Origin of the sequence: Paenibacillus oryzae, assembly GCF_001675045.1 — a bacterium.
GTDB lineage: Bacteria > Bacillota > Bacilli > Paenibacillales > Paenibacillaceae > Pristimantibacillus > Pristimantibacillus oryzae.
Genome location: NZ_LYPA01000029.1, coordinates 1 through 110,066 on the forward strand (window position 1 = coordinate 1; position 110,066 = coordinate 110,066).

The 110,066-nt window shown below is 50.7% G+C and carries 73 protein-coding genes, 1 pseudogene and 1 other annotated feature; of the genes and pseudogenes, 52 read left to right on the top strand and 22 right to left on the bottom strand.

The features are described from left to right. Positions 1 to 88 precede the first annotated feature (88 nt). From A7K91_RS03295 to A7K91_RS03305, 3 genes and pseudogenes are all read left to right on the top strand, one after another. Positions 89 to 397: pseudogene (locus A7K91_RS03295) on the top strand (Rpn family recombination-promoting nuclease/putative transposase); the annotation flags it as partial. A gap of 147 nt (positions 398 to 544) precedes the next feature. Next, positions 545 to 1,186: a uridine kinase gene (gene udk, locus A7K91_RS03300; RefSeq protein WP_068679651.1), complete on the top strand. Its 642-nt coding sequence runs from the start codon at positions 545 to 547 to the stop codon at positions 1,184 to 1,186. 293 nt (positions 1,187 to 1,479) lie between these two features. Beyond that, complete coding sequence (locus A7K91_RS03305; protein WP_281198606.1) at positions 1,480 to 3,015, top strand: malate:quinone oxidoreductase; 1,536 nt, start codon at positions 1,480 to 1,482, stop codon at positions 3,013 to 3,015. 112 nt (positions 3,016 to 3,127) lie between these two features. Here the strand turns inward: A7K91_RS03305 and A7K91_RS03310 are convergent, their stop codons facing one another. After that, entirely contained in the window at positions 3,128 to 3,439 is a 312-nt protein-coding gene (locus tag A7K91_RS03310) for a nucleotide pyrophosphohydrolase (protein ID WP_156739285.1), read from the bottom strand. A 181-nt stretch (positions 3,440 to 3,620) separates the two neighbouring features. On the opposite strand from A7K91_RS03310, the gene A7K91_RS03315 reads away from it, so the two are divergent. The 5 genes from A7K91_RS03315 (at position 3,621) to A7K91_RS03335 (ending at position 15,218) form a co-directional block, all read left to right on the top strand. Next, positions 3,621 to 4,346 carry a LytR/AlgR family response regulator transcription factor gene (locus tag A7K91_RS03315; RefSeq protein WP_068679656.1) on the top strand — a complete coding sequence of 242 codons (726 nt, stop codon included), beginning with the start codon at positions 3,621 to 3,623 and terminating at the stop codon, positions 4,344 to 4,346. Then, on the top strand, positions 4,347 to 5,795 hold the full coding sequence (locus tag A7K91_RS03320; protein ID WP_068679658.1) for a GHKL domain-containing protein: 1,449 nt from the start codon (positions 4,347 to 4,349) through the stop codon (positions 5,793 to 5,795). An 81-nt stretch (positions 5,796 to 5,876) separates the two neighbouring features. Next, positions 5,877 to 6,488, top strand: a complete 612-nt coding sequence (locus A7K91_RS03325) for a CPBP family intramembrane glutamic endopeptidase (protein ID WP_082967202.1) — start codon at positions 5,877 to 5,879, stop codon at positions 6,486 to 6,488. 267 nt (positions 6,489 to 6,755) lie between these two features. Further along, complete coding sequence (locus A7K91_RS03330) at positions 6,756 to 8,900, top strand: TerD family protein (RefSeq protein ID WP_068679661.1); 2,145 nt, start codon at positions 6,756 to 6,758, stop codon at positions 8,898 to 8,900. A 165-nt stretch (positions 8,901 to 9,065) separates the two neighbouring features. Beyond that, the gene (locus A7K91_RS03335) at positions 9,066 to 15,218 is read left to right on the top strand and encodes a choice-of-anchor L domain-containing protein (protein ID WP_068679663.1); all 6,153 of its coding nucleotides are present in this window, start codon (positions 9,066 to 9,068) and stop codon (positions 15,216 to 15,218) included. Between the two features lie 64 nt (positions 15,219 to 15,282). On the opposite strand, the gene A7K91_RS03340 is transcribed toward A7K91_RS03335, so the two are convergent. Next, positions 15,283 to 16,131: a class I SAM-dependent methyltransferase gene (locus A7K91_RS03340; protein ID WP_068679665.1), complete on the bottom strand. Its 849-nt coding sequence runs from the start codon at positions 16,129 to 16,131 to the stop codon at positions 15,283 to 15,285. Further along, complete coding sequence (locus tag A7K91_RS03345; protein ID WP_082967204.1) at positions 16,128 to 16,979, bottom strand: polysaccharide deacetylase family protein; 852 nt, start codon at positions 16,977 to 16,979, stop codon at positions 16,128 to 16,130. Before A7K91_RS03345 ends, A7K91_RS03340 begins: the two co-directional genes overlap by 4 nt. A gap of 155 nt (positions 16,980 to 17,134) precedes the next feature. On the opposite strand from A7K91_RS03345, the gene A7K91_RS03350 reads away from it, so the two are divergent. Next, a complete protein-coding gene (locus A7K91_RS03350; protein ID WP_068679669.1) occupies positions 17,135 to 18,613 on the top strand; it encodes a protein adenylyltransferase SelO in 1,479 nt (492 codons plus the stop codon). 3 nt (positions 18,614 to 18,616) lie between these two features. Here the strand turns inward: A7K91_RS03350 and A7K91_RS03355 are convergent, their stop codons facing one another. Continuing rightward, entirely contained in the window at positions 18,617 to 19,141 is a 525-nt protein-coding gene (locus A7K91_RS03355; protein WP_068679671.1) for a hypothetical protein, read from the bottom strand. Next, positions 19,138 to 19,677 carry a hypothetical protein gene (locus tag A7K91_RS03360; protein ID WP_068679672.1) on the bottom strand — a complete coding sequence of 180 codons (540 nt, stop codon included), beginning with the start codon at positions 19,675 to 19,677 and terminating at the stop codon, positions 19,138 to 19,140. The genes A7K91_RS03355 and A7K91_RS03360 overlap by 4 nt, the downstream gene beginning before the upstream one ends. Positions 19,678 to 20,054: 377 nt before the next feature. Here A7K91_RS03360 and A7K91_RS03365 point away from each other — a divergent pair, with 377 nt between their 5' ends. After that, on the top strand, positions 20,055 to 20,363 hold the full coding sequence (locus A7K91_RS03365) for an MGMT family protein (RefSeq protein ID WP_068679674.1): 309 nt from the start codon (positions 20,055 to 20,057) through the stop codon (positions 20,361 to 20,363). A gap of 69 nt (positions 20,364 to 20,432) precedes the next feature. On the opposite strand, the gene A7K91_RS03370 is transcribed toward A7K91_RS03365, so the two are convergent. Further along, positions 20,433 to 21,077 carry a GntR family transcriptional regulator gene (locus A7K91_RS03370; RefSeq protein ID WP_068679676.1) on the bottom strand — a complete coding sequence of 215 codons (645 nt, stop codon included), beginning with the start codon at positions 21,075 to 21,077 and terminating at the stop codon, positions 20,433 to 20,435. 283 nt (positions 21,078 to 21,360) lie between these two features. Here A7K91_RS03370 and A7K91_RS03375 point away from each other — a divergent pair, with 283 nt between their 5' ends. From A7K91_RS03375 to A7K91_RS03410, 8 genes are all read left to right on the top strand, one after another. After that, the gene (locus A7K91_RS03375; protein WP_068679678.1) at positions 21,361 to 22,230 is read left to right on the top strand and encodes a transporter substrate-binding domain-containing protein; all 870 of its coding nucleotides are present in this window, start codon (positions 21,361 to 21,363) and stop codon (positions 22,228 to 22,230) included. Between the two features lie 22 nt (positions 22,231 to 22,252). After that, positions 22,253 to 22,909: an amino acid ABC transporter permease gene (locus A7K91_RS03380; protein WP_245697211.1), complete on the top strand. Its 657-nt coding sequence runs from the start codon at positions 22,253 to 22,255 to the stop codon at positions 22,907 to 22,909. Then, the gene (locus tag A7K91_RS03385) at positions 22,906 to 23,628 is read left to right on the top strand and encodes an amino acid ABC transporter ATP-binding protein (RefSeq protein WP_068679680.1); all 723 of its coding nucleotides are present in this window, start codon (positions 22,906 to 22,908) and stop codon (positions 23,626 to 23,628) included. Before A7K91_RS03380 ends, A7K91_RS03385 begins: the two co-directional genes overlap by 4 nt. A gap of 107 nt (positions 23,629 to 23,735) precedes the next feature. After that, a complete protein-coding gene (locus A7K91_RS03390) occupies positions 23,736 to 24,932 on the top strand; it encodes an ornithine--oxo-acid transaminase (RefSeq protein ID WP_068679682.1) in 1,197 nt (398 codons plus the stop codon). 42 nt (positions 24,933 to 24,974) lie between these two features. Further along, a complete protein-coding gene (rocF, locus tag A7K91_RS03395) occupies positions 24,975 to 25,877 on the top strand; it encodes an arginase (protein WP_068679684.1) in 903 nt (300 codons plus the stop codon). A gap of 19 nt (positions 25,878 to 25,896) precedes the next feature. Further along, complete coding sequence (pruA, locus tag A7K91_RS03400; RefSeq protein WP_068679686.1) at positions 25,897 to 27,489, top strand: L-glutamate gamma-semialdehyde dehydrogenase; 1,593 nt, start codon at positions 25,897 to 25,899, stop codon at positions 27,487 to 27,489. 204 nt (positions 27,490 to 27,693) lie between these two features. Next, positions 27,694 to 32,247: a M20/M25/M40 family metallo-hydrolase gene (locus tag A7K91_RS03405; RefSeq protein WP_068679688.1), complete on the top strand. Its 4,554-nt coding sequence runs from the start codon at positions 27,694 to 27,696 to the stop codon at positions 32,245 to 32,247. Positions 32,248 to 32,351: 104 nt separating this feature from the next. Next, positions 32,352 to 32,807, top strand: a complete 456-nt coding sequence (locus A7K91_RS03410; protein ID WP_068679690.1) for a VOC family protein — start codon at positions 32,352 to 32,354, stop codon at positions 32,805 to 32,807. A 47-nt stretch (positions 32,808 to 32,854) separates the two neighbouring features. Here A7K91_RS03410 and A7K91_RS03415 read toward each other — a convergent pair whose 3' ends face one another. Continuing rightward, positions 32,855 to 33,409 carry a helix-turn-helix domain-containing protein gene (locus tag A7K91_RS03415; protein ID WP_068679692.1) on the bottom strand — a complete coding sequence of 185 codons (555 nt, stop codon included), beginning with the start codon at positions 33,407 to 33,409 and terminating at the stop codon, positions 32,855 to 32,857. A gap of 144 nt (positions 33,410 to 33,553) precedes the next feature. Between A7K91_RS03415 and A7K91_RS03420 the strand changes: the two genes are divergently transcribed. From A7K91_RS03420 to A7K91_RS03435, 4 genes are all read left to right on the top strand, one after another. Beyond that, the gene (locus A7K91_RS03420) at positions 33,554 to 34,270 is read left to right on the top strand and encodes an alpha/beta hydrolase (RefSeq protein ID WP_068679694.1); all 717 of its coding nucleotides are present in this window, start codon (positions 33,554 to 33,556) and stop codon (positions 34,268 to 34,270) included. After that, on the top strand, positions 34,267 to 35,049 hold the full coding sequence (locus tag A7K91_RS03425; RefSeq protein ID WP_068679696.1) for a DODA-type extradiol aromatic ring-opening family dioxygenase: 783 nt from the start codon (positions 34,267 to 34,269) through the stop codon (positions 35,047 to 35,049). Before A7K91_RS03420 ends, A7K91_RS03425 begins: the two co-directional genes overlap by 4 nt. A 260-nt stretch (positions 35,050 to 35,309) precedes the next feature. Continuing rightward, positions 35,310 to 38,123, top strand: a complete 2,814-nt coding sequence (locus A7K91_RS03430) for a bifunctional diguanylate cyclase/phosphodiesterase (protein WP_068679758.1) — start codon at positions 35,310 to 35,312, stop codon at positions 38,121 to 38,123. Further along, positions 38,120 to 39,826 (top strand): thiamine pyrophosphate-binding protein, encoded by a 1,707-nt coding sequence (locus A7K91_RS03435; RefSeq protein ID WP_068679698.1) that lies wholly within the window; start codon positions 38,120 to 38,122, stop codon positions 39,824 to 39,826. The genes A7K91_RS03430 and A7K91_RS03435 overlap by 4 nt, the downstream gene beginning before the upstream one ends. Before the next feature lie 265 nt (positions 39,827 to 40,091). On the opposite strand, the gene A7K91_RS03440 is transcribed toward A7K91_RS03435, so the two are convergent. Next, positions 40,092 to 41,648 (bottom strand): diguanylate cyclase domain-containing protein, encoded by a 1,557-nt coding sequence (locus A7K91_RS03440; protein ID WP_068679700.1) that lies wholly within the window; start codon positions 41,646 to 41,648, stop codon positions 40,092 to 40,094. A gap of 110 nt (positions 41,649 to 41,758) precedes the next feature. Then, positions 41,759 to 42,370, bottom strand: coding sequence for a hypothetical protein (locus tag A7K91_RS03445; RefSeq protein WP_156739288.1), 612 nt, complete (start codon positions 42,368 to 42,370; stop codon positions 41,759 to 41,761). Between the two features lie 242 nt (positions 42,371 to 42,612). On the opposite strand from A7K91_RS03445, the gene A7K91_RS03450 reads away from it, so the two are divergent. The 16 genes from A7K91_RS03450 to A7K91_RS03525 all read left to right on the top strand — a co-directional run bounded on the left by A7K91_RS03450 (position 42,613) and on the right by A7K91_RS03525 (position 83,041). After that, positions 42,613 to 47,925, top strand: coding sequence for a DUF5011/hyalin repeat domain-containing protein (locus A7K91_RS03450; RefSeq protein WP_068679703.1), 5,313 nt, complete (start codon positions 42,613 to 42,615; stop codon positions 47,923 to 47,925). A 34-nt stretch (positions 47,926 to 47,959) separates the two neighbouring features. Next, entirely contained in the window at positions 47,960 to 55,675 is a 7,716-nt protein-coding gene (locus A7K91_RS03455) for an S-layer homology domain-containing protein (protein ID WP_068679705.1), read from the top strand. Positions 55,676 to 55,772: 97 nt separating this feature from the next. Then, positions 55,773 to 64,922 (top strand): chitobiase/beta-hexosaminidase C-terminal domain-containing protein, encoded by a 9,150-nt coding sequence (locus tag A7K91_RS03460; RefSeq protein WP_068679707.1) that lies wholly within the window; start codon positions 55,773 to 55,775, stop codon positions 64,920 to 64,922. A 33-nt stretch (positions 64,923 to 64,955) separates the two neighbouring features. Continuing rightward, a complete protein-coding gene (locus A7K91_RS03465; RefSeq protein WP_068679709.1) occupies positions 64,956 to 65,624 on the top strand; it encodes a S1 family peptidase in 669 nt (222 codons plus the stop codon). Between the two features lie 418 nt (positions 65,625 to 66,042). Beyond that, a complete protein-coding gene (locus A7K91_RS03470) occupies positions 66,043 to 67,512 on the top strand; it encodes a glycosyl hydrolase (protein WP_082967207.1) in 1,470 nt (489 codons plus the stop codon). A gap of 62 nt (positions 67,513 to 67,574) precedes the next feature. Then, positions 67,575 to 68,597 (top strand): LacI family DNA-binding transcriptional regulator, encoded by a 1,023-nt coding sequence (locus A7K91_RS03475; protein WP_068679711.1) that lies wholly within the window; start codon positions 67,575 to 67,577, stop codon positions 68,595 to 68,597. A gap of 482 nt (positions 68,598 to 69,079) precedes the next feature. Continuing rightward, entirely contained in the window at positions 69,080 to 70,435 is a 1,356-nt protein-coding gene (locus A7K91_RS03480; RefSeq protein WP_068679713.1) for an ABC transporter substrate-binding protein, read from the top strand. A gap of 188 nt (positions 70,436 to 70,623) precedes the next feature. Further along, positions 70,624 to 73,539 carry an extracellular solute-binding protein gene (locus A7K91_RS03485; protein WP_068679761.1) on the top strand — a complete coding sequence of 972 codons (2,916 nt, stop codon included), beginning with the start codon at positions 70,624 to 70,626 and terminating at the stop codon, positions 73,537 to 73,539. Positions 73,540 to 73,550: 11 nt separating this feature from the next. Then, the gene (locus tag A7K91_RS03490; protein WP_068679715.1) at positions 73,551 to 74,519 is read left to right on the top strand and encodes a carbohydrate ABC transporter permease; all 969 of its coding nucleotides are present in this window, start codon (positions 73,551 to 73,553) and stop codon (positions 74,517 to 74,519) included. A gap of 2 nt (positions 74,520 to 74,521) precedes the next feature. After that, positions 74,522 to 75,388: a carbohydrate ABC transporter permease gene (locus A7K91_RS03495; protein WP_068679717.1), complete on the top strand. Its 867-nt coding sequence runs from the start codon at positions 74,522 to 74,524 to the stop codon at positions 75,386 to 75,388. Positions 75,389 to 75,401: 13 nt separating this feature from the next. Then, a complete protein-coding gene (locus tag A7K91_RS03500) occupies positions 75,402 to 76,862 on the top strand; it encodes an NHL repeat-containing protein (RefSeq protein ID WP_156739290.1) in 1,461 nt (486 codons plus the stop codon). Then, entirely contained in the window at positions 76,843 to 77,463 is a 621-nt protein-coding gene (locus tag A7K91_RS03505) for a Yip1 family protein (RefSeq protein WP_068679719.1), read from the top strand. Before A7K91_RS03500 ends, A7K91_RS03505 begins: the two co-directional genes overlap by 20 nt. Positions 77,464 to 77,477: 14 nt before the next feature. Further along, positions 77,478 to 80,048, top strand: coding sequence for a DUF5696 domain-containing protein (locus A7K91_RS03510; protein WP_245697213.1), 2,571 nt, complete (start codon positions 77,478 to 77,480; stop codon positions 80,046 to 80,048). Further along, positions 80,045 to 80,947 (top strand): carbohydrate ABC transporter permease, encoded by a 903-nt coding sequence (locus A7K91_RS03515; RefSeq protein WP_068679721.1) that lies wholly within the window; start codon positions 80,045 to 80,047, stop codon positions 80,945 to 80,947. The genes A7K91_RS03510 and A7K91_RS03515 overlap by 4 nt, the downstream gene beginning before the upstream one ends. 25 nt (positions 80,948 to 80,972) lie before the next feature. Then, on the top strand, positions 80,973 to 81,977 hold the full coding sequence (locus A7K91_RS03520) for a carbohydrate ABC transporter permease (RefSeq protein ID WP_211274503.1): 1,005 nt from the start codon (positions 80,973 to 80,975) through the stop codon (positions 81,975 to 81,977). A 47-nt stretch (positions 81,978 to 82,024) separates the two neighbouring features. Continuing rightward, positions 82,025 to 83,041, top strand: a complete 1,017-nt coding sequence (locus tag A7K91_RS03525) for a glycoside hydrolase family 113 (RefSeq protein WP_245697214.1) — start codon at positions 82,025 to 82,027, stop codon at positions 83,039 to 83,041. Positions 83,042 to 83,166: 125 nt separating this feature from the next. Here A7K91_RS03525 and A7K91_RS03530 read toward each other — a convergent pair whose 3' ends face one another. Then, positions 83,167 to 83,460 carry a type II toxin-antitoxin system RelE/ParE family toxin gene (locus A7K91_RS03530; protein WP_068679723.1) on the bottom strand — a complete coding sequence of 98 codons (294 nt, stop codon included), beginning with the start codon at positions 83,458 to 83,460 and terminating at the stop codon, positions 83,167 to 83,169. Continuing rightward, a complete protein-coding gene (locus A7K91_RS03535; RefSeq protein WP_082967208.1) occupies positions 83,461 to 83,841 on the bottom strand; it encodes an AbrB/MazE/SpoVT family DNA-binding domain-containing protein in 381 nt (126 codons plus the stop codon). Positions 83,842 to 84,202: 361 nt separating this feature from the next. Between A7K91_RS03535 and A7K91_RS03540 the strand changes: the two genes are divergently transcribed. Both A7K91_RS03540 and A7K91_RS03545 read left to right on the top strand, forming a co-directional pair. Beyond that, a complete protein-coding gene (locus tag A7K91_RS03540; RefSeq protein WP_082967209.1) occupies positions 84,203 to 84,814 on the top strand; it encodes an RNA polymerase sigma factor in 612 nt (203 codons plus the stop codon). Then, on the top strand, positions 84,753 to 85,706 hold the full coding sequence (locus A7K91_RS03545; RefSeq protein ID WP_156739292.1) for a hypothetical protein: 954 nt from the start codon (positions 84,753 to 84,755) through the stop codon (positions 85,704 to 85,706). Before A7K91_RS03540 ends, A7K91_RS03545 begins: the two co-directional genes overlap by 62 nt. A 128-nt stretch (positions 85,707 to 85,834) precedes the next feature. On the opposite strand, the gene araA is transcribed toward A7K91_RS03545, so the two are convergent. The 3 genes from araA to A7K91_RS03560 form a co-directional block, all read right to left on the bottom strand. Further along, entirely contained in the window at positions 85,835 to 87,259 is a 1,425-nt protein-coding gene (gene araA, locus A7K91_RS03550; protein ID WP_068679727.1) for an L-arabinose isomerase, read from the bottom strand. A gap of 278 nt (positions 87,260 to 87,537) precedes the next feature. Further along, positions 87,538 to 88,233 (bottom strand): L-ribulose-5-phosphate 4-epimerase, encoded by a 696-nt coding sequence (locus A7K91_RS03555; RefSeq protein ID WP_068679729.1) that lies wholly within the window; start codon positions 88,231 to 88,233, stop codon positions 87,538 to 87,540. A 1-nt stretch (position 88,234) separates the two neighbouring features. Next, complete coding sequence (locus A7K91_RS03560) at positions 88,235 to 89,848, bottom strand: xylulokinase (protein WP_068679731.1); 1,614 nt, start codon at positions 89,846 to 89,848, stop codon at positions 88,235 to 88,237. A gap of 329 nt (positions 89,849 to 90,177) precedes the next feature. Here A7K91_RS03560 and A7K91_RS03565 point away from each other — a divergent pair, with 329 nt between their 5' ends. Beyond that, positions 90,178 to 91,263 (top strand): GntR family transcriptional regulator, encoded by a 1,086-nt coding sequence (locus A7K91_RS03565; RefSeq protein ID WP_068679733.1) that lies wholly within the window; start codon positions 90,178 to 90,180, stop codon positions 91,261 to 91,263. Between the two features lie 91 nt (positions 91,264 to 91,354). On the opposite strand, the gene metG is transcribed toward A7K91_RS03565, so the two are convergent. Both metG and A7K91_RS03575 read right to left on the bottom strand, forming a co-directional pair. Further along, the gene (metG, locus tag A7K91_RS03570; protein WP_068679735.1) at positions 91,355 to 92,998 is read right to left on the bottom strand and encodes a methionine--tRNA ligase; all 1,644 of its coding nucleotides are present in this window, start codon (positions 92,996 to 92,998) and stop codon (positions 91,355 to 91,357) included. Positions 92,999 to 93,042: 44 nt separating this feature from the next. Next, positions 93,043 to 93,305 (bottom strand) — a binding site (T-box leader). Positions 93,306 to 93,363: 58 nt separating this feature from the next. Continuing rightward, positions 93,364 to 93,579, bottom strand: coding sequence for a hypothetical protein (locus A7K91_RS03575; RefSeq protein WP_068679737.1), 216 nt, complete (start codon positions 93,577 to 93,579; stop codon positions 93,364 to 93,366). A gap of 326 nt (positions 93,580 to 93,905) precedes the next feature. Here A7K91_RS03575 and A7K91_RS03580 point away from each other — a divergent pair, with 326 nt between their 5' ends. From A7K91_RS03580 to A7K91_RS03590, 3 genes are all read left to right on the top strand, one after another. After that, positions 93,906 to 94,247 carry a zinc ribbon domain-containing protein YjdM gene (locus A7K91_RS03580; RefSeq protein WP_068679739.1) on the top strand — a complete coding sequence of 114 codons (342 nt, stop codon included), beginning with the start codon at positions 93,906 to 93,908 and terminating at the stop codon, positions 94,245 to 94,247. A gap of 106 nt (positions 94,248 to 94,353) precedes the next feature. Further along, entirely contained in the window at positions 94,354 to 94,539 is a 186-nt protein-coding gene (locus A7K91_RS03585; protein ID WP_068679741.1) for a hypothetical protein, read from the top strand. A 117-nt stretch (positions 94,540 to 94,656) separates the two neighbouring features. After that, positions 94,657 to 96,942 (top strand): S41 family peptidase, encoded by a 2,286-nt coding sequence (locus A7K91_RS03590; RefSeq protein WP_156739294.1) that lies wholly within the window; start codon positions 94,657 to 94,659, stop codon positions 96,940 to 96,942. 55 nt (positions 96,943 to 96,997) lie between these two features. Here A7K91_RS03590 and A7K91_RS03595 read toward each other — a convergent pair whose 3' ends face one another. From A7K91_RS03595 to pepT, 3 genes are all read right to left on the bottom strand, one after another. Continuing rightward, the gene (locus A7K91_RS03595) at positions 96,998 to 97,705 is read right to left on the bottom strand and encodes a Na-translocating system protein MpsC family protein (protein ID WP_245697222.1); all 708 of its coding nucleotides are present in this window, start codon (positions 97,703 to 97,705) and stop codon (positions 96,998 to 97,000) included. Positions 97,706 to 97,930: 225 nt separating this feature from the next. Continuing rightward, positions 97,931 to 99,109, bottom strand: coding sequence for an ATP-binding protein (locus tag A7K91_RS03600; protein ID WP_068679745.1), 1,179 nt, complete (start codon positions 99,107 to 99,109; stop codon positions 97,931 to 97,933). Positions 99,110 to 99,400: 291 nt separating this feature from the next. Next, positions 99,401 to 100,639: a peptidase T gene (pepT, locus tag A7K91_RS03605; RefSeq protein WP_245697224.1), complete on the bottom strand. Its 1,239-nt coding sequence runs from the start codon at positions 100,637 to 100,639 to the stop codon at positions 99,401 to 99,403. Positions 100,640 to 100,929: 290 nt separating this feature from the next. Here pepT and A7K91_RS03610 point away from each other — a divergent pair, with 290 nt between their 5' ends. The 6 genes from A7K91_RS03610 to A7K91_RS03635 all read left to right on the top strand — a co-directional run bounded on the left by A7K91_RS03610 (position 100,930) and on the right by A7K91_RS03635 (position 106,151). Continuing rightward, positions 100,930 to 101,985 (top strand): agmatine deiminase family protein, encoded by a 1,056-nt coding sequence (locus tag A7K91_RS03610; RefSeq protein WP_068679748.1) that lies wholly within the window; start codon positions 100,930 to 100,932, stop codon positions 101,983 to 101,985. Continuing rightward, on the top strand, positions 101,982 to 102,860 hold the full coding sequence (aguB, locus tag A7K91_RS03615) for an N-carbamoylputrescine amidase (RefSeq protein WP_068679749.1): 879 nt from the start codon (positions 101,982 to 101,984) through the stop codon (positions 102,858 to 102,860). The genes A7K91_RS03610 and aguB overlap by 4 nt, the downstream gene beginning before the upstream one ends. A gap of 323 nt (positions 102,861 to 103,183) precedes the next feature. Then, complete coding sequence (locus A7K91_RS03620) at positions 103,184 to 103,759, top strand: YkoP family protein (RefSeq protein WP_068679750.1); 576 nt, start codon at positions 103,184 to 103,186, stop codon at positions 103,757 to 103,759. Between the two features lie 34 nt (positions 103,760 to 103,793). Then, positions 103,794 to 104,762 (top strand): HNH endonuclease, encoded by a 969-nt coding sequence (locus tag A7K91_RS26950; RefSeq protein WP_245697226.1) that lies wholly within the window; start codon positions 103,794 to 103,796, stop codon positions 104,760 to 104,762. A 17-nt stretch (positions 104,763 to 104,779) separates the two neighbouring features. After that, entirely contained in the window at positions 104,780 to 105,349 is a 570-nt protein-coding gene (locus A7K91_RS03630; protein WP_068679751.1) for a xanthine phosphoribosyltransferase, read from the top strand. A 58-nt stretch (positions 105,350 to 105,407) separates the two neighbouring features. Next, a complete protein-coding gene (locus A7K91_RS03635; protein WP_068679752.1) occupies positions 105,408 to 106,151 on the top strand; it encodes a Bax inhibitor-1/YccA family protein in 744 nt (247 codons plus the stop codon). Positions 106,152 to 106,574: 423 nt separating this feature from the next. On the opposite strand, the gene A7K91_RS03640 is transcribed toward A7K91_RS03635, so the two are convergent. Further along, positions 106,575 to 107,375, bottom strand: coding sequence for a GNAT family N-acetyltransferase (locus A7K91_RS03640; protein ID WP_068679754.1), 801 nt, complete (start codon positions 107,373 to 107,375; stop codon positions 106,575 to 106,577). A gap of 211 nt (positions 107,376 to 107,586) precedes the next feature. Between A7K91_RS03640 and A7K91_RS03645 the strand changes: the two genes are divergently transcribed. Both A7K91_RS03645 and rlmN read left to right on the top strand, forming a co-directional pair. Next, positions 107,587 to 107,904: an MmcQ/YjbR family DNA-binding protein gene (locus A7K91_RS03645; RefSeq protein ID WP_068679775.1), complete on the top strand. Its 318-nt coding sequence runs from the start codon at positions 107,587 to 107,589 to the stop codon at positions 107,902 to 107,904. A gap of 158 nt (positions 107,905 to 108,062) precedes the next feature. Further along, entirely contained in the window at positions 108,063 to 109,124 is a 1,062-nt protein-coding gene (gene rlmN, locus A7K91_RS03650) for a dual-specificity RNA methyltransferase RlmN (RefSeq protein WP_068679777.1), read from the top strand. On the opposite strand, the gene A7K91_RS03655 is transcribed toward rlmN, so the two are convergent. Together A7K91_RS03655 and A7K91_RS03660 are read right to left on the bottom strand one after the other, a co-directional pair. Next, positions 109,108 to 109,416, bottom strand: coding sequence for a zinc ribbon domain-containing protein (locus A7K91_RS03655; RefSeq protein ID WP_068679755.1), 309 nt, complete (start codon positions 109,414 to 109,416; stop codon positions 109,108 to 109,110). The two genes, rlmN and A7K91_RS03655, sit on opposite strands and share 17 nt — an antisense overlap. A gap of 188 nt (positions 109,417 to 109,604) precedes the next feature. Next, a complete protein-coding gene (locus tag A7K91_RS03660) occupies positions 109,605 to 109,979 on the bottom strand; it encodes a DinB family protein (protein ID WP_068679756.1) in 375 nt (124 codons plus the stop codon). Positions 109,980 to 110,066 lie beyond the last annotated feature (87 nt).

Below are 110,066 nucleotides of genomic sequence, written 5' to 3' on the forward strand. Positions count from 1 at the left end.
ACATAAGTAGGAGGATGCTAATAATGATGGTTCAAGGAATCCCTTGTCCCATCTGCCTTGGCGAATGCCGAGAGGCTATTATAATTATTGGGAGGTGCTGAAGATGAATGAACCGGGATTGGAAAAAGCGATGGATACGTTGCAATACTTGAGCCAGGACTCGGAGGCTCGCCGGTTGTACGAAGCCAGGCAGAAATATCTTCATGATGAGGCATCAATGCTCGAGGGGGCAAAGCAGGCTGGATTGCAAGCCGGTATGCAAGCCGGTATGCAAGCCGGTAAACAGGCTGGAATTAAAGAGGTGGCCCGGAACATGCTTGCCCTGAATATAGATGTTGCCACAATAGCAAAAGCGACGGGGCTGACAGAGCAGGAAATCGATTCGTTGAAAAAATAAGAGGACGGGAGCTGCCGAGTGCAAGCTCCTTTATTTTTTCACCTGTTCGCCATGTCTGAATGGCGGTTCTCGGGTGTAATTGTTGTCCCTCTATGCTACAATATTGGAATTGCAAGGATGTTCGTTCAGGGAGGCTTTTGATTACTCATGCTTATTATTGGGATTGCCGGTGGAACCGGCTCCGGCAAAACAACGGTAGCCCGTTCCGTTATCGAACGGCTAGGCTCCGACAAGGTTACGTTTATTTCGCAGGATAATTATTATAAAGACAACCTTCATCTGACATTTCAAGAACGTGAAGCTATTAATTATGATCATCCGCTGGCATTTGACAACGATCTGCTGATTCAGCATTTGAACCAGCTTAAGAATGGTCAAACCTCTTACGCTCCGGTGTATGATTTTACGAAGCATGAGCGTTTTTCTGACCGGACGGTTGAGCTTGCGCCAAACAATATCATTATTATCGAAGGCTTGCATGTGTTATCTGACGAAAATCTTCGCGAGCATTTGAATATCAAGGTATTTGTTGATACAGACCCCGATGTGCGCATCCTGCGCCGCGTGCTTCGCGATATCGAGGAGCGTGGGCGGACCATCCGTTCCATTCATACGCAATACCTGACAACCGTTAAACCGATGCATGAGGCTTTTATTGAGCCATCAAAAAAATATGCGGACCTGATTATTCCCGAAGGCGGTCAAAACGAGGTTGGCATAGAGCTGTTATCGGTGCTGACAGCAAAATATTTGACGGGCGAGCAGCAGTGGACGAGTAACGGAAGGTAATTCTACTATAAATCAGCCTATGCTGCACAAGCGCAATTAAAGGAGGTAGACGGCGAAAACCGGCTAATCTCCTTTTTTCGTAGAGTTTAGGCATTAATTTGACGGTAAATTGTCGAACATGCGTCTTGGTATGAATTTTCCAGCTTTTAAATAGCAAACAACTATCATATAATAGAGAATAGTTGATTCACACGGGCTGGTACGAGCCGGCAATCGGGTGTGATAAAGTTTACAGATTGGAAGCGGGGCATGCTCTGTCCGAGGTTTGACAGTGTTTGATCGGTAGCGCTTACATCCTTGCTTCAAATAAAAGTGTCAGGACGGTTAACATGATCAACAAACAAACCAAATCAGATGTTATTTTAATCGGTGCCGGAATCATGAGCGCAACGTTGGGGTCGCTGTTGAAGGAGCTGGCTCCGGACTGGAGTATTACCGTTTATGAAAAGCTTGGAAGCGCAGGGGAAGAAAGCTCCAATGAGTGGAACAATGCGGGCACTGGCCATGCTTCCTTATGCGAGCTTAATTACACCTCGGAAAAACCGGATGGCTCCATCGATATTAGCAAGGCCATCAAGGTAAACGAGGAATACCAGGTGTCCAAGCAGTTTTGGGCTTATTTGGTGAATAGCGGTGTAATTAATAATCCCCAAGATTTTATTAAACCGTTGCCGCATATGAGCTTGATTCAAGGCGAGCAAAATGTGGCTTTTCTGAAAAAGAGATTTGAGGCGCTCACCGCCAATCCGTTGTTTAAGGGCATGGAGTTTTCAGATGATCCGGGGCAATTGGCGGAATGGATTCCGCTTATTATGAAGGATCGGGCCGATGGCGCTCCGCTGGCAGCCACCCGCATTGAGTCGGGGACGGATGTCAATTTTGGTTCCTTGACTCGTATGCTGTTCCAATCTTTGAAGGAAAGAAATGTCGATATTCAATATAAAAGCAGTGTTGACCATATGAAGCGTAATACGGACGGCTCTTGGGACCTGAAAATCCGACATACAGAGAGCGGAGAAGTTCATCGTCATTCCGCTAAATTTGTATTTGTCGGCGGTGGCGGCGGAAGCTTGCATCTCCTGCAAAAATCCGGCATTCCGGAGGGCAAGGGGATCGGCGGTTTCCCGGTAAGCGGCATTTTTATGGTATGCCGGAAGCCGGAAATTGTGGAGCTTCACCAAGCCAAGGTATACGGTAAAGCGCCGGTTGGCGCTCCGCCAATGTCTGTGCCGCATCTGGACACCCGTTATATTGACAACAAAAAACTCTTGTTTTTTGGGCCATTCGCCGGCTTTTCGCCAAAGTTTTTGAAATCCGGCTCTATGCTGGACCTCATTACCTCCGTCAAACCGGATAATCTGGTTACCATGCTTGCGGCAGGGGCCAAAAACATGTCGCTCACCAAATATTTGATTCAGCAGGTGCTGCAATCGAAGGAGCAGCGCATGGAAGCGCTCAGGGAGTTTGTCCCTAATGCCAAAAGCGAGGATTGGGAGCTGGTCGTGGCGGGTCAGCGTGTGCAGGTCATCAAAAACACCCCAAACGCCAAAGGCGTTTTGCAGTTCGGCACGGAGGTTATTAACGCTGCAGACGGCTCTATCGCTGCTCTGCTTGGGGCCTCTCCGGGCGCGTCAACGGCTGTTTCCGTTATGCTTGAAGTCATTGAGAAATGCTTCCCGCAGCAGTTGAAGGCATGGGAGCCCAAAATTAAAGAGATGGTGCCGTCCTATGGCATCGCGCTGGCAAACAAGCCGGAGCTGATAGAAGGCATTCATGCTTCGACAGCGCAAGCCTTGAAGCTGGATAACGAGCTTGTGCTCGTGAAGTAGTATTTTGCTGGTGAAGTAGTACACATAACAAGCCCTGGTTAGTGATTGCAAATCACGCCAGGGCTTGTTTTTTGGTGCATCTTGCTTTTCTTATTCCGGTGAGCGCAGAGTGTCAAACAGAGCCGCTGCTTTCAGGCCGCGGATATTTGATAGCGTTTTTGAGCATTTTGCTCCGAATGGCTTCCGCAACGTCGATGTTTAGGTCGTGGGCCAGCGTTAGCGCGTAAATCAGGACGTCCGCCAGCTCCTCCCGAATTTCTGTTTGCTTTGTTCGGACGGCCTCTTCGCCTGTTTTCCATTGAAACAGCTCCAGAAGCTCGCTGGCTTCCAGCGTTAACGACAATGCCAGGTCCTTGGGATTATGATGCGGTCCCCAGTTTCTTTCATCGCGAAATGCGATTATTTCTTTTATAAGCTGATCCACTGCCGTTCTCCTAACAAAGTAAAGTGATTGGTTATCGCTGTTCATATTTATATTATTATATCAATCTTTCTATAGATAAGGGATCGAACATTTTATCTATACCATAAGTATCACTCGCTGTGACAAAATAGAGGGAAGGCTGCCGTTCCAGCCCTTATAATATAAGGGAGGGGGCTTCAAAATGAACCTGACCATTGCAATTTGCGACGATGATAGAAATGATGCCACAAGGCTTGAGCAAATGCTTGAGGGTATTTTTTCGGATATGAACGATATGGATTTGAAAATAGATATCTATGAAACAGGAGAAGGGCTTCTTCATGCTCTTGAAAAGGTTGCTTATCCTATTTTATTTCTGGATATGGAAATGCCGGGCTGCGACGGTATAGGAGTAGCGGAGATCATCCGAAAACGGGATCGGGATATGCTTATTTTCTTTGTGACCAGCCATAGCCAATATATGCAAAGGAGCTTTGAGGTAAGGCCATTCCGTTATCTGCTGAAGCCGGTTGATAAAGCCGGACTGGAAGCGGCGGCGATTAAAGCGGTGGAGGAATTATTGCAGCGGAACAACTGGCTGGAATTTACCTATAAGCAGACATCTTGGCAAATCAAGAGCGACGATATTATGTACGTTACGGTCGAACGGGGCAAAAAGCTGATTATAGCAGCCAAAGAGGGCATTTGCATGTATTATGGAAAAATCGGAGAGCTGGAGGCCAAGCTGGCGCCTCACGGATTTTGCCGTATTCATACCGGCTATTTGGTTAATTGGCAATATGCTCGAAGTGTCGCTAAAGACAAAGTAGCGTTGATAAGCGGCGTAGTGCTTCCAGTCAGCAGGGCCAGAAGCGGAGAAGCGATTTTGAGCTATCATCGTTATTTGGAGAAGAGGTTATTGAAGTAGATGGGAAACGAAATGAATCCAATGCCGCTTTGGCTGCTGCCTCTTCTGGTCATACTTGTATATTTGCCTCAGGGAATTGCCTTTTGGCTGTTTTTCAGGCATTTTCTGTTTCTTCGCAGAAGGACAGGAGCTTTAATTTCCGCTTTGGCCGTGTTCTACCTGGCTAAATCCATCCTGATGGCCGACCTGTCCCCCCTTTATAGCACAGGTGTACATCTGACCGCATACTTCCTCATAACGATATATTTTTTTGATGGAAGCAAGCTGCAAAAACTGTTTTTTGCGTTATTTTATATGGCCGTAACCTTGTCCATCGAAATGATGGCGCTGTACGCAGGAGGCGGGCTTGTCCGCTTGGGGGTTTGGGGCGGCGATAGAGAGTGGGCGCTGCTGCAGGTATTGCCGTTTCTATTAGTGCTGGGAGGAATAATTGCCGTAGTTGGAGTGCTTCGTTTATTTAAAGCAGGCAGTCCGTTTTCTTTGCCTGACAAGGACTGGGGTATTTTGGGGCTGGTGCCTGCGAGCTCCCTATTTATTATGCTCGCAGGTTTGCCTGGGCAAGGGAAGCTGGGCGATACGCTGCAAATGAAGCTTTCGGGCAGTTTTGTGGCAGCCTGCGCTGCGATTTTAGTCATTAATATAGCCGTTATGCTCCTGTACCAGCGGTTGATAACCAGACTTCAACTGGAGCAGAATAATTTGCTCCTCCAGCTTCAAATCAAGGAGTATGCGCGCAAGCTGGATGAAAATCGCAAAAACGAAAAACTGCAGCACGACCTGAAACATTTGGTTAACGGATTAGAAGCTTTCCTGAAAGGCAGTAAAGGGACGGGCAGCTCAAGAGGCAATGGAAATGCCGGGATTGCCGAGTATACCGGGAATACTGTGAATACTGGGAATATTACGGGGGATGAAACGGCTGCCGCAAGCTACTTGTCGGATTTAATCGCGCGATACACGTCTGGCGGTGATGAACAACCTGAATTTATTTCTACGGGACACCCCGTCATTGATAGCATTTGCAATGAAAAAATAGGAGAAGCCGCGCGCCGTGGCATAGCTGTTGAGGTACATGCGGCAATTCCGTCCGATTTGGGGCTGATGAATAAGGAAATCGAGCTTGCGCTAATTATGGGAAATGCGCTGAACAATGCTGTTGAAGGCGTGCTGCGTCTGAGCCATGATGAGAGAGGAAGCGCCGGGGAGCCTTTGATTCTATTACAGTTGGCGTATCAGGAAGGGCTATTGTACCTGTCACTCAGCAATGCCGCCAGCTTGACGCAACATATTGGGAGGGCCTCCTTCTTCTCAAGCAAACGAGGAGGAGAGCAACCCGGTTTTGGATTGGATAGCATTCGATATGGCGTGGAACGGCTGCAAGGAAGTGTTGCTTTCCGCTACGAAAATGGCAGGTTCAAAATGACGGCCGTATTGCCAATTGCTCCATAATTTCTGCAAGTTGCGCCTTCCGGCTGGGGAAGGCGCTTTTTTTCTGATAGGCTATATAAACACAATGCCGCGGGGGGAGAAATGATGATGGGGTTGGATTTGATAATAAGCGCATTGATTCAATTGGTTTTGTTTTCTGTTATTACATTCGGATATTGGCTTTTGCTTAGGAGGAAGTCACATCGTTCATTTTTCCAATGGCTTGGGTTAAAAAAACCGGTCATTACAGGAAGAAGGCGATTTGTCTTCTGGTTTATCGGAAGTATAATTGCTCTTTGCGTTCCTGGTTTTTTTATGACCGCATTTGTACTGGATGGAAACGTTTTGGCCAGCTCGCAATTTTACGGTGCTGGCTTGTCTGCCGTGTTTCCCGCTTTAGTGTATTCCCTTCTTCAAACGGGCTTGTCGGAGGAAGTGTTTTTTCGCGGTTTTCTGGGCAAGGAGCTGAGCCGCCGATTTGGCTTTGCCCTGGGCAATGTTATCCAAGCCTCGTTGTTTGGTTTGCTTCATGCTGTGATGCTGGCGGGTACTGCAGGTACAGTCAACGCGTTGGCCGTAGCCGTACTGACCGCCTTTGCCGGCTGGTGCATGGGGTTTATAAATGAAAAGCTGAGCGGAGGCTCTATAGTGCCTAGCTGGCTTATGCACGGACTCGTTAATTTGCTCTCCTGCTTCTATATGATGTTTAGCTGAGGGGGGAGTTTATTGCTTCAATCCTGGTAAAAAAATCCGGGTTGTAATACTTTCGCCGTGTTCGGAGGGGGCGCCTCCTGATAAAGTGGGTTTAAGGCTATTGTCATCCTTCCTTCTTGACCCTAACCCATTAGGGTGGCAGCTTTCCTTAACACACAAGCAGGCTATCGCATTTCTTCCTTCTCTTACAAACTTGGTGTTTTAGAGATGCGGCTCTCCTGCTTGTGCCTTACTTTCTGAACCTGAACGACAAGGGGGCGACTTGTTATGTCGAGCATTTATAATGAAATCTATTTGCGCAGAAGCCGGAAAGTGATGATGGAATGGGGCGTTGATTACTTGCCCCGCACCTATCTGGCATCCGCTATGAAAAATATAGAAAGACTTGGCTTTACTTTTTCAAAGTCTCTGATGGCAGTGCTGGGAACGCAGTCGGTTGAAGCTTTTACGGCTTTTTACATGGAGCTTGAGGGCCAGCTTAAAGAAATGGTGGGAGCGAAGCATACCTATAAACCAATGTACCCCGATTTTCCAAAGCAGGTTATGGACATGTCGGATGCCGAGCTGTATTTGGAAGCCATGCTTCATTACTACACGCTGGAGCTTCCATTTGAAGAAGACAGCCCAAAGACCAAAGCTCTCCAAACTGAAGCTTCCCAAAAGGCCGAGTTGTCCCAAAAGCCGCGAGCCAAAACAGCCAAGCTTAACGTGATTGAGCTGGGCGATAAAACGGATTTTTTTAATTCAATAAAAGATGTGATTGGATCTAAAAGCTCGATTTCCCCGACCGACAAAGAGCATCTGGCATTCGTTATTGAAATGGAAGACGATGTGTCGGAGCTGCTGCCGCAAGAGATTCCGCTGAAAGAAAATGTAGGATTTGTAGTGGGACTTTTGATGAAGTTCGGAAAAGCCACGGGGGAAGAGATCGGAAAGTACTTTAAAACGGCAACGGATGTTTTGCGCCTGGCAACGGCATTGTCGGATGGAGACGTGAGCTTGGCGGCAAATACTGTTTACCGAAAATTTAAGCGCAGCGAGCGCAAATTCATGTTGTCCCTGCTGGAGCAATGCGGAACAATTGTAGAGGATATGCTGCGATATCGTAACCGCTGGATTCGTTTGGGAGAAATTCTGCATCCTTCGGAATACAGGAGCCGATACCCGAAAAGCGCAGATGCTTTTGACATCCTTCGCAGCGGCCAAACCGTCGACACCTTCGGCGGACGCGTTGAGCAGGCTTTGCGTTGGCATAATCCCCGACTGGCGGCAGAGCTTTTGGCAGAGCGCCCAGGCGAATTCGCTCGGCGTCTTGACCATCTGCTGCGAGTGCATGAGGAGCCCTACGAGGTCATTATTTTGTTCAGCGATCTGGCTGGAAAAGTATCTACGCCCGTGCTGCTGCAGGTGATGGCTCACTTCGGCGGACGTTTGTCGAAGAACGCTTGGCGGACCTTTTTTCCGAAGGGCAATGTGGCAAAGGCTGTTGCAATCAAAAACGAGCTGCCTTGTCTAGCTGCCGATATATGCGAGTCCGTCGTTTCCTTGTGCCGGGAGGCCTTGCTGGACCGTTTCGCCAAGCTGCCATCGCTCGGTAAAGTATACATCGACGAGCGCTTGAGGGAGCATAATGTGCCATTTGCCATGCGATCTGCAAGCAAGTCGCTGCGTACTCTGTCTCGCGGCAGCCGTTTGGCTATGCCGGAAGGCAACACGATCCGTTTTTTTCTGTGGTGGAAGGAAGGTTTGGCCAACGGGGTGTATACGGACCGGGTAGATATTGATTTGTCTGCGGTAATGTATAACAGCAAATGGGAGTACATGGAGCATATCTCCTATACCAATCTGCGTTCCGCTAAATACAAAGCCGCCCATAGCGGCGATATCGTGACTGCGCCTAAAGGAGCATGTGAATTTATCGATATCGACATTCCTTCCGTGCTGCAGTATGGCGGCCGGTACGTAGTTGCATCTCTTAATTCCTTTACCAGCCATCCCTTCTGCGACTTGCCGGAATGTTATGCGGGATGGATGATGCGGCGGCGCCCTGATTCCGGCGAAATTTTTGAACCGGCAACCGTAGCGGACAAAATTGATTTGGCAGCGGACACCCAAATTTCCATTCCCGTCATTCTGGATCTCCAGAAGCGGCAAGTAATCTGGTGCGACCTGGCGCTCAAGCGCCATCCGGGCTTTTATAATAATGTCGAGGGCAACCAATCCGGGCTGACGGCCATCGGCCGCGCCATGACCTCTATCGTTAAGCCTAGCCTGTACGATCTGTTCCTGCTGCATGCCGAGGCTAGAGGCGAGCTGGTTTCTACGGCGGCGGAAGCCGAAGCAACATTCGGATTGGATGAGGGTATTACTCCATTTCATACAGCCACCATTATGGCGGAGTACATTGCTTAGCAATGTACTCTCTTTTTGAACATAACCAGACAATTCTATGATCATGCTCACAATGATAGAGAGAATATTTAAAATGTTTAGAACATGTTCAGAACTCATTTGTATAATTAGTCCATATGACCTGAGTCTCTATAGGTCTATGGACTGATTACAGGAGGGCTGATCATGAAAAAAGGTAGAAAAAAGATATTGAATATGTGTTTAATTGTCGCTATGCTTCTAACCTTGCTGCCTGGAACAGGCACAATTGAAGCTGCCGGCGGGCTGGTGGTTACGCAGGAGAATGATGTAAACGCGCTCGTCAATAAAATAGTTGGCAGCGGCATTACAGCCAGCAACTTGAAAATAACCGGCGCAGCCGCTGCATTTGGAACCTTCACGGGAGGAAAGGACATTATCGGCTTTGAGGACGGTATTATTCTGAGTACCGGAAAAGCGGTGGATGTTGTTGGGCCTAATAAAAAAAGCGATACGAGCACAACGAATAATACAGCAGGCGATGCTGACTTAACTCAGGCCATTAATGGAAGGACGTTTGATGCGGCTGTTTTGGAATTTGATTTTGTGCCGGCTTCGGATACTCTTTCCTTTCAATACGTATTTTCGTCCGAGGAATACAATGAATATGCCAATTCTCAATATAATGATACCTTTGCATTTTTTGTGAATGGAGTTAATGCGGCAATCGTTCCCGGTTCCGCACCGCCTATTCCTGTATCCATTAATACAGTGAATGGCGGAAATCCTTATGGAACAAACGCTCAAAACAGCGTTTATTTTGTGAACAATGAACTTTCATCACGAGGGACTAACGCAATAAATACGGAAATGGACGGTTTGACCGTCGTTATGTCTGTTTCCATTAAAGTAAATGCTGGCGTAGTCAATCATATTAAATTGGCCATCGCGGATGGTTCTGATGCGACATATGATTCCAATGTCTTCATCAAGGCTGGAAGCTTGAATGACCGTGAAGCCCGGCCAGGCCGAATGGAAATTAATACAAGAGCCAGCTATGATGTGCGGATTGACCGGGCTGTTGGCAGCGACGGAACGGCAACCGTCGGCTGGACGGCAAAGGATGAGGACGGAAAAGTAGCAAGTCCCGGTATCGGCGCCGGCACTCTTACCTTTGCAGATGGCGAAACTTACAAAATCATTACCGTTCCGGCAAATACGGTGACGGTTGAACTGAGCAGCCCAACAGGAGGAGCGACGATTGGTACAGGACATAACTCACAGAAGCTGAGCGATATCCCCGATACCGACAAAATACCTCCCTCCAGTCCAACCATAAATGTAACGGCTTCTACTCCTCCGACCAGCGCGGTGGCGGCAATTACGGCAGAGCCTCTTGCAACGGTAGAGTACAAGCTGGGCAACGGTGATTGGCAGTCTTATACGGGACCTATTACCATTAGCGAAAATACAACCATTTCTGCGAGAGCAATAAATTCAAAAGGCCTGATCAGCGAAGTGAGCAGCTATGTGGTTGATATGATAATCAGCCGCTCGCCGCAAGCTTCCGATCTCGCAGCGAATGCAACGACGGGAACGGTGACCGTTCAGAACGTGCCCCCGGGGGCTACGATTGAGGTTTATGACGAAAATGATGAAATAATAGGTACTGCCGTCAATACAGGAGGAACGGATGGGCCTGTCGAGGTATCGATCCCTGGCGGTCTTGGTGACAAACAGCCTGTTAAGGTTGTTCAGACGGAAGTCGGTAAGCCAGCAAGCCAGCCGGTTAACCTGACGGCTAACTATGACCCGTCGACAGCCCCTTCGGTTGAAAATATTGCGGCAAATGCTACAACGGGCGTTGTTACTTTGAAAAACGTCCCGGTCAGTGTAACTGTCAGCGTATACGGCCAAGTTGGCCATGACTATGTTTTGTTGACATCCGGCACGAATACGGAAGGCCTTGAGCCTTTTCAATTGGCGGTTCCCGGGGGCCTTGCGCCAGGTCAGCTGCTTCAAGTCTCGTTGACTGAACCAAACAAAGCAGAGAGTCCTCTTACTGATGTAACGGCGGTATATGATTCTACTGAACCGCTGCAATCGGAGCAAACCTTCGCAAGCGCAACAACGGGTGCGTTAACGGTAAAAGACGTTCCGGCGGGGGCTGCTGTTTCCGTCTATAACGGAACAGGGGACTTAATTGGAAGAGGCTCCAATACGGGAGAGAGTACGGATATCCTGATTATTCCCGTGGATGGCGGTCTGGAAGAAAATCAGACCATTTATGTGAGCATAACCGAGGTGAAAAAAGCAGAAAGCGACACGATCCCGGTCAAAGCGGCGAAGGAGATATCCCAGACGCTGGATCCGGCCAACATTGTCGCTAATGCAACGGAGAATGAAATCGTTTTGACCCAGATTCCTCTGGGCGCTGCCATTAAAGTGTTGAACAAGCAGTCTGAAATTATTGGTTCTGCCGTTCATAGCGATCCCGCGACTGGTACCGTAAAGGTGATGATTCCAGGTGGTCTTGAGCATCAGCAAGAGGTTTTCATTTCCATTACGGAAGACAGGAAGCTGGAGAGCGGAACGGTATCCGTCATTGCCAGCAAAGAAACAACGGAAACGCCCGCTGAAGGAAGCGTTCTTGCCAATGCTACGACTGATGTAGTGACGGTTCGGCAAGTGCCAGCCGGTGCGACTGTATATGTCTACGATTCCACCGGTAAGCTGATTGGCCAAATAACCAGTAGCGGAAGCATTGCGGGCGAGGTCGAAGTTTCCATTGCCTCGGGCCTACCTGCTGGCGAACAAGTGAAAATAACAATAACGGAAAAAAACAAGCTGGAAAGTCCGGGGATTATTGTACGGGCAGTTAAGGACCCTTCGGCTGCACCTTCGCGTAATGATGTGCTTGCCAATGCAACGAACGATACCGTAATTGTGCGTAATGTAACTCCTGGCGCGATCGTTAACGTATTTGATGCCGATACGGACGAGCTCATTGGAACGGCTAGCAACGAAGGCGTTTTATCGGGAGAGGTTCGCGTAGCGGTTGAGATTGTTTTGAGGAATGGACAAGAGCTTCACGTTACTGTAACCGAGCTCAAAAAAGCAGAGAGTGACCCAGTTAAAGCTACTGCCGTTCGGGAGCCGTCCTATGCTCCGGATGAAGGAACTATTTTGGCGGATGCAACAACAAAAAAGGTGGCCGTGAAGCAAGTGCCAGCCGGTGCAGCAGTCAATGTATATAACGATCAGAATGTCCTGATTGGCACAGCCGTCAATAACGCGGGTTCCACTGCAACGGTAACCGTATCAATTGAAGGCGAGTTGAATGATAAACAAGCTATTAAGGTGACCCTGACCGAGGTGCGGAAACAGGAAAGCCAGCCTTCTTCGGCAACGGCTCTGAAGCAGCCTACTGCCGCTGCAGAAGTATCGGATGTTGTGGCTAACGCGACAACAGATGAAGTAACGGTTCAACGGGTTCCTGCGGGTGCAACTGTACGAGTATACACAGCCGGAGGCGAGCTTATCGGCACAGGGATTAACGATGGGGAGGAAATGGCTTCCGTTATCGTTGCAGCCGATGTTGATCTGCTGGACGGGCAGTCCATACAGGTGACCCTCTCGGAATTCCGCAAACGCGAAAGCGCGGCTGTCACAGCAGTGGCTTTGCTGGAGCCATCTGCCGCTCCTGTTATGGAAGGGGCATCGGCTGATGTAAATACACGAACAATAAAAGTTCCATCGGTTCCGCCTAAGGCAACCGTAACCGCATATGATGAAAAAGGACAAATTATTGGACGTGCTGTTAATGAAAGCGATGCTGCAGGTACTGTGGAATGGATGGTTGACGCAGAGCTGGAGCATGAGCAGCCGCTGAGGCTGACCATTACGGAAAAAGGACGTGCGGAAAGCATAGCGGTTGTCGTGCAAGCATTAAAATCGGATGACGATGCCGTCAATGATGCAGCCAAGCTGCTGAAAATCGGCTTCTCTGAGGGAGATACATGGGAAAGCGTAACAGCGCCGCTGTTCTTGCTTACAGCGGGTCACTATGGAACCAAAATCAGCTGGACCTCCAGTAAACCTTCCGTCATTGAATTGAACGAACCGACGAACCACGAAATCGTTAGCGTTATTCATCGGCAGGCCAGGGATACCAGCGTTGTACTGACAGCTTCCGTTTCCAAAAACGGCAAGCAGGCCATGCGGACCTTCTTGCTGATTGTTAAAGCAAGCGGATCACAAAAAGTAGAAAATACGGATTACATTCGTAACGTAAAGGTGTCTGATGGAAACGATACAGTAGCAACCTTGCCTATTCGCAGAATTGAAGTAACGGATAACAGCGGCGGCAAATCCAATATCGACAAAGTCATCTTTACACAGACTAAAGCGGAGGAATTGACCGGCGCTGCAGGCAGCGGCGCTCAGGAGGTCATTGTTCTCATTGACGAGCTGCCGGGCGATGCCCCTGAAGAAATAGCCGTAGAGGTGCCTGCCGGAGCGGTTGCGGCAATAGCCGATGGAGGATTGAAGCTGAACGTTCAGACGGAATATGCCGTTTTGACACTGGATGCGGCTCAGATTGAGGCTATGAAACAAAACTATCTGGACCTGTTTTTCCGTCTGGTGCCGATTAAGCAGGAGTCCGCTAAGCAGGAAGTGAAAAAAGAGATTCCATCCGCATATGATTCCATGCTGGTATCGGTGCTTGGGAATCCCCTGGAAATTGATACAAATTACAGCGGCTATGCCACGGATTTATTGATTCCATTTAGCAAAAGCGGAATTGATATTGCCAGTGTAAACCTGAGCCGGTTGCGCGTGCATATCATTCATAGCGATGGCGAGAAGGAAATGCAGCAAGGCACAATCGTATTCAACGCTCAAAATGAACCAATCGGGATCAGAATTCAAATTGATAAATTCAGTACGTTTTCAATCGTAGAACTGCAAAACTATCCGTATACACCGGCATCCAACATCGGTAGCTCCACGATTAAAGCAAATCTGGGCTCCGATAATGACGCTGACCCTACAACGGCACTGGATGTCGAAGTAAAACGCTCCATAAGCCAGGACGGCAGCAGATTCGACAGCATTGTCATTGCTCCCGAACAGGTAAAAGATGTTATCGCCGAGGTGCGGGACAAGGGTCAAAACGGCATCAAAATCGTTATTCCCGACAAAAACAATGAGGTTCGCTCTACAGAAGTAACATTAGAAGCAGGCGCGCCATCCTTATTTGCAAACCAGGGCATTGCCATCACGGTTGAAACCAGCCAGGGAACGGTAATGATTCCGGCCAAATCCTTGGCGGACATCAGCGGTGCAGCTACTATTACAATTGATGCAATCGGGGCATCCGCCAACTGGAAACCTTCCGCTGAAACGATTAATAAGGTGGAAGCGGCAATAGGCAGTCTGAAGGCTCCAACTATTGTAGGCGTTCCCGTTCAAATCGGAGGTTCGCTCTCCGGTCGGGCAGTCACTGTATCGCTGCCTGTAAAGGGAATTGAAGCATCGGGCGTAAAGGGGAATATCGGCAGCCAGCTTGCTCTTTACATCGAAAAGGCGGACGGAACAAGCAAGCTGGTAAAAGGCACAGTAGTGAAGCTGACCGATGGTTCGTTAAAGGTAAGCGCAGAAGCTGAAGTGGGAGACAAGATTGCTGTATTGCAATGGAGCAATCAGGATCTGGAGGCTTTCTGGGATTCCATCGCTCCATTCCATGGGAAATACATGAATGGTTTTCCCGATGGCGCCTTCAAGCCTGAACGGGGCATTAGCCGGGCGCAGCTCGCTGCCGCAATGGTTCGCGGACTTGGATTGGAGTCTGAGGTTATCGAGAGCCTGTCAACGGGATTTGATGATGTTGCGCCAGCTCATTGGGCAGCTGGCTATATCAGCGTTGCGGTGGATATGGGATTAATGACGGGTTATCCCGATGGCGAATTTAAGCCGGAACGCATCATTTCACGCGCGGAGATGGCTTTATTTTCTGCTCGTTATGAGAAGCTAAGCTTTACCGAGCACAAGGGCGCTGTTTCGGCTATAAGCGATGTAGGCAGCCATTGGGGAGCCAGCGCAATTGATGCAATTGCGGCATCGGGCATCATGACGGGATATGAGGACGGCACATTTGCTCCGAATCGCGATTTGAAGCGGTCTGAGGCCGTTGTCATTATTAACCGTTTATTGAGGCGCGGACCGTTGTACAAGCTGGAATCGCCTGCATGGTCTGACGTATCGGAAACGCATTGGGCCTACCATGATATCGCAGAAGCGAGCCTGGACCATCATTACGACTTGGTCAACGAAAGAGAAGAGTGGAAATCCAATTAATGGCCTGGCACGGGCGCGGAGCAAGTCGTTAATAACGACAGGCCCCGCGCCTTTTTTCTGTCAGTCAGGGTCGAACAGCTGTCACGGCGTAATAGACGGGTAAATGGCCGGCAAACAGCCAATCCTTGCTGACTGAATAACTTACATCAGTAAAGCCCATTTGCTCAAGCTTCTTTTTTAGCGGGCCAAATGACAGGAACCGGTATCCTCTTGTCGTGGGGGGCGGCAGGCTGCCCTTCTGTTTCCAAACGCTTAGAAGGCGTTGGGCTTGTCCGCGCCATTGGTTGCGGGCGATCCAGTAGTCCGGCAAATAGCCTGGGCCATGAACGATCAGGTACAAGCGGCCTCCGGGCGCCAGCAGCCGGAACATCTCTTGAAGGGCGACGGGGACGTTCAGGTATTGTAAGGAAGTTCTGCATGCAATAAAATCCAGAGCTTGATCCTGAAGCGGAACCCGATGCGCATCGCCTTTTTGGATAATCACCTGACTGTTGTCACGATCTGTTGCAGCCAGCGTGCTGCGGAGAAGCGATAAATAATAGTCATTTTGATCAAGGGCGTAAACAGTCGCCGCCGGATAAAGCCGCAATATAGCGTGAATCGTAGCTCCGGGTCCGCAGCACAAATCAAGTATGTTCTTTCGATTTGCAGCTGCCTCCAGCAATTGGCTATCCAGTTCGTCCGAAGCATATTGCTGACGGTAATATTCGTAGCAGGCGTATCCAAAGCTGCGGTCGATAGACATTTGGGGGGATAAAACTCCAGCGTCCGCTAACAGGCGGACAAGCTCTTGGGCAGGCTCTTCAAGCCCGTAGCGGTGTATTAACCCGGCATCCCGGCAGAAGAAATAAGCTGCGGCTGACAGAAGGGATCTGTCGAGAAGAATTTGGTGGTGGCAATTGGCTTGATTCATAGCGTAACTCGCTTGGGCTGCTCGCGGTGCTGAAGGAAAGGATAGCATTCAACAATGGAACGGCCTTTAAACTGCTTTAGCAGCTTCGCCAGCTTGTGCTCGGCCCTTTGCAGACCATAATATCGCCGGGTGTAATGGTATCCGGAAAGGTGGGCTTGTCTAGGTTGGCCGGGGTCCAGATCATAAGGATGAATATAGAAAACAAACGGTTTGCCGGAGGAAAGCCAGGCTTGAATGCCATACTGATAAATGGAATAGGGATATAGACGGAAAAATCCGCCGCCTCCCCAAGGCAGCTTTGCGCGACCAATGCCAAGGGCAGGCATCGACAACTCCCATAGCTGCATGGAAATAGGAAATAAGGGATGTTCGACAGAGGTGTAAAGTCTGGAGTACATGTCATGGTAGGTGGAGGGCACGATGCTAGAATCGTAATAAAAGCCTTCTTCCTCTAAAATTTGCAACCCCCAGTCGGTAATCGAAAAGCAGGGGGCCCGATAACCCCGGATACGGGCTCCGATGATATCCTCAAGCACTTCCTTGGAGGTTTTTATATCCTGTCTGAATTGACTTGGAGAGAGCATATAGACAAGCTCGTGGGCATAGCCATGCGAAGCAATTTCATGACCCATTTCATAAATGAGACGAATAAGGCGAGGTCTTTTTCTGGCAATCCAGCCTAATGTAAAAAAGGTTCCTGTACACCGATAAAGCGCCAGAAGCTCGAGCAGCCGGTGAACGATGGACTCCAGCCTGAGCTCGTAATCATTCCAGCTGTTCATTGTAATATGCCTGCCGTCCGTAAACCAATCCTCAAGGTCGACTGTAAAGATAATTTCTGGCTTCAAAATATCGCTCCTCTCGAAGGTATTTTAAATCCTGGGAAATTAAACCTTTCATCAGTCCAAAAAGTAAAATGTTTACAATTTTAGTTTAAGGCTTGTAGAGTTTGGTGTCCATCCTTTTTTAGGGTATAATAGCTCCAAAATATAGGAGGGTGGAAATGGCGGATATGAAGCAACAGGATAGCGGTATTGGTTGGAATTGGAGCAATACGTACGGCAAGCTGCCTTCCTTTTTATATACCCGAATGGAGCCTGCGGCCGTCTCGAAACCCGCGCTTGCCGTGTTGAATGCTCCGCTTGCTGCTTCCATGGGACTGGATGCATCAAAGCTTGGCAATGCAGACGGAATTGCGGAGCTGGCAGGCAATGCCGTGCCGGAAGGGGCGGACCCTCTGGCGCAAGCCTACGCGGGCCATCAATTCGGCTATTTCAATCGGCTGGGCGACGGTCGGGCGCTGCTTCTTGGCGAGCATGTAACGCCTGACGGACGGCGGCTTGACATTCAGCTCAAGGGGGCCGGAAGAACGCCATATTCGCGCGGCGGAGACGGCAGGGCAGCGCTGGGGCCGATGCTGCGGGAGTACATCATAAGCGAAGCGATGCACGGGCTTGGCATTCCGACAACCCGCAGCTTGGCCGTAGCAGCGACGGGTCAGGAAATTGTGCGCGAGTCGTATCTTCCCGGGGCTGTACTGACGCGAATCGCCGCCAGCCATATTCGGGTCGGGACGTTTCAATATGCGGCTCAGTGGGGCAAAACGGAGGATGTTGCGGAGCTTGCGGTTTATACGCTGCATAGGCATTATCCCAATGCGGGTACAGACGGGGGCCCTGCGCTATTGCTGCTGAGGGAAACCATAGCTCGTCAGGCGGAGCTGATTGCGGGATGGATGCTGGTTGGATTTGTGCATGGCGTCATGAACACCGACAACATGGCTATTAGCGGCGAAACGATTGATTACGGCCCTTGCGCTTTCCTCGATACGTACAATCCGGATACGGTTTTCAGCTCCATTGACAGCGAAGGGCGATATGCTTATCGCAACCAGCCGTCTATCGCGGCCTGGAACCTGGCAAGGTTTGCCGAGACGCTTATACCGCTGCTGGATAACGATCGGGAGACTGCCATCGAGATCGCCCAAGCGGAAATAGGGCGTTTTGAAGAGCAATATCAGCAGCATTGGCTTCGCGGGATGCGCGCCAAGCTTGGGCTGTTCGGCTCGGAAGCGGGGGATGCTGAACTGGCAGGCAGGCTGCTCGATCTGATGAGCGAGCACAAAGCGGATTATACAGATACCTTTCGATTGCTGACGCTGGGCAAGCCTGAGGAAACGGCGCTTTCCGGTAACCCTGGTTTTGCCCCTTGGCTGGAGGCATGGAGCTCTCGCAAGGAACGGCAGGAGCAGTCGGCGGAAGACAGCTTCGAGCTGATGAAGCAAAACAATCCTGCCGTTATTCCTCGCAACCATCGTGTCGAGGAAGCGCTGGAGGCGGCTGAAGAAAACGGCGACTACAGCGTAATGGAGCGGCTTCTTGCGGTGCTTGCCGAGCCTTTTGCCTACACAGAGGAGCAGGAGGCATACGGTCCGCCGTCGGACGGCGCATGCGGCAGATATGTGACGTATTGCGGCACCTGATCCCTATTGCTCGCGAGAGCTAGATAACCGTAGATAAATTTTGATTGCTTCTGCGTCGGCGGAGTAGACGATCATGTTCCCGAAGGGACCGTCCTGCTCCCCGATTGGAGAGGCGAACTTGCTATAGAGCCGATTGAGATAGGCATTGTCTGACTGAGCTTCAAATCGCAGCTTGTTAACCTGTGGAGCATCTGTCAAAATGATCCGCACAAATTCCCGCAGACCCGTATAAAAAACGCGGCTTTGCCGATAGCCCGGGCTTAAAATGGTGGTGGGAATAAACGCGGTTGTCCCGTTTTCGTCAAATTGCTGTTCCTCATCAACGGTCATATAGTGGCCTGCGCCCACAATTTGCTCCATGTCGTTCAGGACAAGAACAATCCGCGCTTCCTGCATATATTCGATCAGATGTGCTATGGCATCTCCGAGTTTATAGGAGGCATGAAATTGCTTGCGGTGCTGGATAAAATACTGGCAATAAGCTGCATAATCCTCATTGGCTGCGCAAAGCCTGAATGATACGGTCACTCCGTCATGCCTCCATTTCGATGTTCATTTTTGCTCAGCCTGTCGGCATAGGCTTTCCAATCCGCCGCATTGCCATGATACTCCTCGATTTCCCCTTGAGATGTTTCCCAGGTGGCCTTTTTTTCGCCCAATTTGCTGCATAAGCGATGAAGACCCAGCTTTGAAGGCACCCAGAAATGGAAGTGCCGGATTTCCTCGGCTTGCTCCCGTACCTGCTCCATCAGTCCTTGAAGCGCTACTCCCAGCAGGACTCCTCCCCGATGAGCCTCCGACAAATGAATAATTTGAAGCTGTGCGACATGGGTGTCCTCATAGTTCTTTTCTCCTGTGCCGCGAATATAGCCAAAGGCGCCAACTACCTCATCCTGATCGTTGAAGCAGAGAAAGGCGGAGCCAACGAGCAAAGGGCTGGTCAAAAATTGAAAGGCCATGGAAAAAGAGTAGGGAAGCTTCAAATCCGCATAATGGCTAAGCAGGTAAGTGGCGTAAACCTGCCCATAAAACTCTGTTTTGCACTCCTGAACATAATAACCCATACGTCACCCGCCATTTTCCAAAAAAAATAGGCACCCCTGTGTCCTGCCAAACACGGCCAGTGCCTTGCTGCCATAATGCAGCCTTATTTTGCTGGTGCTGTTCTGATTTGCTCGCTTGCCGCCAGCTTTTGCAGAATGCTGATTTTCAGGATTTTGCTTCCGTTTTTGCTTCCTTTGTCAAGGGTCGGTGGTACTGGGAACATGTTGTCGCCTCCCTTCTTTTCTTTTGATCTCATTATATATCAGAATTTGTAGAAAAAAAGTAATCGCGATTACAAAATCTATGATTTTTTTAACAGTATTTGCGAGATTGACAGACAGGGGCGGACAGATAGTCCAGGATGAGATAAAATGGGGTGGAGAAGGGGGATGACGGCATGCAGCCATTCACGCAAAGAGTCATTGAAGTGATAAAAAATATACCAGAGGGATACGTCATGACATACGGCCAAGTGGCAGGCATGGCGGGAAGCCCGCGCGCAGCCAGGCAGGTGGTGCGGATTCTTCATTCCATGAGCGAAAAGCATGGATTGCCATGGCATCGAATTGTCAATGCAAAAGGGGAAATCGCCATCATGGATGACGAATCCCGTTTTAAGCAAATGCTGTTTTTGGAGGGTGAAGGCGTCCCCACAGACCCAAACGGACGTATCGACCTAGACCGCTTTCAATTTCGTAGCGGCTGAATTCCATATTCGATGCTGCTGAAGCCGCTAGGCATTCTGCGTAATGGAAAGCGGACTTTTTGATTACCTCTACAGCATTTCGTCGTCGATGATGCGCCAGTGGTATTGCAGGGCAGCCTCCAGCCCCGCTTTATTGGCGGTACGGAACAAATCTATTATTTTGCGGTGCTCGCCGTTTACTTGCTTTAGCACTCTTGCAAGCTTTTCCTTGTCGTCGCTTGTGTAGGCTTGCTTGATAAAGCTGTTTTTCATAGAGCCCAGCAGCTCGATCAAGGTCGGGTTGTCGCAATTAAGCGTATAAATCTCGTGAAACCGGTATTGATCGCTGTAATAATCCTCGAAGTAGCGCTTGTCGATATCTGCATCGATTTTGTCCACCAATTCCTCCATCCGCATCAGCTCCGAGGGCTTGAGGCGCTCCACCGCAAGCGTTGCGGCCAAGGCGTCAAGAACGCCGATAATCTGCGAATAATCCAGCTTTTTTTTGGAATCAAAGGCTTTTACCGTAAAGCCCCTTCGGGGAATGTAAACAAGCAGGTTGTCGGAAGCGAGCTGAAACAACGCCTCGCGTGTTGGCGTGCGGCTAATGTCCAGACGTTTGCAAATTTCGGCCTCGTTGATTTTTTGATTAGGCTGAAGCGTTCCGTCCTGAATTTTTTCAGCGATGTAATGGTATACATGATCCTTTAAAGATTGATATTTGGGCGCCTGCATAGGCTAATCTCCTTTGCTCCCTTTGTTCAAGCTTCATTTTAGCACTCGACCCTGTTCAGTACAAGAAAATTGGCCATTCTCACCTTGGGGAGAGTCATAACGCAAGGTAATATTACATAGAATAAGATATTTACGTAAGACAAGGTCAAAATTCTAAAAAACTATTGTCGACAAATGATAGTGATGTTATAATTCCTAACATAAATATACATGTATACTGTATACAATATTCAAATTGTTGTTTGCAAGGCAAGATAGACAATTTAAAAAGGGAGAGATGGGAATGAAGAAGGGACTTGTACTGATCGTAACAATGATTGTGATGCTGGCAGCCGCAGCCTGCGGCTCTGGCAATGGGGGCGGCAGCGGCAGCAACAGTTCCCCAAGCCCGTCGGCTACAGGCGAACCAAGTCCAGCAAGCGAAGCAACAGAGGAGCCTGCCAGTCCTTCTTACGAAAAGCTGGTGCTTGGCACAAGCGCGGACTACGCCCCGTTTGAATTCAAGGTCATAAAAGACGGCGTGGACACTATCGTTGGCTTCGATATCGAAATTGCCAAGGAAATTGCCAAGGACCTTGGAGCGGAGCTGGAAATTCAGGACCTGGATTTTGACTCCCTGCTGATGGCCTTGAATACGGATAAAGTGGATTTTGTTCTCGCCGGCATGAACCCGGATGATGAACGCAGGAAAGCAGTCGATTTCTCCAGCATCTATTACAATGCTACCCAAGGCGTGTTGGTCAAAAAGGAAAACGCGGATCAATACAGCACTGTCGATGATTTAAAGGGGAAAAAAATTGGCGTGCAACGCGGATCGACTCAAGAGGGGATAGCTCAAGCGATTGAGGGAGCTAAGCTGACATCGCTGGCGAAAATACCGGAGCTGATCATGGAGCTGACCAGCGGGCGCGTGGATGCATTAATTGTGGAAAGACCGGTTGCGGAGCAATATTTGACCACGCAGGATGGCATCGCCCTTTCCGCAATAGACATTGAACAGCCTATTGAAGAAACGGGTTTTGCGGCGGCGGTGAAAAAGGGCAACCAGGAGCTTCTGGACGCTATTAATGCAACGCTCGACCGTCTCATTGCCGCCGGGGACGTTGACCGTTTTGTCGTTGAAGCCAATGAGCTGGCTGGTGAAGTGGAATAAATAGCGGACGGAGAAACAGCCCATGATGGATTTGGACTTTGCATTTTTGGATAAATATTGGCTGACTTTTCTAAAAGGAGCCTGGCACACGCTGGAGCTGTCGTTTTTCGGCGTGCTGCTGGGCACTGTCCTCGGGGTTGTTTTTGCCCTGATGCGTATATCCAGGCTGTGGCCGCTCAAATTTGCGGCTTCAGTCTACATTGAAATCATACGGGGAACGCCGATGCTGGTTCAAGTCTTTATAATCCATTACGGCCTGACCAGCTTTGGCATTAATCTGACCGCCTTTATGTCGGGAGTAATTGCTCTGACCATTAATAGCGCGGCTTATATGGCGGAGGTTTTCCGCGCGGGCATTGAAGCCATCGACAAGGGCCAGATGGAGGCTGCGCGTTCGCTTGGCATGACGAGAGGAATGGCATTGCGCCATATTGTTCTTCCTCAGGCTTTTCGCAACATGCTTCCGGCGATCGGCAACGAATTTATAATCATTATTAAGGATTCCTCGCTTATATCGGTTGTGGGCATATCGGAGCTGATGTATACGGCCCGAACGGTGCAAGGCTCCACCTACTTGCCGATGGAGCCGCTGCTGGCGGCGGCTGCGCTTTATTTTGTGATGACATTTACACTATCCAGGCTGATGCTTTGGCTTGAAGGGAGGCTGCGGCACTCATGATAAAGGTTCTAAGCCTCTGCAAATCGTATGGCAAAAACGAAATATTGAAGGGCATCACAACAACGGTGTCCAAGGGCGAGGTTGTTGTCGTCATCGGCCCCAGCGGCTCCGGCAAAAGCACCTTCCTGCGCTGCCTGAACCGGCTGGAGGAGCCAACAAAGGGGCAAATTCTGCTGGAAAACGTGGCGATCACCGATAAAGGAGCAAACCTGGATTTGCTGCGTCAGCGAATGGGAATGGTTTTTCAGCATTTTCATCTGTTTCCTCATATGAACGTCATGGACAATATTACGCTTGCTCCCGTCAAATTGAAAAAATACAAGAAGGATGAGGCTCAAAGCATTGCAATGGAGCTGCTGAGAGCCGTTGGTCTGGAGGATAAGCATGACCAGTTTCCGTCGCAGCTTTCGGGCGGTCAAAAGCAGAGAATCGCTATTGCGAGAGCGCTGGCTATGAAGCCGGATGTCATGTTGTTTGACGAGCCGACCTCCTCGCTGGACCCCGAAATGGTTGGCGAGGTGCTGGATGTTATGAAAAAGCTTGCCCAGGACGGAATGACGATGGTTATTGTGACGCATGAGATGGGTTTTGCCAGGGAGGTTGGCGACAAGCTGCTGTTTATGGACGGCGGCCATATCGTGGAGGAGGGCGCTCCAAAGACGGTGTTCCAGAATCCGGCGCATCCTCGCACTCAGGATTTTTTGTCCAAAGTTCTGTAAGAGGCTGCTTATGTTAAGAAGGCCGCAGAAGTAATAGGACAAATTTCCTTTTGCATAATGATGAATATTGTATTTTGTATACAAATATTTCGGGAGGGCGGTGCAGCATGCCGGTTCATTCATCAACCCGTTCTATCGAGCTGGCGGAGCAATACGGTGCCAGAAACTATCATCCCTTGCCGGTTGTGGTGATGGAGGCCAGTGGCGTTTGGGTAACAGACCCGGAGGGGAATCGGTATATGGATATGCTGAGCGCCTACTCGGCGTTAAACCAGGGTCATCGGCATCCTGATATCATTGCGGCGTTGAAGGAGCAGGCGGACAAGGTAACCTTGACCTCGCGCGCCTTTCATAATGAAGCGCTTGGCGTCTTTTACGAAAAGCTGGCGTCCTATACCGGCAAATCCAGGGTGCTGGTGATGAATACCGGCGCGGAAGCAGTAGAATCCGCGATCAAGGCGGTGCGAAGATGGGCCTACCGCGTCAAGGGCATTCCGGATGACCAGGCAGAAATCATTGTTTGCGACGGCAATTTCCATGGACGGACCATTACGATCACCTCATTTTCATCGTCGGAGCTTTATAAGGACGGTTTTGGTCCGTTTACGCCAGGCTTCAAGCTGGTTCCCTACGGAGATTTAAAGGCTCTGAAGGAGGCCATAACGCCAAATACGGCAGCGCTGCTGATTGAGCCGATTCAAGGCGAAGCCGGCATCGTTATTCCGCCTCATGGTTATTTGAGCGAAGCGGCAAGACTTTGCAGAGACAATGATGTGCTGCTGGTTGCAGATGAAATTCAAACGGGCTTTGGACGAACGGGACGCCGGTTTGCATGCGATTGGGAGGGCGTCGTTCCGGACCTTTACATTATGGGCAAGGCGCTTGGCGGAGGCGTTATCCCCATATCGGCCGTTGCGGGGAATGATGAAGTTCTTGGCGTATTTGACCCCGGCTCGCACGGCTCGACGTTTGGCGGCAATCCCCTTGCCTGCGCCGTTGCTTCCGCCGCTCTTGATGTCACTGTAAACGAGAGCCTGGCGGAGCGTTCGGAGGCGATGGGGCGTTATTTTGCAGGGCGTCTTGAAGAGATGCGTAATAAATCCGTGGTGGAAATAAGAGCGCGAGGCCTGTTTATCGGCATGGAAATGGATGGCTCTGCCCGGCCTTATTGCGAAGCTCTGATGCGAATGGGGCTGCTCTGCAAGGAGACGCATGAACATACGATTCGTTTTGCTCCTCCTTTAATAATCGAGAGGCATGAGGTTGATTGGGCTTTGGAACGAATCGCTCAGGTGCTGGGGTAAAAGAGCTATCCAAAGATTGATTTCATAAGGGAGATGAGAGGTATGCGGGAAAAGGGAGTCAGGCTGATTAGCGTGCCCTTCTGGCTGGGAGGCGGCCGAGCGGGAGTGGAGTATGGTCCGGAGGATATGATGAGCGCGGGACTTGGCAGGCAAATCCGCAATTTGGGCATTAGGCTGGACGGGGATTATGAGGTGTGCTGTCCTCGTGAAGGCAAGCTGGACCCCGGTTCGCCCCGAATCAAATATTTGCCGGAAATCAAGGAAATGAGCGGGCTTGTCGGGGAGCAGGTTTACCGTGCGGTAAGCGCCAAAACGTTCCCGATTGTACTGGGCGGCGATCATAGCGTTGCGATAGGCACGCTTGCCGGCTTGACAGGACATTACAACAGACTTGGCGTCATCTGGTTTGATGCGCATGGCGACCTGAACACGGAAGCAACGACGCCAAGCGGCAATATTCACGGCATGGTGCTTGCGGTGGCAATGGGCTTCTCCCGATTCAAGCTGACTGATATTCCCGGGGCGGGGACGCTTATAAACAAAAAAAATGTTGTCATTATCGGAACCCGGGATCTTGACCCCGGCGAAAAGGAATTGATTCGTTCGCAGGGCATTGCCTGCTACTCTATGCACGATATCGACAAACACGGTATTGCCAAGGTGCTGGAGGAGGCGGTTGCAATTGCAAGCGACGGTACCGATGGCGTCCATCTCAGCTTTGATATGGATTGCCTTGACCCGCTGGAGGCTTCTGGAGTGGGCACGCCTGTACCGGGCGGATTGAGCTATCGCGAGGCTCATTTTGCAATGGAGCTGCTGGCTGAGACAGGAAAAATTACGTCCATGGACCTCGTTGAAGTCAACCCTATGCTGGACCATGATAAAAAAACGACTCGTTTGGCTGTGGAGCTGACCGCATCGCTGCTTGGCAAAAAGATCGTATAACGGGAGAGGGGCATACAATATGATCGTGGAAAATGAGGATGTGCTGCACGGGAGCGGACATTTCAGCAATGAGCCGTTTACTGATTTTTCGCTTCCGGAAAATCGGCTGGCCATGGAGTCTGCAATTGCGGCGGTAAAAACGGAGCTTGGCAGAAGCTATCCCTTATGGATCGGCGGCAAGGAAGCATGGAGTGAGGAACGGATTGTCTCCATTAACCCTGCGGCTACATCGGAAATCATCGGCGAAGTGAGCAAGGCAGGCATTACCCAAGCCGAGGAAGCCATGCAATCCGCGCTGGGGGCCTTCCAGCGGTGGAAAAAAACGCCCGTTGCCGACCGGGCCGCCTGCCTGGTTCGCGCGGCTGGGCTGATGCGGGAGCGCAAGCATACCTTTTCGGCTTGGCTAGTTCTGGAGTCGGGAAAAAACTGGGCGGAAGCCGATGCGGATACGGCCGAAGCAATAGACTTTTTGCTTTATTACGCCAAGGAGATGCTGCGTTTGTCGTCTACGAACGAACATCAGCCATTAATAAAGCTGCCCGGCGAAAACAATGTATTAACCTACATCCCTCTGGGCGTAGGGGTTGTCATTCCTCCATGGAACTTTCCTCTTGCGATTTGCGCAGGTATGGCTGCCGCGGCGATTGTGGCAGGCAATACCATTCTTCTGAAGCCTGCTTCCACCACGCCGATTATTGCTTATCAATTCTATTCCTTAATGGTAGAAGCGGGAATGCCCGCCGATGTCATCCAATACGTGCCGGGAAGCGGCGCTGAAATCGGAGATTATCTGACCAGCCATCCCAAAACGCGATTTGTTACCTTTACAGGCTCCAAGGAAATCGGCCTGCGCATTAACAAGCTTGCAGCGGAGACGGCCCCGGGCCAAATCTGGATTAAACGGGTTGTGGCGGAGATGGGCGGCAAAGACGGCATCGTCGTTGACGAAACCGCTAATCTGGATGCCGCGGCTGACGCTATTGTGGCATCGGCGTTTGGTTTTCAGGGACAAAAGTGCTCCGCAGGCTCACGCGCCATTATTGTTGAGGATGTCTATGACAAAATGGTAGAAAAAATAGTTGAACGCACCTCTGTATTGACCATCGGGCTTCCGGAATCCAATGCTCCCATTGGTCCTGTTATTGACCGTGCCTCCTATAAACGCATCCTCTCTTATATTGAAGACGGAAAATCCCAAGGAAGACTTGTTGCGGGCGGCCATGCTGGGCCGGAGGGCGGCTACTATATTGAGCCGACAGTATTTGCGGATGTGGACCCCGCGGCTCCGCTGATGCAGGAGGAAATATTCGGCCCCGTGCTGGCCGTTGCCAAAGCCAAGGACTGGCGCGAGGGCATCGCCATCTATAACGATACGGAATTTGGCTTGACCGGCTCGTTTTTCTCCAGTGACGAGGGGCGTATTGCGGAGGCGCTGCAAGAGATGCATTGTGGCAACCTGTATATAAACCGCAAATGTACGGGAGCGCTGGTGGGGGTGCATCCGTTTGGCGGCTTCAATATGTCGGGCACGGACTCCAAGGCCGGCGGCCATGACTATATGCTGCTGTTTACCCAGGCCAAGCTCACATCCCGCAGGGAGGCTGTGCAATAAGACCGTTTTTGACACCTTCATTCATAGATTCGGCACCACGATTGTCAAAATGCTAGCAAACATCTGCTTTTAAAATTACAGGATGGGAGAGATGTGAACACGGACAAGCCGATGGAAGGAAAGCCGCAGGGATTTGTTGCTATGGATTTGGATGGAGAAAAAGCGTCTGGAAGTTGAAAAACCATTACGGTCAGGAGGAGTACAATGTCGGGATTAAAGAGAAATAAAAAATGGATGGCGTTTATGCTGTCGCTTATGCTTATCATTTCAGCGGTTTTTCCAACGGCGGCATTTGCCCAAAATAGTCCTGACAGCGGAGAAGCGCCGATCATTATTACCGCCGGCGATCCTTTGCCGACTAGCGAAGAGACAATTGTATCTTCTGAAGAAACGGGCGAAATGCCTTCTCCGGGAGATGGGGCTGAGGAAGCGCCGCAGGATGATGCGGGCGTTGAGCCGACACTGGCGGAGGAAGAGACGCTACCAGCGCCAGGGGACGAACTGACGCTGAATGCTGAAGCTGGCACCGAAGCTTACAAATATCTCACGGTGCTGTCCAGCGTTTATGGTACAAGGGTGGCGGGTACGGCCGGAGAGGTTGCGGCGCGCGGCTACATTGTTGAGGAATTTGAAAAACTGGGTTACACCGTTGAGGTGCAGCCGTTTAATTACGGGGGAAGCAGCTCTTCTGCAAACGTCATTGCTACTAAAGCAGGTCAATCTCCGCGAGAAATCGTTGTAGGCGCTCATTATGATGCAACAGGACATGGAAAAGGTACAGACGATAACGCATCAGGAGTATCCGTCATGCTGGAAGCGGCAGCCGCCCTCAATGATGCAGTCACTCCCTATACCATTAAATTTGTCGCTTTTGGCGCAGAAGAGGTGGGGATGCGCGGATCTAAATACTATGTAAACCAATTAACAGAATCTGAAAAAAGAAATATTGCTGGAATGATTAATCTGGACAGCTTGGCTGCAGGCGACTTTATGTACATCTATGGCAGCGCAGGAAAAGGCGGCTTTATACGAGACCTGGGCCTTGATATTGTGAATCGCCTTGGCCTGGATGTCATTACAAATCCCGGTTATCCAGGGTTTCCGGCAGGAACAACGGGCGACTGGAGTGATCATGATCCTTTTGACAAAGCCGGCATTCCATATGCTTATCTAGAAGCGACCAACTGGGATATCGGTGATAATGAAGGAGAGACCCAGACAGCGGCCAACGGCTCATATTGGCATACTGCCAAGGATACGCTGGAAAGTATCAGCACCGATTATCCGGGCCGAATTGAGCAGCACTTATCTACATTTTCTATTTTGTTAAGAAACATACTGCTAGAAGTTATTGAGCCTTTTAATGAACCAACTGGAGAAATTATACTCAGCTATAACAAAGCTTCTATTACAGAAAAAAGGACCATCGATTTTGAGTTTGATTTGCCTTTAAATACAACGCTGGACGATATTGAATGGTCGTACGGCGGAAAACCGCTTTCTGAATGGAAGTCATGGGCATCCAATGGGTATAATGGGGCTCCGTTCATTACCTTTGAAAAGGCGCCGGTACTTTTGGGTAATAAGGTAACCGGAAAAATTACGTTTGATTTGCCTTATGGAACAACCAACCTATCAGGGACGCATCGAAGAAATTATCCCGCTCTAATCGGTACGTACGAGTTGGCTGTTTTGGATAAGACTGCAGGCACTCCTCTTGCATCCGCAGATATCAAGCTGAACGCCTACGACAGCTACTACACCTATGACGAGCTGAAGCCAAAAATTGATGAAATCACGTTGGCGGCGGAGGCCAAGGGCCGTTATGTCGACAATCGGGTGCTCGGCCAGTCGGTGGAGGGGCGCGATATTTACTTCACAATTTTGGCTAAGGACAAGCAGTCCGTAGACAAATATGTCAACGAAACACATCCTGGGATGATGGACGACCCGGCCGGACTTCAAGAAAAAATCCGAAACGGTACATTTGGCGAATACAAGGTTCCGATTTGGGTCAACAACATCCATCCCGATGAAGCGCCGGGTATTGATGCCATCGTCAATTTCTTTGAGGAAATCGCTACAAAAGACAGCGTCACGTACAACTTGAACAAAGATGCGACGAATCCTCTTCAGGCTACGCTGAATATGGACACGCTGCTGGATAACGTTATTTTCCTGTTCAACTACACGGAAAATCCGGACGGCCGGGTTCATAATACGCGCGCAAACATCAACGGCTTTGATCTCAATCGCGACAATTCTTATCAGACCCAGCCGGAAACGCAAATCGTGACCTCAGAAATTGCAAAATGGTCGCCGATTTCGTTCCTGGATTTGCACGGCTTTGTCGGCAGCTTCCTGATTGAGCCTTGTACGCCTCCGCATGACCCTAACCATGAATTTGATCTATTAATTCATAATATGGTAGCTCAGGCTGAAGCAATGGGACAAGCCGGTATCGCCAATACGAAGTACGAAAGCTTCCATATTCCGTACGAGGAGCATCGCAAGCTGAAGGAGAATCCTTCCTACCAGCCAAAGGGGTATACGGATGGATGGGATGATGCTTCCCCGGCCTATACGGCCGTTTATGCAATGCATCATGGCTCCATGGGACACACCATTGAAATTCCGGAATTGAACGAGGAGTCCACAACGGCGTTGTTCTATACCATTGTTGCCGCATCTAAATATGTTACGGATAACAAGGAAGAGCTTTTCCTGAATCAGCTGGAAATCTATAAACGCGGCGTTGAGGGCATTGACGATCGCGGCGTTGACCCTTATCTAATCAATGCCAAAAATGAATCCATCGGCAGACCGCGCGGCACGGAAGAAAACTTTTTCCCGGAATACTATGTCATTCCTACATCCACAGAGCTGCAAAAAAATCCGCTTGAAGCTTACCGCATGGCTGCATACCTGATCCGCAACGGCGTTAAGCTGGAGCAGACGACCGAAAGCGTAGAAGCAGGCGGCGTTACCTATCCCGCCGGAACCTATGTGGTGAACATGCATCAGGCGAAACGCGGCTTCGCCAACCTTGTTCTTTACAAGGGCGTTGATGTGTCGGATTTTTCGGCCATGTATGCCGAAATCGTACAAAACTTCCCCGATCTTCGCGGCTTTAATAGTTACGAGCTTCGAGCGGCGGGGGCATTTGCAGGCAAAACCGGAGCTGTAACATCCGTTTCCGTTCCCGACGCGACGGTTGTCAGCGGAGATGCCGCCTATTATGTCATTCGCAGCAGCAACAACGATGCCGTCAAAGCGGTGAACAAGCTGCTTGATGGGGATAAAGCGGTTGGCATGCTAACTGCGCCGGGCGAAAAATACGGAGCAGGGGATTATCTGGTAGCAGCTGCTGATTTGAGGACGGTAGCAGATGATTTTTATTTGGATATCGAACCGGTTAGCGGAAATGCGCCAGCCTCCTTCCCTCTGAAAAAGCTGAGTCTTAATGCAACGGGAGTACCGGCTTATGTGTTAAAGGAGCTTGGTTTTACGGTAACGTCCATTGCCCAGAACAGCGATGTGCTGATCAACGCGACGGTTAATGCCACGAACCGGACCCTGATTGAAGAGGGCAAGCCGTATATCGGGTTTGGCTATACCGCTATCAATTCCTTCAAAAACTCCAACCTGACAACAGGCCTGGAGGTGGGCCGAACCGGAGGACATGAAGGCGTTTATAAGGTCAAAATGAATCAAACTAGCGTCATCACTGCGCCTTACGAGCAAGAAGAATATTTGTACACGGCGTCAGGCGGCTGGATAGAATCCGTTCCGGCAGGGGCTGTTGTGCTTGCAGATAACGCGGCAGGCGATGAATTCTTCAAAGCAGGCTGGTGGCCCAACAATGAACGAGCAGCTGGCAAAGTGACGGGGATGTCATATCGTCAAGACAAGCTGAATGTAACTCTTTTCTCCAATGATCTGGTCAATAAAGCGCATCCTCAGCATCAATACCGATTGCTTGCCAACTCTATTTATGCAACATTGCAACCGGCTATTGTTCCAGGTGAACCGGAGCCAAGCCCTAGTCCAAGCCCGAGCTCAAGTCCGGAGCCAAGCCCGAGTCCAAGTCCGAGCTCAAGTCCGGGTTCAAGTCCCAGCCCAAGCCCGAGTCCAAGTCCGAGCTCAAGTCCGGGCCCAAGTCCTACGGTTGATCCAGGCACACCAACAGAACCGGGAGTCGTCCCAACCTTCGAGGATATAGGAGGCGTATCCTCCTGGGCGGGAGAAGCCATTGGCAAGCTCGCAGCGCTAGGCATCATTAAGGGCATGTCAGACGAACAGTTTGCGCCGCTTAATCAAGTGACTCGCGCCCAGTTCATTACAATGCTGGTACGCGCTTTGGGTCTGGAGGATTCGGAAGCAAGCGTCACGTTTGGCGACGTCAGCAGAAGCGCATGGCATTATGAATATATAGCCGCAGGCGTTAAAGCGGGCATTGCCCAAGGCACCGGAACGGGCCGTTTCAGTCCCGATAAGCCGATTACACGGGAAGAAATGGCCATTATGACAGTAAATGCGCTCAAGCTTGTAAAAGAAGTGTCGGGCGATGAAAGCTCGTTGGAACGCTTTACCGATCAGGAGAATATCGCAGTATACGCCCGTGCAGCAGCTGCTGTCTTGACGCAGCAAGGCGTCATTAACGGCATGGGCAACGACAGCTTTGCTCCAAAAGGAGCTGCAAACCGAGCCCAAGCCGCGGTTATCATCTACCGTATGCTGGGATTGCTGGAGGACTAATTGCATAAATCGCAATCCTGCTTTTTATGCGAGGCAATAAATTGGATAAAGAAGGAAATCGGTAGGAAATGTCGAAGTAAAAGCCAGGGAGGAGGGATAACCGTATGACAAAAGCCTATCATTTTTCCAGAGTGGGTTATGCGTATATACCCACGACGCGACTGGAGGAATCCATTGCCTGGTATACCAAGCATCTGGAATTCAAGCTGATCAGCAAGTTTCAGGACAGGGGGTCCATGATCGCAGTCCTGCATCATCCCCATAAGCATGCGATTGCGGTGTTGCTCATCGAAACCGCAGATCGTCAGCCGCTTGCCATTGCCCGGAACGGCAAACCTTTTCCCTTTCTGGCGCTGCAATGTTCCGATATTGAAGCCACGCATGCTTATCTTGCTGCTGAAGGCGTGCAGGTTGAGGCGTTAAACAGCCTTGGCGATGGCAAAGCCAAATATTTTTACTTCCTCGACAATGAAGGAAACATGCTGGAAGGGGTATGGTCTACGTGGGACCCTCAGGATGAATACAAGGAGGATTTTCACTCCCGGCTCACCACTTCCTGACAAGCTTGCTCAATCACTGATAGCTGAATAGCTGCATCCCGCTACCTCTATAGGTATTCCGCCGACTGTTGGTCGCTGTCTGCATATACCGAAATAAGCAGCAGTGCGGGCTCGTCGCCAATGTTGCAGACGCGATGCGGGATGCAGGCATTCCAGGAGAAGGAGTCACCCTCTTCAAAATGGGCCGAATCCTCGCCTTGCTCTGCATAAACCCGGCCTTTTATAACCAAATGAATCTCTTGCCCCTCATGACTGTGAGGGGCTTCTCCCGTTGACGCCCCCGGCGGCAGCTCCACGAGCATAGCTCGGGCATTGACTGTCGAGCTAAGATGCTCGACCCGCAGCTTTTCGCTCCCGCTTGTTGTCACCTTTCGCTCGCACTTGCGCACAATCCCCATTCGCTCCTCCTTTTTCAGCAGCAAATAAGCCAGCGGCACGCTCAGAACGGAGGCAATCCCTTCAAGCGTAGAGATGGATGGCGATGTTTTTCCCGTTTCAATCTGGCTCATAAACCCTTGCGACAATCCCGTAGCCTCGCAGATTTGCGCTATAGTAATGCCCTTGCGTTTCCGAATCGACCGAATGTTTGGTCCAATGTTCATAAGAGGTCCTCCATTTCCATAGAATATTTTAAATAGAGAATATATATTTATAATAGCAATATTTTTGTTGACAGGCTAGTGGCGAAAGGTCTATATTACAAATATAAAAATAAAATTGTTATAAGTAATAAATGAGGTGAAAAAATGAAACAGGCATACCAATACGAGGTTTATTTGCCGCCGAAGCTGGAAGCGGGCCGTACCTATCCGACCTTGTTTACATTGCATGGAAAGGGCTCTGACCCAAGCGATATGCACGGACTGACGGAGCCGTTGTCATCCGATTTTATTTTGATCCATATTCGGGGAAACTTTCAGATGGGTGCGGGATTCCAGTTTTATGAATTAAAAAGCCTGGGCAACCCAATTCGGGAGCAGTTTGATGAAGCGATGGAGGGCCTTGAGCGTTTTGTGGAATATGCAACGGAGGTTTATCCCGTGGATTCCGGCAGGCGTTATTTCCTTGGCTTCAGCCAAGGTGCCATTCTTTCCATGAGCCTGGCGCTCAGGATGGGGAGTCAGCTGAAAGGGATTGTGGCGCTGAACGGTTACGTGCCGGACTTTGTCAAAAGCGAATACACTTTGCAATCGGTGCGGGAAACCTCATTTTTTATTTCCCATGGGGAATTTGATTCCATATTTCCGCCATCTATTGGTCATGCAACAGCCGCTTACTTTAAGGAATTAACGTCGAAGCTTACCTTTCGCCTGTATCCGAGCGGTCACGGGGTTATCCCGCAAAATCGTCAAGATGTGCTGAAATGGCTTAGACAGGATGCAAACGGCGGGTTGGCTGTTGAAGCAGCCGATGAGGCGGGTGCTGTAAAAAGCGCAACGTTAAAGGAGAGTGAAAACCAATGATGCCATCGTATTTTTTTGCACATGGAGCGCCATCCATTGTTTTAGAGGAAAATGGATACACCGATTTTTTAAAAGCCTTCAGGGAGCAGCAGCCAACAGCGCCTAAAGCGATTGTGCTGTTTTCCGCCCACTGGGAGCAGAGGACGCAAACGGTCAGTACGGCAGTGGAATATGACACGATTTATGATTTTTCCGGCTTCCAGCCGGAGCTGTACCGGATGACCTATCCCGCTAAAGGCGATACGGCGTTAAGCGGGGAGGTTGCCGCCTTGTTTGAGCAGCATGGCTTCCAATGCGTGACGGATGACCAAAGAGGACTTGATCACGGAGCGTGGGCAGTCCTGAAGCTGCTTTATCCCGATGCCGATATTCCCGTTGTTGCATTGTCGGTAAACCGCTATTTGTCCAATGAGCAGCAATATGAGATCGGCAAAGCGCTTGCCGGTCTGCGAGAGAAGGATGTTCTCATTATTGGAAGCGGGGGCACCGTGCATAATTTGCGGGCGCTTAATTGGCGAGCGGGAGAAGGAGAAAGCGATAGCTGGGCGGCGGCATTCGACAGCTGGCTGCAGGAGAAGCTGGAGGCATGGGACTTGCCAGCTTTATTCCGGTATCACGAGCTGGCTCCTCATGCAAGGGAAGCCGTGCCGACCAGCGAGCATTTTATTCCGCTGCTGCTGGCGATGGGGGCGGCTGACAACGGGCGCGGCGCGAGGCTTCTTCACCGCAGCTATCAATTCGGCAATCTCAGCCTGAGCTGCTGGCAATTTGGCGAATAGTCGCATGTCCGTCCTCTCATAGCGCTGTCCGATACACTCGGGCAGCGCTATTTTTGTGCTCACGAGGCATATCAATTTTTAATAGTAGGAATACAGGATTTGTTATAAAATAAAGCATAGCAGATAAATAGATGGATCATAACGGCTTTGGGCCTTTGACGCAATTACATAGAGAGGGAGCCGATTTTACACACAACAAAGAGCGGAAACCTGCAGAGACAAAAACCTTGGTGCATACCAATAGGAAACGGGGTCTGATGATGCTGAAAGAACAAGCGAGGTACTCTCGGCTTGCCAATCTTACAAAGTTGATTAATACCAATCTGGAGCTGCGGGAAGTGTTACAGCATGTGACGACAGCCATATCCGAGGAGATTGTGCAGTGCGATTCCGTGGGCATTTACCTGCCCCAGGCAGATGGAACATTTCGCGGCTATGTCGGCAAGCCGCAGGTGCTCAGCGGCTGGACGCTTGATATGCATGTCATAGATCTGAATATCGACCATCTGGCCCGCGAAGTAGCCGAAACCAAAAAAACGATCTATATTCCCGATACGGCAAAGGACAACCGCCCCGATCCCAGGGCTGTTGAAGGCTTCAAGATCAAATCCCTTCTGGTATTGCCTATTTCCTATAATGAGGAATTGTTTGGTCTTGTTTTCTTGTTCGATTATGGTATCGCGATGAATTTGACAGAGTCCGAAATCCAGACCGTAGAGGCTTATGTCAACATGGCCGCGGTGGCCATCCAGAATGCCAACAACCTGACCTTTAAGGAAAATCTGATTGCCGAAAAGCAGCTGCTGCTGGACGTGACAAGCGATTTGGCTATGTGCTCTACTATGCAGCAAAGCCTGGACCGGTGTTTTTTCTATCTGGGCAAGGTATTGGACAACTACAATATTGGCGTTCATTTATTGGACCCCATCAAAAGCAACATCCGTCCCGCAAAGCTGAGCAAGGACAGCGACTGGAGCGAGGAAGACTGGATCAATATGCATAACAAGTTCCCGATCGATGCAAACAACGATCTTGTCTTTCAAGAGGTCATTCGCACGAAAAAAGCGGTGCTGATTCCTAATATCTATCAGGACCCGCGCCCGAACCACAAGTTTTGCGAAAATTTTGGGATAAATGGTATTTTTATGTTACCATTAGTTGCAATGGGCGAGGTTCTGGGTGTTATTGCTATCGTGAAGCTGGAAGCAGGGGACATGCTCTATCCCGACGTTACCATCCTTTTTGTACAATCTATTGTCGACGCCACTGCTTCAACCTTGTCCAATCTGCTTTATTTGGAGAAGCAGGAAAACATCATAGAGGAACGCACCTCGGAAATTACAGTCAAAAATAACGAGCTTGAGAGAGTCGTGGCGGAGCTGCGGCAGCTAAGCCGGGAAAAGGAGCTGATTTTTAATTCGGCGGGGGAAGGCATTTTCGGGCTGGATCTTGACCGCAATATTACGTTTTGCAATCCAGCAGGCGTCTTGATGCTTGGCTATTCGTCCAGCGAGCAATTGATCGGACGTCCCTCCTGCAAAATTTTTGGCGCGGGCGGAAACTGGGGCTGTCCGGAGGAGGCAGCCGCCTCCCAGTCTGACGAAAGCTGGGAGCATGATTCATCCGCCCGGCAATTTTACCGGTTTGACGGTACTGCTTTTCCGGTGGAATTCGTTATTACGCCTATTCGCGACGGAGACCAGATTTTGGGCGAGGTTGTCACCTTTAAGGATATTACGCAGCGCAAGCAGATGGAAGAAGAAATCAAATATCATGCTTATTATGACAGCCTGACCAATTTGCCCAATCGCGTCATGCTGAGGGACAAGCTCAATCAGGGGTTGGTTCAGGCGCAGGTAAACGGAGATAAGCTGGCTGTGCTTTACCTTGATTTGGACCGCTTCAAGTTTATTAATGATACGCTGGGCCACAGCTTTGGCGACGATCTGCTGCGGGATGTAGCTGGACGGCTGATAGAATTTATTCCCAAAGGCGCGACTGTATCGCGACAGGGCGGCGATGAATTTACGATTCTGTTGCCGGGCATTAAGGAAGAGCAGGAAGTAGTGGAGGCCATCGACTCCATCGTGGAGGCGTTTGTGGAGCCGTTCGAGCTGCTGGACCACGAAATCTACGTCAAAACGAGCATCGGCATCAGCCTGTACCCGGATCATGGCGAAACGGCCGAAATATTGATCAAAAATGCGGATACCGCCATGTACAAGTCCAAGGAGATTTCGGGAAACAGCTATCATTTCTTCAGCGAAGGCATGGATACCCGCACCTTTGAAAGCATCAAGCTCGAAAATTCACTCTATCGGGCAATGGAGCAAGGCGAGCTGGTGCTTTATTATCAGCCGCAAATTAACTATCCCGACAACACGCTGGTTGGCGTGGAGGCGCTGCTTCGCTGGAACCACCCTCATAGGGGAATGATTGCGCCGGATCAATTCATACCTATAGCCGAGGAAACGGCTCTTATTGTGCCAATTGGCGAATGGGCGCTTAGAGAAGCGTGCCGGCAGCTTAAGCAGTGGCAGGATCAGGGATTTCCGCTGTTCAGCATTTCCGTCAATTTGTCAGTCCGGCAGTTCGCTCAGAGCAACCTGTTTGATACGGTCAAAAGCGTGCTGCAGGAGGCCGGCTTGTCCCCTGAATATTTGAGGGTGGAGCTGACGGAAAATCTGATCATCAAAAATACCGAGTTAACCTTAAAAACAATGAAGCAGCTTAAGGATATCGGCATAAAAATTGCGATTGATGATTTTGGGACAGGCTATTCCTCCCTCGGTTATCTCAAAAACTTGCCGATTGACACGTTGAAAATCGACAAGTCATTTTTGCAGGACATTGTGACGGATGAAGACAATGCGGCCATAACCGACACGATTATTACTCTTGCCCACAACTTGAATTTAAGCGTAATCGCCGAAGGTGTGGAGACCGAGGAGCAAGTGGAGTTTCTATCGGCCCGTAATTGCTGCTTGATGCAAGGTTATTATTTCAGCAAGCCGATGACGGCTCAAGGCATAGCCGATAAATATTTTTTTGGGGAACGGAGGCTTGATTTGTGAGAGCAGCCCGCGCAGTTTTAGAGTTTTTGAGTAAAAATGGAACGACTCATTTGTTCGGCATTCCAGCCGGTTCGGTCAATGCGTTTTTTGATGAATTAAATGATATGCCGGAGCTGGACCCGGTTGTAACCAAGCATGAAGGAGCAGCTTCCTATATGGCAGCGGCTTATGCTAAATATTCCGGAAAAATGAGCGTTTGTATCGGATGCAGCGGTCCCGGGGCAACAAACCTGGTAACTGGCGCGGCAAATGCAATGAGGGAGCATTTGCCGGTTTTGTTCCTGACGGGAGCTGTTCCCGTCGGCACGATGGGAGCCAATGCTTCGCAGGAGCTTGATGTAGCGCCTATTTTCCGCCCGGTTACCAAATACAGCGTATTAGTGACAAAAGGCGAGGATGTGCTAGACGAAATTGTAAAAGCATGCGGTATCGCCATATCCGGAGTGCCGGGTCCGGTTCATGTTGCTCTTCCGATTGATGTGCAGCATGCCAATATCGGGGAGCCGGTAATTCCGGCCGCAATAACGCGCGAGGCCATCGTGCCTGACGCCTTAGCTATAAGGAACGCGGCAGCGGAGCTTGCTGGCCGAGGAGCGGGCTTTATACTGATGGGACAAGGAGCCAGAGGTTCCGTCGGGAAGTTGGTGGAGCTTGCCGAACGGCTGAAATGGCCGATCGCGACAACGCCGCAGGCCAAGGGCTATCTTCCTGCCGAGCATCATCTAAATGCGGGCGTTTTTGGTTTTGCCGGACATGAGTCGGCTTCCTCTCTTGTGGCGGATGATAGTCGCAGGATTGTGCTGATTGCAGGCTCCAGCCTGGGCGAAACAGCTACCAATAACTATAATGCTGGATTGACGCAAGGGCGTTTTGTCATTCAACTGGATTTCGACAAAACAGTGTTTGGCCGTAAATATCAGGTGGATTTGCCTGTTCTGGGCGATATGGAGCATATTTTACCCGGAATTCTGGAGGAGCTGGACAGGCTTGGTTTTCCGGCAGGGGCAAGCCTTGCTGAAGGAGACGCCGAATCTGGACATAACGCCGCGCTTCAAGCGGAATATGCCTTCGCTATGACGGCTGCTGCAGCCGATGTTGAAGATCCTGAAACGGAAGCGCAATACAATACGCAAAATGTTTTGTCACTTATTCAACGGCTGCTGCCCCATGATACCCGTTATACAGTGGACATCGGGGAATTTATGTCTTATGTCATTCACCATATGCCAGTTAAAGAAGAGGACACTTTCAATATAAATGTCCACTTTGGAGCGATGGGAATCGGAATTGGCTCGGCAATCGGGTCAAAGCTGGCTGAACCGGACCGTCCTGTCGTTTGCATAACAGGGGATGGTTGTTTTTTTATGCATGGAATGGAAATTTTAACCTCAAGAGAAAAAGGTTTACCGATTTTGTTTATTGTGATAAATAATGCGCGTTTAGGAATGGTTTATCATGGTCATTCTTTGCAATTCAAGCGTGTGCATTCTTCCTTTGAGCAGCAATTTGTCAATATAGCCGCTATGGCGGAGGCGATGGGCATTCCGAATTACAGGGTGAGCTCGCTGGAGGATATAGCACAGGAGGCCATAGATGCATTGCTTGGGTCCGGAGGCCCGGCTGTGCTGGAGGTTGTGCTGGTCGATAACGGGACGCCGCCGATGGGGGACCGCGTCAAATTTTTATCCTCGTTCGGCAAATAGCTCGGAAGGTTGGGCAATGCGAAAAAAGGGACTGCCCGAAATGACTGTTACGGTGAATCATGATTCAGCAAAACCGGTACCTCCCTGAAAAGGGCATCTTGGAAGCTCAAACATTTTTGTCCGCTTTATTTCGATCCTATTTTTTTAGTGGATAAAAGCGGACAAAAAAACTCGCCCTCAAGACACCCTTTCCCGTCCGGTCCTCTCTGCTGAATAATTACGGACAGCCCCTTTATCTATTTCGCTCCTCATAGTGGGGCGTAAGCTACTCGGCGCGAACCGGGTGACGCCATTGCGTCACCCGGTTCCTTCCTTGGGTTTTGGAGACATATAAAGCCTCATCAGCTTTGGCGACGAGCCAATCCGCCTTCTCCTGATCGTTAGAATCACTATTCGGGTGATAGGTGGATACGCCAATGCTGATCGTTACAAACTGGCCTATGGCGGAGCCTTGATGAGGAATAGCTGATTTTTCGATAGCTCTCCTTATTTTTTCGGCCAAAATCATCGCTTGCTGACTATCCGTGGCGGGGAGAATAACGACAAATTCCTCGCCCCCGTAACGGGCGATGGTTGCAGTGGGATAGTTCAACGTTTTGCGTGCGACGGCGGCTACCTTGCGCAAGCAGTCATCTCCCGCCTGGTGGCCGTAAATATCGTTATAGGCTTTGAAATTGTCAATATCGAACAACAAAAGCGACAATCCTTTTTGCTGGGGATGCTGAACGGCTTTTGTCCACTCCTGCTGCAGCGTTTCGTCAAAGAGGCGGCGGTTGGCAATTCCCGTTAGGCCGTCGATTAACGAAAGATGCTTAAGATGCTCCTCCATTTTTTTGCGGGCGGAAATATCGGTTGCTGTTCCGATTACGCCAAGCGTTACCCCGTCCATCATGAGCGGAGACAAGGTTAGCAGCACCGTAAGACGGACGCCATCCTTCCGCACATATGTCCATTCCTGTCCCTCATTTTGGGTTTCCTGCGCCCCGCAGTTGAAAACCTCGGCTCCGATAATTGTTTTCCCTCTTTTTTGCGACAGCAGCTCCGCGAAGTCCTGGAGTTCCTTGCGATCATGGTAGAGCAGCGGGGGTTGACCAATCAGCTCATTCCGGGAATAGCCAAGCATCTTCTCCGCGCCGTTATTGACATTCGTAATGATCCCCGAGCAATCCAGCACAGTAACCGCCGTATGCGTTGCGGATTGGAAGATCGCTTCCTGCACTGCATGCAAGGAACGGTACCGTTTTTCGCTTTGCTCCAGCTCTCTTGCCAACCGGTTGGTGGAATTGAAATAGGAGATTAAAGCTGCTGCAAATATACCTCCAAAACATATAAGCACCAGGTATGTTGCCGTAGTTATCGAAAACCCTCTCAACACAGAAGACCAGAACGATACGTTTGCTACGACAAAAAGCAGGCCGAATATCCATTTGTGCCAGTATACTTTTGTGTATTGCATAATGATGCCGGTGCCAATGCCGGACACGGTGATTGATAGAAAGGCTTGTACCATGGAAGAGTTAAGCCCTTCAAACATCAGGTAGCGGCCAATTGCTATGAACAATGCGGTTATAATAGAGGCCGGCAAGCCGCCGTAAAAGGCGGCGCTTAATACAATAATTTGACGAAAATCAATAACGGTCGTTTCGTTCAGCCGGAAGCTGTACAGGAGGAGCAATAATCCGCATAGACCGTGCGTTATACCAATAAGTATGCGAAAAGGTATTTTGCGATTGTTCGCCCTTAGATAGTTTCGGAAAGCAAGGTTAAAAAGAAAGAGGAAAGCGGTAAATAAAGCAAAGTTAGCGATCATGTATCTGATCATAGGCATCCCTTCTGTCATGGTGATAGGAGGCAAACATGAATACTCTTGTTGCTCTTGTTGCTCTTGTTTCTCTTGTTGTTCGGAGTGTCCTACCTCAGTATAAGACGCTCTCAGGTGGAGGGCATTTGAAGGATCAGGTGATTCATAATGGCGGCAATGGTAGCTCCCTTAAAAGCATCAGGAACCGCTGTGCCATCCGTACGGGAGTAGTTGAAGCGATTTCTGTCCGGGTCTGGAGTATACCCTAGCTGGATGAGCGCTTCTGCCAGAGCAGCGGGAAGACCGTCATCCCCATGCAGCTCTCTCCAGCGGGGAGTGGCGTATATAGAAACATCCCGGTCGCCTTCTCCGGTATGCAATTCAATCCAGTCCTCATGGTCTCTTATAATCCATTGCCCTTTGGAAAACAGCGAAATCCCTTTGCCGTCCAGCGTAGAGATGGCATCCAGATTAACGCCGAAGCATTCATTAATCAGTCCTCGAATGGCTGGCCCATTCCCAGGCCTTCCTCCTTGCTCCCAAATAAGGTGCAACGCATCGGTTCTATTATTTTTGGCCGCTGCGGGCTCCTGATCCTCCATTATCATTCCGGGCAATAGCGGAATTCGACTCAAATCAATATCATATGTCTTTTTTATAATATCGCCGATGGCTTCGGCATTTATTTTACCCTCCAGCTTGTCCAGCAGTTCATTCATCTGTAAAGCCTTTGAACCCGTCACAATACCCCTCCAAACGCATTTCTAGATATCTCAATTATAAAGTTGATAGGGGTAAAAATAACAGTCATTTTTTCAAAAAATTGGGGCGAATATAGCAAATGATTTATTGGCGAATAGATGTAACCTCCTATCATAATCGGACTTTAGAACTAGATTGTTTAGAACATGTTTAGTGCCGCCTGCTATACTTGGGCTTAGCAGAAGATGAATTTACTATAACGTACAGAAAAGGGGAAAAGTGGATGCGGTCATTAGGAATTTTCCGTCGAGGGAAAAAAAGCCTGTCACTGCTGATTATGATCAGTTTGTTGGCAGCGCTTTTTCCGTTCCGGCAATCCCAAATCGCGGAAGGCGCTTCGCAGCCGGCTGACAAGGAGGTATGGGTCGGCCAGGCGAAGCTGGGAAATCAGAGTGTTTCGCCAGACAATATGTTTATTAACTTTGTCAATAACGTGCCTGGTTTTTCGTATGAGCAGGGCGGCGTCGATACCGCTGGACTAGCTATCGGCACAATGCGAATGCGCAAGGGCGGCTGGATTGAACTGACAATCGATATTGGCGCCAATGAACAGCTGAAGCAGCTTGCCGCAAGCGGTCAGGCTGAGGTGGAGATGGGCTGGGCCAATTTATACTGGTCCGAGGAAGGTTTTCCCAAATACAACTATCAGGGAACCGATGCTAGTATGTCTGTAATAACAAATGGAGTAGAACAAGAATTGTTGCATGGAAGAGCTTGGGACGGAGGCATTGGATCTCGTTCGGTCACAGCTGATCTCAAACCTAACTCCATCATAAAAATCAGGGTGGAGGGCATCCGGGATCACATCGCAGAAAAGCCGGTGGGCACTGATAGGATGTATGTCCGCTTTAAAGATACGAAAGCCCCCGTTTTATCAAGCTACAGCTTCACTGGAGACGGATTGCAGCGCTGGAATGAAAACGTCTCGCAGCAGGAGCTATACGTCAAAAAAGACGAAAAAATTGATCTGACCTACCGCTTCAGCGAACCGGTGCGGCCAAGCGAGGTTATCGCTGGAGCCTCCAATCCTGTGACGGACGCGTTTCTGAGACATCCTCTGTTCGTCAATACCGCTGGGACAGGGCTGCCTGCTCAAGAGCAGCAGCAATATCTGGTCAATCAGCAATACACTTCAACCGCGGCCAGCCTGGCCAAATATTATACCAATATTACCTATCGCTACACGGGAATTATTTATCATAACAGCGGCAACCTGCCGGTTGAGCCTGGTCTGACGGCGCCGACAAACAACAATCCCGGCGAATCTCTATACGAGAAGTTTCAGGCAGCAGAATATGTAGATGCTGCGGGCAATGCAGCCAGAATAGACTTTACAACCTTAAGGCCCAACGACAGCAGCGATCCTTATTTGCAAGGCAAAGCCGTTAATGATCCCTTCAACTATGATGAGGGCGGTTTCCGGATTATCGTGGATGCAGTTCGTCCGAAATATACGAAAACCGGAAATGGCATTCAGCCCGAAATTTTGACAGGCGTAACGGTCAATAACAACGATGTTATGTACTTTTTGGTGCAATTTAGCGAGGAGGTTGTGCCTTGGCGCAATCACAATTCCTCCTGGGAGGCCAAGGATACCTATTTATTGTTCAATAACGGCATGAAGGCCTACTATGAGTCAGGCTCCGGTACAGACAAATGGCTGTTCAAAATTGTGCTGGAGGATGATAAGACGCTGGAAACGCCGCTTCTGAAGGTTATAGAGCTTGCTCATAATAGCAAGCCCTCCGATACACTGGTGCTTCAGGACTATGCGGGAAATCTGCTTCTGCAGCCAGCCAATTACAAAGGTATTCATACAGACGGCAATGAGACTTATATGGACTCTACCATTGACTGGGCCAATTTGATGATCGACAATACGCCCCCGACGATTCAATTCTTTTTCGAGGCGGGCGGGGCCAGCAATAATACTTACCAGCGCAATGGCAAAGCAACCATTGCCGCAGACGATTCCGATATTCTTGTGCCGCCTCTAGATCCCGATAATCCGGGGGTTATGCTGCCCAGCCGGGGCATCTATCGTCCGTCCAATATGACAGGAGCTTCTGCGCCGACGGTGGGCCTGGTTTATTACATTTGGAGCCAAAGTGCAGAAAATCCCTTTGACTCCAAGGCGGCTGACAACTATGCGGCAATCAAACGTTATTCCCTTACTGGAAAGCAGCCGCGCGAGGACTTGTACAAATCAGCGGAGGATGCAGAGAAATTTGCATCGCTTAATTTGGCTGTTGCCAATAACAAAACCAATATGATAGCTCCGCCGGATGAAGCGCTGCTGGCCGACAACAGCGGCATCTGGTATCTGCATGCATGGACGGCGGACATGACCTGGGATTCGGCGCGCGAGCTGGCCCAATATGAAAAAATGAAGTCCTATATTACAACAAATCCGGTCCAATATCAGGCGTGGAAGGATGAGCAAGGCGGCTCGGAGGCTGATCAAACGGCTTACGCCAATGCAAAGGCGCTTGCTGCCGTAGGCGATTACGCCAATCTTGATCTGTGGAAGCTAAGCGACTTTATGCAGGAGGATTCCAACTGGACGTACGGGTTAACCCCGTTTCTGCTTGACAATAAAGCGCCAGCGGTGGATTTCACCAATATTGACGGCAATTCAACAGCGGAAGCGGTTGTTTCCGTAAAGATTGCCGATCCTCACAGCGGCCTGCAAAATGCCTATTTTCAATTTGCAAAAGCCGGAGAAGCGACAAGCGAAGCAGCGTGGCAAGCGCTCGCGGTAGATGGGAATGGAGAGGCGTCCATCTCGACGCTCAACCAGATACCTGAGGATGGGAAATATACCCTCCACGTGCGCGCTTCTGACAAGGCTGGCAATATGCTGAACACCTTCCTGGCGGAAACCATTATTGTCGATTCGTCATCTATCGTCAAAGCGGCATTTTTACCAGATAGCAATTCTGCTTACGAGCAGAAGCATGATATTAAGTTTTATTTAAGCGGGCTGGAGCCGGAAAGCGTGGCTTACGCCTGGTCATCCAGTATCAATCGTCCCACATCGGAGTCCGCCTATAAAACCGTTACTGCCAGCGTTTATCGGCAGGCTGGAGAGGAAGGCATTATAATCGTTTCTCCCTCAGGCGGCGGAGAATACGAATATGACTTGTCGTCGCAGGACGCTTACAGCGGCCAGCAGTATGTGCACGTTGTTGTAAATCCCGGTGCGGAAGACCGGATTTATACGTATTCCAAAGTCTATTATTTCGACAACGAGCCTCCTGTGGTCGGATTTAGCCGCAACGGCGTAGCTTATCCGCAGGAAAGCCATGAGGTAACTGTTACGATAGCGGAAGAGGCAGGGCGGGCCGCCGTTGCACTCCGCCAGTACCAGTGGGTGGCTGACGGCGCGCCGGCGCCTGATCCTTTAACGGGTGGATGGCTCGGACTGCCATTGGACGGCAAGGTCATCCTTGACGCCAAGGAATGGCTGAACCCCGGTGAAACCGCCAATTATCGTCTTTACGTTCTGGCAGGCGATGCCGCTGGCAACCAGACCGTAGCCTCCACAGAGCTGTTCAGCATTTCACTGGCTGATTCCTCTACTCCGTCGGGCGGCTCGGCTAACCTGATTTATATGTACGGCGATGAGACAGACGGTTATACAGGCATTATCAATCTTAACTTGGACACGCCGGACAAAAAGGGATATGAATATTCCTTGTCGACCAACGGGGGCCAAAACTGGAGCAAATGGCAGCCTTACACCAACTTTATCTCCACAAAGCTTCCTTCCAGCGTCATCGCGCTGCTTGATATGAAGATCAAGTATCGGGTGAACGGAGGCGAAGGCGGCGACCCTGTAGACCTGCAATTCCAGCAGCTGTCCGAGACGGAGCCGGTCTATGCGCTGGCGACTGCAAACACGGTTAAACCAGTGAGCTCGACAACCGGCGTCAACATAGAAATCAAGGCGCCGCTTGGCATTCGCGTCAAAGCTGCGGAGGATAATCCGCCTTCCGGTCTGGAGCAAATGGGCAGCTCGTTCAAGGTTCGGGAGAATGGGTATTACGCCTTTAATTTGACGGACTTGGCTAACCCGAGCCGTACAGGCAAGCTTTATATTGCAATTGGCAATATAGACGATACGCCGCCAATCGGCAGCATTTATTATATGAGCACGACTCCAACAAACGGAAATGCGGTTGTTAAGCTGGAGTCCAACGAACCGGTTACGGTTTTGAACAACAGCGGACGCAATACGTACACCTTTACGGAAAACGGCAGCTTTACCTTCCAGTTTGCAGATGAAGCCGGAAATATCGCCGAGCAAACCGCAACAGTTAGCCACATCGACAAAACGCCGCCTAATGTGCGCATTGTCAGAAGCTATCAATACGGCATGGGAAGCGATCAGACCTTTGGCACCATTGAAAATAACCAAGGCGAGATCATTGCGGCTAACGGCGTTGTGCTTTCCGTTGAAAAGTCCGACCCGGCTGGAAAAGACTTTAATGTCGTGGGCGGCTCCAGTACGTTGACGATTACAAAAAATGGAGCCTACTCCTTTGCCATCAGCGACACCTATGGGAATACAACCCTGGTCAATGAATCAATAACACATTTAATTGCCAATGGTCCTGAGCCCGCGCACATTGAATACAGCTTTGTTGATGAAGACGGCAATGAGCTGTCCGAGGACCAAATCGTGACGATTGACGGCAAGCGTTATGCCAAAGGCAAGCAGCGGCTGACTATTTCCGGACAAACGGAGTCTCATAATCCTGTCTTTCTGGGAACCAGGCCGTCACGCGACGATGCAGGTCAATATACCAACCGCATTAGTGATGCGGAAGGCCGCTATTCCTTTACCCGAGTGGTGGAAGGCAATGGCTCCGTAACGATTGCGCTGGTCGACCTGATCGGCAATGTCGGAAAGGCCTCCGCTGTTGTGGAGGGGCTGGACAACACTGCGCCGGAGATTAGCTTGAAGAGCAGCTTTGCAGGCATCCTTCAGAACCAGGCCAATTTTGATGCCAAGGTTGATCTTGGCGGCTATACGGTTACTGACAACGTATCCGCACCGGAAAATATCAAGGTGACGGTATCCGGACTTGATTTGTCCAAAACGGGACGTCAAAGCGTTACTTATACCGCCGTCGATCAGGTCGGCAATTCGGCGACTGCCGTACAGGATGTTTATGTGCTGGCGGCTGACGGAATCCGGATTTTCGCCAACGACAGGCTGATCTCTTCTTCGCTCGGCGAAACCGCTATTTTTGATACGAACAAGCTTACGTTTAACATCAGCGGCTTTGACAAAATGAAGGTGGGCGGCGTTGACATGATCAACCAGCGCGGTACCTACGATGTGTTCTACCAGTCCGGGCTGTATCGGGAGGGTCAGATGAAGAGTATTGCAACCAAGCTGACCTATGCAGAGCTGACTTCCAAAAACTTTACCGTCGCTTTCCCGAAAGCCGGCTGGTACACCATCATCGTTCGAAATCAGGAGCGCGAGCGCGAATATGCAACATTTTTTGTCAGCTCGGTGAAATAGGTTTATGCAAGGCTTTAAAAACGGAGGTGCTCATGTGAAGCTGGCAAAAAAGACATTCCTTTCACTTCTTATATTTATCGTATTTATAACGACGCACGGAGGCGCCATTACGTACGCCATCGAGCAGGCGACTGCGCCAAACACAACGGAATTATCCAATGGCTTTATCAAAATTGCGGTCGATAATGCTACCGGACGGTTTGGCATCCGGACAGTAGACGGACAGCCCGTTCGCAAGAACGATAATAACGTAAATATGCTATTTAGAGGTGACAATCCCGAAACGTCGTTTACGACGTTTCGGATTGACGGCACGGACTATATTTTCGGCAATCCCTACAAATTTGCAGTCAATTTTGTATCGGAGATTACTAAGCCGGTTATTGTCAACAATTCCAACGGCACAAAGCAGATTGAAACCGTCTGGTCGATAAAAGGGGTTCGGATCAAGCAGGTTTTGATGCTCTATTCCAATAACGCAGACCTGGTCAACGCAGGCAATGTCAATGTGCGTTACGAGGTTCAGAACAACAGCGGAGCTCAGGTTGAGCTAGGCTCGCGTATTTTGCTCGACACGATGGTGGGCGGAAATGACGGTCCTGAATTTCAAATCGGGACCGCCTACCGCGCTCCGCTGACGGCAGAGCGTAGGCTGGTGCATGATCCCGCTGCCATCGGCGTTCCGGAGGAGGACATTGCCTATTACAAGCTGCCCCCTTATTGGGTCATGAGGGATAAGCTGGATTTGACCAATGCATTGGCAACCAATGTGACGGCCTACGGCTTCAACAATTTTTCAGAGGGCTATACCAATATTGTCGATGAGATGATTGTTGGCCACTGGAACGGCTTGGCTAATACGAAATGGGACTATACCGTAAATCGCAATCTTGATTTTACCCGCGATACCAATGACTATGGCTCGGCGGATTCGGCGGTGGCTTTCTATTGGAACCCGAAAACCCTTGCCAAAGGCGGATCAAAAACATTTGAGACGGTATACGGGCTGGGCGAGATTGTTGCGCCTGACAAAGTGTTTTCCATTCGTTTTCTGGACCCCGTCATGCAGCTTGGCACAACGGAGGACGGAAACGCTTATGCGGATGAAGGCATCTTCGATATCACAGCCGAAATTGAAAATTTGCCATCCTTTAATATGGAGCACAGCAATATTACGTACAGAATGGAGCTGCAAAGCGGGCTCGATTTTGTGGCATTAGATAACACAGGCAAAATTATACGCAACGATGACGGCACAGCTAAGACGGAAGCCGTTCGATATAAGGAGCAGGCTTTACCCAAGCCCGCTACGCTTGAAGAGGCGGCTCAGGGCATTATTCCTAAATACCAGCCGGGCGATACGATAACCGTCAACTTTAAGGTTAAGGCCAAGGGGCGTCCATGGCCGACAACAAAGCAATACATGCTGACCGCCAGCAGCCCCGAAACAAGAGCGAAGCTGAGTAAAGAGCAGCCGCAAGTGGAGCCGAAGAAAGAGTCAGAAGAAGGGGCGGAAGAAGAGGGAGAATTGCCTCCCGTGCATGAAGGCATTCAGGCGGAATTTGCCTCTACTAAAACCAACTTTATATTGCTTCCAGCTATTGGGGAAGCCAAAGCAACCTACGTGTATGGACTTTCCCCCGGGGAAGCTTACCGGACCGACGAAAAATACATTACGCTGAATCTGTCTAACATTGAGGCGTATACAACGAGCGGTGCACAAGGAAATCCGAATTTTGATCTTTATCTGGAGGAAACGGTCACAGGCAAGCGCTACAAGGTGCCGGTTGCCGATTCGGTTATCATTCAACCCACGGATGACGGTTCTACCGGCGATATGATCATTACGTATCGCGGCGGCGACCTGGTGGATGCAAACGGCGATGTGCTGGAGACGGGCCTTGGGCCCGAGCTGCCGCTTGGCGAATACAAGGTAGAAATAGATTACAAGAACGATACTCCGAGTAATGCCCGGGGTGGTGCCGGGAGCGAGGGCGATACCGAGGGTGAAACCGGAGGCGAAAACGAGGGCGAAGACGAGGAAGACGCGGAGCGTGACGCCATGTTTGATATCACGACCTCCCAGACCTTCCTGGTGACGGACAATGAGGACGCTCGTGTTCGCAACGCCAACCTGCTTGTTGTTTACAAGCAGACCGTGAACTTGACGCTGGTGCCTTTGTCGGCAGGCGAGGACGATCTGAAGGATATCAACGATGTTATGTACCATAAGCCGTTTGCGCCAGGCGGCTCGCTGGCAGCGGCAAAAACAGCGATGGTTCCTGCGCTTTCCAAGATGGCTATTGCCAGCCGTCTGGTCGATCCCGACCTGGAAGTGGATTCGCTGTTTGTGAACTCGACTACAAATACAGAAATGCTGAAGGATTTCCCGCTTTACAATTATCGCGCCTTTTCCTCAGAGGAGGAGATGGAGGCATTTTTCGAGGATCGCGAGGATCGGGAAGCGCTTGTTACGATCGAAGGCATGATCAAGCAAATCGGCAAGGGTGAGGATTTGCAGGCTGTCGTGGATACCTCGACAGAGCCCGCGATTATTAACGGAGCCGTTAATTATCAAGGCAAGGATCTTGTGTTCGTAAGGGGCGGACTTGAAATTTTTGGCTCCAAATACGATACGATTCCGCTTATGGATACCTTGTTCGTCAAAGGCGACGGTACGCTTAGCGTAGCGGGCAGCGGCTTTGTGTTCCATCGAGGCGAGTGGACGCTGGATTTCTACAACGGCTTCCAGAAAAGCATGGAGCGTGCGGAAGAAGACGATGATGACGACGAGGAAGAGGAAGAGGAAGAAGAGGAAGGCGATGAAGACGAAAACGACAATCCGGAGGATGATACGCTCAACGGCTCGCTTTCCTGGGCGCAGGGCAATATCGGATCCCGTCTGAATCCGATGCGTCAGGTGATGGTTGAGGATGTGTACTTTAATCGTCACTCCTTGTTTGCGACATTGCCCCTGTCGCTTGGCGGCTTTACCTTCCAGTTTAATGATTTTATTCTGCGTGAAGGGGGCTTGTCCTTTGGCGGCAGCATTTCCTTCAAGGTTGTTGATGCAGAAATCAAGGACGTTATTTTCAATAATAAAGGCTTTGTTGGAGTAGAAGCCGACCTTAAATTCGAATTAAACAAAGAGATGGGGCTTCTTAAGCCTGATAGCAAAGCCGAGGGTGTAAACGGCGAGCTGAACATTGTCCATTATCAACAGGCGGTGCAAGGAAAAAACAACTATTACGGCCTGAAGTTTGGCGCAGAGCTAAGCAATATGATGGAGGTCGAAGTTGAATTTGCCTTGAAAAAGGTAGATGACGGGCGGATTCTACCCGATGTTATCGCCTTCGGAACGTCACTGCCCAAACCGGGAGTGCTCATTACCGGCGCAACCTATTTGACCAAAATTCGCGGAGCTATCCGGGAGCTGGCAGATACGATCGCAGGCGGCTCCAAGGATGATCCATTCCCGCTGACGCTGGAGGCCGGAGTATCGCTCCGTTTCGGAATTGCGCCAGCATACCATTATGGCGATATCGACCTGACGCTGAAGCGGACGGGCATCAAAATTGTCGGCAAAATGGATTTTTCGACCAGTCCCAATGGCGATAACTTGATGCCGATGATTACCGAAGCGCTTCTGGAGGCGCAATGGGTCAAGCCTTGGTTTGTAAGACTTCAGGCCGAGGTTGATATTATGGGCTGGGATGTCATTATTGGCAAGGCCGGCATATTCGTAGGACAAAATCTGGAGAAAAACAGAATTGATTTTGAAGGCTTTGTCAGCTCCAAAATCCAGGTTCCGAGCGGAGTTCCGATAGTTGGCGGCATGCCGCTGTCCGGTGTCTACTTCGGTCTGAATAACGACAAGGTTTGGGGAAGCGTCAGCATTTTGTTTATTTCGCTGGGCGTAACCTATTATTGGGGCGGAGGAATTGAATTTGGCACATCCGGAGAAGGGTTGCCGGAAGGTCTGATTCATATGGTTGTCGAAGACCCCGAAAAAGGCTCTCAGCTAGTTGTTATTGGACAAGGCATCGAAACGGTAGCAACCTCCTGGCTTACGCCGGAGAACGACAATCAAGAAATTGTATACCGTGAACTGGGCAACGGAGTAACGATGATTGACCAGGGCACGCTTGATATCGGAATCGGCGGCATTACAACAAGCAACGGCGGCCGCGTCCACAATATTCCGGTAAACCGGATTAATGGCAGCGCGTTGATCGAGGTGTCGTATGACGGGCCTGACGCGCCGGAATTGTCCATCAAGGACAGCACGGGCAAGGCATATCCGATTGTTATAGACAACACGAATACCAACCCGCAGGCTAATGCCTTTACCCAATGGATACCTGCGGCGGCAGCCAGCGATGGCGTAGACGCCTACAAGCTGTACATCATGGTGCCGGAGTCAAAAGTGAAATCAGGAACCGCGGCATGGAAGCTGACCTCGGAGACGCCGGTTGAGACTAAGCTGTTGTCGGTGCCGAGTCTGCCGGAGCTGACCAATGTTGAGTTGAGCAAGGATGCGGCAAACAGCAATCAATTTACCGCTTCCTGGAAGGTGAGCAATCCGAGCGAAGGCGATACTATTAATTTGTATTTGACCAAGGACTCCGTCGTTGAGCCGCCAGCCGCTTCCGACGACGTAGCAGCGCCTGGCGATCCGGGCGTACTCATTGCCGGAAATATTCCGGTTGCGGAAAATGGCGAGGGCAGCTATACCATCGACGTAACCCAAGTATCTATGCTGGGAGATGTCGAGGATATTCGTGGCTTATTGCAGCAGGGCAATTATTATTTGCGGGCGGAGCTGAAGTCGGATGCTACCTATGGCACAATGACCTCGACGCAGCGCTTTGAGATCATTGACCCGCTTGCTCCGGTCAAGGTGAGCAATGTCGAGGTGAAGGCAGCCGGCAACGGCATGTTCTCCCTGTCCTTCAAGCCTGCGGACAAAAAAGCAGGGCATGAAGGCTATGAGCACAGTTATTCCATTTTTGCCGAAACCATGCAGGGAGACAAGCTTGCTTCCTATGACAGCTTCGGCGAGCTGCTCTTTACCGAGGAGGAGCTGGCTCCTTATTGGAACGCTGCATCCGGACGCTATGAAGGGATTATGGTTGGAGGCTGGACTTCTGTTTCGGCGAGCGATGAAAGCGCCGGAGAGAAGCATGTAGGTCTGGAGCCAGGCTACAAATATAGCATTTCAGTAACGGCAGCCGTTAAACCGCCGATAGAAGCGGATAAAAACGAAAACTATCATTTTGCGGAATCTGTGGCGAGCTCGCTTACGCTATTGCCTGTTCCGTCCAATCCGAAGCTGCGCCTGGCTTCGTCCGGGTCATTCGGCTCCAAGCTGGAGCTGCTGACCAATCAGACTTCCCAAAGTATCTCGGTTGTATCCGATCAGCCTAATGTAGAGGTTGAGGCCTTTATTGGAGGGGAATCGCTGGGCGTTGCCAAGCTTGCCAATACTGCGGGCGGCAGCGCAGGAACATTAACCTTTGACCAGTTCAAGACAGACGGCACTTATGCAGTCGAACTGATGGCTACTAACACGGTTACAAAGGACAGAAGAATTTCCCTGTTGTATCTGACAGTGGATACCCTTGCACCCGTATTGTATATCTCGCAGCCGGAGACAGGGGTGCGTACAAGCAATGGTTACATTCAGGTATCGGGGCAAACCAGCAATGACGCCAATCTGACGGTTGGAGGCACAGCTGTGCCAATTGACCGCAATGGAGACGGAACGTTCAGCGCTTCTATCCCCGTTGCTTCCAAGGAACCAACGGTTGATCTGGTGTTTGTGGCCCGCGATGATGCGGGGAACGAAAACCGGGCAGTTGTGACCATTACCAACGACAGCTTTGAAGCTCCTGTTGGACTTGTGCCGCGCTCCATAACCCTCGCGCCGGGTGAACAGCGCAAGGTGGAGGCTGTACTGCGTTATCCAAACGGCAAAGCGCCGGATGGCAAGCAGCAGTTCAAATCAGTTGTCGCCAGCGGCGACGAAATGGACAGGCTGAGCTACAGCGTTATTGCCGGCGAAACGATATCGCTGGCTAGCGACGGGACTATGCTTGGCATGGGCATTGGAGCTTCCCTCATTGAGGTGAAGTACAAAATTTCGGACGAGATGTCGCTGACCGCTTATGTGCCTGTTCAGGTGCAAGAGGTTAAGCCAACCTCGCTGCAAAGCATAACTGCCTATACGGCAGCCGTTTCCAATCAATCCAACGTTACCCGAATCGCTGTAACCAGCGCCGGGGAAACAACGGGATATCAGCTTGTATACCGTTCCTTTGCAAGTGGCTCCGAGGCTGCTGTTCCAGCCTTTGGCGATGATTTGACCAACTGGAGCCTGATTCCGGCGGGCGGTGTAGTCAAGGCCGCAGCCGGGGATCGGATCGTTGTTGCCAAACGGAATTCGATGGATAAAAAAGCGGTGTCCGCCTCCAAGGCCATGTCGGCCGTAGTATGGAGCGCAGGCGCAGGCGGCGGTGGCGGCGGCTTTGGCGGCGGAGGATTTGCCGGCGGAGCTGCGGGCGGCGGCGAAGAGGAAGCAATTGACGCTGAGCCGTTTACTTTGATGGTAAATGGAGTGTCCAGCAGTGCCAAATGGATAGGCAGCATATTGACGGCGGATATTTCCGCCAAAAACGCTGATGGAATGAAGGACAATTTGCGTATTGTGTCCAAGGATGCAACTGCAACGGGCTATTCGCTTCGTATTGACAAAGAAACGGTTAGCCGTTTGGCAGCGGACGGAAATTCCATCGTATTTGATCTGGCGAAGGCTAAGCTGACCTTGACTCCGGAGCAATTGAGCAAGGTACAAGGCAATCTGGAGCTGACTATAGCGCCTAATCATGTGGAAGGCGTGAAGCAGGCAGAGAAGGTTGCGCAGTCGGCACAAGCTTCGCTGCTGGGCAAAGGCTCCGGCTTCTCCGTAGCTCTTAATACGGAAACAGACAGCATCAAGCATTTGCAGATTGCAATTCCCGATGGAGTCAGCATCAATGATTTGACGGCTATTGTCGAAATTGGGGAAAACGGGTTCTGGACGCCGCTTCCATGGAGTCTGGAAATGATTGGGGGCAAAGCCTATGCAAGCCTGACACCAGCCAATGGCGGCAGCTTGTATTTCATGAGCGGCGAGGCGTCGTTCCGGGATGTTCCAAACCAATATTGGGGCAAGGCGGGCATTGAAGAGGCTGCGGCAAAACTTCTGGTGCTGGGCAAAGGCCAAGGCCGCTTTGATTACAACGGTCTCGTCAACCGCTCCGAATTCCCGACCATGCTGCTGCGGGCGGCTGGTCTGATGGGACAGACAGCGGAGCAGTCGTATCCTGATGTGCCGGCGGATGCCTGGTATGCGCGCAGCGTGGCGATTGCATCAAGGCTTGGACTGGTGACAGGATTAGGCGATGGAAGATATGCGCCGCAAAAAACATTGTCCCGTCTGGAAGGCATGACCATGATTGGCCGTCTGGTGGAGCAATATGCGCCGGAGTCAGCGCTGACGGACGAGGAAGTTTCCGAAATCATCAGCCGTTACAGCGATGGCGACGCTATTCCTGAATGGGGCAAAAAAGCGGTCGCTATGGCGATCAAGCATGGCATTATTACAGGCGATGCGGGAGCTATTAATCCTTCCGGCTCCTTGACGAGAGCGCAAGCCGCCATTATCGCGGTGCGAGTCCAGAAGTGGCTGTCTCTTGGCAATCAACGTTAATTATTATGCAGCACAGGCAGAGGCAGGCCGTTCTACGGCCTGCCAAAGCCGTTCAATAAACGGGAATACTTGTATCCTTACTTGAGGCGGTGTACAGATGGCTCGGAATAGAAAGCAGGCGCTTCGCGCAGCCTTGATCGCTTTTTTGACAGTTGCGATTGTTGGATCGTGGATGCTGGCGGCAGGCGCAAGCGGAACCAAATGGAGCGATTATGCGGAAACGCAGTGGTATGATAATTTTCAGCTAAACGATACGTATACAATTGATTCCGCAGCCAAGCTGGCCGGCATTGCCAAGCTGGTCAACGAAGGAAGCGTCAACGGCTTTTCGGGAAAAATATTGAAAATCGCGGCGAATATCGACTTGTCCGCGCATGAATGGGTGCCTATCGGAACAGAGGAGCATCCTTTTCGCGGAACGCTTTATACGCCCGTAGGCGAAAGCTATATCATTACGGGGCTTGTTATTGAGGATGCTTCTGCATACGCGGGGCTGGTCGGTAATGCGCAGGACGCAACAATCGGCGGCTTCAGCATTGGAGCGGGCTCTCGCATTACACTGGGCTCGGATTCCGGCACAAGCGCCCTTTATGTCGGCTCTGTTGTCGGCAGGTCGGGCGGCAATGGTACCGTATATGATCTAAACAGCACCGTGTCCATTTCGGTTTACGGCAATGCTCAAAACCTGTATGTCGGCGGTCTGGCCGGCTTTGCGGAAGGAACCGTGTCCAGCTCGGGATACAACGGCGCAATTAATGCCGAGGTTCAGCATGTTGCTGCAGGCGGTCTGGTTGGATACGGCGGTTCGTCCGGCTTGAAAATAAAACGGGTAACCAATACCGCAGCAATTGCAGCGGAAAGCAATGCCTACTCGGGAAGTGCAATTGCCGGCGGCATCATCGGTCAAAGCACCGGGCAATTGCTGATGGAGGAGGATTCAACTCCGATCAGCAATAGCGGCGGAATAACCGTTATTTCGGAAGGAGTCAGTTATGCGGGGGGAATTGTCGGCAAGGCGGATAGCCTGGTTACCTTCTCCGGAGATACTTCCAATTCCGGCGCTATCGCCATTCAATCGCCGTTAGGCGAGCTGTCAGCTGCGGGCGGTCTGGTCGGAGCGATTACCTCCGAGCTGGGCAATCATCCCGTCAATATTCATTTTGCGGGCAGCGGTAATATCGTCAATAACGGCGGAAGCAATGTCTACACAGGCGGCATAGCCGGAAGACTGGAAACCTCGCTGGTCTGGCAGCGCGATTTGCAAGTCGGCGTGGATGTATTTGTATCCGGCGCGTCAAATGTGCATACCGGCGGTTTGATCGGTTTTGCCGGACAGCAGGTGCAATTTCTCGACTCCGCGCATCATACCGGAAGTGTTACGGTTGAGCGCAGCAGCAGCTCGGAGCTGAACGAGGCCTACACCGGCGGATTTATCGGCTTTTCGGATGATCGGATTTTGCTGGACAGCAAGGCTGGTGGGACCTACAGCAGCAGCGGCTCCATTAGCGTAACAGGCGACAAAGGCTTGTATACCGGCGGCATCGCGGGCAATCGCGCTTTTGCCCGGACGAGCGGAAAAGCAAACAATGTAGCCAGCACCGGCAATATCGACGTGTCCGGGTCCAGTCTGCTGTATACTGGGGGATATGTGGGTGTTGTTCCTGCTGATGCAGCGGATTTCGGATTGTATGGACTTGCTTATGCGGGCAAAGTTACTGTAGCGGCCGAAAGCTCCAATAATGATGAAATGGTTGCTACAGGCGGTATCGTCGGACATTATGCAAAGGCTGAGGGCGATGACGCACTGCTTGCCGACTTGTCCTTCAGCGGACAGCTTTATGCATTGGGCGGCGGAGCCTTTACGTATACGGGCGGCATTGCCGGATATGTGGAAAAAGGCGACATTCAGAATGCCTCGGCTGGAGCCAATGCGGAGGAGCATGCGCTTATTGAATCCGACGGCAAGCTTGGCGGCGTGGCGGGTTTCCTGAACGGAAGCGTCGACGTAGCAAAGGTTGCTAATGCGACTCTTGTTGCCCGTACGCCGAATAGCGATATTGGCGGCGTGGCCGCAATTGCGTCCGGAACGCTGGCGGGCGCGCGCGTGGGCGATCCGCTGGGAGAAGACGCGGCTTCAATTCTGATAAAAGTTTACCTGGACAATGACGGCGAGGACAATCTGACAGCGGGCGGCGTTGTCGGACGCAACGAAGGCAGTCTTGTTGTAAAAGACAGCTCTATTGGCGGCGGCTCGCTTCTTGCCGAGGAAGGGCGCAGCGGCTATACGCTGGGCGGCATTGTTGGCGCTGCAACGGCTGAAGCCATTTTGGGCGAGCCGGAGCGGCCGCTGGAGGCCAAAAAGTTGTTCATTAAGGGAGCGGCTTCAAACAGCCTGCTGGGCGGAGCGGTTGGCCGCAACGGAGCTGTTGAGCTTTATTTGACTACTGAGGCTGTCAGCATTGAGGCAGCAGGAGATGAATTGGCTGCGGGCGGCGTCATCGGCTTGAACGAAGCGCGGAACGGTGTGGAAACAACGGCTCTCAAGGCCTTGCGCACAAGCATTGAGGCATCGGGCGCTTCCATCGAGGCGGGCGGCATAGCCGGACGCAATACGGGTCGGCTGGTAAATGCCGCATCAACTGAAGGCGTCATTACGTTAACTGGCGCATCCAATTCCGGCGGCGGCATAGCCGGGCTGAACCACGGCGATATTGAGGACAGCAGCGCGGTGGACCTGACGCTTAACGGAGATGTGGACGGCGCTTCGCTTGGCGGGATAGCAGGCGTATCCAGACCGCTGGCCGCTGACGCTCCACGTCCTTCCATAACCAGCTCGACGGTTGTTTCCACCGAAACTCTGCTGGGTACGATTACACAGCCGAACGTAAGGCTGGGCGGCATTGTTGGCCTGTCTGCGGATACGGACATTGTTGATCCCGTTGTAAAAGCGGACAATTCCGATTACGTGATTCTGACGGTGAAGGCGCCCAACAGTTATGCAGGCGGCATCGTCGGTGAATCGGCGGGCGGCAGCATTAAAGGAGCTGGAAATACGACTTTGCCCAACGTGCAGCAGTTGTTCATTACCACTTCGACTGCGGCAGCCAATGCGCGCGCGGGCGGCATAGCAGGTCACGCCGACAAAACGGCGATTAAAGGCATAACAGGCAAAAGTGTCAACCTGAATCTGGCGGGCAGCGATACTATGGCCGGCGGCGTAGCGGGACATTTTCAGGCGTCGGACAGTGCTGTTATTAGCGGGATTTACATGGATATGGTTAGCGTCAAGGCTGTGGAAACAGCAGCAAATTCCAGACTTGGCGGGGCAATAGGCCTGAACGACAGCCGCGCTTCCGATGCGGGAGCCAATCCGGCTTCTGCTTCCAGCACGCTGCAGCATACACGGATTATTGGAAATCTGTCCAATTCCAATTCGCCGGTTGTAGAAAATCGTGCAAGCAATGCTATAGTCGGCGGGCTGCTGGGCGAAAACCGAAGCCTTGTAGCCAATACAAGCATCATAGACAAAATCGTTGTATCATCTCGAGGCAACGGCAGCATTGTGGGCGGGTATGCCGGCGTCAATCGCGCAGACGGCACACTTTATTATACCTACGCCAATGCCAACCTTTCCGTTCAGGGGCAGGATGTTGCGGTTGGAGGACATACCGGACTGAACGAAGGGCAAATTATGTCCTCTTATGTAGATATTGATGTCAAAAGCCAGGCCTCAGGCACCTCGTCAAAAGCCGTTCCGCTTGGCGGGCTTGTGGGGATAAACAAGGGTCTGATTGACAAATCCTACGCGGTTTCGGCCGTTTCTTCAACCGGCGCATACAGCGTAACGGGCGGACTGGTCGGAGACCAGCTGGCAGGAACGATCCGTTACTCCTATGCGGGCAAGCAAGTAGCCGCTTCCGGGGCCTCCAGCTTTGCCGGGGGCTTCGCGGGCCGAATTGGCGGCGGAGAAATAAAGGAGAGCTATTCCGCGGCAAATGTAACATCAAGCGGAGGCGCTCTTAGCGGTGGTTTTGCGGGACGTTATGACAACAGCAGCAGAGCGCTGCTGTACAAAACGTATTACATCAAGGACGATGCGGTTGCTATTAACAAGGATTTGCCGGATTTTGCCGCCGGTGAATTCAATTGGTTAAATGCGCCGGGCAGACTCAGCACACTGCTTGATGAAACGCTCAGAAATCGCGATGCTTTCCCAGGCTTGTCGGGCTGGGATTTCAATACAATCTGGCGTTACGGCTCCTTGAATGCGAAATATCTGTATCCCGAGCTGATCCGCACAGCCAATAGCGGCGGCGGAGACGGCGGCACGGAAGTGAATGCCAGCGTAAATTGGTATACGCGCAATATTGACGCACTCACCTTCCAGATTACTAGCGAAGCGGAGCTGGCCGGCCTGGCCAGTCTGGTCAACGGAACGGTTCTGGGCGTGGAGCGGCAGGACTTTGCAGGACGAACGATTCGCCTTATGAATCCGGTTCATATTCAATCCGATGACTGGATCTCTATCGGGGCGGGAGAAGCGACTCCGTTTGAAGGCACGTTTAACGGAGGCGGACATCTGATCGACGGCTTGTCTGTCGAGTCTGGTCAGGACATGTCGGGCTTGTTCGGCGTCATTGGCGAGGGAGCGACAATAGAGAAGGTGTATCTGGAGCCTGTTTCCATTACGGGTGACGGCTACGCAGGGTCTCTTGCCGCTATCAACCATGGCGTTATTACAAACGTCAAAGTAGATATACCCGATACCTTTGCCATTAAAGGAAATATTGTCGGCGGATTTATCGGCGCCAATACCGGGACGCTGGAGGCAGTTACGCTGCTGTTCCCGCAAGGGGCATCCGTGGAAGCGGTTGGCCGCGATGCCATCGCAGGCGCTATTGTCGGAGACAACAGCATTGATATCAAGCCAGAGCTGTTCAGCCAGCTTGAGCTGCTCGGAACCGTCAGAAGCTCCGCCCAAGGCGCGGTGCTCGGCGGTTACATCGGACAGCAGGCCGGAGACTTCAGCGGCTTTGATATAACGATTGATCATAGCGTAGCTGCGGAAGGGCAAGATTCGATTGCCGGCGGGATAATCGGACGTCATTTATCAGGAGCAACGGAGAATCTGAACGTTCTGCTTGGGGGCGGCAGCATTAAAGCGCCGGCGGACGGAACGACGGCAGGGGCTGTCACAGGCGTGTCGGCCAGCGGAAACAAGCTGCGCAATATCAGCCTGCAAGGCAACCCGGCTGCTGCTCCAATTATTGGCGGCGGTATTCTAGGCGGAATTGTTGGCCAAAAAACAGGCATGTCAGGCAGCCAATACGATGCGGAAGAGCTTTCGGCTACAGGTCTGCTGCTGACCGCGCCGGAAGAAGCGGCCTCTGCAACAATGGGCGGTTTGTTCGGGAAGCTGGTTAACGGCGCAGCTAACGGGCTGTATGCGGAAGGCGATATTGTTCCTCATGCCTCCCAAGGCATAGTCGGCGGTATTGCCGGTGAAGTGCGCGACAGCTTGTTAAACAATGTGGAGTCGCTTGTCCATATTTCGTATGAAGGCGTCAAAGGTGAAGCGGCGATTGGGGGCATAGCCGGTGTGCTGGCTGCCGCCGATCACGACCAAGCCTTTGATTTAGAGGGAAGTCTCCCTTATTACAGCGGCTTGTACAGGGGCGTAGCCAAAGGCATCACGTTAAAGGCTGCCGGCAGCGGCAGCTCGGCAGACATTGCTATCGGCGGTTTGATTGGCAAGCTTGACGCCTCCGTTTATTTCAGTGAAGCCGATGCCGATTTGTCCACCGCAGGAGCACTTGTGGCAGCAATGGGCGGCCTGGCAGGCGAAAGCAGAGGCATTATTGTGCAATCGGAAAGCTTCGGCGTTCTGAATGCCTTTACTAATACGGAGCAATACACAGGCGGAGCAGTAGGCTATGGCGAAGGCGGCGGCATTTATTACACCTATGTCACCTCCGGCGGCAAAGCCTTGAAAGTGCAGGAGCCTGTTACACGGCTTCCCCAAATGCCGGTTGCTTATGCCGGCGGCTTTATCGGTCTGGGTAACGGAGTAAACATGCAAGGCGTAAGCACCGATATGCCCGTAACAGTGACCAGCGACAGCAAAGAGGATAGCGTTTATGCCGGCGGCTTTGCCGGAGCGTTTGGCGAAAGCAGCGCGGCTGGCACCGGCAGCCTCAAGGATGGATACGCCAAAGGAAAGGTTGAGGTGCAAGCCAAATCGGTTGTTATTGCAGGGGGCTTTGCGGCATCCATTAACCGCTACAATGTGGTGGATGCCTATGCATCAGGCAATGTTTCCATCACCGGCTTTGATACCCGGACAGGCGGTTTTGCGGGAGCGGTTGAGCGTCTGGCTGCGGTAAGCAACGTTTATGCCGGACAACAATCGCTCAAGGCGACGGGCGTTGCATCTGCAACGCGAGCTTATATTGGCGGCTTTGCCGGCTACAATGACGGCGCAATAAGCGGAGTATACGCCAACGCGGCGGATATCGCCCTGAGCGCGGCTGGAGCCAGCGCCTATAGAGGCTCCTTGCTTGGTTATCAATACCGCGAGGGCAGCATCTCGGATTCGCAATATGCTGCTTCTCTAACTCCTACCGGCCATGATTTGGGCTTGTCGAGCCAACTGGAGCAGAAGGATAGACTTGCCGAGCTTGCGCTGGATACATGGCAGCTGCGGATCGATGCAGGCTTCCTTCTGAATAACGGCGAGAGCGAATATCTCGTCCAAACGCCTTATCAACTGTTTGCTACAGCTCTGATCGGCAGCGAGGATACCGCACTGGACTTTTACCGATTGTTCAATCGTGCGGCGACGGAAGCGCCAAATGCCGTCATCAAGCTGGGCGCGGACATCAATCTGACCAATATGCGCTGGAAGCCGTATGTCAATTTCCGCGGCGAGTTTGACGGAGCAAATTATGCAATCAGAGGCTTGAAGGTTGCGGCAAGCTCCGGCGCGCAAGGCTTTATAACAACGAACCACGGCTCTGTTGTCCGGCTTGTGCTGGATAACGCCTCCGTCTCCACAGGCTCTGCCGGCAATGACGCCGCCGGGCTAGTGGCAGGCATTAACAGCGCCTCCGGCATCATTGCCGACGTGCAGGTTAAAGGAGCAAGCTCCGGCGGCAATGCCGGAGGCATCGCCGGAATCAATGATGGAGCCATCGAAAAGGCGAATGTTCATGCCGAGGTCAAAGGAAGTCTTTTGGCGGGAGGCATTGCAGGCCGAAATAATGGCCAATTGCACCTCTCCTCGTCAAGCGGCACGGTTGCCGCTCCGACTGCCGGAGGCATTGCCGGCGAAAATGGCGATAACGGAGAATTAAATCAAGTGTTCTCATACGGACAGATAGCTGCAAGTGACCCTGCCAGCGCGAATGGCGGAGGCCTTGCTGGTTATTCATCCGGCATAATTACACGCAGCTACTTCTCGGGCAGCGTTGAGGCAACAGGCTCCGGCTTTGCTAGAGCAGGCGGCATAGCGGGCCATGCGGCAGGCGGAGCCATCAGCGAAGTGTTTAATGCGGGAGACGTTCAAGCAAGCGACAATGGCATTATTGCTCGCGGTCGAACCTTCTTTGGCGGCATTGCTGGACAGAAGGAAGCTGAGGCATCCATCCAGGGCGGCTTGTATAACAAGCAGATGCTTAAAGCGGATACCGCCTACTACAATGAGGCTGGAGTCCGGGTTGCAGGCAACGCAGATGGTCAAGCCCGCGGTCTTTCGGGACGCGCCTTGACGGGCAATGTGCTGCCTGAGGGGCTGCAAGCGGATTTCTGGCAAAGCAAAGCAGGCTTTTACCCGCAGCTTAAAGCCTTTGGCGGCAGCGCGCGCTCTTTAATCAGCGCGGCGGCATTAACGTTTGATGAACCCGCCAATGTATACAGTACAATTCAGAGCTTTACTCTGTCGTCTTCTTCAGACATCCCGTGGACAGCTGCCGGAGCGTCGCTGCGTACCTTCGGCACAACGATTACAGGTACGGCAACTACAGCTACCGGAAGGATTAGCGCAACTGCAGCCTCGGCCTCAGAGCCGTCCAAAACGATTGTTATTCGCAAGACAGCGCCGATCTATGAGCAAACCGCGCTTCCTGCTGTTTTTGCCCAGGCAGAAGCTACGTTTAAAACGAGCCAGAGAGTGGATTTAACAACCGAGGAGCAAGGCGGGGTTATCTACTATACGTTGAATGGTACGACGCCAGTTCCTGGCGCTTCATCCACCATGCTGTACAGCGGACCGCTAGAGCTGAGGACAACAACAACGGTAACGGCTATCGTCACAGCAGTGGACAAGGAAGCAAGCGCTCCTGTCAAGCGCACATGGAAGCTGGAGCCCGGCATCACGCTTGGCGGAGGGGGCTTTATTCCTGAACCTGAGCCAAAGGCCGAGGTCACCATGACCATTGGCAATCGTGAAATTCCGCTGGACGGCAAGGAGCCCGTCAAGGCGGCAATTAACAGCATCGTCAGTCTGAACGTACCTTCCGATGTGCAGGTCTACTACACAGTTGACGGATCGGAGCCAACAACAGCAAGCCTTCGCTATAACGGCGAAATCTGGGTTACAGGCAATATGACCATCAAGTTTATAACCAGCAAGGACAAGGAGGTCCGCACGGTTAATTACGTGGTTCGTCCTGCCGAATTTGCCATCCGGTCCGATGCGGCACAGGTTCGCTACATGGATGCATCCTCGACCGGAAAGTTCCGTCCGGATGAGGCCATTAGCAGGTATGAGCTTGTGACGGCGCTGTCCAATTTGCTGAGCTTCGAGCAAGCGCCAATTGGCTCGATGTTTGCCGATGTATCGGCAAAATCTTCTGCCACGGTTGCAAAGTTTGCTTCCTCCGGGATTGTACAGGGATATCCTGACGGCGCGTTTAAGGGCGATAAAGGCTTGACGCGCGCAGAGCTGGTTGTCATTCTCTCTCGGGTGCTCAGGCTGGAGGCTGGCACAACAGCTTCCGCAGCGCCTTCATTCACGGACACAAGCAAGCACTGGTCCGCAAGCTATGTTGAAGCGTTTGTTCGCGCGGGATATGTGAAGGGTTATCCCGATGGAACGTTCCGTCCGTCGAAGCTCGTAACAAGGGCGGAAGCGGTTGTGCTTCTGAATAACATTATGGGCACTGCAACAGATGCAAACGAAAATGCCGACATTAAGGATGTATCCCAGCGGCATTGGGCGTATCAACAGATTTTGGCTGCAACCAAGTAGCGGCGGCATGACTAAATGAGGAGGCTTGCAAGCATGAAACGGGGGATAGGCGCCTTGGCGCTGCTGATACTGACACTGGCCGTTTTTCTGTCCGCGAATGCTCCTTCAGAAGCGCAGAAGGAACCGGTTTATGGCGCAAAGGACGTTTACAGTAATGCGGAAAAGGCAGTATTCTACATTCGCAATTTGACCAAGGAGGGCACGCTGCGGTCGGTCGGCACCGGCTTTGTTCTTACGGAAGGCGGGCAGGCCGCCACTGCCTATCATGTGGTCAAAGAGGCAGCCTCCCTTGAAATTACACTATCGGACGGAACGCTGATCAAGGGAGCTTCGGTTGTTGCTTATGACGAGTTTATGGACACGGCGCTGCTGAAGCTTCCCAAGCCTCCCTCCGGGCGCCCGTATTCCGCCATCGCATGGCGGGAGGCGAGCGTTGCGCACGGCGAGCGCGTATTTGCAATAGGGTACCCGCTTAAAGCAACACCGATTATTACGGAGGGCATTGTAAGCTCGCCAAAGGCGGAGATCAACAGCCGCGACCGCATATTAATTTCTGCGGACATTGCAAGCGGCATGTCAGGCGGTCCGGTGCTTGATGAATACGGCGAGGCGATAGGCTTGATATCGGGCTCGCTCAGAACGATGCAGGGCATTCACCTTGTAGTCGGAAATAAGCAGTTCAAAGAGCTGGAAAGCAAGTAAACACAAACTGCTCCCTCAGTTGAAAATGAAATAGATAAGGCTTCCCGGGCGTTAATTCGACAAAATCAGCGCTCTATTTTCAAAAATGCCTTAGAAATGGAAGAAGTCATGAAAACCTCCCTTTTTCGGGAGGTTTTTTGTGTGCGACGGGGCTGATTCATCTTAATATAAGGCTGCTTGCTTAAGCTTCTTCCCTTCCATTTTGTCCAGCATGTTTGTTGCGGTTTGTCAGGTCCGTTACTTCTTGCTCATTTCTCATCCCCATTTATCGTCACGCTTTAGGTTCAACTTCACATTGACTCCGCCTTTCACAAACGATAAAGTTATGATACGAACTAACTTAACTAACAAAATTATGTAAGTTGTTTGATTTGTTGCATTATTGTTGCGTGCGCTGTTGAGCAGGAAGGAGGCGTATATGAAAGGCAGATACCTATCAGATGCAAAACGGGTCAAGGCCGGTTTATTATCGGGTCTTGCGATTATGATTGTATCAGGTCTTGCTGCATGCACCGATTCTGGCGGCGAAGAACCAAAAAAATGGAGATTTGAAGCAGAAAACGGCATGTTGTCAGGCGTAGAGGTTGCTTCCGCTGGCGAAGGCTTCTCCGGCGATGGTTATGTAACGGGATTTGAAGAGGAGCAGGATTCTGTAGAAGTAAAGCTTCAGGGCCCGGATGACGGCTTGTACCGCCTGAACATCGGTTATCGGAATAATAATGAGGATAAGATGGGCTGGCTGGCGCTTAACGGCAAGCCCTTTGGCGATGTAAGGCTTGCCGCCTTTGAAGGCTTTACGGATGCCTTTGCGGGGAAAGTTCTGCTTAATAAAGGCGAAAATACGGTAAAGATCACCAGACATTGGGGCTGGTACGACATTGATTACGTGGAAATTGTGAATTCGGAGCCGCGGCCACAGCATAGAGTGGAGAACAAGCTTGTTAATCCCAATGCGTCCAAGGAGGCGCTTGCCTTGCATGGATACCTGGTGGAGCAATATGGCAGGTTTATTCTGGCCGGGCAGCAAAATCTTCAGGACGCCTTGCTTCTTAATTGGAATTACGGAAAGCTGCCTGCCATCGCGGGATTTGATCTGATTGAATATTCCCCTACCCGCGCAGCAAACGGCTCAACGTCGCGGGAGATTGAAAATATGCTGCAATGGCATGAGCTTGGCGGCATTGCGACGCTCGCCTGGCATTGGAATGCGCCCGTCCATCTCGTTAATTCCGATCAGCAGCCGTGGTGGAAGGGTTTTTACGCCGAAGGAACAACCTTTGATCTGGAGAAGACGCTTGCTCAGCCGGAGTCGGAGGAATATCGTTTGATGATTAGCGACATAGATGCCATCGCGGTGCAATTGAAGCGTTTGCAGGATGCAGGCATTCCGGTTTTGTGGCGTCCGCTGCATGAAGCGGAAGGCGGCTGGTTCTGGTGGGGAGCGAAAGGCCCGGAGCCTGCCAAGGAGCTGTATCGTCTGCTCTATGATAGGCTAACGGCTTATCACGAAATCAATAACCTGATCTGGGTCTGGAATTCGGAGAACCCCGAGTGGTATCCCGGTGACGATGTAGTGGATATCGTCAGCGTGGATTCCTACCCTCAGCCGGGAGACCATCATCCCGTCAGCCGCTCTTACGAAGGGCTGGTCGAGCTGGTTGGGGATCGCAAGCTGGTTGCGTTGACCGAAAACGGCTCCATTCCCGATCCCGGCTTGCTGGAAAAGTATGAAGCCTACTGGAGCTGGTTCTGCACCTGGACGGGTGAGTTTATTGATGACGGCAAGCATAACAGCGAAGATTTTATACGATATGTGCTGAATCATGAACGGGTCATTACGCTGGACGAGGTACCAGACTACCTGAAGCCGGGCGCTATTCCAAATTAGAAACCGCTATAGTATCATATCGTTATACACGACGATGAATTTTTCATGAATGGATGAGACGGATGAGAAATAAGGTCACGATGCAAGAAATTGCCGATATGGTTGGCGTCTCCAAGTTTGCCGTATCCCGTGCGCTCAGCTCCAAGCCAGGAGTCAGCCCGCAAACGAGAGAAATGATTTTAAAAGCGGCGGGGCAGCTCGGCTACTTCAAGCATCACGAGCCGCCCAAGAAAAATATTGAGATGAAGCCGTTTCAAGGGGCTGCAATATCAGGCACCATTGTTGTTTTGTTTCCAAACGTTCGTTATCAAAATATGGAGTCTATTTATTGGGGGCCCGTTCTGGAGGGCATAACAAGCCGTTTGAACCATGAAGAAGCGGATATATTGACGCTGACGGAACCAACCGGCGACCGGATGTTTGAGCTGCTGAATCCTAACGCTATTCAAGGCATTATTACAGTAGGCTGTATCTCGACGCAAATCTTGATGGATATCGGACGTCTGCATATTCCCGTTGTTATGGTGGATCATTACGATCCGGCCTTTCAATGCGATGCCGTTTTTGCGGATAATTTCTCCGGCATGCGCAGCCTGATGGTGAAGCTTATCAGCAAGGGGTATCGGCGGTACCAGTTTGTAGGCAGCATTAAAGACGCGCAAAGCTTCTATGAGCGCTGGATCGCTTACAAAACAACGCTGGAGGAGCATGGCATCGAGCTGAATCAGGACCCCGTCCTGATTGGCCCGGAATCCGACGATATGTACAAAATGATGCCTTTTGTCAATCTGGAAACGCTTCCCGATGTATTTATATGCGCCAACGATTCCAATGCCGCTTATCTGATCGACGAATTAACCAAACGCGGCATATCGGTGCCGGATCAATGCGTAGTTACGGGTTTTGACAATACAATCGATACCCATCCCATTCTGGCGACCGTACATGTCAACAAGGAGCTGCTCGGAATACGCGCCGTTGACCAAATATTATGGAGAATTATGAATCCGGACAGCGCTCATGAGCGCAAGCTCATTTCCGGCGAATTAATTTTGCGCGAGCAATACGCCAAAGCTCTACCCTAGAGCTTATTGCTTTTGCGTGTCCTGCTGGCCGCCTAAAAAGATACGCAAGAGCCGGATTAGAGCGCTAAAGTCGAACAGAGCAAACAAAATCAAACAAACCAAACAAAAGCAAACCACGGGAAAGCCGATAATACGGTATTCTCGGGTTTGCTTTTTTAGGCTGTCATGGGCTGAAAGGTCGCTTTAGGGATAATCTCTAATCGTTGGAGTAAGCCCGCGGACGGCGCAGGGACGTTTTGGTGATAACATTCTTTTAACCCGCATAATATGTGAATACAAAACATTTCGACATTCCGCGGCAGTTGAAATGATGGTGTTTGCAAACAAAAGCTAACAAAAAGAAAAACACAAGTAATCTTTGTTGCGAAAAATTATTGACTGGTTTTGGAAGCGGTGTTATTATGACTTTGCAGATAGTTGAGCGTACAGACCGCCAATTATAGCTCAACAAGCTATACTTACCTTAACAAGGGGGATTTTCAATGAGAAGATTGAAAGTGCTTACATTGGTTTTGTTTGTTATGGTTATGATTGTATCCGCTTGCAGCGGCGGAGGTTCGAGCGAACCGGCGGCCAAACCTTCTGACTCTGCGGCCCCGCCTGCAACTGTTGAGCCGACGCCATCAGAAGAACCGGCAAAAACAATTGATTTGGGCGGCCGCACGATTCGTGTCGCAGCATGGTGGGATGAAAAGCCGAAGGGCGAGACAGCAGGAGAAAAAGCGCGTCTGGAAAAAATGGCTCAGCTAGAGAAGGACTACAATTTTACTTTCGAGTTTATCAATGTTCCGTTTGAGGAATACATGGATAAATTTACGACAACGGTGCTAGCGGGCGAACCGTTTGCAGATGTTCTGATCATGGAATACAAGCGGGCGATTGTTCCCGTCAAGGCGGGGCAGGTGCTGCCGATCAGCGAATTTACAACCGCTGCGAATGATATCAACAATGAGCAGAAGCTCGTTACGAAGCTGCCTGCACTGGGCGGAGGCGAATACTCCTTCAACTCGCCTGGCGTATCCATAGTGGGACTTCACTACAACCGGGATTTATTCAAACGCCTCGGCTTGCCGGATTTGCAGGAGCTGTACAATAAAGGCGAATGGACCTGGGATGCCTTCCTGGACATTGCCAAGCAGGCGACTCGCGATACCGATAACGACGGCAAAATCGATACCTTCGGATACTCCGGCTGGCCTGCGGATATGGCTCGCCACTTCGCAGCCGCTAATGGCATAGCCTTTGTCGATGACTCCACAATGACGGATATGTCGACTGATCCAAAGATGATTGAAACGCTTGAATTAGTGAACCGTGTAAACAACGTTGAAAACGTAACCAAAGTAAAAACAGGAAATAAAATGGATTGGAATGAAACCAATACCTTTAAAGACGGCGATGTGGCCATGGGCATTCAGTATGACTGGAACATCGGCGATTTGACCTTTGAGGTAGGCGTGGTGCCGATTCCGAAGGGGCCATCCGGCGACGGGCAGCACACCTATGCCAATACGGCGCTTAACGGCTGGTTTATTCCTAAAGGCGTGAAGGACCCGCAAATCGTGTATCAAATTTTTGAAGAAATGAGAAATGTGCCTCCGACAGAGGAATACCTTGGCCAGGATTGGCTGGAATCCCGTTATAAAACGGAAGCCGATATCGCAATGGCACTGGAGCATATCAATGGAACCGGGAAAATTTCGGTTGAAGAGGGCATTCCGGATTATCCGTTCTTCGCCATCATGGACGATATTATCGTAAACAATCAATCCGTCACTGCAACCGTGGAGAAATATAAGGCAGAAGCTCAAGCCTCTCTGGATAAAGTAGGCAAGTAATTAAGTTGAAGAGGGAGGTGTACCGTATTGCGGTGCACCTTTCTGTTTTTCTGGCGTTTAGGGAAGGACAGCTATTTGCCTGTCCCTTCTCTATCCGTTTCTTCTTAGCTGCATAGTACGAAGGAGGGCTAGCCTTGATCGCGCATAAAGTAGTGAGAGCTGCTTCATTAGCGTTTATTGTTTTGACAATGGCGGTTGGAGTTCCTGCGGGGCCCGGCAGCTATAGCTTGGCCGAAGGTTCATCGGCTTCCACTAGCGCTTCGGGAAAGGCGGAGGATCTCGGAAAGCTGAACGAGATATTGCCAGGCGGTATAAATTATTCGGGATATCTGGCACAGCACGAAAGCGCCGTTATGCCGGACAGGGAGGTCATTATCGAAGCCGGGCAATATACAAACGGCGAAGAGCTTTCGGCAGTGGAGAGCTTCGAGGGCATGGAAGGCGTTTCATTGCACACCGGCGAGCAAGGAATGGTGGAATGGGAATTTAATGTGCCGGCAAGCGGTTTTTATCATATATCCGTTCAATATTATCCCGTCGAGGGCAAAAGCTCCAGTATCGAGCGTTCTCTGTTAATTGACGGCGAAATTCCGTTTGAGGAAGCGGCTTATCTGCAATTCGATCGCGTGTGGGACAACGAGCTAGAGGGAGTGGAGCGGGACAATCGCGGCAATGACCTGAGACCGAGGCAGAAGGAAACGCCGGTCTGGCGCGAGGTGCTGCTCAAGGACTATGAAGGCTATTATGACGAGCCGTTCCGCTTCCATTTTACCGCTGGCAAGCATACCTTGGCGTTAGTTTCGCAGCGCGAGCCTATGGTGATCCGGCAGCTCAAGCTGTTTCAGCATCAGGAGGCGCCGGCCTACGAGGAAGTGCTTAAAGGGTATCAGGAGCAAGGGTATCAGGAGGCAAAAAACGTTTTGATTACGGTGCAGGGAGAAGCCGCAACGGCTAAATCGTCCCCTACGCTTTATCCGCAAACAGAGCGTTCCAGTCCGGCAGTTTCACCCTATAGCCCGTCCATGATTCGGGTCAATACGATCGGCGGCCTCAATTGGCGTATCCCGGGCCAATGGATTCAATGGGAAATTGATGTACCGGAGTCCGGCCTATACAATATCGCGTTTAAGGCGCAGCAAAATTTTGTAAGAGGTATTTATTCCACACGGAAGCTTAGCATCGACGGCAAAGTTCCGTTTAAGGAAATGGAATTGGTGCCGTTCCGCTTCAAAAGCGATTACCGGCTGGATGTCATGGGAGCAGACGAGCCGTATTTGTTCTACCTGGAAAAGGGCAAGCACACGCTGGAGATGGAGGTTAGCCTGGGCGAATTTGCGCCTCTGATCCGCGATGTGGAAGAAAGCCTGTTTAATCTGAACTCCATGTACCGGAAAATATTGATGATTACCGGCACGCTGCCGGATCAATTTCGCGACTATCGCGTGGAGCAGCAAATTCCAGCCCTGCTGGAAACGTTTAAGACGGAAAGCGACAGGCTGCAAAACGTCAGCAAGGAGCTGTATAGGCTAGCGGGCGGCACCAGCGACGCGGAGGCGCTGCTCAAAACAATGGCGCTGCAGCTGGATGAAATGGTCGAGCGGCCGGACACCATTCCAAGGCGGCTCGGGAGCTACAAGACGAATACCGGCGGCTTGGGCACGTGGCTGCTTCAGACCCGGGAGATGCCGCTGGAGATTGACGAATTTTATATTTATTCGCCGGATCAGAAGCTTCCCAAAACGGGGGCCGGCTTTTTTCAGAACATGAAGCATGAAGTCAGCACCTTCCTGTATTCCTTCTTTATTGATTACAACCAGATCGGCAACGTTTCGGAGGGAGGAAGCGACTCTTCGGTAACGGTATGGATCGGCAGCGGCCGCGACCAGGCGAACACGCTGAAGGCGATGATCGACGAAACCTTTACGCCGCTGACGGGCATCGACGTTAATCTCAAGCTGGTGCAGATGCATACGCTGCTGCCCGCTACGCTGGCAGGCCAAGGCCCGGATGTTGCGATGCAGATCGGCAACGATATTCCCGTCAACTACGCAATGCGCGGCGCGGCGGCGGATATCTCCAAGTTTGATGATTTTGATACCGTGGCGGAGCGGTTCCGCTCAAGCGCATTGGTTCCCTATACGTATGAGGATGGCGTATATGCTTTGCCGGAGACGCAAACGTTCAATATGCTCTTCTACCGCAAGGATGTGCTCCATGAGCTGGGGCTTGAAGCTCCCGATACATGGGAGGATGTTGCCAGCCTGTTTGCGGTATTGAACAAAAACCATATGGAATTTGGCTTGCCGCTTGTCCTGCAGCCGCAATATCCGGGCGAAAATATTCCGCCCAATTCCGTTTACGCTATGCTGCTGCTCCAGAACGGAGGCCAGTTCTACCGGGATGGAGGCAAGGAATCGGATTTGAATTCCAAGGTGGGTATCGAAACGTTCAAGACCTGGACGGAGTTTTATACGGATTATAGGCTGGAGCGGGAATTTGATTTTGCCAACCGCTTCCGGACGGGTCAAATGCCGATTGGCATTGCGGATTATACCGTCTACAACCAGCTAACCGTATTTGCCCCGGAAATTCGCGGCTTATGGGGCTTTGTGCCAGTGCCGGGAACGGTTCAGGCGGACGGCACGATTAGCCGGGAGGTGGCAAGCGGCGGCAGCGCAACGATTATGCTGGAAAGCGCCGACGATAAGGAGGCCGCATGGGAGTTTATGAAGTGGTGGACCAGCGATGAAATTCAGACCACCTTTGGCCGGGAGATGGAAGGGCTGATGGGAGCCGCCGCGCGTTATCCAACGGCTAATATCAATGCGCTGGACAGCTTGCCTTGGCCAGTTAAGGACTACGAGGCGCTGAAGAGCCAGTTCGAGGAAGTGCGCGGCATTCCGGAGGTTCCGGGGGGCTATTTTACAGGACGTCACTTGCTGAACGCTTTCTATAGCGTTGTGGTCAACAGTCAGGACCAATATGTAGCCAGCATTCGAATTCCAGGCGAAAAAGCGGAGCCGAGGGAAACGTTTATAGAGTACGTGCGATACATGCAGGAGGAAATACAGAACAAGCGCAAAGAATTTGGCTTGGATGAGTGAGGGGGATTGCCATGTCTGAAGTCGCCATTAAGGATATAACCCCGGGCAAGGCTGAGATGGGAAAGACAAGACGTCCCCAGTCCTGGTGGAGCCTCAAGAAGGAGGCCATGAAGGCCAACAAGCATGCGTATGTGATGCTTGCTCCGTATATGCTGCTGTTCGGTTTGTTTACGGTGCTGCCGGTTGTCATGTCGGTGCTGATCAGCTTTACGTATTTCAATATGCTGGAATTTCCGCGTTTTATCGGGTGGCAGAACTATTCCCGGCTGTTTCTGGAGGATGATATTTTCCTGATTGCCGTCAAAAACACGCTGCTGTTTGCGGCGATTACGGGACCGCTGAGCTATGTTGCCTGCTTCGTGTTTGCCTGGATCATCAACGACTTGCGGCCCAAGCTGCGCGCGTTTATGACGCTGGTTTTTTACGCGCCGTCGATTTCCGGCAACATCTATTTTATTTGGCAAATGATTTTTTCGGGAGACCGGTACGGCATCGCCAACGGCTTCCTGATTCGCTGGGGCATCCTGCTGGAGCCGATCCAGTGGCTGAAGACCGAAATTTATATTTTGGCCATTATTATTCTGGTTCAGCTCTGGCTTAGCTTGGGCACCGGCTTTCTGGCCTTTATCGCCGGTCTGCAAACCGTAGACAAAACGTTGTATGAGGCGGGAGCGGTAGACGGCATCAAAAACCGCTGGCAGGAGCTTTGGTATATTACGCTGCCTTCCATGAAGCCCCAGCTGATGTTTGGAGCGGTTATTCAACTAACGACCTCCTTTGCGGTTGCCGACGTTTCGATCTATTTGGCCGGCTTCCCTAGCGTCAACTATGCGGCCGAAACGATCGTGACCCATCTGATGGACTTTGGCACCATCCGCTTTGAAATGGGCTTTGCGTCGGCCATTGCAACGGTGCTGTTTACGCTGATGGTTGGCACCAACCTGATTGTGCAGCGAATGCTGCGGAAGGTGGGGGGATAAGGATGAATATCAGCTTTTCCTTGCGCAAAAAAAAGGTGAACCGCTCGTTTTTCGGCAACTTCTCCATGTTTGCGTTTCTGGCGATTGTTGGCGCTTTTATGGCGCTCCCGCTTGTTTACGCAATCAACGCGGCATTTAAGCCGCTGGATGAAATCTTTATTTTTCCGCCAACCCTGTTTGTCCGCAACCCCACTCTGATTAACTTTATAGATCTGGCATCGCTGCTGGGCAATTCATGGGTTCCGTTTACGCGTTATATTTTCAACACGGTGTTTATTACGGGCATGGGCGTTGTCGGCCACGTGCTGCTGGCATCAGCTGCGGCGTTTCCATTGGCGAAATACCACTTTCCGGGCAAAAAAATAATGTTTACGATCGTTGTACTGGCGCTGATGTTTGCACCGCAGGTAACGGCGATTCCGAACTACATGATCATGTCCCGGCTCGGAATGGTGGATACGTATTGGGCGGTTATTGTACCTGCCTTTGCGTTCCCGCTGGGGTTATACCTCATGAAGCAGTTTATGGAGCAAATTCCTGACGCGCTGATTGAAGCGTCAAGAATCGACGGAGCTTCAGACTACCGTATTTTTTGGCAGGTCGTTATGCCCAATGTAAAGCCTGCCTGGATGACGCTGATTATTTTGCTGTTCCAGCTGCTTTGGGGCACGGACGGCAATGGCTTTATTTATAGCGAGGAGCTGAAAACGCTTCACTTTGCCACCAACCAGATTATTCAGGGCGGCATCGCCCGCGCCGGGGTAGGCGCCGCGGTTGCGCTCATTCTGATGAGCGTGCCGATTACGCTATTTGTATTTTCGCAAAGCCGGATTATCGAAACGATGGCGACATCCGGCATGAAGGATTAGGAGGGACGCGACCTTGAAGAAATGGCTGATTTTAATGACGGCAGCAGTCATCGTTGCGGCATCCCTGCCACTTCATGCCGCAGCCGAAGCGCCTTACGAGGCGTACACCTATAACTATTACCGCGATTCCGTGCCATTGCCGGAGCCGTTCCTGCCGGAACGGGCGGTGTCCGGCGAGGATTTGGGCCTGGATGCATTCAAAAGCCCTAATGATTTATTCGTCGACAAAAATGGAGACATTTACATTCTGGACAGCGGCAGCAGCCGCATCGTCGTGACGGACGGAAACTGGAAGCTGAAGCGGGTTGTTGACGGCTTTCAGCAGAACGGAGCGCCATCGAGCTTTGCCAATCCCGGCGGCATCTTCGTCCATGACAACGGCGATATGTATATTGCGGATACGGACAACAGCCGGATTGTTGTTTTGGATGGCAGCGGAGAGCTGAAAAGTATGATCGAAAATCCGCAGTCCGACATCCTGCCCGCCAACTTCAAGTTTGCTCCCGTCAAGCTGACAGTGGATGGAGCGGGGCGCGTCTTTGTGGTGGCGCGAGGCGTCTACGAGGGCTTGATGCAATTTGATGAAACCGGCGTTTTTATGGGGTATGTCGGGACGATCAGCGTCACGCAAACCTTTTCCGACAAGCTGTGGCGGCGTCTTGCAACCAAGGCCCAGCGCCAGACGATGCAATTATTTATTCCTACCGAATTTTCCAGTGTCGATATCGACCATAAAGGGTTTGTGTATGCAACCAGCGTGGACCCTACATCGGATACGACGATCAAGCGGCTGAATCCTTCAGGACAGGATGTATTAAAGCGTTTTGGCTATTTCCCTGTACGGGGCGATGTTCGTTACCGGCAGTTCGGCAATAACGCCGGTCCTTCGCGCTTGACCGATATTAAGGTCATTGGCGGCGGCATGTATACAGCGCTGGATTCCTTCCGGGGCCGCCTGTTTACCTACAACGATGAAGGCGAGCTGCTGTATGCCTTTGGCGGAAAGGGAACGCAGCTGGGCGTCTTTAATACGCCGGTGGCGGTCGAGATGGCCGGCGACAAGCTGCTTGTGCTGGACCGCGGCAAAAACAATGTTGTAGTGTTTAAGCCTACGTTGTTTGGCAGCTCCGTGCACAAGGCAACTACGCTTCGTTACGACGGCAACGATACGGAAGCGGTGGCCATCTGGCGGGACGTGCTGCGCATGAACTCCAATTACGACATCGCTTATCTCGGAATCGGCAAGTCGCTGCTGATGGAGCAGCGGAACAAGGAAGCCATGGAATATTTTGAGCTGGGGATGCAGCGCAAATATTATTCTATTGCCTTCAAGCGATACCGCCGCGAGGTACTGCAGGAGCATTTTGGCGGTATTATGACGGGGGCGCTTACGCTTGTGCTGGCCTTTGTCGCCTATCGCCTGACGAGGAAATGGAGAAGGAGGGCAAGCAAGCATGAAGCTGGAGCATTATAAATATCCGTTCCATGTCATTCTTCATCCGTTCGACGGCTTTTGGGATATGAAATATGAAGGCAAGGGCAAGGTTCGAATCGCTCTGATCATAGTGGCGATGATGGTGCTTAATGTCGTTTTGCAGCGCCAGTTCGCAGGATTTCTGGTCAACTTCAACGATCCCCGTTTATTGAACAGTCTGGATGACATTCAATATACCGTATTGCCCTTTCTTCTGTTTTGCATTGCCAACTGGGCGATTACGACGCTGATGGAGGGAGAAGGCAAGTTTTCCGAAATCGTAATGGCGACGGGATACGCGCTTCTGCCGCTTGTGCTGATCAACCTGCCGCTGACGTATATTAGCCGGTTTATGACGATGGAGGAAACAGCATTTTATTATTTGTTTAACGCGCTGGGGGTTCTCTGGTTTCTTTATTTGTTGTTTGTTGGCGTAATGACGGTGCATCAGTATACCCCGTTCAAAACGATTATGACCTTGTTGTTGACAGTTATCGCCATGGGCGTTGTGGTGTTTCTTGGCACGCTGCTGTTCAGCATGGCCGTTCAAATGTATTACTTTGTGGTGGATATCTACCGTGAGCTTATATTCCGAATGTAAAGGAGGCCATTACCTTGAAGGCATCGACTAAATGGTATATAGGAATGGCCTGCATTCTGGCCGCGGGCATCTTGTCGTTATGGATTTATTTTGCCAATCGCGGCGTTCCGGCCATAGCTATAGGGGCGTATCAGCAGCAGGCATTGGGGCCTGCCCAAGGGGCGGAGCTTGCGTTGAAGGAGGCTTCCGGCGTTCCGGGCATGAAGCTGGCCGCCGAAAACGGCGAGCGTGGGCTTTATTTGAACCCGGAAACGGCGGAGTTCGCCGTATTGGTGAAGGAGAGCGGACAAATCTGGTACAGCAATCCCGCAAACCTTGATGAGGACACCATCGCATCGCCCTTTGAAAAAGAAAATCTGGCATCGCAGCTTTCCATTACATTCCGCGATACGATGGGCAAGCTGGACACCTTCAACAGCTTTACTCAAGGCGTAAGCAAAAACCAATTCCGGCTGGAGAGTCTGGACAATGGGTTCCGCGTTGTTTATACGCTTGGCGATATGTCGATAGGCATTGATGCTTTGCCGCGGCTGATTAGCAAGGCACGGATGGATGAGGTCGTGCTTGGCAAGCTGGATGAAGCCGGCGCCAAATATGTCAGCACGAGGTATTATCCTCTTGCCAATAATCCCGATGTGCTGGAGCGGCTGGATACGGCGGTATCCCGCGAGCTGGTGCTGAAGCGGATGCTGGACTATTTCCAGCAGGCCGGTTATGGCGAGGAGGAGCTTGCCTTCGACAATGAGGAAAACGGAATCGGCGGCGGAGCGGCCGGAGACAAGCCGAATTTCACAGTATCGCTGCATGTGCAGCTGGATGAGGACGGATTGCTTGTATCTGTGCCCGCAGGAGACATTCAGGAGGCGGAGGGCTACCGTATCCGAATGCTGAATCTGCTTCCTCAATTCGGGGCGGCGGGCCAAAACGAAACCGGCTATATGCTGGTTCCCGATGGAACGGGCAGCCTGATTTATTTGAACAATGGCAAGACCCGGCAGGAGGTTTACGCGCAGCGGATTTACGGGGAGGACGAAAATGACAACAGTCGCCGCAGAGGCCAGGTTGCCCAAAGCGCGAGGCTTCCGGTATTCGGTCTCAAGTCGGGAGACGCCGCATGGTATGCCGCCGTGGAAAAGGGCGATGCCATCGCAACGGTTCAGGCCGATATCAGCGGCCGCAACAATGCCTACAATAATTTGTTTGCCAGCTTTGCCCTTCGCGGCGAGGATGAGCTTGAGCTATATAAGGGAAGCACGGTGGAGGAAATTCAAATGTTGTCCGAGCGGCGCTATGAAGGCGAAATCTCCGTTCGGTACAGCTTCCTGTCGGGCGATAAGGCGGATTATTCCGGCATGGCGGCCAATTATCGGGAACGGCTGACTCAGCAAGGCGTCTTGACGCCGCTTCAGGCAGATGGCGATTTTCCGCTGTTTGTCAGCATATTGGGAGCGATCGACAAGCGCAAAACGGTGCTTGGCGTCCCTTATAAAGGGTTGGTGCCGATGACAACCTTTAGCGAGGCTGAAGGCATAGCGGAGCGGTTGAACGGGGATGGCATTACCAATATTCAAATGCGCTATCTGGGCTGGTTCAATGAAGGGCTGAACCATACAGCGCCTAACAAGGTTAAGGTTGAGAACAGGCTAGGCGGCTCTTCCGGGCTTAAGGCGCTGTCGGAGCAGCTGGACTCAACAGGCGGCAAGCTTTATCCCGATGTGGCGTTCCAGCATGTGTATCGGGAAAAGGGCAGGTTCGCTCCGGCGGCGGATGCCGCGCGCTACATTACCCGCGAGCAGGCAGTCCGGACCCCTTACAACCGGGCCTTTAATACGATGGATCTGGACTTGGGGACCTATTACCTGCTGTCTCCCGCGAAGCTGCCTTTTTACGCAGAGCAGTTTATAAAAGGCTATAACAGACTGGGGCAGGAGGGTGTTGCCCTTCGCGATCTCGGCGATCTGCTCCATGCGGATTACCGGAACAAACGCGTCGTCTTCCGCGAAACGGCCAAATTCATTGTCCAGGAACAGCTGGCGGCCTTTAGGGAGCAATATGACGATGTGTTGCTTACGGGCGGCAATGGATATGCATTGCCATACGCCAGCGCTATCGTCAATGCTCCAACTACGGACAGCAGCTTTAATATAACGGATGAAGCTGTGCCATTTTACCAAATGGTGCTTCACGGTTATATCGATTATGCCGGAGAGCCTGCCAATCTGGGAGGCGAGCAGGATGACAAAATCCAGCTTCTCAGGGCAATCGAGCTTGGCTCTGCGCTGCACTTTTTCTGGTCGGAGGCCTCCTCCAGCGAGTTGAAGTTTACGCCATACGACGTTATGTATGCAACGGAAGCTTCCGCTTGGCATGACATTGCAACGGCAATGTACAAGGAAGCAAACGAGGCGTTGTCCGGCTTGCGAAGCGTGCCTATGCTGAAGCATACCCGCCATAGCGAGGATGTTGCCCAAATGAAATATGAAAATGGTGTTTCGTTATACGTTAATTATTCCGATCAGCCTGTTACAGTAAATGGCGTACGGATTGAAGCTAAAAACTTTGCGGTGGACGGTGAGGGCCAATGAACGTTAAAAAAATGACTTTAATGCAAAAGCGCGCGCTGGTTGGCCTCTCTTTTGTTCTGCCGTGGCTGCTTGGGTTTATCTTTCTGTTTGCTACGCCGCTGCTGCAGTCGGTCCAGTTCAGCATGAGCAAGCTGAGCGTTGCGCCGGGGGGATATTCCCTGGACTTTATCGGGCTCGAAAACTTCAAGCAGGCGCTTTATGTCGACGCCAACTTTAACCGGATTTTGACGGAGTCGGTTGCCACCATGGTATGGAATGTGCCGATGATTCTATTCTTCAGCTTGTTTTCCGCCGTGATGCTGAATCAGCATTTCAAGGGGCGGACAGCCGCCCGCGCCATCTTCTTCCTGCCGGTTATTCTGGCTTCCGGAGCTATCGCATCGGCTGAAACGGCCGGGCTGATCAGCATGACGGGCAGCTCGGAGGTAGCGAAGGAGCTGGGCCAGATGCAGAGCGGCTTTGATACGATGGGGCTGGTCATGATGCTGGATAGCACTGGTTTCCCGGAATGGTTTATTGATTACATCGTGGACGGTACGGTTCGTATTTATGAAATTATCCGCAGCTCCGGCGTTCAAATCCTCATCTTTTTGGCGGCCCTGCAATCGGTGCCGCCAGCCATGTACGAGGTGGCCAAGATGGAGGGAGCAACTGGCTACGAATCGTTCTGGAAAATTACGTTTCCGATGGTCAGCCCGCTCATTCTGACGAATATCATCTATACCATTATTGATTCGTTCACTAATAGTCCCGTCACGCAGACCATTTACGAAACGGCCTTCAGCTCGCAGGATTTTGGATTAAGCGCCGCGATGTCCTGGCTGTACACGCTTGTTGTCGCCATCGTGCTGGTTGTGATCGGAGTGCTGGTTTCCAGAAAGGTATTCTATTACAACTGACGGCGATGGGAAGGAGGGGAAGCGTATGGATATCGGTAAAAGCATGAAAAGTAACGAGATGTTTGTCTACAAGCTGAACAAAACGCGGAACAAGGCCGTGGATTGGCTCTGGAAGCTGGTGCTGTATATGCTGGTTTCGGGCATATCCTTTGTTATTCTTTATCCGCTGTTCAGACGGGTGTCGATGGCTTTTAAGGACCCGAGCGATATTTATAACCCTACTATTTATATGGTTCCGGTTCATTTTACGCTGGATAATTTGAAGCATGCGATGGAGGTCATGAATTATTTCCCGATTCTGGGCAACACGCTGGTGTTTGTTGCGGCCATGACGCTGCTGCAGGCAGGCTCCTGCGCGCTTGCGGGCTACGGCTTCGCCAGATACGTGTTTCCGGGCAGCAACCTGCTGTTTATGCTGGTTGTCCTGACGATTCTGATTCCTGTCAACACGCTGATGGTGCCAATGTATCTGCATTTCCGCAATTTTGACGTGCTGAATATCTTGTCGCTGTTTACCGGCAAGGATGGCGTAAACCTGCTGAATACCTATTGGCCGTTCGTTATTACTTCGGCTACCGCCAACGGGCTTAAGTCCGGGCTGTACATTTATATTTTCCGGCAGTTTTTTAAAGGGCTGCCCAAGGAAATTGAAGAGGCGGCGCTAATTGACGGAGCGGGCTTCTACAAAACGTTTCTTCGCATTATGATGCCTAATGCCATTCCGGCCATCATGACGGTTATGCTGTTTGCGTTTGTGTGGCAATACAATGACACGTTTTATTCATCGCTGTTTATGAGCGGCGGGGATTTAATCTCGATCAAAATCGCTTCGCTGCCGGCGGATGTCAACCAGTTCCTGCCCGGAATTTTGGGTCTTGGCTCCAATGCGGAGATGCGGGCCGATCCCAATCATGTGGCGATGATTGTAGATACAGGCATTTTGCTGGCTATCGCGCCGCTGATCCTGATGTATCTGTTTGTCCAGCGTTATTTTGTGGAAAGCGTGGAGCGGACGGGGGTTGTCGGCTAACGGCCGGCTATCCCTGATCCCGAAATTTTGTTTTGAAAGGGGATGATATGATGACACAAAGCCTTAATGCGGAAAGAGTGTTTTTCAAAGGAATGACCTATGGTTGGGGGGCAAGCAGGGGCGAATACAGGCAGCCTTATGCTATGGATTCCTTGAATAAGCTGATGGAAACGGGAAGCGAATGGATTGCGCTTTCCTTCTGGACTTACCAGGAGAATGTCTATTCCACGGCGATTTCATTCGATTACAGCTATACGATGACGGATCGGGATATTGCCCATGCTGTTAGAGAAGCCAAGGCGAAGGGGCTTAAGGTATGCCTCAAGCCGGTAGTCAATTCCAAGGACGGCATATGGCGTGCGCATATTGGCTTCCCCGGCGATGAGCAGGCTGTTCCTTATTGGGATGCCTGGTTTCAATCCTACAGCAGCTTTATCAGCCATTATGCAGAACTGGCGGAGGAGCTGGGCTGCGAAATGTTTTGCGTCGGCTGCGAAATGGTGGGGACGGAAGGGCAATCCGGCTATTGGCGCAAGCTGATTCAGCAAGTGCGTACGCTGTACAGCGGCCCTATCATTTATAATGCCAATCACGGGAAGGAGCATGGGGCGGATTGGTTTGATGAGGTGGATTATATCGGCATCAGCGCTTATTACCCGGTTGGCAAACGCCCGGGAGACAGCATGGAGTCCATGCTGGAGGGATGGGAGAGCCAAAAGCCAAAGCTGGCCGCTTTATCGCAAGCATTCGGCAAGCCGATTGTGTTTATGGAAATCGGTTGCCGTAGCGCGTTCGGCTGCTCCACAATGCCATGGGACTTCACGCATGTAGAGCTCCCTTACCATGAAGAGGAGCAGGCCAATTTCTATGAGTCGGCGCTGCGGGCGTTTTGGAACGAGCCGTGGTTTTCGGGATTTTTCTGGTGGGACTGGAGTGTCAAGCTGTATGCTCCCGAGGAGGCGCCTGTTAACCGGGGTTTTGATATCTACGGAAAAAAAGCGGGAGAGGTGCTTCAAAGCTATTACCGTGGAAAAGAAACCTCAATCCAGATTAGCCCAATATGAACGGCAAAAGACATCCCGGGACTATTTGTCCGACGGGGTGTTTTTGCGTTTGTCCAGGCCTGTGCGATCGCGATTGGTACAGTCTCTTTTTAATGTACTTTAGCTTCCCGGGCTCTGAGCCGTTTTCATTTTAAATAACGCTTCAATTCGTCATAAAAGTTTTCACGGGAACCGGCAAGAATAACGACAATCACTTCACCTTCAACATTTTCTTCTAACCTGTAGGCAATTTCATAATTGTTCCCTTGATAAAAGACATCATACCCGTATAATCCTTGCAGATCTCCACTTTTTGGGGAGCCGACACCAGGGTCGTGCCGAATGGCTTCAATGGCCTCTAAGTATCGCATTTTAAGCGGTTTCTCCACGAGTTTCTTAAAATAGCGCACGGCAGGCGGAAGATACGTAACGGGCAGCATCTAATCGTCCATTACATCGCCAAACAGCTCTTGCGTTTGGTCGTCGTTGTCCCGTTGTTGGGCGGCTTTATGGGATTCGTGGATTAAATGCTGCACAGCTTCACGTAGCCCCGTTTGTTTTTCTCGGAACTTGGCTAGCAATTCATCGCCCTGATAACCCTCTTTGATCAAATCTGCCAGAATGAGATCAGCATATTGATCGCTGTTTGTATGCTCTTTAACGGGGCGAATGAGAATATATTGATCCTTCACCGAAAATTCAACTTCATTTTGAATCCCGACTTGTTCAAAAAATTTCTGTGGTATAGTAATTTGACGTTTTCCAGATACGCGTCCGCGTTTCCATTCCATAGCCAACACATCCTTATGGTCCATTACCATAGCTTAGCCCTCCTTATCTTCTTTTATTCATGGAAAACAAGAATCCTTGATTCCTATATTCTTTGATATTATTGTACTCCAAAGAAAAGAAATCGTGAAGGGTACATTTGCGGGCAACCGTCTCACTACATGCTGGCGAGGTGCTTCAAAGCTATTACCGTGGAAAAGGAACCTCAATCCAGATTAGCCCAATATGAATAGCAAAAGACACCCCTGGACTATTTGTCCGACGGGGTGTCTTTTGCGTTTGCCCAGACTCGTGTTACAGTACATGGAATTGCTTTATTCCGTAAAATCTCTTGCCGGGGTGTCACAATAGGGGCAAGCTGCTTCGTAGTAAAGGGTAAAGGAGGGAACACAGTTGACTGACTCGGAAATGCGTCAAGTCCTGGCTGACGTATTGAATGGCGATGTTGAGGCATTCAGCCGCATTGTTCAGGTCTATCAGCGGCCAATCTATCATTATTGCTATCATATGTTGTCCAGTAGAAGCGAGGCTGAGGATTGTGCACAGGAGGTTTTCCTCAAGCTGTTTCGCAGTCTGAGGCACTATGATACGGGGAAGCCCTTGGAAGCCTGGCTATACAAAATCGCCTATCATCAATGCGTGGACAGTCTTCGCAGGCGAAAGCTGACCCGCTACCTCCCCTTTTTCTACCAGAGGGATGATGATAATTGTCATGTGGAACGCGAGATCGAATCGACGTATTTCAATGAAGAAGTGCATAAAGCGATGTCGAGGCTTTCGCCAGAAGAACGAAATCTATTGATTTTGCGGTGTGTCGAGGACAAGAGCTATGACGAGCTCGCATTGATTATGAACAAAAATGCGGCGGCTTTGCGGAAAAGGTACGAACGTGCGGCAGTGAAGTTCCGCGGCTATTATCGTGAAGCGAAAGGAGACGTCAGCCATGACAATGGGAAAAGAGGATCAGGATCTGAGAAGGCTGTTCCAAAGAGAACGCCCACCTGAGATCGATCTGTCCGTGAAGGTCATGAAAAAACTCAAAACCGAACAACAGGATAAGGGGAGATTGTATATGAAGCATAAAGTGAAACTTTTGGTGGCAGCCGGCATGCTGGTTGCTGTATCGTCAGCATTTGGAGCCTCGCATTGGTTATCGTTGAAGGATAGTAAAGGGAATGTGGTCTATGAGGAAAAAGCGATGCATGAGACGCCATCAATGGTGACCCCGGCATCCGACTTGAATTGGATGGGCAGAGTCAATGCCATATGGGACAATGAGCTTAAGGCAGGAGAGGCTGGCATTATCTATGTTGAGGCCGATAACCCGGAACAGAAACTGGAGCTGCGCTTCAATCCCTTTGAGTTGAACGACGCCGCTGCATTTCAGGAAAAATTAGGCCATCCCGAGCTCAATATTCCGGCTTCGCTAGAGGGTGGATACAGCTTTAAGAGAGGGACAATCCACTTTGGTCCAGCGATTGATCTACAAGTGTTGTCACAGGAAGAGAAGCACAACATGGCTCAAGAGCTGAGGGAGCAGGCGGAGCAATCTGGCAAGGATTATGCCATCAAGCCTGTTGAGTTTACCGATGAATTCTGGAATGCCAAGAGCGTTTATGCCAAAGGAGAGGAAGAGGTTTCCTTGCTTGTTCTTAACCTGGGTGATGGAAAAAATACGGCGTCATGGGAAGAGACGATTCAGATGACCAAGACGCAGCTGCAGGAGAACGGCAAGGATGCGATATTAACCCAATATGCCGACAGTGCGCGGATGGAGCTTGTATGGATCGTGGAGGACCCGTACAAACGCGGTAATTACCAATTTAGTCTGGAAAGCAATAGCGATGATATCGACGCGGAGGAGCTGAAGCTCATCTGGAAGGCGCTTCTGCAGTAAACCTATTCCACGCTTCTGCGGTTATGAAATTCCGAATGGTTTAATAAAGACGACGCGGCCCCACTCGCTCCGCGTCGTCTCTTTTTTAAGACGTTTTTGTCTTTAGTATGGAAGCTCAGCTTCTCTACTTATTTGATAACAACGTAATCCAGTTTTACGAGCTTGGCGTACGTAATGATCTGGTCTGTTGTCAGGTTCAGGGAAACGACGGTATGGTGGCCTCCGCCATTTTCAATCCAGGCTTTAACTCCATCCTGGAAATTAGGTTTAACTTGCCACAATACGCGGGCTACCGGCAGATTAGGAGCCGGAACCGTTGGTTCAAAAGCTGTAACCTCGTTAATCAGCAGCTTGTAATGAGTGCCAAAATCGGCCATGGATACAACAACGCCTTCGCCAGCTTTGCCGTCGAATACAAGACGGGCCGGATCTTCGCGATCGCCAATGCCAAGCGGGGAAACAAGAACCTTTGGTTTGTTGCTTGCCAAGCTTGGATCAACCTCAAGCATATGGGATTGCAGAATAGCTTCTTGGCCTTCGGCCAGCTCGTACGTGTAGTCTTCCATAAAGCCGGTGTTCTGATTGTGGCTCATTACTTTCAGCAGGCGGTCCAGAGCGGCTGTTTTCCAGTCGCCTTCACCCGCAAAGCCGTAGCCTTGCGCCATGAGGCGTTGAACGGCAAGACCCGGAAGCTGCTTCATGCCGTGCAGATCCTCGAAGTTCGAAGTAAAGGCGTTGTAGCCGCCTTTATCCAGAAACTTTTTCAATGCGATTTCATAGCTTGCTTGTACCTTTACGCTGGCTTCCCAGGCTTCCTTGCTGTACGTGCCATAATCGAAGTCATACAGCTCCGCGTATTCCGCAAACAAAGCGTCAACTTCCTCTGCCGTAACCGCGTTAACGTATTCAACAAGATCACCGATGCCGAAGTAGTCGACGGTCCAGCCGAATTGAATTTGAGCTTCTACCTTGTCGCCTTCTGTAACGCCAACGTTGCGCATGTTGTCGCCAAAGCGCGCTACCTTGATGTTGAAGCTTTCGTTATAGGCAACCGCAACGTCCATCCAGTCAGCAATTTGCTTTTGAACCTCAGCGCGCTCCCAATACCCGACAACGACCTTGTTTTGCTTTTGCAGGCGGGCATTGATAAAGCCGTATTCACGGTCGCCGTGAGCGGCCTGGTTCAGGTTCATGAAGTCCATGTCGATCGTTGCCCAAGGTATGCTTTCATTATATTGAGTAGCCAGATGCAGCAGCGGCTTTTGCAGAAGCTTGGTGCCGCGAATCCACATTTTGGCCGGGGAGAAGGTGTGCATCCATGTAATAACGCCGGCAACCTCGTCGCGATAGTTGACTTCCTTCATGACGGAAGTAATTTTATCCGCGCTTACTGCCAGGTCTTGAAGCACAAGCGGATACGGCAATACGCCGCTTTTGTTCAAGGCGTCGGTCATAGCCTGCGCATGCGCCTTTACTTCTGCGAGCGCTTCTTCTCCGTACAAATGCTGCGAGCCTACGACAAACCAAAATTCTTTAACGATTGCTGTTGACATGTTTCATCCTCTTTTCTGTGGGTTGTTATAAGTTCAACTAAAGAGTGTTGGCAGGGTTCCAGGCCGCCGCGTGAAAGTTCCCTCCGATCGCAGTTGTTTCCGGATTCCCCTTAATTAATTGGTTTTGATTGTTGGAATCCGGAAACACAAGCGAGCGCTTGAAACGTTCTGAAAGAACGTCGCATCGTAAGCCTATGCTTTTCTCCAGAACCATCCACACTCTGGCCTGCTTTCTGCCGATTTTTTAGTTGAACGGATATAGGGCTTATATAGGGATATTATTTTTGGCCGTAATAAGCGTTTTTTCCGTGCTTGCGCAGGTAGTGTTTATCCAGTATGTTTTGCGGGAGCTCTTCGGCAAAGCTGTTGAGCTGGCGGGAGAACAGGTTCATTTTACAAACCTCTTCCAATACTACGCTGTTAACAACGGCCGATTTGGCGTCCTTGCCCCAGGTGAATGGCGCATGGCCCTTCAGGAGAACGCCGGGAACTGCCATAACGTCAATATTTCGCTGCTTGAAGGTTTCAATGATGACGTTTCCGGTTTCCGCCTCATAGCCGCGGTCGATTTCCTCCTGGTTCAGGAAACGCGTGCAAGGCACGGACCCGTAAAAGGTATCCGCATGAGTTGTTCCCATAACCGGGACATCCAGACCGGCCTGAGCCCAAATGGTTGCCCATGTAGAATGCGTGTGCACAATGCCGCCAATTTCCTCATAATGCTTATAAAGCACCGCATGGGTCGCCGTATCGGAGGAAGGTCTGAGATCGCCTTCTACAACGTTGCCGTCGAAATCAACAACAACCATATCGCTTGGCTTCATTTTGTCATAGCTGACGCCGCTTGGCTTGATAACGAACAAGCTGCTTTCGCGGTCAACCGCGCTGACATTGCCCCATGTATATTTCACAAGACCATGCTTGGGCAATTCCAGATTGGCCTCATATACTTCTTCCTTCAGTTTCTCCAGCATTTTAATTCCTCCAGTTCTCAACCAGATGATCAACAGCCGCTTGCTCAATCGCAAGTCCCTTCACATAACGCTCCATAAAGAGCTCAAACCCTGCAACGTCGGCGCTGTCCGGCTTGATCTCCACGCCTTCGGCATCCTTGAACACGTTGTTCTCCAGATAATCCGCAAGCGTTTCTCCGTTGCTGCGGTTCCTTGCATAAGCGGCCAAAATCGCCATGCCCCAAGCTCCGCCTTCACCCGCTGTCGACATAACGGAAACAGGAACGTTCAGCGCGGCTGCAACCATTTTTTGACCAACCACCGGTGTTTTGAATAACCCGCCATGAGCCAAAATGCTGTCGATCGCAACGTTTTCCTTAGTCGTTAAAATATCCATGCCAAGCTTCAGCGCGGCAAAAGCCGTAAACAGATGGCTCCGCATGAAATTGGCCAGATTAAACCGGCTTTCCGGCGAGCGGACAAACAACGGGCGTCCTTTATCGATGCCGGTAATGTTTTCGCCCGAGAAGTAGCCGTAGCTTAGCAGGCCGCCGCCATCGGCATCTGCCTCCAGCGCTTTGTTGAACAAAACGCTGAATAGCTGTTCGGAATCGGTTTTTTGCCCCATCGCTTCGTAAAACTCCCGGAACAAGCCTACCCAGGCGTTAATGTCGCTGGAGCAGTTGTTGGCGTGAACCATTCCTACAGGACTGCCGTCCGGCGTAGTCACCATATCAATTTCCGGATAAACGGACGTTAAATCCCTCTCTAGTACAATCATGGCAAATACTGAGGTTCCAACGGAGATGTTGCCCGTCCGCTTTTTCACGCTGTTTGTTGCGACCATCCCGGTTCCGGCGTCACCCTCTGGAGGACACAACGGAATGCCCGCCTGCAGGCTGCCTGACGGGTCAAGAATAGCGGCGCCGGCTTCGGTCAACACGCCTGCTTGTTCGCCTGCTCCGTAAACCTTGGGCAAAATATCGGCAAGCTTCCAGGGATATCCCTTCGAGGCCACAAGCTCGTCAAATTGCCCGATCATCGCCGCGTTGTAATTTTGCGCTGCTTCGTCGATCGGGAACATGCCTGAAGCATCGCCGATGCCAAGAGCCTTGTTGCCGGTCAGCAGCCAGTGAATGTAACCCGCCAGCGTTGTAAAGGACTGAATTTGGGGCACATGCTGTTCTTCATTTAAGATGGCCTGATACAAATGGGCGATGCTCCATCGTTCAGGAACGTTGAATTGGAATAAATCAGTCAATGCCTTGGCGGCTTGGCCGGTTGTGGCGTTGCGCCAGGTGCGGAACGGCACCAGCAGCTCGCCCTTGCCGTCAAACGCCATATATCCGTGCATCATTGCGGAAAAGCCGATGGAGCCGATCTTTTGCAGACTAACGCCATATTTTTGTTCCGCTTCCTGCCTCATTTCGCTATAAGCATCTTGCAGACCCTTGATGATGTCCGTCAAGCTGTATGTCCAATACCCGTCTTCCAAAAGGTTTTCCCACTCATAACTGCCCGATGCAATGGTCTCGAAGCGAGAATCAATTAGGACAGCTTTAATACGCGTTGACCCAAACTCAATGCCAAGCGAGGTTGCTCCACTCTCGATGTCTAGCTTGATCTTCTGATCCATGGACACGCTGCTCCCTTCCCTACCAACTATTTTTACCGCATAAAAATGAATGACTGTAAGAAGGCGCTTCCTTTATTTCAGCCCTAGTATATTTTTTGTTCGTACATTTGTCAATAAGGATGAGGAAATGTATTTACAAATTGCAGCGAGGAAAAGTTTGTCCTTGTCTTGTAATATGGAACAGGATGCATAATAATAGGACCATAAACATCTTAAAAGATGTACATACAAATTTCAGGCATCTGCCGATTTGTATAAGGTTTAGCGGAACGGGCGGAATCAGCCCTTGTATGAGATGTATTGGACATTTGCGAAAGAAGTGAACATAGATGAAGCCCAAATACCAGATCATTCTTGAGGATATCAAAAGCGATATTTTGTCGGGAGTATACAGCGTAGGCGTACAAATTCCAACGGAATCCGCCCTGCAGGACAAATACCAGGTTAGCCGCCAAACGGTGCGAAAAGCAATTCTGGAGCTTTCCAACGAAGGCTTTTTAAGAAGCGAAAAAGGCTCCGGCACCTACGTCAGCAATCAATACCGGGCCAAGCCGGGCGGCAGCCCCAACAACCGGACGATCGGCGTTATTACGACGTATCTATCGGATTATATTTTTCCTTCCATTATACGCGGTATCGAAGGGCGGCTGAATGAGGATAATTATTCCTTGCTGCTGGCCAGCACCAATAACGATGTTGCACAGGAAAAAAAAGCGCTGGAAATGATGCTTTCCTATGGCGTAGACGGCTTGATTGTGGAGCCGACAAAAAGCAATTTGTACAATCCCAACATCGCGTATTATCTGTCATTCAAGGAGCAAGAGGTTCCTTTTGCCATGATTAACGCTTATTATGAGGAGCTCGAGGTGCCTTTTTTCTGTCTCGACGATGTTCAGTCCAGCTATCTTGCCACCAGGGAGCTGATCAAAAACGGGCACACCCGCATTGGCATTATTGCTAAAATGGACGATTTGCAGGGTAAATACCGGATGAAGGGCTACATCAAAGCGCTGGGAGAAGCAAAATTAAGCTTTCACCCGGAGCTGGTGCTGGCATTTGATACCGAAACCAAGCAGGAGCTTTCCGTGAGCCTGAAGACATTCCTGAGCGAAAACCGCAATGGATTAACGGCTATTGTATGCTATAACGACGAGGTCGGGCTTGAGGTTGTGAATGTGTGCAGAGGGCTTGAGCTATCCGTTCCAGATGATCTCTCCATCATCGGCCAGGACAACTCGTATATTGCCAAAAACGCTAATATCAAGCTGACCACCTTGACCCATCCCCAGGAGCAGATGGGCCGCGACGCAGCCGACTACGTCATTAAAAAGCTGCAAGGAAAAAAGGATTTGAAGGAAAATACCTATTATCAGCCCGTTCTGATCGAAGGCGAAACCGTCAAAAAAGTCCGTTAGAAATTGGGGATGCTTGGGCCCCGTATTCATGCAACATGCATGACCGGGGCACGCCGTTTTTCCTCTTTCCACTCATCGAATCCTCGTTACCTTAACCCTCCCTCTGTATCTCCAAACGGCTTGTTTCTTCTTCAATTTTGCAGGGATCAATTCGCTCAAACAATAGCTCCAGTTGACCTATGCGGGTGCCGGACGGTACTGAAACAAACTGCCAGGCAGGCTGGCCGAGCGCGAGGAACGATCTTATTTTGTCGCAGGAAAAAGGAACAAATGGCTGGAGCAGATTTGCCAGGTTAGCTATTAGCTGCACACAGCAATACAGCGTAACTCCACATTCCTCGCGATTGTTTTTGATTTGTACCCACGGCTTTTGCTCGTCAAAATATTTGTTGGCTTGGCGAATGTAGACAAAAATCAGCTCAAGCGCTTCCTTGAGACGGCCCTTCTCAAGGAGTGCTCCGGCTTTTTGATACAAGTCCATTGTTGCGTCTACCCAGTCTTCGCCAAGGTTTCCCGCAGGAATATTTCCTTCAAACGATTTGTTGATAAACGCCAAGGTCCGGTTGACAAAGTTGCCAAATGCGCCAAGCAGCTCTCCATTGTGGCTGTTAATAAACTCTCTCCATGAAAAATCGGCATCCCGTTTCTCGGGCCCGTTGGCTATCAGGAAATAACGGATGGAATCAGGCTGGTAACGCTCCAGAATATCGGGGACCCAAACGGCCCAGTTGCGGCTTGTCGAAAACTTTTTCCCCTCCAGCGTCATGTATTCGCATGAAAGGATAACGTCCGGCAAATGCAGATTTCCAGTTCCCATGAGCAAGGCCGGCCAGATGAGCGTGTGGAACGGGATATTGTCTTTGCCATGCACATAATAAGCCGTTAGCTTCTGCCCCTTATCCAGCCAAAATGGCTCCCACCCTTCTCCTGTCTCTGCCGCCCATTGCTTGCTCGCAGATAAATATCCACAGACGGCTTCGATCCAGACGTAAATTTTTTTATCGTGAAAGCCTTCAACGGGGACCTCTACGCCCCAAGGCAAATCTCTGGTTGCAGCACGATCCTGCAGTCCCTCCTCCAAATATCGCCTGGTTAGCTGGATGGCATTTTCCTTCCACCCCTGTTTTTTGTCGGAATATTCAATTAATTTATTCTGAAATTGAGACAACGCCAGGTAAAAATGCTCTGTTGGGGAATCCGTTGGAGGATTACCGCAAATGGCACAGGTTTTCTCCAGCAAATCCGACGGGTCCAGCAATGTAGAGCAGAAGTCGCATTGATCGCCCCGGGCCCGGCTGCCGCAGACGGGACAAATGCCTTCAACGTACCGGTCTGGCAAAGGAATACGATCATTTTCGCAATACGTTTGCTGCACTGTTTTTTTGTACAAATGCCCGTTCTCCAGCAGCTTCAAAAATAGGCTTTGCACCTCATGATGGTGAAAGGGCTGATCAGTGCGTGTGTATAGATCATAAGTAAATCCCAGACGATTGAAGCAATGCAGGAATTCGTGATGATATCGCTCCGCTATTGCTTCCGGCTCCACCCCCTCCTGCCGTGCTTGAACGGCGACGGGCGTGCCATGACAATCGCTGCCCGAAACATATAACACAGCGTCGCCCTTTGCCCGGAAATATCTCGCGACTACATCCCCGGGCAATAAGCTCGCCAGACGCCCCAGATGCAAGGAACCATTGGCATACGGCCATGCGCCGCCTATAAAGACATTAGACATAAAATCCCTCCTCTTTTTTTGGAAAACAAAAAAACCCTCAATCCCAAAGGGACGAGAGTTGCGCTCACGTGGTACCACCCAATTTCAAAAATGCCTTGCGGCATTAGCCTCTTCAGGTACGACGCGGTTTGCGTTTATACCCTAGCACAGTAACGGATGCGGGTTCCGGCGCGGCCTACAACCACATGGGGCTTCGGTGCGCAGCTCTGAGACCATATTCCCTCGGTTATTCTTTACTCCTTTTCAGCTACCGGAGCTCTCTGTAAAAAGACTTCGCCAAGGTACTCTTTCTCTTCGCAGCTTTTCAATATTATCCAAGTTATTAAGGATTTTACTTTGTCATTTCTCTAAAGTCAAGCGAAACATTATTTCTTTTTTAACTGGAAAAATTCGCAATTTTTTCGGTTGTGATAAGACAAGTCGCTGACGCTGGATTGCGTAACGACCGTGTTGTCATCAAAGCGCAGAATAATCGAGCTGGCGTCAACGATATGATTATCCTGGAAGACGCGAACCCGGAAGCCGCGCTGAAGCGCCTCCTCGAAATCGGCGTCGGTTATTAAACGGTATTGAAGGGACATGGGTATCTCCTTTTCGGGGTTATACCAAATTATAACCACCCTATCCAAGGGAATGTCAAATGCCAAGGCGGAAGTGGCAGGTTTATATGGTACAATAAGCCACGTCGAGGAAAATGTTCAAAAGTAAAATGAAAGTTCGAAAAGTTCGCTTTTCAGTACCGAGAAGATGGCAAGAAGCTAGAAATCGAGGAGCGGAGCTTAGTGGAAGCTAAGTGAGTACCGGAGATTTCGGCTGAATGTCATATTCGACGCTGGCCATGCCGCTAGGCATGTTACGTAATGGAAAGTGGGCTTTTTGAACAACCTATTAAAGGAGAGATTGTGTAATGTCTAGTTTGCCTAATTGCCCATCCTGTCAGTCGCAGTATACCTACGAGGATGGAAATTTGTATGTTTGTCCGGAGTGCGCCCACGAATGGAGCGCGCAAGGCGATGAGGAGCCAGGCTCCACGGAGGAAGTAGTGAAGGATGCCAATGGCAATGTGCTGCAGGATGGAGATAGTGTTTCCATTGTAAAGGATCTGAAAGTAAAAGGAAGCTCCTCTGTTCTGAAAATCGGAACGAAGGTTAAAAATATCAGACTGGTGGATGGCGATCATAATATCGACTGCAAAATCGACGGTTTTGGAGCCATGAAATTGAAATCGGAGTTTGTGAAAAAGATTTAGCATTGCCCGTGTTCAACATTTCGTAACAATCAAGTGAAAAAAATCACAATATCCTCCTTGCTTTCGTGGTATGATAAAGACAACAAAAGAACAAGGAGTGAGTGACATGAGAACAGCTGAAACTTATGTAACCCAAAACATGATGCAATTTTGCTACACCTGCGATGACGCCGGTTTTTGCGAAACGGAAGAAGCTTGCAGAACCTGCTGGACCGATAACGGCGTATGGAATGTTGCTGATGAAGCGGGCGCCCAGGAAACCATAAATCTGCTGCATGCTTATTACGAGTAACCCATGATTGTATCTAACAGGAAAGACCCCACCTAAACGGACAATAGTGCAAGAGCCTTCGAAGGGCCGGCATATTGTCCGTTTTTTGTTGCGCGCAAAAAGGATGAAAGTCAACGCTTGTCGAATACATATCCGTACAAGGTTTATACAACATTTGGGTTTACAGGAAACGGGGTCGACAACTTGAACGTATGGAGAAAAATATCACTTGCCATAGGAGTGATTTGTTGCATATTGCTGTTCAGCGCCTGTGCAAATCGTTTGCTTGACGGTGAGGAGAGCAGCTCCAGAAGGGCTATCGAATCGTATAATCAAAAGGGCTTCGATTTAATGGAGGAAGGTCATATTGAAGAGGCCATTGCCCAGTTCGAAAAGGCTATTGATGCGATATATAAAGCAAAGCCTGAGTTTAAAGAGCTTAGCTCTCCCATCAAATCATCGGAGGCATATGATTCTCCCTTTAATAATATTAGCTGGGCTTATCATGATTTAGGAGATTACGACAAAAGTCTGGAGTATATAGAGATTGCCCTTTTGCTGCTGCCTAATACCGATGCGGAATATATTAATAAAGGAAATTCTTTATACGGTCTGTCGCGTTACGACGAGGCGATGGAGCAATACGAAAATGCGCTCAAGTATAATAAAGACAGCATTTATGCGCATTATGGCAAGGGGATGCTTCATTATGACCGGAGCGAATACCGTGAAGCGCTGCAATCCTTTAATGCGTTTTTGAAACAGGATGAAAGCGATTATGACGCGATGGAAATGAAGGTTTATTCCCATATCGCGCTGGGGGAATCCTCCAAGGCGCTGGACTACGCCGAGCATATCATAAGCAAATATTCAGATGACTACCATGTATATCTTCTGAAAGCGATTGTGCTTGGAGAGCAGGGTGATTTCGAGGCTTCCAGCCAATTTCTACAGGAGACGAAAGCCAAATTCCCCGATAATCCGGATGTGCTGGATATGCTGGGTGAATTTTATGCCGATTACGGACAAACCGATGAGGCTGTTTCTATTTTTCGCGATAAGCTGAAGGATAATCCGGGGGACGCCGATGCATATTGGTGGCTAATGAGCGTTTATGAAGGCAGTGGAGAATATGATAAGGCTAAAGCGATCTATGAGGAAGCGATAAACGCCGTTGACAATAAAGCGATGATTCATGAAAGAATGGGCGATACTGCCTACAACTTCAGTTATTACCTGGAAGCTGCCGACTATTACGGGCTTGCAGTTAAGGAGCTGCCGGAGAAGCCGCTCCATTATATGCAGCAGCTGTCTTCGTTGTACAGCGCCAGTCGTAATGCCCGTTGCGCTGAGCTGGGTCAGAAAGCCAGATCCTTGTTTCCGGATCACTCCGACATTGCCTGGTACAGCGGATTATGCAAGGTGGAGCTGGGCGAATATGAGGATGCCATCCAGGATTTGCTCGCAGCAGCGGAAAACGATCCCGAATCGTCGGAAGCCTGGGCGCAGCTTGCATATGCCAACCTTTTATTTGGAGACGAGGACAAAGCCAATGAATACAGCGAACGCAGCCTTGAGCTATACAGCGGCAATTATACGGCGGAAATGGTCAAGGAGTCTCTTAAGGAAAAAGACAAGCCGATCGGCGCGCAGATTAAAGCATTTTTTGAGGATAACTATCTCTATCTGGATGCGGTGGAGGCTTCCAGGGGGCTGCTGTCGGAGCTGGATCAGCCTGACATTTCCCTGAAGGAAATCGCGGAGCGGTTCGAAAAAGCCAAGAAAAAAGGCGATCAGTTTTCCTTTTTTATTTATGGGGATGATTACGATCAATTGGGCTATTATGAGGAAAATGATTTGGAGCTGAGGGAGGAAGGCTCTATGGTGTACATTCGGATACCGACCTTCCATATGAGGACGGATGATGCTTTTATTGACATCATTGACCGGATCGAGGAGCCGGAGAGCAAAAGCCTGGTGCTGGATTTGCGGGGCAACGGGGGAGGCATAGCGCAAAGCGCCAATATTATGCTGGATGCGCTGCTGCCCGATTATGTAACCAGCATGATGATTTACCGCAACGGTCAAACGGAAAATTTTTATTCCGACCCTTCGTATACCGCATTCCAGCATATTTATATTCTGGTTGATGAAAACTCTGCCTCTGCCTCGGAGCTGCTTACGCTTGGCCTTAAATCCTACTTAAGCAACGTTACGATTGTGGGGCGCGACACTTACGGAAAAGGCGTCGGGCAATATGTATTCGATGATCCGGTTCATAAGGTGCTGCTGTACGTGGTTAACTTTTATTGGAACGTCAAGCAGGAGAACATAAACGATACGGGCATCAAACCCGACATTTACGTCAAAGGAAACAGCCTGGAGGCGTTTATGAAGCCGGTCCGGGACAGAATAAAGCCATAAATCAGGAACTATTGAAAAGAGGGCGCCCGAAAGCTTAGACTTTCGGGCGCCCTCTTTATTTGGGATTTAAAATAAAAACGATGACACTCTTATCGCGTTCCATATTCCAATCGACAAAGACGTCCATAATTTTTGTATCCAAAGCCTGTTCGATAGCACGGTTGTCCCGCAAATGCATTTTTTCCAGATGATTAACTGCTTGTCTCAATTGATCCTCGTCTCCGAGACGAATTAATTCTTTGCTGAGATCAATCATGCCGCCTGAGCGGACAACGACAAGGGTCCTTTTATTAATGATGCGGGAATATATATGCTCCGGCTTCTTCTGAATACGCTGGCTCATCCGGAGAATCTCGCGCTCCAGTCCTTCTTTCCCCTCGAACCTATCTTGCCATTGCTCCAAAGCTGCGGATTCTTCCAATTGACGCCCTACCAAAATGCCGGAGTGGTTATGCAGTTCCCAATCATAATAAAATTCCAGGTCGTTCATGCCTGTCAACGGATGCAAATATGCTTTGATCTCGGGAATCAGCGAGGACATGACCATGTCCCTTGTTTGTTCAATCGTGCGGGTTTGCCCTTGATTAAGAAGTATTTTTTCCGTTGGCGTCAAAAAATTGCGCAAATAAACAACAATGACTGGCCGTTCCACGCTTACATAAATGGATTGCGGCCCTTTCCCGAATGCATCCCGAAGCATTTTCCCAAGGTGGCTTGCTATTTCATTCTGGAAATAGTTTTCATTCATATTCAGTACATTCATCCTCTTTCCTGCAACAAAAAAAGCCTAAATAAAAGTTTGCTCAGCAACTTTTATCCAGGCTTATGTCCAGCGCTGTCTCTGGTTCATCTCGGCCAACTCAATCCTTATTGCAATCACTAGGTATCTGTCGATTTGCGGGCCTCCCCCGCATGGAATAGATAAAGGCAAGAGCGTCAAATCTGCTGCCCACATTCATTTTAATAAGTTTGGTCTTATTTGGCAAGGTTAAAGGTTTGGAGGCTTGATATATTCCTGCAGGAATTGCTGCAAAGTCATGCGGGAGGAAGCGTCGCTGCGGGATACTAATCGCTGCTCTATCAAAACATCCATCAACTCCGGGCGTATTCCCGTCAAGGTGACTGTATATTCCCGACGAGCCGCTTGCTCCATAATTGCGGATAAAAGAAGAAGCGCAGCTTCAGTCAAGCAGTCAATAGAGGTTAAATCGACGATAAGCCGCTTAAGCTCCATATTTTGCAGTTCGCAAAGCCAATAATCACGAGCTTTGTGGTCAGGAGGCAGCGCCATATTCCAGGTAAGCGGGAGCAGACCCACTTGGTCAAGCAACGGGATGACGGGAAATGGATTATTTTGCTGACCAAGCTCTGCACTACGGGAGGTGCGTCTCTTATTGTCCTCTCTGCCAAGCTTCGACTGATCGGGACGAACCGCCTCCTTTACGGACTTCACAAATCCTCTATGCTGCTTTTCACTATCCCATAACGGAAGATGCAGAAGAAAATCAGTCCCCACGTCCAGCTCGCTTCTAACCCGAATAAATCCTCCGTGCTCATATATGGTTGTGAACACCTGAGTTAATCCGATACCGGTGCCGTCCACCTTGGACGTATAAAATGGCGTCCCCAGCAAGTCGAGTTTATCCACTGGAATGCCGCACCCGGAATCCGAAATTGAAACGATTACATGATTGCTGGCACGAGTATGCGTTAGGGTAATAACTCCGTCATCCGGAATGGCCTCAAATGCATTTTTCAGGAGGTTGAACAGAGCTTTTTTCAGCGGATTCCTTTTTCCGTATATTCTGGCATCCGTATCCCAAAACTGCTTATGTACAGAAACTTGATAGAACCGTTCCTGGAAAAGATGAAGCACAGAGTCCAGCTCGGAGCAAAGGTCAATGATGTCGAACGGCTCGTTTTCTAAATCCGGCTTGGAGACATGCAATAAATTTTCAATGGTAGAAATGGCATTCTCCAATTCGGTAAAGGCATAATCCAGATATTTGTGCGGAGCTTCCTGCCTGAGCAGCTGGAGAAAGCCTTTTACAACCGTAAGCGGATTTTTGACTTCATGGGCTATGCCTGCGGCAATTTGGCCAACGGATGCCAGCCTGTCCAGCCGATGATCGGATTCCGTAACGCCGCTATCATTTGGCAAGGTCAATCATTGGACCTCCCTTCTTGTCGGGGCACAAAAAAAGCCTGAATAAAAGCAGCGGTTGGCTAGCTTTTATCCAGGCGTATGACCAGCGCTATCTCTGGTTCATCTCTACCCTCGTATGTTGAAGCTTTGGGGCGTTGGACGCCGGTCGGCTGCAATGTTTAGTACAAGACACGGTAATGGCAAAAGCGTCAAATCTCTTGCCCTTTTTTATTGTACTCATACAGGGGGAAGTCATCAACTGATTTGACGTAATTTAATCCCATTTTGTCGGCTGCTTTTTTGCGGCGCGGCTCAGGCCTTGGCCTCGTACAACGAAATGATTTCCAGAATGGTGCGTACGGCCAGTTCCATGTTATCGACGGATATAAACTCGTAGCGGCCATGATAGTTTTCGCCGCCCGTAAAGATGTTGGGAGTCGGCAGTCCTTTGAAGGACAGCTGCGAGCCGTCCGTGCCGCCGCGGATAGGCTGAATCAGCGGCTTGATGCCCAGGTTTTCCATCGCTTCCTGGGCGATGTCGACGATATGTTTTACGGGAGCTATTTTTTCACCCATATTGTAGTAGCGATCCTTCAGCTCCAGCTTGATGCGGTCCGTTCCGTACTTTTCGCCTAGCTCGGCAACAATGGATTGGAAAAATTGTTTGCGGGCCTGGAAGCTTTCTTTGTCGAAATCGCGGATCAAATAGCTGAGCTTGGCGTTTTCCACATCCCCTTGAAACAGGTTTAAGTGGTAGAAGCCTTCATAGCCCTCGGTATGCTCCGGGGCCTCCGCCGCAGGCAGCTTGGCATGAAGCTCCATCGCTATTTTGGAGGCGTTGATCATTTTATTTTTGGCCGTGCCGGGATGAACGTTTTTGCCCTGAATGTCAATATTGGCGGAAGCGGCGTTAAAGCTTTCATACTGAAGCTCGCCTAGCGGCCCTCCGTCCATCGTATACGCGTATTTGGCGCCTAATGCTTCCACATCGAACTTATGCGCTCCCCGTCCGATTTCCTCGTCGGGATTAAAGGCAACGCGAATTTTTCCGTGCTTCAGCTCGGGATGCTGGATCAGATAAGCCATAGCCGTCATAATTTCGGTAATGCCGGCTTTATCGTCTGCGCCAAGCAATGTTGTGCCGTCTGTTGTAAGGAGCGTGTGCCCCTTGTAGCCGGGGAGCGCCGGAAATTCCGCAGGGGAAAGAACGATGCCAAGCTCCTTGTTCAAAATGATGTCTCCGCCGTCATAGCTGTCATGCTGCTGCGGGTTGACGTTTGCACCCGTCATGTCCGTTGCCGTATCCAGATGGGCAAGGAACGCAATAACCGGAACGTCTTTATCCGTATTGGAGGGCAATGTCGCCATCACATAACCGTGCTCGTCTATGGTGACCTCCTGCATGCCGATGCTTTTGAGCTCATCCACCAGCATCAGGGCAAGCTTCATTTGTCCCGGGGTGGAAGGACAGCTTTCAATGCTTTCATTGGACTGCGTATCCACCTTGGCATAGGTTACAAAGCGGTTGATTAATTCCTGTTTGAATGTCACGTACATCCATCTCCTCAAATTTTCCTTTTCAACGCTCTACTTGTAGTATTGTTGGTCCTTTCTATTATAATACAACCTGTGCGGGGCGAGCGAAAGGAAACGCGGCAGCACGGCAAAGCGCAAATGACTTAGCCGCAGTATATGCCATATTTCGGGTGCTTCGCTCTTTCGTAAAATGCTGTAAACCGGATTGTGGGCGGCGTTGCTTTAGTATATGATAGTAGGGGTGCAGCGGGGGTATGAGGCCTGCTGGCACGGACTACAAGGCGCGCAAGGGGACAAGATAATCAATGACGCAAAAAATCGACAATTATACAATGCCTGCGGAATGGACGCCGCATGAGCGTACTTTTATATCCTGGCCGGTACAGGAGTCCATGGTTTATCCGGAATTTTATCAGCAAGTAAGCGAGGGATACGGGGAGCTGATTACGGCGATTGCGGAGTTCGAGCCGGTTACGGTTATCGTTAACCCCGATGACGCAGCGGCTGTGGCGAGCCGTTTCCAAGGCAATGAGCGCGTCGAGCTGCTTCCTATTGAACATAACGATGCATGGCTGCGCGATAACGGACCTACCTTCGTGATGGACGATAGTGGCCGTTTGGCGGGGATCAACTGGAAGTTTAACGCATGGGGCGGCAAATATTCGCCATGGGATCTGGACGACGCCGTAGCTCCCCGAATTTTGAAGGCGATGGGAGTGGAGCAGTTCGACGCGCCTCTGGTTATGGAGGGCGGCTCCATCCATACCGACGGCGAGGGCACGCTGCTGACGACGGAGGAGTGCTTGCTGAACGTCAACCGGAACCCGGAGCTGAGCCGCGAGGACATTGAAGCTCAGGTTAAGCATTTCCTGAATGTTGAAAACATCATTTGGCTGAAACGCGGCTTAAGCGGCGATGAAACCGACGGACATGTAGATAATGTGGCGTGCTTTGCGGCGCCGGGCAAAGTCATCCTTCAGGTTTGCAACGATCCGCAGGACGAGAACTATGCCATTACCCAGGAAAATCTAAGCATATTGCAAGAGGCGACCGATGCCAAAGGAAGAAAGCTGGACATTATTGAAATTGAGCAGCCTCCTTATACGGAATATGATGGCACGCGCTTGACGCTGAGCTATTTGAATTTTTATTTTGTAAACGGGGGCATTATCCTTCCTGTATTCGGCGGCGCGGCCGCGGAGGCCGATGCCAATGCGATTGCCGTATTATCCAAAGCATTTCCCGATCGCGTCATCCGCACCATTGACGGCATGGCCATTATTCGGGAAGGCGGAAACGTACACTGCACCACGCAGCAAATGCCTGAGGGCATCCGAAATGAAGGAGGAAGGAAATCATGAGAAAAGTAACGGTAGCGGCAACGCAAATGAGCTGCTCCTCCAATATCGAGGAAAACATCGCCAAAGCGGACAAGCTTGTACGCCAGGCTGCGGCGCAAGGCGCACAAATTATTTTGCTGCAGGAGCTGTTTGAAACCCCTTATTTCTGCCAGAAGGAAAAAGCGGATTATTACGTGTACGCAACGGAGCTTGAGGAAAACAAGGCGGTTAACCATTTCCGCGCGGTAGCCAAGGAGCTTGGCGTTGTGCTTCCGATCAGCTTTTACGAGAAGAAGAACTATGCCCGCTATAACTCGCTTGCCGTCATTGACGCCGATGGCGAGGTGCTGGGCAAATACCGCAAAAGCCATATTCCCGATGGACCGGGTTATGAAGAAAAGTTTTATTTTAACCCTGGCGATACCGGATTTAAGGTTTGGAAAACGCGTTATGCCAAAATCGGGGTAGGCGTCTGCTGGGATCAATGGTATCCGGAAGCGGCGCGCAGCATGGCGCTGATGGGGGCCGAGCTGCTGTTTTATCCTACGGCGATTGGTTCCGAGCCGCAGGACGGCTCCATCGACTCCAAGGATCATTGGCAGATGTGCATGCGCGGGCATGCCGCCTCCAATCTGATGCCGGTTGTTGCATCCAACCGCATCGGCCTTGAAAGCGACGAGGACTCCAGCATTACCTTCTACGGCTCCTCCTTTATCGCGGGTCCCCAAGGCAACAAAATAGCCGAGGCGGGCCGTGATTCCGAGGAAATTCTGGTTGCCGAATTCGATTTGGACCAGCTGGAGACGCAACGTCTGGAGTGGGGCATTTTCCGCGACCGTCGTCCCGATCTCTACGGAATTATCGCGTCGTACGACGGTGAAATCAAAATTAAATAAGGTGTAGTGTGATCGGTTGAATCGTGACCCACAAGAAGGAAGCTTTGAAAAAAGCGACCTTTTTGCGGGTCATTTTTGTTTTAAGCCCATGACGAGAGTGGAGCGAGGTCAAGGAGATGTTCAGCCTGTAGACCTAGATCGGAGCCATTCTATCAGCGGAGGTCGACTAAACCGATTTACTCTATACTTTTTGTAGGATAATCGTTCCAGCAAATTGAACGGCATGTGAAAGGCAGCGTTTTGATTAAAGACATTGGCATCCGCAGCAATCAGCTCTAACCTGTGCTGGCTAATACAAATAACAATGAAGGATGGATGAATGGATGTTGCCTCGTTTACTGAAATCTGCCATACAGGCGGCCTGGTTGGTATGGGAAAGAGGATTTGATTTTATTTCTCGTTTCCGTGGTTCACATACAGCTCACTTTGGCATTTGCAAAGTGTTGATCAAGAAGCATCAAGGAGAAAGCATCATATGTGCGGACTCCACGATTATAGTTAAAGGCGACCTTGTCGGGGAGCTCCATCTCAATAACAAAATGATTCTGACGCTGATCAAATCCGAAGGCCCGGATCGCGCGGCTCTCATGACGGCCCGGCTTACCCGAAAAGCAGTACAGCAGATCAGCGAAGCATTCACAAGCCGGCTGGAGTTTAGGGAGGTGGAGGCGTTAGTTGGTATTACCCTGCTCCATCGCGGCTTGACGCATGGTCTTGGTTTCGAGCAGCACCCCCTGAAGCCTAATCTGTTTCAACGCTTTACAACGGCATATCTGCGGTTATTGTTATCCGTCATGCACCCTGAAGGCAAAAAACGGATTGGCCGCAAGACGGAGCAGTTAATACCGATGATGCTGATTCACTCCCGTCGTTCGCTGAGTACACGTTTTATGCAATGAAAGGGGCTCCATCGAAAATGATGAGGTCATTCTGTTGATTGGAAGCATGTGCTATACTCACATTATGACTACTAACCATCATGATCCTAAGGATCATCCCTATAAAAGCGAACAATTACATAGCACGACAAAGGTTTGCGTCCAATGCGGGGTTGCAAAGCCGCTGACGGAATTTTTGCGCCGCACGGGCCGGCGCTCCGGCAAATATGGACGGCGCGGCGCATGCCGGAGCTGCCGGCAGAAGGAAGCCCCTGTGCCGGTATCCGTCCAGTCCGGTCAGGCTTCTGCCGAACAATCGTCATCTCACGGAGCGGGAGAAGCTTTCCGGGATGCGGCAATGGAAGGCCAAACAAGGCTGCCAAAAGCGCGGCTAAAAGTGAGCGGTGACCCCATGTCTCAGGCTGATGGGGATACGGCTGGCATTCCGGCAGCGATCGGCCGCGCCGCGAATGACGCAAGCGGCTCTACCGCTCCCGGTATTCATCCTGGTGCGGGTCGCTCGCGCAAGCGCCGCCGCGGCAACAAGCGCGCAAAGGGCGCGCAGCAGAGGCAGGCGGCACGGCCCGCCGCCGAAGCCCCGCCGCCGCATACGCCAAGGCGCGACAAGCATGATCCCGCCGACGCGTCCTTTTTGCGGCCTACGGCCAAAGGCTTTATCCGCATGCGGGGCAAAACGGATAACGGACGCCGCTGGTATCAGGAGGTTGATCCCGAGCTGGCGCAGGTGCTGGTGCGGGAAGGAGCGGCGGTTGTCGTAAACCGCTCCACCATCCGAAGGCTGTTCAGCAGCAGAGAGTTCCGCAAGCTTATTTTGACGCGCGACAATTATACCTGCCACTTTTGCGGCAAATACGGAGATACCATTGATCATAAGCTGCCCAGAGCCAAGGGCGGCCACACAACGCCTGTTAATTGCGTCTGCGCCTGTTATGAATGCAACCAGCTCAAGGCAAATCGCGATCTCGACGAATTTGTAAACGCTATGGACGAATACATGAGATGAAGAAAGAAGGCGGAGAGATGAAGAGGCTGCAGGACAAAATACGGCAAGAAGGCCTCATTTTATCGGACAAGGTGCTGAAAGTGGATTCATTCCTGAACCACCAGGTGGATACAGAGCTTGTGCTGGCTATTGGCGAGGAATTTGCCGCGGCTTTTGCGGGAGATGGCATTACGAAGGTGTTGACCATCGAAGCCAGCGGCATTCAATTTGCCATGGCGACCGCAATTGCGCTTAAGGTGCCGTTTATTTACGCCAAAAAGAAAAAGACATTGACCCAGGGAGCGCATGTTTATGCGGCGGACGTCTATTCGTTCACCAAGGAAGAGGCCTACAGGGTAACGGTGGATCAAAGCTTTTTGACGCCGGAGGACACCGTGTTGATCGTGGATGATTTTCTGGCGACGGGCGCGGCGCTTGTTGGTCTTGCCGATATCGTGGCTCAATCCGGCGCTTCTCTTGCGGGCGTTGGGTGCGTTATCGAAAAAAGCTTTCAGGAAGGCCGTTCTTTGCTGGAGCAGCGGTCTATCAGGATTGTTTCGCTTGCGCGTATTGCCTCTATGTCCCCGGGCAGGATTTCCTTTGCATAAAAAGCAATCCGATTGTATGATAATGGAAGCACATACTATACATACGAGGTGATTTTGCGTGATTGGACGCAGCGGCAATCCTACATTAAAAGAGAATACGTTCCAAAAAGCAGGCCATTTTTCCGGAAATGAAGCTATGACGATTGAGGGAACGGTTAACAAATCGATTATTACGCTGGTCGTTTTGCTGGGTGGAGCCTTTGCGGCATGGTCTATGTATTACAACGGCCAGGCCAACGTGCTGGGCCTTGGCATTGCCGGCGCTATTGTTGGTTTTATTCTTGCGCTCATTATCAGCTTCAAGCCAACGGCTGCGCCGTTCCTGGTGCCGATTTATGCGGCTTGCGAAGGCCTGTTCCTGGGGGCGTTATCCGCTCATTACGAAAGCTTGTACCAGGGCATTACGATGCAGGCTTCCCTGCTTACGATGTGTGTATTTATCGCTTTGCTGGCAGCGTATCGCTTCCGCATCATTCAGGCGACCAAAAACTTCCGATTGGGCGTATTTGCGGCAACAGCGGGCATTGCCCTGGTTTACCTGCTAAGCTTTGTACTTGGCTTTTTCGGCATTCAAATTCCGTACCTGCATGATAACAGCCTGATCGGCATCGGCATTTCGCTTGTTATCGTCGTTGTAGCCGCGCTGAATCTCGTGCTTGACTTTGACTTCATTGAGACGGGAGCCGAGCAAGGCGCTCCTAAATATATGGAGTGGTATGGCGCATTCGGGCTGATGGTCACTCTGGTATGGCTGTACCTCGAAATGCTGCGTTTGCTGTCCAAGCTGGCAAGCCGCGACTAGGCGGACTACGGGCGGCGCTGACTTAACGCGGCGGATGCCCTTGAGTAAGCTTGTAGATGTATCTAATCAATGCGACGTCCCGAGCTGCTTTTTATAGCGGCTCGGGATATTTTTCGTCAAACGGCCTATAGCGTACCGGTCATTTATGGCCGTTAAAGCCTCGAATGGGCGGATTTCCCTCAAGTAACGGAGTCGCCAATGTCCATTAGACGCTCAGAAGTGGCGATTTGGGGGTGAAAATCAACGTTTACGGTCACGGCTGTCCTTTAAAAACTGATTTTCCTTAGAAAGTGGCTTCTAACGGCCATCGATGTCCGCAGAGTTGTAGCTATCGTTGTCTATGGACTTGTAGTTTATAGTGTCCCAGCCTTGTAGTCTATAGGACACTGTCGGGTCACCTAAAGCTAGTTGCGGGAAGCTGGATTATAGCGGAAAGCCGATGCATTGGTAGCGATGAACTAGCCGGAAGCCGAGCCGTTGCGCCAGCTTTTTAGAAGCCGTATTGTCCGATGTGCAGTCCCAATAGGGAATAAAACCGTGATCAATCACCTCTCCCGCAACCAGTGAAGCCAGATAGATGCCAATTCCTTTACCCCGGCTCTGTGGAGCCGTTTCAACTCCGATAGCAAAGCGGTTATTAGCTCTGCAGCTGGTATAGCAAAGGCCGATAACTTCTGCGTCAGACACTGCGACATAACCAAATCCGTTATTTTTAAATGCTTCGACTGATGTCCAAAATGCCTCAATATGTTCTTTTACAAGCGGTGTATGGAAGAGCCACCGGTTTTCCTCAGAATACTGATGAAGCGGCAGCGTGATGTATCCTTTTGTTTCCGGAACAGATGCTTTTCGTCCCGTCTCGAATACCAGCTGTTCAAAGTCATAGAGGTTTCTTGAGGCAAACATACCCTCCAGATCCCATTTATCATGATGCCCAGATATTTCAAAATCGGTAAGGCCGTACCTCCGCATTCGCGGCTCAAGCGTATGGGCTGCAAAATTATCCATACCTTCCGTAAAATCCTCATTGCGACAGTCGCCAATAAGATAAAAGCCATGCATACCCCTATTCCAAACCAGTGCGCTTCCAGGCTGATCGGCGTTGTCGGCAAATATCCAGCCGGGATTGCGGCCTTCAATAACGGACAGAATTTCGGGGTGCTGATGGCCTCCTTGTACCAACGGCCTCACCTTTTGAAATTGAGAGCTTGTTAATTCCTGCATAGTGTCATCCCCTTTAGCTTCAGCATAACCGTATTTTGCGCGGCGAGGGAGGTGGAGCTTCGTTTAAGTGGAAAAATACCAATGAATAAAGACGGCGAATCCACCTCCAGGCTTGCGGAAAATAGGTGAATGGTGTAAAACAGTGTCATACATAGGAGAAGAAAGCGAGGAGCCCATTTTGAAAACCGTAAGAGAGCTTGCCCAGTATTGCATGACCCTTCGCGGGGCCAGCGAGGATTATCCGTTTGGTCCTGAACCGCTGGTCATGAAGGCTGGCGGCAAAATGTTTGCCTTGATAGGGGAAAACGACGGAATTCCCAGCCTATCTTTAAAATGCGAGCCGCTTATGGCGGAGCTGCTGCGTCAGGCGCATCCGGCAGTCAAGCCGGGTTATCACCTCAACAAAAAGCATTGGAATACCGTCACGATTGACGGTTCGGTTCCGGAGACAGAACTGGCTGATATGATCAAAAATTCTTATGAACTTGTGGTTCGGGGGTTGACCAAAGCGGCGAGGGAGTCCTTGTAAGGTCGGCAGTCCCATTGCCACTCCCATTGCAAGGATAGAGCAGCTCATGGCGATTGACGGCTGACGGGAACGTGAGCGGCAGGATTTGCTCCTTGTGTTCGAGGTCTTTTTTTGGCACAATAGTAGGCAAATGGCTTGAAAGAAGGATTTTAGATATGATAGGCAAACCGTCCTTATACGGATTAACTTTAGAGCAATTAACAGCCTGGCTGGAGGAGCGGGGACACCGCAAGTTCTGGGCAGGAAAAGCATGGGAGCAGCTGTACCGGACACGGGTGAGAGCGCTTGGCGAGATGAGCGAGGTGCGCGCCGATTGTTTGGCGACACTGGAGGAGCACTTCACCTTGACGACCATGTCGGAGCATACGCGGCAGGAAGCGCAGGACGGAACCGTCAAGTTTCTTTTCCGGCTTCAAGACGGCAACCTGATCGAAACGGTGCTGATGCGCCAAAAGTTCGGGTTGTCTGTTTGCGTGACCACTCAGGTTGGCTGTAATATCGGCTGCAGCTTCTGCGCCAGCGGTCTGCTTGCCAAAAGCCGCGATTTGTCCAGCGGGGAAATTGTAGAGCAGCTGATGCGAGTCCAGCATTATCTGGATGATGCCGGGCAGGGAGAGCGGGTGAGCCATATTGTCGTGATGGGCATTGGCGAGCCGTTCGACAACTATACCAACGTTTCCGACTTCATCCGTGTGGTCAAGGACCACAAAGGCCTTGCCATCGGCGCGCGCCGCATTACCGTATCCACCAGCGGACTCGCGGGAAAAATCAGGGAATTTGCCGATAGCGATCTAGGCGTAAATCTGGCGGTATCGCTTCATGCGCCCAATAACGAATTGCGGACGCGCATAATGAAAATCAATAAAGCGATTCCGATCGAAAAGCTGATGGAATCCATTGATTATTATTTGGCGGTCACCCGCCGCCGCATGACTATGGAGTATATCCTGCTCAGAGATGTCAACGACGGCGTGGAGCACGCGCTGGAGCTGGCGGAGCTGATGAAGCCGAGACGCCAGCTTGTTAATGTAAACCTGATTCCGTACAATCCGGTTGATGAGCACGGTCAATATCAGCGAAGCAGCCCGGAGTCCATTACCGCTTTTTATGATGCCTTGAAAAAACAAGGCATCAGCGTTAGCGTCAGAATGGAGCACGGGGCAGACATTGATGCCGCCTGCGGGCAGCTTCGCAGCAAGCAGATCAAAGCGGCGCGCTAGCAGCCTTCCACCGTTTGAGCTGCGGCAGGTGCTGGGACAAGAGCGACCTGGCTTTGCTTTCTTCCATGCCTTCCTCGACCATGTAAGGCACGCATTGCCGGATCATGCCCTCCATCGTTTGCTCCGGCTCGCGAAAGGAACCTTCCTCGTAGCAGTAAGAGCAATAGTCTGGCGACGAAGAACCATCTTGCTCTGTCCCATATTGCGCGGTTCCCGTCATGGGCATGCTGCAGCTTTGGCAAAAGTGGGGTTGTGCTGCAGATTCGTTTGCAGTTTCATTTAATTGTGTCATGTTATTAATCTCCCTTCCTGGATATAGCCACAGTATACAAAAAGCAACCTGACAGCCCTCTGTCAGGTTGCTTTAATGTGCGCTCATAAAAAGCTGCATTAAAAGCTGCTTTGAAAGCAATTGCTTTTCGCCAGAACTATTCGCCATTCCCGATCTGACATGCGGCTTGTTTCCAAAGCCAAACCTTTCTACATAACCAAAAATGCTTTTAACCGATCGAGCTGCAGCAGATGGTGACGATAGTGCATGTCGATCAGTAAAAACCATTCCTCGGCGTTAAGCCCGCCAAAGCGGGGGTGGGCCACAGTTCGGCGACTTGGCCTTTGCTTAAGTAAGGGCTCTATATCTCTTATCTGCCTTATCATTTCATGCAGCTCTTCAATAAGCAGCATTTTGTCATGGGGCTGCGCCGGCGTGTATTGAGGAGATGGCGGAACCCGGACAGGATCGGGCGGAAAGCTGCCTTCAGCAAATACCGCTATGCCGGCATCCGTTTTCCCCATTGAATGTACCGGAGAATCATCCGCTTCCGAAAGACACTGCTCGATATTGCCAAGCTGCATCTGTGCCTACGCTTGACCCATAACACTTCCTTAAATTTACAGTAAAAAGCGATAGCTGCTCAAGACGTTTTGGAACACTTGGAGTCC

Bases quoted from the DNA above. Each gene is read 5' to 3' on its own strand.
- udk (WP_068679651.1), top strand. From the start codon at position 545: ATGCTTATTATTGGGATTGCCGGTGGAACCGGCTCCGGCAAAACAACG.
- A7K91_RS03315 (WP_068679656.1), top strand. From the start codon at position 3,621: ATGAACCTGACCATTGCAATTTGCGACGATGATAGAAATGATGCCACA.
- A7K91_RS03320 (WP_068679658.1), top strand. From the start codon at position 4,347: ATGGGAAACGAAATGAATCCAATGCCGCTTTGGCTGCTGCCTCTTCTG.
- A7K91_RS03325 (WP_082967202.1), top strand. From the start codon at position 5,877: ATGATGATGGGGTTGGATTTGATAATAAGCGCATTGATTCAATTGGTT.
- A7K91_RS03330 (WP_068679661.1), top strand. From the start codon at position 6,756: ATGTCGAGCATTTATAATGAAATCTATTTGCGCAGAAGCCGGAAAGTG.
- A7K91_RS03335 (WP_068679663.1), top strand. From the start codon at position 9,066: ATGAAAAAAGGTAGAAAAAAGATATTGAATATGTGTTTAATTGTCGCT.
- A7K91_RS03340 (WP_068679665.1), bottom strand. From the start codon at position 16,131: ATGAATCAAGCCAATTGCCACCACCAAATTCTTCTCGACAGATCCCTT.
- A7K91_RS03350 (WP_068679669.1), top strand. From the start codon at position 17,135: ATGGCGGATATGAAGCAACAGGATAGCGGTATTGGTTGGAATTGGAGC.
- A7K91_RS03360 (WP_068679672.1), bottom strand. From the start codon at position 19,677: ATGGGTTATTATGTTCAGGAGTGCAAAACAGAGTTTTATGGGCAGGTT.
- A7K91_RS03365 (WP_068679674.1), top strand. From the start codon at position 20,055: ATGCAGCCATTCACGCAAAGAGTCATTGAAGTGATAAAAAATATACCA.
- A7K91_RS03370 (WP_068679676.1), bottom strand. From the start codon at position 21,077: ATGCAGGCGCCCAAATATCAATCTTTAAAGGATCATGTATACCATTAC.
- A7K91_RS03375 (WP_068679678.1), top strand. From the start codon at position 21,361: ATGAAGAAGGGACTTGTACTGATCGTAACAATGATTGTGATGCTGGCA.
- A7K91_RS03380 (WP_245697211.1), top strand. From the start codon at position 22,253: ATGATGGATTTGGACTTTGCATTTTTGGATAAATATTGGCTGACTTTT.
- A7K91_RS03385 (WP_068679680.1), top strand. From the start codon at position 22,906: ATGATAAAGGTTCTAAGCCTCTGCAAATCGTATGGCAAAAACGAAATA.
- A7K91_RS03390 (WP_068679682.1), top strand. From the start codon at position 23,736: ATGCCGGTTCATTCATCAACCCGTTCTATCGAGCTGGCGGAGCAATAC.
- rocF (WP_068679684.1), top strand. From the start codon at position 24,975: ATGCGGGAAAAGGGAGTCAGGCTGATTAGCGTGCCCTTCTGGCTGGGA.
- pruA (WP_068679686.1), top strand. From the start codon at position 25,897: ATGATCGTGGAAAATGAGGATGTGCTGCACGGGAGCGGACATTTCAGC.
- A7K91_RS03405 (WP_068679688.1), top strand. From the start codon at position 27,694: ATGTCGGGATTAAAGAGAAATAAAAAATGGATGGCGTTTATGCTGTCG.
- A7K91_RS03410 (WP_068679690.1), top strand. From the start codon at position 32,352: ATGACAAAAGCCTATCATTTTTCCAGAGTGGGTTATGCGTATATACCC.
- A7K91_RS03415 (WP_068679692.1), bottom strand. From the start codon at position 33,409: ATGAACATTGGACCAAACATTCGGTCGATTCGGAAACGCAAGGGCATT.
- A7K91_RS03420 (WP_068679694.1), top strand. From the start codon at position 33,554: ATGAAACAGGCATACCAATACGAGGTTTATTTGCCGCCGAAGCTGGAA.
- A7K91_RS03425 (WP_068679696.1), top strand. From the start codon at position 34,267: ATGATGCCATCGTATTTTTTTGCACATGGAGCGCCATCCATTGTTTTA.
- A7K91_RS03430 (WP_068679758.1), top strand. From the start codon at position 35,310: ATGCTGAAAGAACAAGCGAGGTACTCTCGGCTTGCCAATCTTACAAAG.
- A7K91_RS03440 (WP_068679700.1), bottom strand. From the start codon at position 41,648: ATGATCAGATACATGATCGCTAACTTTGCTTTATTTACCGCTTTCCTC.
- A7K91_RS03450 (WP_068679703.1), top strand. From the start codon at position 42,613: ATGCGGTCATTAGGAATTTTCCGTCGAGGGAAAAAAAGCCTGTCACTG.
- A7K91_RS03460 (WP_068679707.1), top strand. From the start codon at position 55,773: ATGGCTCGGAATAGAAAGCAGGCGCTTCGCGCAGCCTTGATCGCTTTT.
- A7K91_RS03465 (WP_068679709.1), top strand. From the start codon at position 64,956: ATGAAACGGGGGATAGGCGCCTTGGCGCTGCTGATACTGACACTGGCC.
- A7K91_RS03470 (WP_082967207.1), top strand. From the start codon at position 66,043: ATGAAAGGCAGATACCTATCAGATGCAAAACGGGTCAAGGCCGGTTTA.
- A7K91_RS03475 (WP_068679711.1), top strand. From the start codon at position 67,575: ATGAGAAATAAGGTCACGATGCAAGAAATTGCCGATATGGTTGGCGTC.
- A7K91_RS03480 (WP_068679713.1), top strand. From the start codon at position 69,080: ATGAGAAGATTGAAAGTGCTTACATTGGTTTTGTTTGTTATGGTTATG.
- A7K91_RS03485 (WP_068679761.1), top strand. From the start codon at position 70,624: ATGGCGGTTGGAGTTCCTGCGGGGCCCGGCAGCTATAGCTTGGCCGAA.
- A7K91_RS03490 (WP_068679715.1), top strand. From the start codon at position 73,551: ATGTCTGAAGTCGCCATTAAGGATATAACCCCGGGCAAGGCTGAGATG.
- A7K91_RS03495 (WP_068679717.1), top strand. From the start codon at position 74,522: ATGAATATCAGCTTTTCCTTGCGCAAAAAAAAGGTGAACCGCTCGTTT.
- A7K91_RS03505 (WP_068679719.1), top strand. From the start codon at position 76,843: ATGAAGCTGGAGCATTATAAATATCCGTTCCATGTCATTCTTCATCCG.
- A7K91_RS03515 (WP_068679721.1), top strand. From the start codon at position 80,045: ATGAACGTTAAAAAAATGACTTTAATGCAAAAGCGCGCGCTGGTTGGC.
- A7K91_RS03520 (WP_211274503.1), top strand. From the start codon at position 80,973: ATGGATATCGGTAAAAGCATGAAAAGTAACGAGATGTTTGTCTACAAG.
- A7K91_RS03525 (WP_245697214.1), top strand. From the start codon at position 82,025: ATGATGACACAAAGCCTTAATGCGGAAAGAGTGTTTTTCAAAGGAATG.
- A7K91_RS03530 (WP_068679723.1), bottom strand. From the start codon at position 83,460: ATGCTGCCCGTTACGTATCTTCCGCCTGCCGTGCGCTATTTTAAGAAA.
- A7K91_RS03535 (WP_082967208.1), bottom strand. From the start codon at position 83,841: ATGGTAATGGACCATAAGGATGTGTTGGCTATGGAATGGAAACGCGGA.
- A7K91_RS03545 (WP_156739292.1), top strand. From the start codon at position 84,753: ATGACAATGGGAAAAGAGGATCAGGATCTGAGAAGGCTGTTCCAAAGA.
- araA (WP_068679727.1), bottom strand. From the start codon at position 87,259: ATGTCAACAGCAATCGTTAAAGAATTTTGGTTTGTCGTAGGCTCGCAG.
- A7K91_RS03555 (WP_068679729.1), bottom strand. From the start codon at position 88,233: ATGCTGGAGAAACTGAAGGAAGAAGTATATGAGGCCAATCTGGAATTG.
- A7K91_RS03560 (WP_068679731.1), bottom strand. From the start codon at position 89,848: ATGGATCAGAAGATCAAGCTAGACATCGAGAGTGGAGCAACCTCGCTT.
- A7K91_RS03565 (WP_068679733.1), top strand. From the start codon at position 90,178: ATGAAGCCCAAATACCAGATCATTCTTGAGGATATCAAAAGCGATATT.
- metG (WP_068679735.1), bottom strand. From the start codon at position 92,998: ATGTCTAATGTCTTTATAGGCGGCGCATGGCCGTATGCCAATGGTTCC.
- A7K91_RS03575 (WP_068679737.1), bottom strand. From the start codon at position 93,579: ATGTCCCTTCAATACCGTTTAATAACCGACGCCGATTTCGAGGAGGCG.
- A7K91_RS03580 (WP_068679739.1), top strand. From the start codon at position 93,906: ATGTCTAGTTTGCCTAATTGCCCATCCTGTCAGTCGCAGTATACCTAC.
- A7K91_RS03585 (WP_068679741.1), top strand. From the start codon at position 94,354: ATGAGAACAGCTGAAACTTATGTAACCCAAAACATGATGCAATTTTGC.
- A7K91_RS03595 (WP_245697222.1), bottom strand. From the start codon at position 97,705: ATGAATGTACTGAATATGAATGAAAACTATTTCCAGAATGAAATAGCA.
- A7K91_RS03610 (WP_068679748.1), top strand. From the start codon at position 100,930: ATGACGCAAAAAATCGACAATTATACAATGCCTGCGGAATGGACGCCG.
- aguB (WP_068679749.1), top strand. From the start codon at position 101,982: ATGAGAAAAGTAACGGTAGCGGCAACGCAAATGAGCTGCTCCTCCAAT.
- A7K91_RS03620 (WP_068679750.1), top strand. From the start codon at position 103,184: ATGTTGCCTCGTTTACTGAAATCTGCCATACAGGCGGCCTGGTTGGTA.
- A7K91_RS03630 (WP_068679751.1), top strand. From the start codon at position 104,780: ATGAAGAGGCTGCAGGACAAAATACGGCAAGAAGGCCTCATTTTATCG.
- A7K91_RS03640 (WP_068679754.1), bottom strand. From the start codon at position 107,375: ATGCAGGAATTAACAAGCTCTCAATTTCAAAAGGTGAGGCCGTTGGTA.
- A7K91_RS03645 (WP_068679775.1), top strand. From the start codon at position 107,587: ATGACCCTTCGCGGGGCCAGCGAGGATTATCCGTTTGGTCCTGAACCG.
- A7K91_RS03655 (WP_068679755.1), bottom strand. From the start codon at position 109,416: ATGACACAATTAAATGAAACTGCAAACGAATCTGCAGCACAACCCCAC.
- A7K91_RS03660 (WP_068679756.1), bottom strand. From the start codon at position 109,979: ATGCAGCTTGGCAATATCGAGCAGTGTCTTTCGGAAGCGGATGATTCT.